This window comes from Marinicella meishanensis (assembly GCF_019931145.1).
Classification (GTDB): domain Bacteria; phylum Pseudomonadota; class Gammaproteobacteria; order Xanthomonadales; family Marinicellaceae; genus Marinicella; species Marinicella meishanensis.
The window spans coordinates 1-115,343 of record NZ_JAIOUV010000006.1 but is presented as its reverse complement, the minus strand read 5'-3'; the positions used below and the strand labels follow the sequence as shown (position 1 = coordinate 115,343).

Annotated in this window: 93 protein-coding genes (1 of these 93 running past the window's edge); 42 read left to right on the top strand and 51 right to left on the bottom strand. The window is 49.9% G+C overall.

Going from position 1 to position 115,343, the window contains the following annotated elements; genetic code table 11:
• Positions 1-325: the beginning of a DJ-1/PfpI family protein gene (locus K7G70_RS11410; protein ID WP_223788778.1), read on the bottom strand. 830 nt of this gene lie to the left of the window's left edge; the window shows 325 of its 1,155 coding nt (coding positions 1-325); it begins with the start codon at positions 323-325; its stop codon lies beyond the left edge, outside the window.
• A gap of 224 nt (positions 326-549) precedes the next feature.
• On the opposite strand from K7G70_RS11410, the gene K7G70_RS11405 reads away from it, so the two are divergent.
• From K7G70_RS11405 to K7G70_RS11390, 4 genes are all read left to right on the top strand, one after another.
• Complete coding sequence (locus tag K7G70_RS11405) at positions 550-1,242, top strand: response regulator transcription factor (RefSeq protein WP_223788777.1); 693 nt, start codon at positions 550-552, stop codon at positions 1,240-1,242.
• Positions 1,239-2,522, top strand: a complete 1,284-nt coding sequence (locus K7G70_RS11400) for a sensor histidine kinase (RefSeq protein WP_223788776.1) — start codon at positions 1,239-1,241, stop codon at positions 2,520-2,522. Before K7G70_RS11405 ends, K7G70_RS11400 begins: the two co-directional genes overlap by 4 nt.
• 1,197 nt (positions 2,523-3,719) lie before the next feature.
• A complete protein-coding gene (locus tag K7G70_RS11395) occupies positions 3,720-7,247 on the top strand; it encodes a hypothetical protein (RefSeq protein ID WP_223788775.1) in 3,528 nt (1,175 codons plus the stop codon).
• Between the two features lie 710 nt (positions 7,248-7,957).
• On the top strand, positions 7,958-8,830 hold the full coding sequence (locus K7G70_RS11390) for a 1-acyl-sn-glycerol-3-phosphate acyltransferase (protein ID WP_223788774.1): 873 nt from the start codon (positions 7,958-7,960) through the stop codon (positions 8,828-8,830).
• A gap of 123 nt (positions 8,831-8,953) precedes the next feature.
• On the opposite strand, the gene K7G70_RS11385 is transcribed toward K7G70_RS11390, so the two are convergent.
• Positions 8,954-10,141, bottom strand: a complete 1,188-nt coding sequence (locus K7G70_RS11385; RefSeq protein ID WP_223788773.1) for a hypothetical protein — start codon at positions 10,139-10,141, stop codon at positions 8,954-8,956.
• Between the two features lie 354 nt (positions 10,142-10,495).
• Here K7G70_RS11385 and K7G70_RS11380 point away from each other — a divergent pair, with 354 nt between their 5' ends.
• Positions 10,496-11,383 (top strand): hypothetical protein, encoded by an 888-nt coding sequence (locus K7G70_RS11380; protein ID WP_223788772.1) that lies wholly within the window; start codon positions 10,496-10,498, stop codon positions 11,381-11,383.
• A 103-nt stretch (positions 11,384-11,486) separates the two neighbouring features.
• Positions 11,487-12,869: a right-handed parallel beta-helix repeat-containing protein gene (locus K7G70_RS11375; protein WP_223788771.1), complete on the top strand. Its 1,383-nt coding sequence runs from the start codon at positions 11,487-11,489 to the stop codon at positions 12,867-12,869.
• Positions 12,870-13,103: 234 nt separating this feature from the next.
• On the opposite strand, the gene K7G70_RS11370 is transcribed toward K7G70_RS11375, so the two are convergent.
• Both K7G70_RS11370 and K7G70_RS11365 read right to left on the bottom strand, forming a co-directional pair.
• Positions 13,104-15,821 (bottom strand): G8 domain-containing protein, encoded by a 2,718-nt coding sequence (locus tag K7G70_RS11370; protein ID WP_223788770.1) that lies wholly within the window; start codon positions 15,819-15,821, stop codon positions 13,104-13,106.
• Positions 15,822-16,052: 231 nt separating this feature from the next.
• A complete protein-coding gene (locus tag K7G70_RS11365) occupies positions 16,053-16,850 on the bottom strand; it encodes a LytR/AlgR family response regulator transcription factor (protein WP_223788769.1) in 798 nt (265 codons plus the stop codon).
• A gap of 104 nt (positions 16,851-16,954) precedes the next feature.
• On the opposite strand from K7G70_RS11365, the gene K7G70_RS11360 reads away from it, so the two are divergent.
• Positions 16,955-18,307 (top strand): alpha/beta fold hydrolase, encoded by a 1,353-nt coding sequence (locus K7G70_RS11360; protein ID WP_223788768.1) that lies wholly within the window; start codon positions 16,955-16,957, stop codon positions 18,305-18,307.
• A 329-nt stretch (positions 18,308-18,636) separates the two neighbouring features.
• On the opposite strand, the gene K7G70_RS11355 is transcribed toward K7G70_RS11360, so the two are convergent.
• Both K7G70_RS11355 and K7G70_RS11350 read right to left on the bottom strand, forming a co-directional pair.
• Positions 18,637-18,936, bottom strand: a complete 300-nt coding sequence (locus K7G70_RS11355) for a hypothetical protein (protein WP_223788767.1) — start codon at positions 18,934-18,936, stop codon at positions 18,637-18,639.
• A 174-nt stretch (positions 18,937-19,110) separates the two neighbouring features.
• Entirely contained in the window at positions 19,111-19,323 is a 213-nt protein-coding gene (locus tag K7G70_RS11350; RefSeq protein WP_223788766.1) for a hypothetical protein, read from the bottom strand.
• A 380-nt stretch (positions 19,324-19,703) separates the two neighbouring features.
• Here K7G70_RS11350 and K7G70_RS11345 point away from each other — a divergent pair, with 380 nt between their 5' ends.
• From K7G70_RS11345 to K7G70_RS11335, 3 genes are all read left to right on the top strand, one after another.
• Positions 19,704-21,152, top strand: coding sequence for a hypothetical protein (locus K7G70_RS11345; protein ID WP_223788765.1), 1,449 nt, complete (start codon positions 19,704-19,706; stop codon positions 21,150-21,152).
• 131 nt (positions 21,153-21,283) lie between these two features.
• Positions 21,284-22,096, top strand: a complete 813-nt coding sequence (locus tag K7G70_RS11340) for a crotonase/enoyl-CoA hydratase family protein (RefSeq protein ID WP_223788764.1) — start codon at positions 21,284-21,286, stop codon at positions 22,094-22,096.
• A gap of 387 nt (positions 22,097-22,483) precedes the next feature.
• On the top strand, positions 22,484-27,085 hold the full coding sequence (locus K7G70_RS11335; protein WP_223788763.1) for an EAL domain-containing protein: 4,602 nt from the start codon (positions 22,484-22,486) through the stop codon (positions 27,083-27,085).
• A 22-nt stretch (positions 27,086-27,107) separates the two neighbouring features.
• Here K7G70_RS11335 and K7G70_RS11330 read toward each other — a convergent pair whose 3' ends face one another.
• Together K7G70_RS11330 and K7G70_RS11325 are read right to left on the bottom strand one after the other, a co-directional pair.
• Complete coding sequence (locus tag K7G70_RS11330) at positions 27,108-28,004, bottom strand: hypothetical protein (protein WP_223788762.1); 897 nt, start codon at positions 28,002-28,004, stop codon at positions 27,108-27,110.
• A 4-nt stretch (positions 28,005-28,008) separates the two neighbouring features.
• Positions 28,009-29,163 carry a hypothetical protein gene (locus tag K7G70_RS11325; RefSeq protein WP_223788761.1) on the bottom strand — a complete coding sequence of 385 codons (1,155 nt, stop codon included), beginning with the start codon at positions 29,161-29,163 and terminating at the stop codon, positions 28,009-28,011.
• A 143-nt stretch (positions 29,164-29,306) separates the two neighbouring features.
• On the opposite strand from K7G70_RS11325, the gene K7G70_RS11320 reads away from it, so the two are divergent.
• Entirely contained in the window at positions 29,307-30,992 is a 1,686-nt protein-coding gene (locus K7G70_RS11320) for a right-handed parallel beta-helix repeat-containing protein (protein WP_223788760.1), read from the top strand.
• Positions 30,993-31,005: 13 nt separating this feature from the next.
• On the opposite strand, the gene K7G70_RS11315 is transcribed toward K7G70_RS11320, so the two are convergent.
• The 6 genes from K7G70_RS11315 to K7G70_RS11290 all read right to left on the bottom strand — a co-directional run bounded on the left by K7G70_RS11315 (position 31,006) and on the right by K7G70_RS11290 (position 38,357).
• Positions 31,006-31,353, bottom strand: a complete 348-nt coding sequence (locus K7G70_RS11315; protein ID WP_223788759.1) for a hypothetical protein — start codon at positions 31,351-31,353, stop codon at positions 31,006-31,008.
• Between the two features lie 185 nt (positions 31,354-31,538).
• On the bottom strand, positions 31,539-32,639 hold the full coding sequence (locus K7G70_RS11310) for an efflux RND transporter periplasmic adaptor subunit (protein WP_223788758.1): 1,101 nt from the start codon (positions 32,637-32,639) through the stop codon (positions 31,539-31,541).
• Positions 32,636-35,746, bottom strand: a complete 3,111-nt coding sequence (locus K7G70_RS11305; RefSeq protein WP_223788757.1) for an efflux RND transporter permease subunit — start codon at positions 35,744-35,746, stop codon at positions 32,636-32,638. Before K7G70_RS11305 ends, K7G70_RS11310 begins: the two co-directional genes overlap by 4 nt.
• A gap of 438 nt (positions 35,747-36,184) precedes the next feature.
• The gene (locus tag K7G70_RS11300; protein WP_223788756.1) at positions 36,185-37,030 is read right to left on the bottom strand and encodes a LytR/AlgR family response regulator transcription factor; all 846 of its coding nucleotides are present in this window, start codon (positions 37,028-37,030) and stop codon (positions 36,185-36,187) included.
• A complete protein-coding gene (locus K7G70_RS11295) occupies positions 37,014-38,081 on the bottom strand; it encodes a sensor histidine kinase (RefSeq protein WP_223788755.1) in 1,068 nt (355 codons plus the stop codon). Before K7G70_RS11295 ends, K7G70_RS11300 begins: the two co-directional genes overlap by 17 nt.
• Before the next feature lie 45 nt (positions 38,082-38,126).
• Entirely contained in the window at positions 38,127-38,357 is a 231-nt protein-coding gene (locus tag K7G70_RS11290; protein WP_223788754.1) for a hypothetical protein, read from the bottom strand.
• 67 nt (positions 38,358-38,424) lie between these two features.
• On the opposite strand from K7G70_RS11290, the gene K7G70_RS11285 reads away from it, so the two are divergent.
• Entirely contained in the window at positions 38,425-39,861 is a 1,437-nt protein-coding gene (locus K7G70_RS11285) for a fibronectin type III domain-containing protein (RefSeq protein WP_223788753.1), read from the top strand.
• Positions 39,862-39,986: 125 nt separating this feature from the next.
• Here the strand turns inward: K7G70_RS11285 and K7G70_RS11280 are convergent, their stop codons facing one another.
• On the bottom strand, positions 39,987-40,961 hold the full coding sequence (locus tag K7G70_RS11280) for a choice-of-anchor Q domain-containing protein (RefSeq protein WP_223788752.1): 975 nt from the start codon (positions 40,959-40,961) through the stop codon (positions 39,987-39,989).
• Positions 40,962-40,982: 21 nt separating this feature from the next.
• Positions 40,983-41,471: a TspO/MBR family protein gene (locus tag K7G70_RS11275; protein WP_223788751.1), complete on the bottom strand. Its 489-nt coding sequence runs from the start codon at positions 41,469-41,471 to the stop codon at positions 40,983-40,985.
• 177 nt (positions 41,472-41,648) lie between these two features.
• Between K7G70_RS11275 and K7G70_RS11270 the strand changes: the two genes are divergently transcribed.
• The 3 genes from K7G70_RS11270 to K7G70_RS11260 all read left to right on the top strand — a co-directional run bounded on the left by K7G70_RS11270 (position 41,649) and on the right by K7G70_RS11260 (position 47,481).
• Complete coding sequence (locus K7G70_RS11270) at positions 41,649-43,103, top strand: MBL fold metallo-hydrolase (RefSeq protein WP_223788750.1); 1,455 nt, start codon at positions 41,649-41,651, stop codon at positions 43,101-43,103.
• 294 nt (positions 43,104-43,397) lie between these two features.
• Complete coding sequence (gene katG / locus K7G70_RS11265; protein WP_223788749.1) at positions 43,398-45,557, top strand: catalase/peroxidase HPI; 2,160 nt, start codon at positions 43,398-43,400, stop codon at positions 45,555-45,557.
• A gap of 148 nt (positions 45,558-45,705) precedes the next feature.
• Positions 45,706-47,481 (top strand): fibronectin type III domain-containing protein, encoded by a 1,776-nt coding sequence (locus K7G70_RS11260; protein ID WP_223788748.1) that lies wholly within the window; start codon positions 45,706-45,708, stop codon positions 47,479-47,481.
• 138 nt (positions 47,482-47,619) lie between these two features.
• Here K7G70_RS11260 and K7G70_RS11255 read toward each other — a convergent pair whose 3' ends face one another.
• Positions 47,620-49,128 carry an FG-GAP repeat domain-containing protein gene (locus K7G70_RS11255; RefSeq protein ID WP_223788747.1) on the bottom strand — a complete coding sequence of 503 codons (1,509 nt, stop codon included), beginning with the start codon at positions 49,126-49,128 and terminating at the stop codon, positions 47,620-47,622.
• Positions 49,129-49,466: 338 nt separating this feature from the next.
• Here K7G70_RS11255 and K7G70_RS11250 point away from each other — a divergent pair, with 338 nt between their 5' ends.
• From K7G70_RS11250 to K7G70_RS11240, 3 genes are all read left to right on the top strand, one after another.
• The gene (locus K7G70_RS11250) at positions 49,467-50,888 is read left to right on the top strand and encodes a rhomboid family intramembrane serine protease (RefSeq protein WP_223788746.1); all 1,422 of its coding nucleotides are present in this window, start codon (positions 49,467-49,469) and stop codon (positions 50,886-50,888) included.
• Positions 50,888-52,249, top strand: a complete 1,362-nt coding sequence (locus K7G70_RS11245; RefSeq protein ID WP_223788745.1) for a DUF4013 domain-containing protein — start codon at positions 50,888-50,890, stop codon at positions 52,247-52,249. Before K7G70_RS11250 ends, K7G70_RS11245 begins: the two co-directional genes overlap by 1 nt.
• Before the next feature lie 269 nt (positions 52,250-52,518).
• Complete coding sequence (locus K7G70_RS11240; RefSeq protein ID WP_223788744.1) at positions 52,519-54,594, top strand: matrixin family metalloprotease; 2,076 nt, start codon at positions 52,519-52,521, stop codon at positions 54,592-54,594.
• A gap of 412 nt (positions 54,595-55,006) precedes the next feature.
• Here the strand turns inward: K7G70_RS11240 and K7G70_RS11235 are convergent, their stop codons facing one another.
• From K7G70_RS11235 to K7G70_RS11225, 3 genes are all read right to left on the bottom strand, one after another.
• Complete coding sequence (locus tag K7G70_RS11235) at positions 55,007-55,822, bottom strand: hypothetical protein (RefSeq protein WP_223788743.1); 816 nt, start codon at positions 55,820-55,822, stop codon at positions 55,007-55,009.
• Positions 55,815-57,131 carry a DUF3999 family protein gene (locus tag K7G70_RS11230; RefSeq protein WP_223788742.1) on the bottom strand — a complete coding sequence of 439 codons (1,317 nt, stop codon included), beginning with the start codon at positions 57,129-57,131 and terminating at the stop codon, positions 55,815-55,817. Before K7G70_RS11230 ends, K7G70_RS11235 begins: the two co-directional genes overlap by 8 nt.
• A gap of 91 nt (positions 57,132-57,222) precedes the next feature.
• Positions 57,223-60,894 carry a DUF2339 domain-containing protein gene (locus K7G70_RS11225; protein WP_223788741.1) on the bottom strand — a complete coding sequence of 1,224 codons (3,672 nt, stop codon included), beginning with the start codon at positions 60,892-60,894 and terminating at the stop codon, positions 57,223-57,225.
• 247 nt (positions 60,895-61,141) lie between these two features.
• Between K7G70_RS11225 and K7G70_RS11220 the strand changes: the two genes are divergently transcribed.
• Positions 61,142-61,387, top strand: a complete 246-nt coding sequence (locus K7G70_RS11220; protein ID WP_223788740.1) for a hypothetical protein — start codon at positions 61,142-61,144, stop codon at positions 61,385-61,387.
• 180 nt (positions 61,388-61,567) lie between these two features.
• Here K7G70_RS11220 and K7G70_RS11215 read toward each other — a convergent pair whose 3' ends face one another.
• Together K7G70_RS11215 and K7G70_RS11210 are read right to left on the bottom strand one after the other, a co-directional pair.
• A complete protein-coding gene (locus K7G70_RS11215) occupies positions 61,568-62,221 on the bottom strand; it encodes a hypothetical protein (protein WP_223788739.1) in 654 nt (217 codons plus the stop codon).
• 164 nt (positions 62,222-62,385) lie between these two features.
• Complete coding sequence (locus tag K7G70_RS11210; protein ID WP_223788738.1) at positions 62,386-64,200, bottom strand: S8 family peptidase; 1,815 nt, start codon at positions 64,198-64,200, stop codon at positions 62,386-62,388.
• Positions 64,201-64,918: 718 nt separating this feature from the next.
• On the opposite strand from K7G70_RS11210, the gene K7G70_RS11205 reads away from it, so the two are divergent.
• Positions 64,919-65,146: a hypothetical protein gene (locus K7G70_RS11205; protein WP_223788737.1), complete on the top strand. Its 228-nt coding sequence runs from the start codon at positions 64,919-64,921 to the stop codon at positions 65,144-65,146.
• A gap of 47 nt (positions 65,147-65,193) precedes the next feature.
• On the opposite strand, the gene K7G70_RS11200 is transcribed toward K7G70_RS11205, so the two are convergent.
• The 6 genes from K7G70_RS11200 to bla form a co-directional block, all read right to left on the bottom strand.
• Positions 65,194-65,397 (bottom strand): hypothetical protein, encoded by a 204-nt coding sequence (locus K7G70_RS11200; protein WP_223788736.1) that lies wholly within the window; start codon positions 65,395-65,397, stop codon positions 65,194-65,196.
• Positions 65,398-65,512: 115 nt separating this feature from the next.
• A complete protein-coding gene (locus tag K7G70_RS11195; RefSeq protein ID WP_223788735.1) occupies positions 65,513-67,432 on the bottom strand; it encodes a S9 family peptidase in 1,920 nt (639 codons plus the stop codon).
• A gap of 103 nt (positions 67,433-67,535) precedes the next feature.
• A complete protein-coding gene (locus tag K7G70_RS11190) occupies positions 67,536-67,904 on the bottom strand; it encodes a DUF2200 domain-containing protein (protein WP_223788734.1) in 369 nt (122 codons plus the stop codon).
• An 83-nt stretch (positions 67,905-67,987) separates the two neighbouring features.
• Positions 67,988-69,040: a spondin domain-containing protein gene (locus K7G70_RS11185; protein ID WP_223788733.1), complete on the bottom strand. Its 1,053-nt coding sequence runs from the start codon at positions 69,038-69,040 to the stop codon at positions 67,988-67,990.
• 101 nt (positions 69,041-69,141) lie between these two features.
• The gene (locus K7G70_RS11180) at positions 69,142-69,996 is read right to left on the bottom strand and encodes a c-type cytochrome (RefSeq protein WP_223788732.1); all 855 of its coding nucleotides are present in this window, start codon (positions 69,994-69,996) and stop codon (positions 69,142-69,144) included.
• 126 nt (positions 69,997-70,122) lie between these two features.
• On the bottom strand, positions 70,123-70,977 hold the full coding sequence (gene bla / locus K7G70_RS11175; RefSeq protein ID WP_431310025.1) for a class A beta-lactamase: 855 nt from the start codon (positions 70,975-70,977) through the stop codon (positions 70,123-70,125).
• 186 nt (positions 70,978-71,163) lie between these two features.
• Between bla and K7G70_RS11170 the strand changes: the two genes are divergently transcribed.
• Complete coding sequence (locus tag K7G70_RS11170; RefSeq protein ID WP_223788731.1) at positions 71,164-72,567, top strand: hypothetical protein; 1,404 nt, start codon at positions 71,164-71,166, stop codon at positions 72,565-72,567.
• 39 nt (positions 72,568-72,606) lie between these two features.
• Here K7G70_RS11170 and K7G70_RS11165 read toward each other — a convergent pair whose 3' ends face one another.
• From K7G70_RS11165 to K7G70_RS11150, 4 genes are all read right to left on the bottom strand, one after another.
• Entirely contained in the window at positions 72,607-73,209 is a 603-nt protein-coding gene (locus tag K7G70_RS11165; RefSeq protein ID WP_223788730.1) for a short chain dehydrogenase, read from the bottom strand.
• A 1-nt stretch (position 73,210) separates the two neighbouring features.
• On the bottom strand, positions 73,211-73,642 hold the full coding sequence (locus tag K7G70_RS11160) for a GNAT family N-acetyltransferase (protein WP_223788729.1): 432 nt from the start codon (positions 73,640-73,642) through the stop codon (positions 73,211-73,213).
• Positions 73,643-73,697: 55 nt separating this feature from the next.
• Positions 73,698-74,006: an ArsR/SmtB family transcription factor gene (locus K7G70_RS11155; protein ID WP_223788728.1), complete on the bottom strand. Its 309-nt coding sequence runs from the start codon at positions 74,004-74,006 to the stop codon at positions 73,698-73,700.
• A gap of 317 nt (positions 74,007-74,323) precedes the next feature.
• Entirely contained in the window at positions 74,324-76,915 is a 2,592-nt protein-coding gene (locus K7G70_RS11150) for a TonB-dependent receptor plug domain-containing protein (protein WP_223788727.1), read from the bottom strand.
• Positions 76,916-77,503: 588 nt separating this feature from the next.
• Here K7G70_RS11150 and K7G70_RS11145 point away from each other — a divergent pair.
• Both K7G70_RS11145 and K7G70_RS11140 read left to right on the top strand, forming a co-directional pair.
• Positions 77,504-78,415 carry a helix-turn-helix domain-containing protein gene (locus K7G70_RS11145; protein WP_223788726.1) on the top strand — a complete coding sequence of 304 codons (912 nt, stop codon included), beginning with the start codon at positions 77,504-77,506 and terminating at the stop codon, positions 78,413-78,415.
• Positions 78,416-78,561: 146 nt separating this feature from the next.
• On the top strand, positions 78,562-79,713 hold the full coding sequence (locus K7G70_RS11140; protein WP_223788725.1) for a sterol desaturase family protein: 1,152 nt from the start codon (positions 78,562-78,564) through the stop codon (positions 79,711-79,713).
• Positions 79,714-79,757: 44 nt separating this feature from the next.
• Here K7G70_RS11140 and K7G70_RS11135 read toward each other — a convergent pair whose 3' ends face one another.
• Positions 79,758-80,915, bottom strand: a complete 1,158-nt coding sequence (locus K7G70_RS11135; RefSeq protein WP_223788724.1) for a hypothetical protein — start codon at positions 80,913-80,915, stop codon at positions 79,758-79,760.
• 329 nt (positions 80,916-81,244) lie between these two features.
• Here K7G70_RS11135 and K7G70_RS11130 point away from each other — a divergent pair, with 329 nt between their 5' ends.
• Positions 81,245-81,490: a hypothetical protein gene (locus K7G70_RS11130; RefSeq protein ID WP_223788723.1), complete on the top strand. Its 246-nt coding sequence runs from the start codon at positions 81,245-81,247 to the stop codon at positions 81,488-81,490.
• A 37-nt stretch (positions 81,491-81,527) separates the two neighbouring features.
• Positions 81,528-82,835 carry a DUF8740 domain-containing protein gene (locus K7G70_RS11125; RefSeq protein WP_223788722.1) on the top strand — a complete coding sequence of 436 codons (1,308 nt, stop codon included), beginning with the start codon at positions 81,528-81,530 and terminating at the stop codon, positions 82,833-82,835.
• A 45-nt stretch (positions 82,836-82,880) separates the two neighbouring features.
• On the opposite strand, the gene K7G70_RS11120 is transcribed toward K7G70_RS11125, so the two are convergent.
• Positions 82,881-83,099 carry a hypothetical protein gene (locus K7G70_RS11120; RefSeq protein WP_223788721.1) on the bottom strand — a complete coding sequence of 73 codons (219 nt, stop codon included), beginning with the start codon at positions 83,097-83,099 and terminating at the stop codon, positions 82,881-82,883.
• A 159-nt stretch (positions 83,100-83,258) separates the two neighbouring features.
• On the opposite strand from K7G70_RS11120, the gene K7G70_RS11115 reads away from it, so the two are divergent.
• Both K7G70_RS11115 and K7G70_RS11110 read left to right on the top strand, forming a co-directional pair.
• A complete protein-coding gene (locus K7G70_RS11115; protein WP_223788720.1) occupies positions 83,259-83,420 on the top strand; it encodes a hypothetical protein in 162 nt (53 codons plus the stop codon).
• Between the two features lie 142 nt (positions 83,421-83,562).
• Positions 83,563-85,776: a S41 family peptidase gene (locus tag K7G70_RS11110; protein WP_223788719.1), complete on the top strand. Its 2,214-nt coding sequence runs from the start codon at positions 83,563-83,565 to the stop codon at positions 85,774-85,776.
• A 130-nt stretch (positions 85,777-85,906) separates the two neighbouring features.
• On the opposite strand, the gene K7G70_RS11105 is transcribed toward K7G70_RS11110, so the two are convergent.
• Positions 85,907-87,346 carry a serine hydrolase domain-containing protein gene (locus K7G70_RS11105; protein ID WP_223788718.1) on the bottom strand — a complete coding sequence of 480 codons (1,440 nt, stop codon included), beginning with the start codon at positions 87,344-87,346 and terminating at the stop codon, positions 85,907-85,909.
• The gene (locus tag K7G70_RS11100; protein WP_223788717.1) at positions 87,343-89,004 is read right to left on the bottom strand and encodes a S41 family peptidase; all 1,662 of its coding nucleotides are present in this window, start codon (positions 89,002-89,004) and stop codon (positions 87,343-87,345) included. Before K7G70_RS11100 ends, K7G70_RS11105 begins: the two co-directional genes overlap by 4 nt.
• 203 nt (positions 89,005-89,207) lie before the next feature.
• Between K7G70_RS11100 and K7G70_RS11095 the strand changes: the two genes are divergently transcribed.
• From K7G70_RS11095 to K7G70_RS11080, 4 genes are all read left to right on the top strand, one after another.
• Complete coding sequence (locus tag K7G70_RS11095) at positions 89,208-90,233, top strand: sensor histidine kinase (protein ID WP_223788716.1); 1,026 nt, start codon at positions 89,208-89,210, stop codon at positions 90,231-90,233.
• Positions 90,230-90,910, top strand: coding sequence for a LytR/AlgR family response regulator transcription factor (locus K7G70_RS11090; RefSeq protein ID WP_223788715.1), 681 nt, complete (start codon positions 90,230-90,232; stop codon positions 90,908-90,910). Before K7G70_RS11095 ends, K7G70_RS11090 begins: the two co-directional genes overlap by 4 nt.
• Before the next feature lie 250 nt (positions 90,911-91,160).
• On the top strand, positions 91,161-91,769 hold the full coding sequence (locus tag K7G70_RS11085; protein WP_223788714.1) for a transposase: 609 nt from the start codon (positions 91,161-91,163) through the stop codon (positions 91,767-91,769).
• Positions 91,770-91,835: 66 nt separating this feature from the next.
• Complete coding sequence (locus tag K7G70_RS11080) at positions 91,836-92,237, top strand: hypothetical protein (RefSeq protein ID WP_223788713.1); 402 nt, start codon at positions 91,836-91,838, stop codon at positions 92,235-92,237.
• A 345-nt stretch (positions 92,238-92,582) separates the two neighbouring features.
• Here the strand turns inward: K7G70_RS11080 and K7G70_RS11075 are convergent, their stop codons facing one another.
• The 5 genes from K7G70_RS11075 to K7G70_RS11055 all read right to left on the bottom strand — a co-directional run bounded on the left by K7G70_RS11075 (position 92,583) and on the right by K7G70_RS11055 (position 98,525).
• Positions 92,583-93,731 carry an AraC family transcriptional regulator gene (locus tag K7G70_RS11075; protein ID WP_223788712.1) on the bottom strand — a complete coding sequence of 383 codons (1,149 nt, stop codon included), beginning with the start codon at positions 93,729-93,731 and terminating at the stop codon, positions 92,583-92,585.
• A complete protein-coding gene (locus K7G70_RS11070) occupies positions 93,728-94,999 on the bottom strand; it encodes an alpha/beta hydrolase family protein (protein ID WP_223788711.1) in 1,272 nt (423 codons plus the stop codon). The genes K7G70_RS11075 and K7G70_RS11070 overlap by 4 nt, the downstream gene beginning before the upstream one ends.
• Positions 95,000-95,341: 342 nt before the next feature.
• Positions 95,342-95,854: a DoxX family membrane protein gene (locus K7G70_RS11065; protein ID WP_223788710.1), complete on the bottom strand. Its 513-nt coding sequence runs from the start codon at positions 95,852-95,854 to the stop codon at positions 95,342-95,344.
• Between the two features lie 383 nt (positions 95,855-96,237).
• A complete protein-coding gene (locus tag K7G70_RS11060) occupies positions 96,238-97,665 on the bottom strand; it encodes an alpha/beta hydrolase (RefSeq protein WP_223788709.1) in 1,428 nt (475 codons plus the stop codon).
• 473 nt (positions 97,666-98,138) lie between these two features.
• Positions 98,139-98,525, bottom strand: coding sequence for a hypothetical protein (locus K7G70_RS11055; RefSeq protein WP_223788708.1), 387 nt, complete (start codon positions 98,523-98,525; stop codon positions 98,139-98,141).
• A gap of 389 nt (positions 98,526-98,914) precedes the next feature.
• Here K7G70_RS11055 and K7G70_RS11050 point away from each other — a divergent pair, with 389 nt between their 5' ends.
• Both K7G70_RS11050 and K7G70_RS11045 read left to right on the top strand, forming a co-directional pair.
• The gene (locus K7G70_RS11050) at positions 98,915-99,304 is read left to right on the top strand and encodes a hypothetical protein (protein ID WP_223788707.1); all 390 of its coding nucleotides are present in this window, start codon (positions 98,915-98,917) and stop codon (positions 99,302-99,304) included.
• Between the two features lie 409 nt (positions 99,305-99,713).
• Positions 99,714-100,538 carry an alpha/beta hydrolase gene (locus K7G70_RS11045; RefSeq protein ID WP_223788706.1) on the top strand — a complete coding sequence of 275 codons (825 nt, stop codon included), beginning with the start codon at positions 99,714-99,716 and terminating at the stop codon, positions 100,536-100,538.
• A gap of 413 nt (positions 100,539-100,951) precedes the next feature.
• Here the strand turns inward: K7G70_RS11045 and K7G70_RS11040 are convergent, their stop codons facing one another.
• Complete coding sequence (locus K7G70_RS11040) at positions 100,952-102,049, bottom strand: hypothetical protein (protein ID WP_223788705.1); 1,098 nt, start codon at positions 102,047-102,049, stop codon at positions 100,952-100,954.
• Positions 102,050-102,211: 162 nt separating this feature from the next.
• On the opposite strand from K7G70_RS11040, the gene K7G70_RS11035 reads away from it, so the two are divergent.
• From K7G70_RS11035 to K7G70_RS11025, 3 genes are read left to right on the top strand one after another with little or no spacing between them, the layout of a single operon-like run.
• A complete protein-coding gene (locus K7G70_RS11035) occupies positions 102,212-102,913 on the top strand; it encodes a response regulator transcription factor (RefSeq protein ID WP_223788704.1) in 702 nt (233 codons plus the stop codon).
• A complete protein-coding gene (locus tag K7G70_RS11030; RefSeq protein ID WP_223788703.1) occupies positions 102,903-104,708 on the top strand; it encodes a sensor histidine kinase in 1,806 nt (601 codons plus the stop codon). Before K7G70_RS11035 ends, K7G70_RS11030 begins: the two co-directional genes overlap by 11 nt.
• On the top strand, positions 104,689-105,633 hold the full coding sequence (locus K7G70_RS11025; RefSeq protein ID WP_223788702.1) for an SMP-30/gluconolactonase/LRE family protein: 945 nt from the start codon (positions 104,689-104,691) through the stop codon (positions 105,631-105,633). Before K7G70_RS11030 ends, K7G70_RS11025 begins: the two co-directional genes overlap by 20 nt.
• Here K7G70_RS11025 and K7G70_RS11020 read toward each other — a convergent pair.
• Entirely contained in the window at positions 105,630-106,457 is an 828-nt protein-coding gene (locus K7G70_RS11020) for an MBL fold metallo-hydrolase (RefSeq protein ID WP_223788701.1), read from the bottom strand. The genes K7G70_RS11025 and K7G70_RS11020 overlap by 4 nt on opposite strands.
• A gap of 84 nt (positions 106,458-106,541) precedes the next feature.
• Here K7G70_RS11020 and K7G70_RS11015 point away from each other — a divergent pair, with 84 nt between their 5' ends.
• Together K7G70_RS11015 and K7G70_RS11010 are read left to right on the top strand one after the other, a co-directional pair.
• Positions 106,542-107,453 carry a LysR family transcriptional regulator gene (locus K7G70_RS11015; RefSeq protein ID WP_223788700.1) on the top strand — a complete coding sequence of 304 codons (912 nt, stop codon included), beginning with the start codon at positions 106,542-106,544 and terminating at the stop codon, positions 107,451-107,453.
• A 212-nt stretch (positions 107,454-107,665) separates the two neighbouring features.
• Positions 107,666-107,860 (top strand): hypothetical protein, encoded by a 195-nt coding sequence (locus K7G70_RS11010; protein WP_223788699.1) that lies wholly within the window; start codon positions 107,666-107,668, stop codon positions 107,858-107,860.
• Between the two features lie 52 nt (positions 107,861-107,912).
• Here the strand turns inward: K7G70_RS11010 and K7G70_RS11005 are convergent, their stop codons facing one another.
• Genes K7G70_RS11005 through K7G70_RS10990 form a run of 4 tightly spaced genes read right to left on the bottom strand, consistent with a single transcriptional unit; the run spans position 107,913 to position 110,550 of the window.
• On the bottom strand, positions 107,913-108,551 hold the full coding sequence (locus K7G70_RS11005; protein WP_223788698.1) for a lysophospholipid acyltransferase family protein: 639 nt from the start codon (positions 108,549-108,551) through the stop codon (positions 107,913-107,915).
• A 1-nt stretch (position 108,552) separates the two neighbouring features.
• Positions 108,553-109,485, bottom strand: a complete 933-nt coding sequence (locus tag K7G70_RS11000) for a phosphatidate cytidylyltransferase (protein ID WP_223788697.1) — start codon at positions 109,483-109,485, stop codon at positions 108,553-108,555.
• Complete coding sequence (locus K7G70_RS10995; RefSeq protein WP_223788696.1) at positions 109,478-110,125, bottom strand: CDP-alcohol phosphatidyltransferase family protein; 648 nt, start codon at positions 110,123-110,125, stop codon at positions 109,478-109,480. Before K7G70_RS10995 ends, K7G70_RS11000 begins: the two co-directional genes overlap by 8 nt.
• Positions 110,122-110,550: a hypothetical protein gene (locus tag K7G70_RS10990; protein ID WP_223788695.1), complete on the bottom strand. Its 429-nt coding sequence runs from the start codon at positions 110,548-110,550 to the stop codon at positions 110,122-110,124. The genes K7G70_RS10995 and K7G70_RS10990 overlap by 4 nt, the downstream gene beginning before the upstream one ends.
• Positions 110,551-110,863: 313 nt before the next feature.
• Between K7G70_RS10990 and K7G70_RS10985 the strand changes: the two genes are divergently transcribed.
• Both K7G70_RS10985 and K7G70_RS10980 read left to right on the top strand, forming a co-directional pair.
• A complete protein-coding gene (locus K7G70_RS10985) occupies positions 110,864-111,322 on the top strand; it encodes a hypothetical protein (protein ID WP_223788694.1) in 459 nt (152 codons plus the stop codon).
• The gene (locus K7G70_RS10980) at positions 111,319-111,492 is read left to right on the top strand and encodes a hypothetical protein (RefSeq protein ID WP_223788693.1); all 174 of its coding nucleotides are present in this window, start codon (positions 111,319-111,321) and stop codon (positions 111,490-111,492) included. Before K7G70_RS10985 ends, K7G70_RS10980 begins: the two co-directional genes overlap by 4 nt.
• An 81-nt stretch (positions 111,493-111,573) precedes the next feature.
• Here K7G70_RS10980 and K7G70_RS10975 read toward each other — a convergent pair whose 3' ends face one another.
• Both K7G70_RS10975 and K7G70_RS10970 read right to left on the bottom strand, forming a co-directional pair.
• On the bottom strand, positions 111,574-112,077 hold the full coding sequence (locus K7G70_RS10975) for a GNAT family N-acetyltransferase (RefSeq protein WP_223788692.1): 504 nt from the start codon (positions 112,075-112,077) through the stop codon (positions 111,574-111,576).
• On the bottom strand, positions 112,065-112,331 hold the full coding sequence (locus tag K7G70_RS10970) for a type II toxin-antitoxin system TacA family antitoxin (protein ID WP_223788691.1): 267 nt from the start codon (positions 112,329-112,331) through the stop codon (positions 112,065-112,067). The genes K7G70_RS10975 and K7G70_RS10970 overlap by 13 nt, the downstream gene beginning before the upstream one ends.
• A gap of 330 nt (positions 112,332-112,661) precedes the next feature.
• Here K7G70_RS10970 and K7G70_RS10965 point away from each other — a divergent pair, with 330 nt between their 5' ends.
• Positions 112,662-113,027, top strand: coding sequence for an MbcA/ParS/Xre antitoxin family protein (locus tag K7G70_RS10965; RefSeq protein ID WP_223788690.1), 366 nt, complete (start codon positions 112,662-112,664; stop codon positions 113,025-113,027).
• Entirely contained in the window at positions 113,027-113,752 is a 726-nt protein-coding gene (locus K7G70_RS10960; RefSeq protein WP_223788689.1) for an RES family NAD+ phosphorylase, read from the top strand. The genes K7G70_RS10965 and K7G70_RS10960 overlap by 1 nt, the downstream gene beginning before the upstream one ends.
• Positions 113,753-114,037: 285 nt before the next feature.
• Here K7G70_RS10960 and K7G70_RS10955 read toward each other — a convergent pair whose 3' ends face one another.
• Complete coding sequence (locus K7G70_RS10955; RefSeq protein WP_223788688.1) at positions 114,038-114,844, bottom strand: hypothetical protein; 807 nt, start codon at positions 114,842-114,844, stop codon at positions 114,038-114,040.
• A gap of 3 nt (positions 114,845-114,847) precedes the next feature.
• On the bottom strand, positions 114,848-115,213 hold the full coding sequence (locus K7G70_RS10950; protein WP_223788687.1) for a hypothetical protein: 366 nt from the start codon (positions 115,211-115,213) through the stop codon (positions 114,848-114,850).
• Between the last annotated feature and the right edge of the window lie 130 nt (positions 115,214-115,343).

The window sequence follows — 115,343 nt, the reverse complement described above, 5'->3', positions numbered from 1 at the left end:
GATCGGCCATGAAATCCTGGTTGTAAGGCTTCTCTGGATCGTATTGATCGGCTTCAACCGCCCCACCCTGCGGGCTGGCGATGTCGACCAGGACCCCATTGTCACGAAACGTCAGATAGGCTTTGGCCAATTCGTCGAATTCATAACCCGGTTGGTCTTTGCCCTGGTTTTCGCCATGGCCACTGACCACCATCAGAAATTTTTGAGGTTGCGGATTGGTTTGTTCGCTGGTGGACCCAGCGATGACCTGAAATGAACTGAGCAGGGCCAACAACAACCACAGGCTGAAATGTTGGCTTTGGATATTTTTGAAACGAGATGTCATGGGTGTGCTCCACAGTAAAAACCATTAATTTATGTCGCCATTTGTGAAATGACTGTCAGGTCGATTTCACATTCATTTCACAAATTTGGTTGTGTACTGCAAGGCGTGGCCTGCACGAAGGTTTGGGCCTGGATTCCAATCGACAGCGGTTATAATCATGGGCTTTGATTCCTTTGACACCAGATCCGAAGATCACCAACATGGGCCGACACCACTGAAAGCAGATGCGCGAAGAAAACCAATTATCTATTCTGGTCATTGAGGACCAAAGAGAGCTGGCCCACAACATCAGCCGATACTTTGAGCCGCTGGGCTACCTGCTGGATTTTGCCTACACCGGCACCCAAGGCCTGAACCTGGCGCTGGAAAATTTTTACGATGTGATCATTTTGGATGTCATGTTGCCGGGTTTGGATGGTTTGATGGTGTGTTCAGTGATTCGGCAAAAGTCCAAACGCCACATCCCCATCATCATGCTCACCGCCAGGGACACCCTGGATGACAAAGTTCAGGGCTTTGAAAGTGGCGCCGATGATTACCTGACCAAGCCCTTTGAGTTACAAGAATTGCACTTGCGTTGTCAGGCCCTGGCCAAACGCAAGGGCTTCAATAAAAGCAGCGTGATCACCATTGGCGACTTGTCGGTGGACTTGAAACAACAACAGGCCCACCGTGGGGACACCTTGCTTGAACTGAACACCATGGGCTTCAAACTGTTGGCGTTGTTGGCCGAAGCGCACCCGCGAGAAGTGACCCGTTCCGAAATCAGGCAAAAACTGTGGGGAGATGAACCGACGGAATCTGATGCCATACGCAGCCACATCTATCAACTGCGGTCGGTGGTGGACAAGCCATTCCAATCAGCCATGATCAAAACCCACCACGGCGTGGGCTTTTCCCTGCAGGCAGACCCATGAGCCAAAACCCAAAAACCCGCAGCCTGCGGCGCCTCATCATCCGCAATTTCATGGCCTTCGCGGTGTTCAGTGCGGTGGTATTCAGTGCGGTGAACTTTCTGATCACCTACGTCATTGAAGACAAGTATTTCAATCTGCACCTGCAATCCGAGGCAGATTACATGAGCGAACACCACGCCGCCCAAGGCAGCTGGCCTGAACCCCGCTTTGAATACATGAGTTTTTATCCGTCTTTTGAGGCTTTGCCACCTGCAATCAGTGCCGTGCTGGCTGCGGAGCCCAACCGGGTTGAGTTGGCTGGTACCGAAGGGCGTCACTTCCACCTCCATCGGTTCAAGGATAACCAAGGTCCCTACCTGGTTTCAGAAGTCAGTGACATGCTGTTGGTGCGATCACACACCCGCTTTATTCTGACGATTTTGTCGTTCATCGCGGTTGTGGTGACTATGTTGGCGGTTTTCTTTGCCTTTAAACTGGCCAACAGAACCGCCAGGCCCATGAGCCAACTGGCTGCTGCCGTGGGCCGGCTGAAGCCCAATGCACTGCCAGAGGACTTCAACGTCGATCAGGCCGAAGACGAGGTCAGGGAATTGGCGGCTGCCATTGATCAATTGATTAAGCGGGTCAACCAGTTCATTCGCCGGGAACAGCACTTCACCCGCGATGTCAGTCATGAACTCAGAACCCCCATTTCAGTGATCAAAAGCTCGGCCGAAGTCTTGTTACAACACACCGAACAACTGCCCAGAGCGCACCTCACCACCCTGCAACAGATTGATTTTGCCTGTGTGCAAATGGAACAAACCGTGGTGACCTTGTTGTCCCTGGCCCGGGAAAAAAGCCAACAACCCACGCCCGCCATCAAGCTGTTGCCACTGGTGGAAAAGACCGTCCTGCAACAGGGCAAATTGCTGCACGACAAGGCCGTTGAAGTGGTCATTGAGGTGGCCGAGGATGAACAGTTATTGATGCAGGAAGCCGAGTTGTTGATCCTGTTATCGAACTTGATTGGCAACGCCTTCCAATACACCACCCAAGGCACCGTGCGCATTCGGTTTCAGGCCAATGAATTGACCGTCACGGACACCGGCTCAGGCATTGAAGCCGCCATTCAGGATCAAATCACCGAAACATTGACCAAAGGCTCAGACAGCCCAGGGTTCGGCATCGGTTTGTCCCTGGTGTCCAGACTCTGCGAACACCACAACCTGCCCCTGATCATCACCAGCACCGACCAAGGCACCACCATCAGCATCCAGAACTTTCCCACCATTGGGTAATTAGGAGTTTATTGGAGCGTGGACTACAGTCCACGATTTAAGATGCCACAAGGTTTTACACACCCCTCGTTCCCCTCTCAAGAGGGGAGGATTAGTAGACACACCCCTCGATCCCCTTATTTGTTGTCATACCGACCGAACGCAGTGAGTGGACCGCTACCACATCCTGCTCTCGCGGCACACCTACATCCATGTAGGCGCCGGTCTCCGATCCCGTCTCGACTCATGCACCTACATCCTTATAGGCGCCGGTCTCCGATCCCGTCTCGACTCATGCACCTACATCCTTGTAGGCGAGGTATCTCGTAACTTTTGTGAGATCCTTCCACTCGTTTCACTCGGTCGGGATGACATGTTTATTGGTGTAAGGGTTTGGGTGATGGCTTTAATTGGTTTTGATTCAATACTGATCGATTTGACGTCGACTGAAGTCGACGCTCCTTTTGTCATGCCGACCGAACGCAGTGAATGGACCGCTACCGCATCCTGCTCTCGCGGCACACCTACATCCTTGTAGGCGCCGGTCTCTGATCCCGTCTCGACTCATGCACCTACATCCTTATAGGCGCCGGTCTCCGATCCCGTCTCGACTCATGCACCTACATCCTTGTAGGCGAGGTATCTCGTAAATTTTGTGAGATCCCTCCACTCGTTTCACTCGGTCGGGATGACATGTTTGTTGGTGTAAGGGTTTGGGTGATGGCTTTAATTGGTTTTGATTCAATACTGATCGATTTGACGTCGACTGAAATCGACGCTCCGAAAATGTGAAGATTGTCTCTATGACTGACTTCATAAAAAAAATGGCGTCATTCCTGCGGACGCAGGAATCTACACGAATGAGCCATAAAAAGGGCGCCTCGGATCCCCTGTTTTCACGGGGCAGGCTTAGTCCGGGGAGTCGTTGGGTGGGTTGTAGGGATTGCTGGGTGTGTGTGTTTCGTTAAGCTTCTGTGAAGGCTTGGTTAGGGTTTGGTTAAGGGGTGTTTTTTTGGCCTGATCGTCTTTTTCTTATTGTTTTCAATCATTTACATTTTTTATTTTCCAGTCTTTTCCAGAGGCTTACCAGTTATGCCTGTGCTTTTGGGTGCAAGTCCATGGGCGTTTTCTGACAATGATCCATGGTTGGTCACCTCGCTGAGCAGCAGCGATTGCCTGAGTGGTGACTGCATTTTGATAACAGAGGAGATAAAGAATATGAATTTGAACGCAACCCAAAATTCCAAGACCCAAAAGCTTGGACACAGACCCCGACGTCGGGCCATTTATCAGGCCCTGGCGATGGGTGGTTTGATGACTTGTGTGACCGCCGGTGCGGGCGGGTATGACAGCTCGTCCACCCTTGAAGCGACCAGCCAAGCGGCGGTCGGCATTGAGCTGAGCCATGAGACCAATACCAAGGCCGCCACCCAAACCCAGGTGTTCCTGACCCAGGGGGGTGGCATTTATGTGTTTCGACTGGATGATGGCTTTTATTTCTGGTCGATCAATGCGGCCGGTGACCAGTTGACCCTGTTGGATCACGTGATCTTGGACATGAGCACACCGCAAGCGTTGACTTTGAACCTGGCGCCGAGCACCGAAGGGGTGTTTTACGCCGATGACCTGGTGACGGATGTGCAGCACAGTTTCCGATTTCAAGGACAACTGTCGGCCGGTAAAATCGCCATTCCACTGGGCAAGGAGGCGTTCTTGCCTTTGTTTGATGCCGCACCCATGGTCAACGACACGGTGACCATCGATGGCAACACCCCAGAACTGTTGGATGCCTTGTCACAGCAATTGGACATTTACCAAGCAGCCGATGCGGCCGTGGCGGATGCGCTGATACTGAGTGAAGCCAGCACCCAAATCATGGCTGATCAGGTGTTGAGCAACCGCGCGACTTTGTTGGCCGAAGCGGCGGTGGGCGATCAGTTATCGGCCCATGCCGAGGCTGAGCAGGCGCAATTGAACCAGGACTTTGCCCAACAAATACAAGCCGATGTGGCGGCCTTTGAACAACTCAGTGCCGACCTGGCTGAACAGGTGAGCATTGAGTTCACGGCTTACCACAAGCAACTGCTGCCTTGTCTGGAGCAACACCGCAGCAAGCTGGAACAAAACCTCGATCAACTGGGCCGCAACATCAGCAGCCGTGAGCGGGAATTCGAAGAAGACCCGAAACTGGAAGATGCCATCAACACTTCGGACACTTTGGCCGCACAACTGGAACTGGCCATGAATGCCTGTGGTGCTGGGGCCGGCGCGCTGGAACAAGCAGACCCTTCGGGGGTGGTCGATCCGCTGACTTATGAGGCCATCGCGGCCCGGGCGGAAAATTTGCAGCAACAATTGGAGGCCGATGCCGCCGATTGGCAAAACCACATCGCCCCCCTACCCGAACAACTGATGTGGCAAGTGGACACCGATGTGTTGGTGGCAAAAACCGAGTCGTTTGAACACCGGTTCGACAACTGGATCAGCCCCACTTACTTGAATCAGGATGGGTTTGTGTCTTCACCGCAACAAAAAAACCTGAGCAAAGCCGCCGCTGACGAGGCCGATCTGGCTTGGCTGGAACGCATGAGCCTCAAAGGTCAGGACCAATTGTGTGAAGAAGAAACCTTCAACATCAGCTTCAACATCGGCGTGGTCGGTGTGGTCATCGGCACCTGGTGGGACGACCAAATCATCACCGGCAATGAGCCGAACCTGATCCTGGCTTTGCCGGGCAACGACTGTGTGGAATCCCATGGTGGGGTGGACTTGGTGTTGGGCATGCCTGGAAGGGACCGTATTTTCTTGGGTGATCACCACGACATCGCGCACGGTGGTTGGGGCATGGACGAAATTCACGGCAGTGCCGGTAATTCTTATTCCTTCACCATTCAAAACGTCGAGTTTGAAGTGGACTTGGGCAACCTGATCATGGGCGGCGCCGATGACGACTTCTTATTTGGCGGAGAAACCGCAGCCGATCGCGGTGAAAACGGGGTGATTGAGCCCAACGGTTTCACCGACATCATCTTGGGCGACACCTTGTTGTTTGGTCAAGACAGCGGTAATGATTTCGTGGACGGAGAAATGGGCATTGACTTCATCTTTGGCCAACGTGGCAACGACACCTTGATGAATCTGGGTGCCGGGGTGATCACCATTGCCAGCATCGACACCGAGTTCGGCAGCTATTTCTTTGGCAATGACGGCGATGACACCATCACCGGCAGCAACACCAACCTGCTCAGCCCGCTGGGTGATTTCATCTTTGGGGCAGCTGGCAACGACAGTTTCAATGGCAACGCCGGACGCGATTTCATCTTTGGTGCCGATGGCAATGACAATGGCACCGCCGGTCCTGGTAACGACTATGTGTTTGGCAGCCGCGGTGACGACAACCTGAATGGCGGCGACGGCATTGATTTGCTCTTCGGCGGCTTGGGTAATGACAACGTCGCTGGTGGCAATGGCTTGGACCTGGTGTTTGGAAACGACGGCAACGACCGCGTGCAAGGCGATGGTGGTTATGACCTGACCTTTGGCAACGCCGGTAATGACACGGTATTGGGCGGTGATTTCGCTGACCTGATGTTCGGTGGACCCGGTCAAGACGTGATGTTGGGCCAGGACGGCTGGGACTTGATGTTTGGCAATGCCGATGGCGACAACATGTCTGGCAACAATGGCTGGGACATGATGTTTGGTAACCGTGGCACCGACCAATTGTTTGGTAACGACGGGGCTGACCTGATCTTTGGCAACGCCAATGACGCCGATGGCATTGAGCTGATCAATGGCGGCGGCGGGGTGGACCTGTTGTTTGGTAACGCCGGCCGCGAGCAGATCTTCGGTGAAGCCGGTTTGGATTTGATCTTCGGCAATGCCGACAACGACGAAATCTTCGGCGGTGACGGGGCTGACTTGGTCTTTGGTAACGGCGGTGACGATGTGATCAATGGCAATGCCGGCAGCGATTTGTTGTTCGGTAATGACGGCGACGACCAGATCCTCGGCGATGGTGGCACCGATGCGGCCTTTGGTGGCGCCGGTTGTGACTTGATGAACGGTGGCAACGATCCGGATTTGATGTTTGGCAACGACAACAACGACCGCCTGGAAGGGGGGGCGGCCTCTGACCTGCTGTTTGGTAACAACGGTCTGGATGAGGTGTTTGGTCAACAAGGGGCTGATTTGTTGTTCGGTAACGACGACCGCGATCGCCTGGATGGTGGTGATCAGATCGATGTGATGTTCGCTGGCGGCGGCAATGACTTCATGGTTGGAGGCAACGGCAACGACCTGATGTTTGGCAATGGTGGCGCGGATTTCATCAATGGCGGTAACAACGGCGACATGGCCTTTGGTGGCGACAACAACGACACCATGGTTGGTGCCGGCGGCAATGACTTCCTGTTTGGTAACGGCGGCAATGACCGGTTGAACTCCGGTAATGACACCGACTTCACCTTTGGGGGTGACGGCAATGACCGTTTGCGCGCAGTGGAAGGTCAGAATTTCGCCTTTGGCAACAAGCATGATGACGTCCTGGATGGCTATTGGGCCAGTGGCTGGGATGCCCGCGACTTCTTGTTCGGCAACCAACACAGCGATGACTTGACCGGCAACCAGAATTCACAAAGGGACATCCGCTCGGGTGGATCAGGCAGCGACAACAAAGCCTGGAACACCACCTGGGTGTCCGCAGCTGAGTTTAATGCCACCTGGAATCCACCGGGTTGTCAGTAATTTTTTGGCAGTTGCAAAAGAAGCCACAACTTTCGGGTTGTGGCTTTTTAGTGGACATCGTCATTCCCGAACCCGATCGGGAATCTAAATATGGAAAATGTTATTTAATTTCAAGCCATCAGGTCCCTGATCCCCTGTTTTCACGGAAGCAGGCTTTCCGGGGAGTCTCTAATTGGTGTTTGGGTGATGTCTTTTATTGGTTTTGATTCAATGCCGATCGATTTGACGTCGACTGAAGTCGACGCTCCGGAGGTGTTTATTGGAACGTGGACTTCAGTCCACGATTTAAGATGTCAGCAGGTTTTACACACCCCACGATCCCCTTATTTGTTGTCATACCGACCGAACGCAGCTGGCCGCTTCCGCATCCTGCTTACGCGACACACCTACATCCATGTAGGCGCCGATCTCCGATCCAGTCTCGACTCATGCACCAACATCCTTGTAGGCGCCGGTCTCCGATCCAGTAGCGACTCATGCACCTACATCCTTGTAGGCGCCGGTCTCCGATCCCGTCTCGACTCATGCACCTACATCCTTGTGGGAGAGGAATCTCGTAACTTTTGTGAGATCCCTCCACTCGTTTCACTCGGTGGGGATGACATCAGGTTTTGTGGGGCATGAACTCAGGCAATCTTGGCACACTTTTTCACTTTTATTGGTCTTGGGTGACCATATAATGGATGACAGAACTTATACCGCAGTTTGACATGAACAAACCATCGTTGGAAATCCGCGACCACACCATTTTTGATGGGGTGATCGGCAAGTACTTTTTGAAAGGCATTTTTTGGGTCTGGTTTAAGCTGGCCGGTTGGAAAGCCATTGGGGCCAATCAAACCGGGGCCGGCATCACCATTGCCGCACCACACACCTCGAATTGGGATGTGGTGTATGCCATGGGTGCGGCGATTTTATTGGACATCAAGATTTATTTTTCGATCAAGGACAGCTGGTGTCGCAAACCAGTGATAGGCCGCATCATGATGTGGCTGGGTGCCATCCCAATCTCCCGTGAGGGCGGCAAACAAGGCCAAATCGCCAAGATCACCCGCTTTGTGGATCGCCACAAGGACCAACGCATTTTCTTTTTGTTCACCGCCGAAGGGACCCGTGGCAAAGTCGACCAATGGAAAACCGGGTTTTATCACCTGGCCAAAGGCACCGGCCTGCCGATCTTTTTGGCCAAAGTGGATTTCCGCACCAAAGAATCGGGGGTGTTTCACAGCTACCAATTAACCGATGATCAAGCTGACGACATCCGCGCCATTCAGGAGTCCTACAAAAAGATCCAAGGCAAATACCCTGAATTACAGTATCCAGAATACACCGGTCCCTTGCCCGAACTGACGGAGTTCGATGCCCGCATTTTGCACACCGTGTATGTGGCCAAGGGCCTGGTTTCCCGGCTCGACATCGCCGCCCGCCTCAAGGCCCAACAGCTGTCCACCACCCTGCTGGATTATTTGGTGGCCAAAGGCGTGCTGGAAAAAACCGCCGACCCTGAACCACAGTACCAGCTGACCTTTGCCGGCAAAGGTTGTTTGTTGCACCTGTTCCCGGTTCTGCCCAAGGCTGCTTAATCCAACCGCTTGCGGCATCAAGCACTCTCTTACAGCATCAACCACTGACCCGTGAATTGACTTCGTCTGCAGTCGAGGCTCCAGGGGAGAATGTTCTGGCAATGGGTGCTGGGTGGGATTGGATCAAAAATCTTTTTTGATCAGCCATTTTTGGATGATGTGGTCATCGTCTCCATAATGCAGCAGGTAATCGTCGTTATTCATGCGACTGATGTCGTGGCAGCGGTCCAGTTTTGACTCATTGATGACTTCCAGTTCCAGCAATTGCTTGGTCAGTGCTTGTGTGGCTACGGCAAAGGCTTGTGCCTCACCGTTGGCTTCCAAGTGGTGGAAAAATTGGTCGAAGTAAATTGGAAAGAACATGGTAGAAACCGTTGATACACTGGAAAAAACACACCGCATTGAGCGTTCGTTTTTGGCTTTGGTGAAGACAGTCTCGGTGAGGGTGGGATCGTTGTTGTTGGCCAGGATTTTGAGTTTAATACCATACCCAATTTGTTGCATGTCAATGGTATCAGATGCACCGATCATAGTGTCGGCGAAGGCCAGGCAGGACTCTTCATACAAAACGCTGGCACAGGTATCGAACAACGGCCTGAGAGCAGGCAAATTGTAATTACTGAACAGGTAATTCCAGGCTGTGGCATTGACTTGGTTGTGGTGGGCATTTTGTTCAAACAAAGACTCGAGCTGACTTGGGTACTTGTGCTCACGAATCAAAGCATCAATTTGTTCTGCCAAAGCCGCCTCATCCCTGGATTCGATGGGGTTGTTGCGGATGAAATCATCCACCAATGGTTTGATGGTTGCGATGCCATTGCCATAATACTTTTTGGCAAATTGACTGTTGGCCATGGCCTCAACCGCTGCGGTCAGTTGTTGTTCATCGTTGGCCAGCAAGGCTTGGCTGAAGTTGGGCATGTGGCTGAAGAAGTTTTGCGGATCGGCTGTGGCCAAAGGCTGGATCAAATCATGCCGGTCACAGGAAGCTTTGAGATTATTGAACCAGCATGTTTGGTAGAGTTTATGCAGTTCTTGTTTGGTCAGGGTGTTTTTTTTGTCCAAGATGGCATCCAGGGCCTGCATGAATGGCGGACTTGGGGGGTTTTGGTAGCCGACTTTAGCAGCCTGGCTTTCAATGGCAGCCAACTGAACCACGACGTCATCCTGCTTCAGTAAGTGCAAATCCAGCTTTAACATCCAGGCTTGATATGCCTTGAAGTCCTGCGGTAAATCGTCAAAAGTATTGGTTTCAGTTCCAATTGCGGGGATGGCCAAACTCAAGGCCCATAACAAAATGATCCTTTTCATGAATTCAATGTTATCACAAACAGGTACATCTGAGTCTGTGCCAAGGGTCATTTTATGGGTGTGTATCAATTCAACCCCATTGGTCATCGTGACCATCACTGTGCTCAGTCGGTATGACGTCGTTCTGGACTGATTGATTGACATGGGCCCCTGTTTTGACTGGGGCAGGCTAAGCTGGGTGCCTGTGTTGCGTAGTGGGATTGGGCGGCTCGATACTTGGTAATTGGTTATAATGGACCTCATCAATGGATACAATCAATGCGATGGATGCTTTGGACAGTTTGAATCAATTTTCTGGTCGATTTATTTTTGGGCGACTTATTTCTGGGCGATTAGATGCGCTGGGGGTTGCATATGATTCTTAATGGCCTTGCTCGACCTTTGGGGGTCTTGATCCTGGTGTTGTTGGGTTTGGTGCTGGGCTTTGGATTGGTGCGGGCTGCTTTGATTCAGTGGGTTGAGTTTCCTTGGTATGATTTTGATTGGGTGTTTATTGTGATCATGCCGCTTCTTTTGGCGTGGCTGGTTCGGGCTGCCTTGAGTCGGCGGTTGTTGATCAGGTATCCATTCAATCCAGAACAGTTTGATGATTTGAAGTTTGCGGTGTTGTTGTTCATGGGTGTGGGTCAGGTGTTCAGCCAGTTCATATTGGGTGATTTGTTGATGAACCACCAACAGGCGGTTGAGCATCCGGCCGATGTGCGCAAGCACCTGGGTTCACGGACTTTTTTGATTGATCAGCGCCAGTTCAAGATCAAGAAATATGACTTCGGTTGGTACTTTGAGAAAAAAGTCAATTTGCACAGAGCCCGCGGTGGTGGCATGTCAGGCACCACTTTCCGCGGATTTTTGGTGTATGAAGTGTTGGGCACCAGCCGCACGGTTTGGTGGGGCAGAAGTTTCAGTCAGCGCCACCGCGGCACCTACAGAGATCCCAATGATGAATTGTTCCTGGCCTTCCAAGATGAGGTGCTGGATCAAGCCCATCGCATGACCGATCCAAACACTCGGCACTTCAAAACCGCCAGTTATGCCGTGAACAAAAGCGAGCTGGTCAAGGCAGTGAAAACCCAACATCCCGAGTTGGGCATTCAAGATGTGACCATCCTCTTGAATTCTGGCCCAGAGGTCTTCACCACCGCACACAAGCTGTTATTGACTTTGGTCATTTGGGGCTTGATGGTCGTGGTGTTTGCTGGCTATGTGGTGACCAAGAGGGTCTATTTATTGGACAGTGACTGAGGCCTGTTGGTGGCCATTGAATGCTTTGTTTGATGTGGGTCACAGAATGCTTGGACCTGATTTTGGATACTGAGGGTTCGCTTTAAATTGGGCAGATGAGTTAATGATAAAGAAACTATTGAAATTGTTGAAGACCATGTCATTGGGCCTGTTGGCCTGGTTGGACGCTGCGGGTGCTGAGCCATGGGTGGTTTATGGTGACATGGTGCACAGGTCCGATTTTGAAGCGGTGCATTGTGGGGCCAAAGATGATTGTTTTTATGCCGCACCCGGGGCCTCAACAACTGCCAGTTGTACCCACGGCGATCCTTGTGCTTTGCGCACAGCGCAGGCGCTGTTGGGTGGCGGTGATGTGCTGTATTTGTTGGCTGGCACTTACAATGACAGTTTTCTGTTCACCGAGGGAGCTTATGGCGATTATGAAATGATCATGGCGTTCGGCCGAACCCATGTCTTTCAAACCCCACAACCAGGTCCATGGAACCGGGTCACCATCACCGCCTATCCCGGCGCCTCGGTGGTCATTGATGGACAGTATGATTTGAACAACAACATCGGCGCCCAGTGTTTTTATGTGGACCAGGGTTTTGTGACGATCCGGGGGCTAACCTTTCAGGATTGCAAAACTGGGGTGAACGTGGGTGAAAACCGCATCACCGAGGATGTGGTGGCGGTGTTGGTCGAAGACAACCACTTCACAGGCAACCATTTCGTCAATGACAACGGCGGCAACGTCACGGTGTTCCGCCATGCGGTGGATGCGGTGGTGCAAAACAATTGGCTCGATGGCCCGGGGGCCCAAGTCGGCTCCATGAATTCGGCCGGGATTTACTACACCCATGACCGCCACATTCGCATACTGAACAATGAAATTTCCAACCACCGCACCGGCATCCATTACAAACACGACCATTTTCCATCGATCGGTGACACCGGCTCGGTGATTGCCAACAATTACATCCGTGATGTGTCGATTGCGGCGCGCCTGAACACCCGCCACACCTGGATTCACAACAACATCAGCACCGCCACGGCTGGTTCGTTTTCCTTGAATCACTGCTCTGGGGTGACTGGTGAAGGTGGGGATTACAACGTGCTGACCAACAACTATTTCCATGCTTTGGGATTCAACGGCTGTTCCGATGGCACCACCGACCAAGGGGCTTTTCAAAACACCTTGGCCAACAACCTCATCGTCAGCCGCTTTTTCTTGCACCCGTGGGAGGCCACACCGCACGAAACCACCATGGATCACAACCTGTATGTGGCCGACATTTTTGAGCACAACCAGGCCTATGCCCTGCCCCAATGGCAAAGTCACCATGGCCAGGACGCCGCCTCACTCAGTGGTTCACCCACGTTCACCGATCCTGCCTTGATCGAAATCGCCGATTACCGCTTGCTGCCCGGCTCGTTGGGCTACCAAGCCGGCAACGACGGCCGCGACATGGGCCCCGATGTGACGCTGGTGGGTTTGAGGGATTGACGGGCCTCATTGGCGTGGCTCTGCACTGCACCGAACTATCACTGGCCTTGTCATACCGACCGAACACAGTGAGTGGGCCGCTACCGCATCCTGCTAACGCGGCAAACCTACTTCCATGTAGGCGAGGAATCTCGTTATTGTCATGAGATCCCTCCACGCTTTTCACTTGGTCGGGATGACTGATACAGGGCAGATCATTTGTCGACGACTGCAGTCGTCACTTCAGTCAGGATTTCAGTCGTCGGCCCAAATGCGCAGGTGGTATTGGTTGTACAGGGTGCTGTCGGAAAAGGGTTCGCCGTCGGGTGGTTCCCATTGTTCCAGGTTGGCGTAATTGACTTTAACCCAAACCACGTTGTTGGCGTGGTCTTGCCAGAAAGCTTCGCCGGCTGAATCGATCACCGCCTGGCGTGAATTCAAGGCCAGGTAGTCGTGTTTGTTGGCCCAACTGCCGGCGCCGGCATGGGCATCGGTGATGTAGTGGTTGTAGGGATGGGTTGAAGCGAACACCTGGGCGGTTAAGCTGCCATCGAAGGTGATGCCCAACACCAGGAAATCATTGGCGGCGTGCATGTTGGACAAGGACATCGCCACATCCACCGGCAAGGTCGACAAGGAGGGGAAGTCGACCCGGAACAAGCCATTGGCGCGGGCTGCGAAATGGCGCATGTGGGCCAATTGGTCACCGACGTTGGCCGCGTCCACCTGCCAGTTCCCCACCACCACATTCGGATTGGCTTCATCCAGGCGGTCGATGTCGATTTCCATCAGGTCGTCCCACGGCAAATTCACTTGATCAATGATGAATTGATCCACCCCGAAATACTCACCATCACAGCTGGCGGCGTTTTGACTGGCTGGCATGATGGTGGCACAGGTCGCCCCATGGGTGAAAAAGGTTTGGTCATAAACACTGTAATTGCCGGCGGTGCCCCACATGCCATGCGGGTCCCACAACGCACCGGCAAACACATAATGGGTGTAGCCTTGGGCGAAATTAAAGGCGATGTTTTCATCCACCGCGGCATCACTGCGGTAACCCGGGTGCGAGTTGACCAGCAGGTTGTTGTCATTGCGGACTTGCCCTTTGTCGACCGGTCGGATGTAGTAGTCATCGGTGGCGAAGGCGCCGCTGGTCTGGCCTTCGGCGAAGGGAAAATTAACAATGATGTTTTCCCGCATGTCGAAAGCGCTGTGGTAAGTGGCCAAGGCCGTCGGTGGTCCCATCCAGGGGTGGGGCCGCGGTGAAAAATCATTCAAACTGCTGCCCACCAACAAGGAACGGGTGATCAAGCCTTCGGCGCCAGAGCCAGAAAAGTACTTGCCAGCGCTGTCGGCCGAGACAAACTCTTCAAAGGTGGGCCAGATGACCCGGTCCCAGAAGTTGCCGTTGCCGTTTTTGTACAGGGTCCAGCCACGGATGGTGAAGCGTTGCAAGAAGTCAAATGTTGGCTGGCCATCGGCGGTGGAGCCGTATTGCAAGGCCGCGACATTACCGAGGTCATCGATTTCCACGTTGTCGAACATCACCCCACGGAATTGATTGGAATGCAAGGTGTTGTCATCGAACACTCCGAATTCCATGCGGTATGGAAAGATGGGCACATTGGGGTTGATCCCCAAGGGGCCAGCGGGAAACGCCATCCACAGGCCAAATCCTTCGGCATCGGCCACGTGGTTGTGGGTCACGGTGTTGTCTGGATTGGTGGCCCAGATGCCACTGGAGCCGGTGATGATGCCAGCCTGGACATTGATGTCGTGCAGTTTTAAGGCGTTTTCGGGCACTGGGAACCGCACGTGCATCACCAGGTTCCTGGTGACCAGGTTGCGGCGTTCGACCGCGTCCTCAAAAAAGATGGCGTGGCCCAAAACATTGAAACACACGTTGTTGGACACCTCAACGCCATTGGTGCCATGAATGGTGACGCAGCGGTTGGATGATTCATGGATGCTGCTGTTGCGCAGGTAATGACCCGCTGCATCGCCAATCTCGGTGCCATCAGGCAGATAACTCAAGACATGCCAGTGCACCGGGTACCGGCCCAGACGACCGGCCTGCCCCACCCGGCGAAACTCAACCCCATCCACCTGGAACATGGAATCCAAGGACATGATCATGACGTGGGCCCCAAGGCCATCGTTTTGCCAGGCCGGGTCATCCGGCGCCTGGATCACGATGTTGCGGGTTAAATGACCCACTTCGGCCCGCTCATCCAGGGCCAGCGGCGTGTTGCCATCGGTGGCCGGCGGCGTCACCAGGGTGCTGTCATCCAAACTCATGCCACTGGGACTGGCGTATTGCATCAGCCCCCAACGAAAATCAGCCACCGGAGAGGTCAGTTGGACGTTTTGACCATTGACTTGATCAATGACCATCAGTTCGGTTTCACTGACGCCGTAAAAATCAGTCGGGGCGATGGCGATTTGATCACCGACTTGCCAGCCGCTGCTGTCCAGCACCGATATGGTCGAGTCGTTGGCTTGGATGTGTTGGTTGATTTGGGTCCAAGTGCTGGCCGGTGACGCCCCATGCAAACGCAATTGGCCTCCCATCACCATCAAGCCCCGGGTGGTGGGGTTACTGCCTGGGTCATCACCGGTCAAGGTGATGATGGCTTGGTGTTGGTGCGGTTGGCCCGGGTGGCCGATGTCCAGGGCACCATGCAGCATGATCCAGTCACTGGTCAATGACAAATCTTGAGGCGCAAACCGCAAGCTGCCATGAATGGTCAAGCTCGACAAGGCGGCGGTGTCGATGTCCAGCAACACATTCATGTCGGCGTCAATCACCACATCGTCATCGGCCCCCGGCACCGCACCACCCCAAGTGTTCGGATCCGACCACAGTTGAAACGGCTCAAAGCCATTACCAAAGATCAATTCTGCATGGGCTTGTTGCGGCAGTGCAATCAAGCCCACCAGCAACACCATTAACCCCTTTGTGCTGTTCATTGTTCACCTCTACAGGGCGTTAGATCACCCTTTTATTTGTTTCATCTTATTAATCATTCGTCAAAACCGGGGAATTTTTTCACATATTCTGTCAATCACCCTGAATTTTGAGAACTGGGTCATGTGCAGACCGTTTGCAGCGTGGACCCCTGTTTTCACAGGGGCATGCTTAGTTGGGTGTCTGGGGTGTTGGTTGAGGGCGGTATAGAAAACTGGTTTTGTTGAAGTTGATCATTGCAGTTTCAAATCCGCATCTTCGATGTCCTTGCCACGGGGGATGGTTTTGTTGCCTATTTGCAGGTCTTCGTTGTTGTAGGACTTGAGGTGTTGTTTGTTGATGATGTGGGATTTATGCACCCGCAGGAATTGTTCTGGCAGCTGCTGCATCAAGTTCTTCAGGGTGGTATAGCTGGTCAACTCGCTGCCGTCGAGCAAATGAATGGTGACGTAATTACCCAAGCCTTGGATGTGGCTGATGTCATCAGGGTGGATCAGGTGCATGCGGCGGTCGGACTTGAGTTCGATCAACGACACGGGCTCGGCCACACCCTGCTGTTTCAATTCCTGGTAGAGACCATAGAATTTGATGGTCATGGCCAGCATCACGGTGGTGTTGATCAACAACATGGAGCGAAAGATGGCTTGGGGGTTGAACAAAGCGGTTTGGCTGATGGCCAGGAACTCCTCATAGAAAAAATAGATCGACAGGCGTTGAAACAGCCCACAAATCAACAAGATACCGGCCAAACTCAATAAAAATGCGAGCAATTTCGCCGTCAACAAAAAGCGCGGCATGGCCCAATAAATCACCAGGTATGTCGCGGCCATGCGCATCGGCAGCAGAATGAACTCCAAATAAAACGAGCCATACAAACCATAGCGACCTGACCAAATCAGGGAAAAGCTGATGTAATAGGCCAGCCAAAAAGCCACGTGGGTCACGATCCGGGAATTGAACAGGTAGTAATTCGAGTAGGTTCGTTTTAAATCCAGCCTGAACAGTGATTTAAACAGTGATTGGGTCATCATGCATCAGCCGTGGTTGACATCGTGGGTGGTGGATTTCGTCATAATTCGGGTTTTTCGCCTCACAGGCGCTTTAGTATAGCCCACTTTCAACCCGAGATGACGCCATGAAATTCAGACCCCATTGTTTATCCATTTCCAGCCCTTTTGAGCGCACTTCGTTGCCATTATTGACCTGTCTGCTGATGCTGCTGATCAGCGGCCTGGCCTGGGCCGAAGACCTGCCCCGCCGGGCCCAATGGGAAGCCCGCTTCCAATTCCCTGAGAGCCAAACCGCCGGGGTCATCGTCCGCAGTCTGGCAGCAGATTCACCTTTGGCCCAAGCCGGTTTACAAGTCGGCGACCACATCGTGGCGGTCAATGGCCAACCAATCCTGCGCCCAGAAGCCTGGTCCGATGTGACCGATGCCCTGGTGGCGAAACAGCGGTATGCATTGACCTACAAGCGCGGCCAACAAAGCGAACAGGTGACGGTGCGCTTCAAAGCCCAGCCGAAAGAGGTGCATGAAGGCATCGACACCATCTATGACCACATCACCAGCGATTACGGCATTCGCCAACGGGTGATCATCACCAAACCCAAAGGGGTGATCGGACGCCAGCCAGCCATACTGCTGTTGCAAGGTTTGAGCTGTTCCAGCATCGAGATCAATGCCGACCGCTTGAATTCTTGGACCCGCTTGATTCGGGAACTGGTGACCCGCAGCAACAAAGTGCTGCTCAGGGTAGAAAAGCCCGGGCTGGGTGATTCCGAAGGCAACTGTTCAGAAACCGACTTCAACACCGAATTGAATGGATACCACACCGCCGCTGCATACCTCAAGTCCCTGCCCTACGTCGATCCAGAGCGGATCGTGGTTTATGGCAATTCCATGGGCTCGGCCCTGGCCCCGCATTTTGCCAACCGCTTTGGATTCGCTGCGGTGGTGTCCGATGGTACCTATGTGAAAACCTGGTATGAGCACATGTTGGAAATCGAGCGCCGCATCCTCGCCTTCAAGGGCCACAGCCAAAGCGAAATCACCCAGAAAATGAATCAGGTCTTTATTCCGCTGTACCACGGCATGTTGATCGGTCGTCAAAGTTATCAGCAGGTGATCGACGCCTATCCTGCAATTGCTGCAGACAATTACCACGCCCCTGCCCACATGTACGGCCGCCCCATGGCTTTTTATCAACAGCTGCAACAATTCGATGTGGCCGGTGCCTGGGCCCAACTGCAAGTCCCCGCCCGCATCCGCTGGGGCACCCACGATTGGATCATGAGTGAAGCCGACAACGACCTGATCATCGAGATCCTGCAAGCCGCCGGACACCAAGACCACGTGCTGTACAAACACCCCGGTCTCGACCATTGGCAAACCATCCACGAATCACCCAAAAACTCCTTCAACGGCAAACCGGGCGAATCCGACCCCGCCGTCAGTGGCGTGATTTTGGATTGGTTGGCGGAATTTTAAACGCAATGGTTTGCTTAACATGTAATTGTCATACCGACCGAACGCAGTGAGTGGAAGTATCTCGTGAACTTTGCGAGATCCCTCGCCTACATGGATGTAGGTGCTTGAGTCGAGACGGGATCAGAGACCGGAGCCTACATGGATGTAGGTGTGCCGCGTGAGCAGGATGCGGTAGCGGCCCACTCGTTTCTCTCGGTCGGGATGACAGTGATTTTTTTAATTTTGATACAGCGATTGAAGTTGTCGCTCACGGGGTAAGACCTCTTGCTGGTGTCCAAGCCTCGCACCGCCACATCCTTGTGGGGCTTTGGAGGTCTGGTGCGATGGAGTCATCCATCCAACTGGATGTTGAAGTTGATGAACAGGTATTCGGGCGGGTTGCGGCTGAAGGTGATTTGGCTGTCCTGACGAACCAGTTGGGAGGCTTTGACTTTTTGAATCAGGTCCGTGTCTTTGCGGCCTTTGAGGTCTTTTTTCAAAAACACGATGCTTTCGCCGCGGATGCCATCGTATTGCCAGGTTTGGTAACAGGCGGGGATGTCGTCAAACACCCCGGCTTGTTGGAACAAAATGGTGGCGGCGGGGTCGTTGGGTATGGTGTTCAAATCGGGTTTCGTGTTGGGTTTCATGGTGTGCTCCAGGCTTCAATTGATGGGTTGACCCTGAAACAGTCCATCCCGGGCTGCTTCAAGATCGGGCTCGAACGTGGGGTTGCCCTTGGGCATACCTGTGGGACCTCCGAGCACTCAAACGGACCTGTCGGTCCCCCATGGCGCATCCATACACCAGGGTGTGGAGTCGGTTCAGAGGCTGACCAGTTGGACCTCAAGGTCATCATGGTCTGTATCCGCCTGAATGCGTTGGCCGTTGACGCCGATGTCGGCAAAACACAGGCCTGAGACCATGGCCAAATTGATCGCCAGTTGGGTGTTGCTGTGTGGTTGATGCGCCCCGTTGGCAATTTTCAGATAGTCAGCCGTGGCCTCGGGGCTCAGTTTGATCACAAGTTGTTGCATGGTTTTCTCCGCTGATTTCGTTGATGGGGTCATGATCTCATCAGCGATTCGCAAAACTTGAGAATGGGTAAAAAAATATTTCACCGTTCAATGCAATTGCACTTTTCCAAAACACCATTCTCATACAACCAACACTTTGACCACTGTTGTGCAAAGCCAATGGGTGCCAAGCGTCCTCTCCTCCTGCCAGTCACTTCGATCAGCCCACTGATCTTGGTACGATGTGTTACATAGGGTGGCTGAGCCTGTCGAAGCCCAACTTCCCTTTCTCCAATCAGACACTTCGACCAGCTCAGTGAACTGGGCAAGATCTGAAACATTTTGCGACCCTATTCGTGTTACTGTCGTCTACTCAATAAAACCCAAACAAGGAGCCTCACATGAAACACCTTTCACTCGGACTGTCACTGTTGCTGTACACCTCTTGGGTCATGGCCTCTCACACCATTGAATACCGGGTCTCACCCGTGGGAAATTTGGTTTATCAATTGGATTGCAAGGCGCAGGTGGCGCGTTTTCGCTGCAGCCAAAGTGACTTTCAGGCTTTGTGGCAGGGTGAGATCCAAGCCGATGAGGCCGATGCGGCGATGTTGCAACAGTGGCAAGTGCTGCGCAGCCAATTGGATGAAACCATCGAGTTGGAGGAGCAGCCAGCGGTGGCGATGGTCACCAGCCCCAATTTTCCCATCAATGCCGCACAGGTGTTGAATGTGTTGGAGAAGGTGCGGATCATGGCGTTCGAAGCGCCCACATTGACTGAATATCAACGCCTTTCCGGGCTGCTGTTGTCCCCCAGCCATGTGCAAGCAGAACAAGCCATCTTGCAACACTTTTGGCCGCGCTTTGCGTCTTGGTTCAACCAACAACAAGCGGGACTGCAAAGCTTCGTTACCGAGGCCGAAACCTTGTCCGAGCAGGTGCAGCTGGATCAGTTGCTCAGCGCCATGCGCACTTTTTACCGCGCTCAATTGCCCTCTGAGTTGGTGTTGCCGGTGCATCTGATCGCCCACCCCCAGGTCCAGGCGCCGACCTCGGGTTTGGTTTTCGGGCAACACAGCCTGATCGAGGTGTTGCAAGGTGAAAAAGCCGCCCAGCGGTTGGCGGTGGTGGTGCATGAAATTGCCCATTTTTACCATGAACGGGCCACACTCGACCATCACCTGAAAACCATGAACCATTTCAGCCAAGCCGAATCGCCCACCGGATTGGTGGGTTATTACCTGTTCAATGAGGCAATGGCTTCGGCCATCGGCAACGGCTACTTGGAGCAGCGCTTGAGCAGCCCAGAATATTTCGCCAAATACCTGGCTTACCCGCTGTCTTTTTATGCCAACGCAGGCATCGACACCGCCAGCAAAGCCGCGTTGGACTTGGTCACCGAATACCTCAAGCAAAACCGCGCGGTGGATACCGAGTTTTTGCAACGTTTGGATGCCATTTGGGGGACGTCATTGAAGGACCTCAGGGACAGCCCCAGTGAGCGCTTGCGGCATGTCGGCATGGTGATCCTGGGCGATGACCAGGATGCCTTGATCAATGAGCTGTTCGGTATGATCCGACCCTCTTCGGCCCACATCAACCACGGCAGCGATGTGCAAGATCCAGATTTTGTATTGCACCGCTATGCACGGATGGACGCGGTCATCGTCGCCGAGTCATGGGACCAGGTGACCAAGTTAAACTTGCCTGGCTTGCCCACCACACCACCGCATGAGGAAGCGGTGGTGGTCAAAACTCCGGCGGGTGCGGTGCGGGTGATCTTGGTCAGTCCCAACCAGGATGCCGTGATCAGCATGCTGCAAACGATCTTGGCACAGCCGCATTTTTAGCTTTTCATCCACTGGATTTGAATGACCTCAGACAGGAAACTCGAAATTTTTCGATATTGATGGCGAGGTGTGGACACCTTCTGCCACTTTGGTTAAAGTTACTGTGACCCAGCAGCAGAAACCATCACCCAATGAACAAACCCAAGAGAGTTGAAGTCGAGATCAAACACAGTGTGGCCTATGTGACCCTGGCCCGCCCCAAAAAGCACAATGCCCTGGACATGCCGATGTTCGAAGCGATTGTGAATGCGGCCAAAGCCTTGCGCCGCAATCGGGGCATTCGGGCGGTGATTGTCTCTGGCGAAGGTCCGGACTTTTGCACCGGTTTGGATGTGAAATCGATGATGCAATCGGCCAAAAGCCCCTTGAAACTGCTGTTCAAACTCAACCCTTGGCGTTCCAACACCGCACAAAAGGTGTCCACCCATTGGCAAAAAGTCGGGGCTCCGGTGATCACCGTGATCCACGGCCGCTGTTGGGGTGGTGGTTTGCACATTGCCTTGGGAGCCGACATCCGCATCGCCACCCCCGATGCCTCCTTGTCGATCATGGAAGGCCGTTGGGGCATGATTCCGGACATGGGCGGCTTGTTGGCCTTGCGCCAGCACTGTCGCATGGACGTGGCCAAAGAATTGACCATGACCGCGCGGGTGATCGATGCCCAAACAGCCCAAACAGCCGGTTTGGTGACCCACATCAGTGACGACCCCATGGCCCAGGCCGAAGCCTTGGCCAATGAATTGGTGGCCCAATCGCCCGACTCACTGGCGGCGGTGAAAAAACTCTACAACAAAAGTTGGTTTGGCGGCCGTGGCTCGGTGCTGATGCGTGAAACCTGGTATCAACTGCGGGTGCTGTTTGGCAAAAACCGCGCCATCAAAACTCACAACCAAACCCATGATGCCGAGCAACACAAACATTTCAAACCACGCAAAAAGTGGTGAGCCCAAACCCACGCGATAAAGCAACCAACCCTTGATCAAAACCGAAGTAACATGATCTAACCCTGATTTTGATCACGGAGCGATGCTTTGGATCATTTCTCGCCAGAATTTTTCTGCTGAGCTGAATCCTGGTATTGTGGACCAATTGAGACAATTGGGTGACCTTGGTGACCTGATTGACCTCAAACCACCCAACAACCGCTCAAAAACCGGCTGTTTTGCCTGTAGACAGCCCCATAATGCCTTGATTTCCATCTGTTTTTGCCGCAATATGAATGGGTGGTGAAGGCGTGTGTGAAGCAAAAAGGTTCGTTTCTTTTTGTCTGGAAAGTGATTCAGGCAATCGGTCTGAAACGGCCGGCAATTGGGCTTTGCTTGTTGTCAGGAATGAGCCAATTCTCGCTGGCCACCCAATACCAGCCCATTCCCGGTGCTGAAAACCTGACCACCAGTTATGTCAACCACATCATCCAACGCGATGATGGCTTCATCTGGATGGCCACCACCGATGGCATCAGCCGCTATGATGGCAAAAACTTCATCAACCACGAAGTCATTCGGGACAACCCCGCCAGTCTGCCCAATCCATGGGTCAGTTATTTGTTGGAAGATCACCAGCAGCGCTTGTGGGCAGCCACGGCTGGGGGTTTGACCCGGTTAGCGGTCAATGGCATTGGCTTTGAAACTTACATCAATTCTCCCAGTGACCCACATAGCTTGTCTGGTAACAACGTCTTGCACCTGTTTGAAGATGCCCAACAGCGCCTGTGGATCGCAACCGAGCGGGGCTTGAGCCAGTACCTGCCAGCCAGCAATGGGTTTCACAATCACCACATCACCCAAACCCCCATGGTGTCCGAAAAAAACCACATCAATGTCGTTGGTCAACGGGATGCCAACACGCTGTGGGTTGGCAACGAAGACGGTTTACACTTGTTTGACATTCCCACGGGTGAGTTCACCCCGTTTGTCATCAACCACCCGCAGGCCGAAGAATTGGAGGTGTATGACCTGGCTACTGACCAACAAGGCGGACTGTGGGTGGTCACGGCATATCACGGGGCTTTTTATTGGGATCCGATAAGCGAAGCAATCACCCTCCACCGCCATGATCCCAACAACCCGAACAGCCTCAGCAGCGACGAATTGTGGAGCCTGATGATCGATGTTGAACAACAAGTTTGGATCACCACCTGGGGCGAAGGCATCAATCAAATCACCACCGATGGTCAGGTCATCAGACACCAACACATCCGCGGCAATGACCACAGCATTCCGAGTAACATGACTACAGACGTTTTTCAGGACCAAACGGGCCTGATTTGGGTGGCCACCGCCCATGGTGTGGTGATGCACCAGCCACACAACCCATTCAACATCCTGCGCCCCATTGCCGGCCAAACCCAATCACTCAGCAGTGACATGGTGTGGTCTTTCCTGGAAACCCATGAAGCGATTTGGATCGGCACCTCAGAAGGCCTCAACCGCCTGGACAAATCTGACCAGTCCATCCAACCCTTGTTTGCCGGTCTGGAACGACAAGCCAATGACCATGTCTCGGTGTGGGTCATGCGCGAAGCCAATGAACAGCTCATGTGGTTGGGCACTGACGGCGGACCGGCCCTGTTCAATACCGAAGACCACAGCTTGCGATATGCCCACAGTTTGGTCACCACAGACGAGGCACTCAAAAAGCAATTGCAGCAACCGGTGTGGTACCTCAGCAACAGCCAATCAGGACATGTGTGGGTGGGCACCAACGGTTCTTCCTTGTATGCCTTGAACGAACAATTGGAGGTGGTGACCGATCACACACCCTTGATCAAAGCCACTCTGGCACAGTATGACAACATCGAGTTCACCCACATCCTGGAAGATGGCGACAATTTATGGCTTGGCACCACCCGTGGCTTGTTTTTCTTTGACACCGCACAAAAACGCATTGAACTGGCCCGCAGCCTGACCGGAGCACCGATGTTTGATCAGGATTGGATCTATTCGGTGGAACAGTTTTGGCAGAATCAATACTGGGTTTCCAGTCAATTTGGCGGGCTGAGCCTGATTCAGATCAATGCCGATGGCTCCATTGAGAAACTGCTGCAATTTGACCAAAACCACCCGAACATCAGCGATCGCAGCATCCATGTGATTTTGGTGGTGAATGAACACGAGGTCTGGTTCACTGGCAAACGCAACCTGTACCATTTGGATTATGACTCCAAGAAAATCACCAACTATGGCAGCAGTTACTTTGATCCCAACATCGCGTTTCATGAAAACTCACAATTCATTGCCAGCAATGGCCGGATGTACATGGGCAGTAACCGCGGCGCCATTGAATTTGACTTGTCCAAGCTCAACCCCAACAATCAGCCTTTGCCGTTGTATTTCACCGGCATCAACAGCGACAGTACCTTCATCGCCAATCGACTCAATCCAGATCCCCCGGCCATCCCCCAACAAAACACCCAGTTGTTGACTTTGGAACAGCCGATCCATCGGCTGCAAGCATTCACCTTTCCGCATTCTGATCGCATCTTTTCCTTTCAATTTGCCGCTTTGGATTACCTCAATGCTGCCCATTTGCATTATGCCTACCGCATACCTGAATTGAATGACCAGTGGATTGATTTGCGCAACAACAATGAATTGACCTTGACCAATTTGGCGCCTGGCAATTACCAATTACAAGTCAAGGCCACCAACGCCGGCCTGCAATGGGGAGAAGAACTGGCGGCATTGCAGTTTGAAGTGCGGCCCAAACCTTGGCTGACTTGGTGGGCCAAATTACTCTATGCCACGGCCATACTGGGCATCGGCTTAACCATTTTTCGCTTGTACCAGACCCGGCTGCTGACCCAGTATGCCTTGGCCCATCGCGAGACCCAATTGTCACAAGCCATCTGGGGCAGTGGCGATGAGTTGTGGGAATGGGACATCAAACAGCAAACCATCACCCGCATGAACAGTGCCGAATTGGATGACCACAGAACCCGGTCTTTTTCCGGCTCTTTTGCCGACAACACCCTGAACATCCATGAGGATGATTTGGACAACTTACAGCGCAAAATCAACGACATCCTGGAAGGCAAAACCGACGAGTTTGATGCCATTTACCGGCAACAAAAGAAATCGGGTGAATGGGTTTGGCTTCAAGATCGGGCCAAAGTCACGGCCAAAAACGATGCCGGTCTGCCCCGGGTGATCAACGGCATCAGCCGCAACATCAGTTCGATCAAAGAAAACGAAGAGCGCAGTTTGTTGATCACTTCTGCCTTTCAAAGCAGCTCGGACGGGGCCATCGTGCTGGATGCGGATTTCAAAATCATCTCGATCAATGCCGCCTTCACTGCCATCACCGGTTTCGATGAGCGCCTGCTCAACAAATACATGCCGTGGCGCAATGGCCCCTTATCGACGTCCGACATGCCATCCAGCGAACTGTTTCAAATGATTGCTGATGTGGTGCTCAAAGGCGGTTCTTACCATGGTGAAGTGATGATGGACACCGCAGATGGCCACCAAATTCCGGTCGATTTGCGGGTTAATTGCATCTACAACGAAAAGAAAATACCCAGCCATTACATCGCCACCCTGACCGACATCACGTACCGCAAAAACACCGAAGAAGAATTGAAACAATTGGCCAACTACGACGCCCTGACCGGCCTGCCCAATCGCTCATGGATGATGATCCGTTTGCAGCAATTTCTACAACGGGCCCAACACAATGACAGCCACATGGCGGTGATGTTTGTGGACCTGGACCATTTCAAAAACATCAACGACAGCCTGGGTCACAGCATCGGTGATGAATTGTTGGTGGCGGCGGCCAAACGATTGGAACAGTGTGTCCGCAAATCTGACATGGTGGCCCGCATTGGCGGGGATGAATTCACCATTGGCATCATCGATTATGCCAGCATCAGCGATGTGATCAGGGTGGCCGAGAAGGTGTTGAAGAAAATGAGCAAACCGTTTCAATTGACCAATCATGAGTTGATCATCACCCCCAGCATTGGCATCGCCACATACAACCAGGATAACACCGATGTCGAGACTTTGTTGATGCAAGCCGACACCGCCATGTACCACGCCAAGGAATCTGGTCGCAACAACTTCCAATTTTTCACCGAGTTCATGAATGAAGCCGTGTTGAACCGGGTGGATGTGGAAATGCGTTTGCGAAAAGCATTGAAAAACAAAGAGTTGGTGCTGCATTTTCAACCCAAATTCAACGTCAAATCCGGACGCCTGGCTGGCTTTGAGGCCTTGATCCGATGGCAGAGTGAAAACAATGACCTGATTCCGCCGGATGACTTCATCCCGATTGCCGAAGAAACCGGCTTGATTGCTTCCATCGGTAAATTCGTGCTGGATCGCGCTTGTCGCCAACTCAGTCTGTGGCACCAACAGGGCCACACCGACATCCACATCGCCATCAACCTTTCCGCCGTGCAATTCATGGATAAAAACCTGGTTAAGCTGATCAGCAACAAACTGCGGAAGTATGACTTGAAAGCCGAGTCCCTGGAGTTGGAAATCACCGAAAGCACTTTGATCGACAATTTCCAATACACCATCAAAACCCTCAATGAACTGAGGGATCTGGGCGTGAAACTGTCGTTGGACGATTTTGGCACCGGTTTTTCATCGCTGAACTACCTGAAACAGTTCCCCATCCATGCCTTGAAGATTGATCGCACCTTCATTCAAGACATCGAAACCGATCACCACGATGCCAGCATGGTGCAATCGATCATCACCCTGGCGCACAATTTATCCATTGAGGTGGTGGCTGAAGGGGTTGAGACCATGGGCCAACTGGAGTTGTTGAAATCCTATCAAATCGAAGAAATCCAGGGTTTTTTGTTGAGCAAACCCGATGACGCCCGGGGTGCCACCGCGTTTTTGACCAGTGGCCAAACCATCACCAGCATCATCAATGACCCAGGCATCAACCAACTGAATGCCGGTTCATCCAGTTGATCAAAGACAGTTGGTCATGGATTCACTGACCATCACTGACCTGGTTCCGACCGAGGATGCGAATCTGGCCTTGGGGATTGATGATTCTGACTTGCACGGCATCACTCCAAGGCCAACGGTTGTATTCCATCAGGTACACATGACCTTGGTGCTGCTTGATGCCGGTGGCAGACCAAGACCAGTCCGACTCGGCCAAGACTGACAGCTTTTGTCCATCGTAGGTGAGGAATTCCCGGCCCTCATAATGGGCCAAATAAAGTTGTTTGGCAGTCCCCACATCCAAGCCCAAGATGGCAGAAAAAGCATCGGCGCTGTAGGGCAATCCATCCACTGCTCCCAACACGGTGTTGACTTGCAGTTGTTGATCCAAACTTCTGATTTGGCCGCCACTGCTGATATATGTGACACCACCTTGCACCACCCAATCGGCAAACACGCCCCATTGGGCTTGGGGCAGAAGGGCATCGACCTGCCCCATCGGCTGTTGATACAGTTCTGTTGATGTGTTGGCATCAGATTCATGCACAAAGGCGGTGTACTGTTGGTGCAAATCCGAATGTGGCATCAAATACCGATCGCCCACAGGCACCCCCAAGACCCGCACCGCGTCAGCGGCACTGATTGTGGTTTGTTTGCCTTGCGCATCAGCCCGCCAAAAACTGCGGCGAAATTGTTGTTTGGCGGCATCGTACCACTCATGACTGCCATACAACTGCCCCTCGGTGGTCAATTGCAAATCATGGCTGTGGACATTGGCCACATGGATGCGGCTTTGGCCATCGGCATCAATGCGCCACACATGCACCAAATCGGTGAAATACACCGTTCCGGTTTCACTGACTTCAAGACCCCAACCGGGGTGAGCCAGGCTTTGGGTAGAAGCCAATAAAAACATCAAAAACAAGGATCTGATGTGCATAGGATTAAGGTTTTCTTTCGACATAAGCCAACTCACAACTGACCGGATCAACCAAGTCGGTCACACCTTGCTCTCGAAGGGTGTCATGATACAGCACCGCCATTTTCTCCAGACGCTCAAATTCGCTGTTGGCATTTAACATGATGTGGGTTGATGCGTCGGAGTAAAAAATGCTTTCATTCAGCAAATGGTGATTCGCCACCAAACATTGTAGACGATCACTGAGGGCTTTGCTGTTGGCTTTTGAGGTGGCTTCGGCTTTCTCATCGCCCAACATTTGGTGGACTTTGGATTGTAAGCCATGACCCAGTAGCTTGGCCAAAGAGCTGTCGCTGTTTTCGATCATGATTTGCCCAATGGTCAGACAGACATCCGCCCGTTTGGGTGAGTATTCACAGGCCTCAAACAAGGGCGCATATGCCTGAAGGAACAAGAATTTCATCATGTCTGCTTGCAGCAGAAAATGATTGCGAGCCAAATCATCGATTGACGCATCGGGTTCTGGCGAAAAATTTTGTACCAACACGTCCCGGGCTTGATCAGACAGCGGCTGCGAACGCAGATAAGTTTCAATGGCGTCGGTTAACTGCAGTGGCAACGGATGAAACATGCGGTGTTGATCGGTTTGACCCATGCGTTGCAAGATGGCACCGGCCCATTCAAGGTCCTGTTGTGCCACCGCCATTTCCAGGTCGCTTAAATAAACCACCATGTTGTTCGGTTGTCGAATTTGCGTGGCTTCATTGATGGTGGTGAGGGAACAGCTCAGTTCGGCATCGTCACACACATATTGGGCCAGCAGCAAACTGTCCAGCGAAGCATTGGGATCATGCAGCAAATCAGTAATCACCGCTGACAGTTCTTGCTTGGATATCAACGGTTCTGCCAAATTGCTGTACATGGTGTCATCGTTGTGGAAATGCATTTGACCAGCGCCCAGCATTTTGATGTTGCTGTCTTCATGTTGCATCAGGTGCTGAGACAATTCAATGAACCAGCAGTCAGCTGCGGTTAGTTCACGGGCATGGTTCCATTCCTCGACAAGCGCTTCGTCTTCGACATAAGCAGCGGCGTCCTGTTCATTCACCGCATCACAGGTTTCCATAGACCAGAGTGGAAGGGACAACAACATCAGGGGGATACATTTCAATATGTTCATGAGAGTTCCTTTCAAAATCATTACCTTAGCACATTCATGTATTCTATCATGTGCCAAAATTCACAGATACTGACTCGGTACAACTTCTGTATTATTGATCGGAATCACAGTCCCAAAGCCTGGATCTGAGGCATACTGGGGTCATGAACAGCAAAATTTCAATAATGGTTGCTTGGTTGCTCAGTTCGTGGGGGTTGCAGGCGCAAACCACGCCGGGCACCTTGACCACGTATGCCACCATTCACTCCATTGGGGTGGAATGGAACATCAGCGGCGACGGCAACCACAACGCCACCTGCCTGGTTGAATACCGGGTCAGTGGCAACGCCTTATGGCGCGATGCCCAGCCCTTGTTTCGGGTCGATTTTGAAGGCTACGACATGCTGGCAGGCAGCGTCTTGTTTTTGGTCCCTGACACCGAATATGAGCTGCGCTTGACCTTATCTGATGTGGACGGTGGCAACAGCACCCAAACCCGCTTGGTGCGCACCCAAAAAATACCGACCTTTCCGACCTTGGGCCAAACTTATCACGTGATACCCGGCAATGGCGGTGGCAGCGGCACCGCAGGCAACCCATTTCAAGGCGTGGCCGCAGCCCAGGTCGTGGCCCAGCCCGGTGACACGTTTTTGTTGCATGCCGGTGACTATGGCACCGGCGGTCAGGTCAACTTCACCGCCTCGGGCGCCATCGACAACCACATCCTGTGGCGTGATGCCGGTGACGGACCGGTGACTTTCAACCAAGTGCGAATTGAAGCCAATTACATCTGGCTGCATGGATTGAATTTCATCTACAACGCACAAAATGGCCAATACGGTTTACGCACGTCACCACCGGCCCCACAAAACATCGTGCTGACCCGCAACCATTTTGAAAATTGTCACTATTGCATCTTTCTGAATGACGGCGGTGATGATTGGTACATTGCCGACAACACCATCATCGGTGACCGGGACATCAGTGCCGGTTCAGACTTTGCCGGTGAAGGCATTGAATTGCAACACACCTCAGGCCATACCGTGGCTTACAATCGGATCTCAGATGTGGCCGATGGCATTTCCTACCCACACCGCAATGTCGACATCTTTGGCAATGACATCCTCGACACCACCGACGACGGTATAGAGGGAGATTACGGTCACAGCAATGTGCGCATCTGGCGCAACCGCATTTCCAATGTACACAACAATGGCATCAGCTTTCAGCCGATGGATGGGGCGCCTTGGTATGTGCTGTACAACCAAGTGGCGGCGCCCAATGAAGACGCCCTCAAGTTGCGCTCCCGCAGTGATCGGGTGCTGCTGGCCCACAACACGTTGGTGGCCTGGAATGGACCGGTTTCTTCAGGATCGGATTTGTTGCGCAATTTCAAATCCCGCAACAACCTGTGGATTTCCATCGAAGACCGTTATGTGTGGGAAAACGGTGGCGATGGCAGCAACAATTGGAAAACCGATTTGGATTATGATGGTTTTGATTGGGGTAACTACCCCTATGCCTTCAAATGGGGCGACATCAGATTGGTCGACATCCCGGCGTTTCAAGCCATGACCGGTCAAGAAATGAACGCCGTGGACATAGACCACCTCAGTTGTTTCAATCAATTCAACATCCCCAACCCACCCCCGGCGCCCATGGTTTTACAACACTTGACTTTGGATCCCGCGTGTCCTGCAGTCAATGCCGGACAACACTTGGCCAACATCAATGAAATCCATCAGGGCAGTGCACCAGACTTGGGCGCATTGGAAGTGGGTCAAGGTACCCCACATTACGGACCCAGGCCCTTGTTGGCTGATTTGATTTACGCCGATGATTTCGAGTGAATGGGCTGGCTGCTCAATGCAGACTGTGGGCTTGTGGTTCCAGGGCGTCCAATTGTTTGGGGGCAAACACCGACATCAATTTTTGGCCGGTGAAGCGGCCGCCATTCATGTGATAGTCGTTGTCGCGCAACAGGCGATTCAAAGCCGAGACGAAATAGGCTTTGTCATGGTCGATGGTGAAATCGATGTAATCACCACAGTGGTTGACCTCTTGGTGATCCAGCCAAATGGCAATTTTGTGGTCATATGACTCGATCAAACAACGCCCTTTGTAACAGCGAATCACATGATCGGCTGAGATCTTCACTTGTGAAATACGGTGCTGTTTCTTGTTGAATGGGTACATGTTTGTCAGTTTCAATTTCGCCAGTTGATGCTTCCATTATTATTGAACCCTGTGAATCAAATGTGAAATGGTGCACATTTTTTCCGTCCACAATAAGCAGACCGCACTCGGCTTAAATTCTGACAAAAACTGAGACATTTTTCCCCAACGACAACAGGGTCCCATGGACCCTGTTGAACGCAGCTGGTTCATGCTAACCCCTACCCGGCGTCGGCCACCACCTGAACATCATCGCTTGGGTTGGTGTCTGCCATGCTGGGGTTGATGCGCACGGCTTGACCATCGGCCAATCGCTCACCGCCGCGAACCACAATGTCATCACCGGCCATCACGTCGCCATCAACCACCACCCAATCGGCAACACCCAAGCCAATTTTGACCGGCACTTTGTGGGCCACCAACTGGTCATCCACTTTAAACACATAGCTTTCATTTTCGCGTAAAATCAAACCATCACGGGGCACGGTGATGCCGGTCAGTTGATTGCTTTTGGGTAAGGCCACTTGTACGGCGCTGCCAGCAAACAAATTCAAACCTTTGGCATCCACCCGCAATTCAAAGGTGCGGGACTGTTGGTTGCCGGCGGTACCCCAGGTCCTGACCGGTAACTCGACCAATTGATCGGCCCATTTCACTTGCACCTGTTTGACTTGTTGGATGTAGGGTGACAAATTCAATGGCGTGGCCACCGTGATGTCTAAATTCTCACCGTCGACCAATTGCATCAAAGGCGTGCCGACATTGATCAATTCACCGAGGCTGACAAAGTGTTCGTTGATGGTGCCACTGAACGGGGCTTTGATGGCAGTTTGGTCAATGCTCAGCTGCACCCGTTTGATCTGAATGGCCATGGCAGCCATTTGCTCTTTGGCCACCTGTAAGTCGCGTTTATTGCGGTCGATTTCACTGACTGAGGTGCTGTAATTTTGTACCAGTTTCTCCATCCGCTGTTGCTGGGTTTGAAGGTATTCCACATTGGCCAGCAATTGCCGTTGCTGCGCTTGCAGTTGACTCAATTCCAGCTGCAAGGCTTGGTCATCCAGGCGGGCAATCACGGTGTCTTTGGTGACCGCTGAGCCGATGTCCATGATTGACAACAGCTGCCCGGATTGTTGGGCCGCGATGGACGAATCCAAACGACTGACCACATTGCCAGGTAACCAGGCACTGGCCTGGACTTGTTCGGTTTTGGCACTGGCAATGCTGACCAATTGGGCATTGTCCTCGTTTTCCTGACAGTATACAGGCGACAGATAATGGAACAGACTCAACAAGATAATCAGGTTTTTTAAAGTTTTCATAAGGCTTCTCCATGGGGTTCAGCTGAGGTTGAAGTGAAGCGCTTTTCTCTCTGGGTCAACACACCGAAGTCGCTGCGTTGGAGTTGCAGTAAACAAGGCAACAACACGATGGTGAATAAAGTACTGACGCCAAGACCTCCCACAATCACGGCCGCCAATCCTCGATAAATCACACTGCCCTCACCAGGCACCAACAACAACGGCAACATGCCAAAGAAGCTGGTCAGTGTGCTCATAAAAATGGGCCGCAGCCGCAGCCGCAAGGCTTGTTCAACGGCTTGCTGACGCAATTTACCGGCCCGTTCTGCCATACGCGTGTGGTGCACCAACAAAATGGCGTTGTTCACCACCAAGCCCAGCAGAATCACAAAACCAATCATGGTCAATAAGTCCAGCGGTTGAAACACGAAGCGGTTCAATAATTGCAAGGCCAACACCCCACCCACCGTGGCCAATGGCACCGTCACCAGCACCAACAAACTGTCTTTGGCTGAGCGGAACAAACCGGCCATCAGTAAAAACAGAATCAGCAAGGCAAAGGCAAAGTTTTGACTCATCACTTGAATGGTCGACTGTAACTGACTGACGTTGTTGCCATACAAGATGACGCCATCATCGGGCATAATGCCCCGCATTTGGGGTTCCACCGACGATTCCAATTCCGCGATGGTTTGTTCCAAAGACCACCCATCCGGTGGCACGATGTCCAGTGAAACCGTGCGTTCGCCATTGATGCGGCGCAAGTTGCTCGGACCCACGGTGCGGCTGATGTCGACCAACTGCCCCACTTGCTTGATGTTGCCAGCGGCGGTGACAATCGGCACATCAGCCAATTCTTCCGGCGCTTGCCAGCCATCGGCCCGCAGGATCATGTTGATGCGTTTGCTGCCATCAAAGTGTTCACCCACATACAAACCATCACCCAAGGTGCGCACCACCGCACTCAAGTCACGGCGGGTCCAGCCTTGTTCAAAAATTTCTCGGTCATTGGGTGTCAGGCGAATTTCAGGTTCGGCCAAATCCAGTCCCGGACTGGGTTGCACTTGGGCCCCTGGAATGGCCGCCTCAATCCACTCAATGCCCGACCGGGCCACTTCCAACAGCGCCCGATCATCTTTGGACTGCAGGTGCATGGACACCGAACGTCCGCCGTTGAAGCCACCGAACAAGTTGCCCTGAGAGGCAAAAGCATTGGTGTCAGGCAGGTCAACCAGCACTTCATTGAGTACCACATCCAACAGCTCATTGACCCTTGACTGATCCAAAGCGCGAATGCCCATGCCACCGCCACCGGGGCCATAGAAAATGTAGTAGTTTTTCAAGTATGGCTGCTGTTCATGGTCCATGTATGGTTTCAGTCTGGCCACAATGGGGTCAACCACTTCGCGTTTGATGGTTTCCATGTTGGCCCCCGGTGGAAAGCGCAAATTGGCATCCACCGCATCACGTTTCACCGGTGGCAAGTAATCCAATGTGGGCACCGCATACCAGGTGATGCCCACTGGAATCACCATCAAGCTGAAGGCCAACACCAGGCGTTTTTTGTGGCTCGAGGTCAAGCGCATCACCCCGGCGGTGATTTGTTGCCAACGGTGGGCCAGGCGGTCATTCAATTGATTTTCTTTGATCCAGGTTTTGGCCAGCAAGGGCAACAGCACCACCGCCACCAGCAATGAGACCGCTACGGCGATGGCAATGGTCAATGCCAAGTCACCGAACAGCTGGCCTTCGACACCTTGCAGAAAAAACACGGGTAAGAAGATCGCCACCGTGGTGGTGGTAGAGGCCAACAGTGCACCCCAAACTTGCGAAGTGCCCAACAAGGAGCTGTCGTGCTTGGAATCCCCACCTTCACGCAGCCGCAGGATGTTTTCCAACACCACAATGGCCGCATCCAACACCATGCCCACGGCAAAGGCCAAACCCGCCAAAGAAATGACGTTCAAGGAGCGCCCCAGGGCGTTCAACACCACAAAGGTCACCAACAGCGACACCGGTATGGCCACCGCGATGATCAAAGTCGGGCGCCCACGGCGGATGAACAACCACAACACCGACAAGGACAACACCACCCCAGCGAACAAGTTGTTGGTCACCAGGTTGATGGCCCGATAAATGAACACCGAAGCATCAAATGACTGCACCATGACCAACTGTTCGTCGGCCAGGATGTCTTCATTGATGGCGTCGACTTCGGCTTTGACCCGTTCCAGGGTGGCCAACACATTGGCGCCATTGGCTTTGTCGATGCGGATGCTGAATGCCGGGTTGCCATTCTGGATGGCGCGATTGAAGCGGTCGTTGCGATAACGCTCGACCACGGCGATGTCACCTAAACGGATGCGGCTGCCATCAACGGCTGCCAAAGTCAGCTCGCTGAGTTGTTCGATGGGGTACTTACCACTGAAGCGTAAGGTATATTGTCGCTTTCCCACATCGACAAATCCGCCGGTGACATCATTGCTCAGTGAAACGGCATTGACCAGTTGCGGAATTTGGATGCCATATTCAATGGCCTTGACTGGATCAAACCGAATGTGAATTTCTTCGGCATTGTTGTTATCAAAAGTTTGTACACTGGACACCCCAGGAATGCTTTCCAGTCGTGGCCGGATGGTTGAATTGACGTATTCGAAGTAGTCATAAACCGGTTGTTCGTTGCCTGGCAAGGTTTGCAAAAAGAACCAAGTTAAGGCCGGACCACCACCGCCAAAGCCACCGAGCATGATTCGAGGAGGGGTGGCATCTGCGGGCAGTGGTGGTAACCGGGTCATGCGGCTGATCACTTCGATCAGCGTTTGTTCCATGTTGGTGTCGACGCCGAATTCCAGATTGATCCAGGAATTACCGCGATTGGCGAATGCACTCATTGAGGCCAAGCCAGGAATGCCTCGCAGGATTTGTTCCTGAGGCTCAACCAGTTCAGATTCGACTTCTTGGGGGGAAGCAGAACGCCAATTGGTTTGGATTGAAATCCTGGGGCGTTCAATATCCGGAAACAGTTGCACCGGCAGTTTAAACAAACTGATCACACCGACGATCACGATGAAAATCAAACCAATGCCGATGGCCGCGGGGTTCTTCAGTGCAAATGCCGTCAATTTCATGCTGCTTGCCCACCATATAAAAAGATGATTCCATCATCCATTTTTTGTGGGACTGATGACAGCCGCTTGCGATCAAGCGCATTGAATTTGCGATGAAATACCTCGCAAACGACGGCATACATGACTTCTGGCAGGGTATGTAGCCAACAATCATGCCGCACAGTGAAGGTCCTTTGGCCCTCAAACACCCCCCTCAGTCCCCACTCGCCTACATGGATGTCAGTGCTTGAGTCGAGACTGGATCAGAGACCGGCGCCTACATGGATGTCGGTGCTTGAGTCGAGACAGGATCAGAGACCGGCGCCTACATGGATGTCAGTGCTTGAGTCGAGACTGGATCAGAGACCGGCGCCTACATGGAAATAGGTGTGTCGCCTGAGCATGGAAGCGGAAGCGACCGACTCCGCTCGGGATGACCATATTAAATCATCTAAATGGTCAAATGATGTGTTTGATTTTGCTGCGGTAGGATCGGCTCATTTTGATTTTGGACTCGTCATCCAAGATCAAAAAGTACTCGCCGTTGATGTGTGAACAGATTTTCTGGATGCAGTCAATGTTAACCATGGTGGAGCGGTGCACGCGTTGAAACAAAGCTGGATTGAGCTTGCTTTCCAATTCTTTCATGGTGCTGCGCAACACATTGACTTGTTTGGGGTTGTTGCTGTGGATGCACATGTAATCCCCGGCCGCTTCGATCCAGGTAATGTCCTTGACTGGGATCAAGGTGGTGCGGCCAGAGTCTTTGATCGACAATTTTTCCGGGTACTGGCCACTCAAATCATGACCATTTTGTAGCAACTGATCGATTTGGGCCGGATCTTTGCCGGTGATGTTGGTGATCAAATCCATCAAGCGTTGCTTTTGGTTGTTGACATCAGACTGTTGCATTTGTTGGCGCACCCGATTGATGGCAGTTTCCAACCGGCAATCTTCGATCGGCTTGAGCACATAATCAACCGCATGGACTTCAAACGCTTCCACCGCATACTTATCAAACGCGGTGACAAACACCACCAAAGGCATGTCATCAGATTGCATTTGTTCCACCACATCAAAGCCATTGATGCCTGGCATTTGAATGTCCAGAAAGACCAAGTCCGGCGACAATTCGGCAATTTTTGCCAAGGCTTCGCGGCCATTGGCACATTCGGCGACCAACTCAATGTCGGCATAATGATCCAAACGCAGGGACAGGCCGCGACGGGCCAACAGCTCATCATCGACGATCATGGTGCGAATGGTTTTGCCCTCATGGGGCTGTGTGTCATTGTTCTCTTTCATAAGGCAACCTGATGTTGATTTGTAAACCATGGGGTTCGGCGTTGCTGATGGTGAAGCCATGGCCCTCGGCATACAGCTGCACCAACCGTTCACGGGTGTTGCGGACACCCACCCCACGACCACAGGGCAAATCGCCATTGATCAACTCGACCCCAGGCCCATCATCCTTCAGCTCCATCAGCAGTTCATTGCCAAACACCTTGGCTTGAAAGCTGATGGTGCCACCGGATTCGGACTGGGTGATGGCGTATTTGATTGAATTTTCAACCAAAGGTTGCAAAATCAAACTGGGAATCAAAGCCATTTTCGCCGCTTCTTCGATTTGGAAATCCAACTTCAGGTGGTCTTCAAAGCGCACCTTCTCAATGCCCAAGTACAACTCCAAAGTCATCACCTCTTGTTCCAATGTCACTTTTTGCATGGGATCGTTGTCCAAGGAATGGCGCAGGAAGTTGGACAAGCGAATCACCATTTCATTCGCCCTTTTGGTGCTGTTGTCCAGTATCAAGGTAGAAATGGCGTTCAAAGTGTTGAACAAAAAATGCGGGTTCAATTGGTAGCGCAGCATTTTCAATTGGGCTTGGTGGGCCAAGGCGTTGGCTTTGAGTGCTTTCTGGCTGGCTTGTTGCATGCCTTGATAAAACTTGATGCCAAAATACAAACAACTCCAGCACAACAAGATATAAAAAATATTGGGGCCGCCCATAAAGTAGTTGGTCCAGCTCTCCGGCTTCCAGCCGCCTTTGAACCACTCATAAAAGGCAATGTTGTAGGGCACCACCCAAATCAAGGAAGAGATGTAGCTGATGAATAACACCATCAATACAATGTTTACAATGGAAAAATGCCATATTCGGCGGTAAATCAAGCGCAAGAATATGGTGATCACAAAACCCATCACTGAACCCAGCAGCAACATGTAGTAATACTTGGCTGGCTTGTCCCAGTAATACAAACCCACATAAGAGGTCAGACAATAACCCACCCAGCCAGCTGTGTTGAGGGCAAAAAATTGATAGTTTTTGTTATTCAGAAGTTTCTCTTTGAGCATAAAGTGATGGCATTTGATTCATCATCCCCAGTATAAACAGTTTGATCACATTAGTTCCTTCAATTCATCGCAAAAACCCATCGTTTCACCGAAATGGTTTAAATCTGACCAGCCGGCATGGCCTGTTTGTTGATGCAAAACCCGTCCAAGCAGCACACAACCACGCCATTTTTCTTGAAAAAAATGAGCAAAGCACCCGAAAAACAGCGATTTTCTTATTTTTCTGAGAACTGTGTCACGGTTAATTTTGGCGCACCTTATTTCTTCACGTCGCATATATCTATGAACGCACAACCAGTTTCATCCCCCACAAAAAACGGGCCGAAACCAAACAGGAGATACCATGAAAAACCAACAAGTAAACAACATTTTTAAACGATTCACTTTGGGCTTAACGCTGTTTTTATTGACCGCTTTAACCCAAGCCCAAGCCTTGGGTGTGATCTTTTATTCCTTGGAAGATGGCAGCTTGATGGGGCGTAACATGACCGTTGGCCCTTACACTGGTCCACAACTGGGACCATTTGCTTTCTTTGGCACCCCACCGCTTTCAGCCACATCACGCAACATCGCTTATGACCGCGTGGCTGGCTTGATGTGGTATGCCGCATCAGACAACCACGTGCATTCGATCGACTGGGCATCGGGCAGTGCCGGCCCCATCATCAATGACATCAACGACGGTTTTTATGGTGCCATCAGAACCTTGGCGGTGGACGAAAACAACCGCCGCTTGTACATCGCCACCTCACAAGGTGATGTCAAAGTCTACAACTTGGTGAGCAACAGCTTCATGTACACCATCCCCTTCACCGTGTGGGGCACCAGCGAACCCAATCCCGGCAACCGCCGTCACTTGGCCGTGGATGACTATGGCTATTTGTGGTACGCCGCTGCCGACGGTTCATTCCGCCAATTCAACCCCAGCCAATCCAACATGGGCTACACCGGCGTGCAAATCCCGTTCAGTGTCCAATTTGGTGGCAACCCAGGTCAAGAGCGTTACTTTGACATCGTCAGATGGCCTGCCGGTCAACATTACCTGTACTATGCCGCCACCGACAGCAGCATTCGGATACTGGATTTGGACAGTTTGACCAGCGTGAGCAGTTATTTCACAGCCAGCGGTTTCAACACCACCAGCATGCCAGGTGCCACCCGGGCTTTCAGCATAGACGAAACCTATGTGGAATCAGGTAACCCACCAGCCACCCCGACCAACGTCAGTGCCACTGACGGCACCTTCACTGATCGCGTGCGGGTTACCTGGTCGGCGGTTTCGGATGCCTCATCTTATGCCTTGTATCGTCGCGATCCAGGCCAAAGCAGCTGGACGCCTTGGAACACCAACATCCAAGGCACCACCTCCGATGACACCGCAGCCATTCCTGGTCTGTCTTACGAATACTCGGTGCGGGCTTGTAACCAATGGGGTTGTGGCAATCACAGCGCACTGGATACTGGTTTTGCCGCCAACACCGCATTGCAACCACCCAGCACCGTCACCGCCACCCAAGGCACCTTCGATGACCGCATTGTGGTGAATTGGAGTGCCGTGGCAGGTGCCACCTCATACAACGTGACCATCATCCCCACCACCGGTTTGCCTTACAACATCAACGTGACTGGCAACAGCTACACCCATTTTGCCCCCGGTCAGATCTGGGACATTTGGTGGTACAGCGTGTCCAGTTGTTCGGCGGCCACCGGTTGTGGCACCCAGTCACCCACCGTCTATGGCTGGAAAGGCGATCGCATTTTCCGCGGCCGCTTCGAATAAACAATCCATTCTCCCCGTTGGACGCCTGTTGTCTCAATAGAGCAGCAGGCGTTTTTTTTGGGCTGTTTCAGGGCACAAAAAAAGGCATGCCGGGGCATGCCTTTTGATGGATTCAACTCAATGAATCAGTTTTTGACCAGAGTTCGCCGGATCAAGATGGTGGCTTGGAACCCATCTTTGAAAATCAAATCGCTTTCAGTGACTGAGCGGAACTCAACCGCGCCGACATCACAAACCTCTGTGGTGTCACCATCGCCATCCCAGGGTCGGATGCGATAATTTTGGTCTTCATGTGGCAAATAATTGAACGGCGTACCGCCATCCACCGCCAAGCCGCCTTCGACCGGCATGTGGGTTTGGCTGTCGCCACCGTTGTCGGCCAGCCCGTCAATCACCGTGCTGGTCGCCCCTGGTGGAATGGTGTCACCAGGACCCAACAACACACCACCAGCGGTGTCGCCATCGCCGTTTTGATCGATGACCTTGAATGAGTCCATTGGCACATAGGCTGTGCCATACAGGTCATTCGGTGTGGCACCGCCGACATTGACGATGGCGCCTTGACCCACTTCACTGAAATCCTGCTGCGACAACAACTGTCCGCTCACCACACTGGGATTTAATGATGGACCGGGTGATGGTACCAACTGGGTGTTGCCAGAGGTGATGGTGTGGCTGATTGCCAACACGCCGGATTGTTGCGCTGTGACATACACCCCACCAGACCCATAGCCTTCGTTGTTGTTAACGGTGGTATGTGAAATTTGATTGAGCAATTTGCGGTTATAGTCATAGATGATCATGCCACCGGCGGCTTGCGCTGTGTTGCCAGAAATGGCGCTGTTTTCTATGGTGGCCATATTGGTCACCCACAGATCAACGGCAGCCCGCACGGGCAGGTTGTTGTTGCTGATGGAGGAGTTTCTCATTTCAAAGCCCAAACTGCGGATGGAATTCAAAACCCCGCAGTTGTCAGAGAATTGGCCGATGACTTGTTGGTTGCCATCAATGGTTGAATTGATCACCGAAGAGTTGGTTGAAATCAAATCCGCCACCCCACCGGAATAATTGTCGTTGATGGTGGAATCCAGCAAGTTCAAATTGCGACAAAGGTGACATCTTTAACCCAATATGTTTGGGTTCAATTGCCACATGGCGGTGTTCAATGCGGTGGCAAAACTGACCCAGACTAAATAGGGTATCAGCAACATCCCGGCCCAGCGATTGACCCGCCAAAACAAAACAATGGTGACCGCAATCATGACCCATAACAGACCAATGTTCAACACCGACCAAGCCCCTTGCAACCAGGCAAAAAACAACCAACTCCACAATGCATTCAGTGCCAGCTGCAGCAAGAAGACCCCCAAAGCCAAGCGGTTCTGGTTGAACCCACCGCGCTGCCACACCAGCCAAGCCGCCACCGCCATCATGGCATACAAAGTGGTCCACACCGGGCCAAACAACCAAGCTGGCGGGGCCCATTCCGGCTGGGTCATCTGGCCGTATATTTCGGGGGCGTTGAAGGCCGCCAATGCTCCGATGAACGAAGCGGCAAAGCACAACAACAACCACGCCACCAAGCCCACCATCAGTTGAATTTTGTTCATTTTGATCCCTGTAAACTGAAGATGGCGTCAAGTTATCATGCACCTTGTCAAAATCTCGTGGGTGCAGTGCAACAATATTGGCATTGAACCTTTATTTCTTTCCGTTCATCGCAAAGCCGACCCACAATAAGCGCCCATCAGTTATCGTGATGAACACACTGATAATCGGAGATACGCATGAAATCACAACTCATCAAATGGAGTTCATTGCTTTGTTTGACCACCAGTTCATGGGTGTTGTCAGCCCAAACTGACAACCTGACCATGACCAGCACCAACCGCGTCAATGAGGTTTTGGAGCAGGTCTTGACCGCCTATGGTGGCAGGGACCGCATGACCAACCTGAACCAAGTTAAAATTGACTTTGAAACCACCACATTTGCGGTGAATCAAAGCAAAAACCCAGGCCCGCCTTGGGATGAGAACCAACAAAAAGGCAGCACCGCCATTGATTTGAGTCAGCAGCAGTTTGCCACCCAAAATCAAGGCATCACGCAAAACTTTCACAACGGCACCATCATCAATGGCGACCAAAGCCATCAGCTCAATTGGCGTGCCCAAACCGCCACGCCCATCGCCGAACCGAATTTTCTCAACACTGCAGGGCCGTTTATTCGGGTCACCCCAGCTTTGTTGGTGAAACAATTGATGGAACGGTCTTTTGCCTCGCATTACTTGGGTCAAGTTGATTTAAATGGTCGCCCGCATGATGTGTTGAGCTTGGTGATGGAAGTGGGACCGGCCATCAGTTTGTACTTTGATCAAGAAACGCACTTGTTGCATCAAAGTGAACGGTTTTTCGTCGGCTTCGGCTTGGTCGGTTATCGTTTTCATGACTACCAAACCATTGATGGCATCCCATTTAACCGCAAATTCGAACTGTTCATCAATGAAGACAAGAACATGGTTCGACACAATGTGAATACCACCGTCAACCAACCGATCGATGCGCAGTTACAGCGCCCTGAGGGCCTGCGCATCGTTGATCCACTGCAACCCGATCCACTGCAACGTCAAACCATTGCCGATGGGGTTTACCTCATTGGTGGCAATGGCACCTACGCCATGTTTGTCGACATGGGTGATCACTTCATTGCGGTCGGCGGCACCGCAGGCTTGGCCGATCGCATGCGCTTACTCCGCGAGGTTGATGCCGACAAACCCATTCGCTTTGGGGTGATGACCCATCACCACAGTGACCACATCTTGGGGGCCCAAGTGTACGCCGAGTCGGGCATCACTGTGATCTCAGCCAAAGCCCACGAAGCGGTGATTCAAAATGCCATCTCGGTGGCAGATGCCCAGCTTGAAACCGTTGACAAGAAGCGCGTGTTCAAAGGCCCAAAACGCGAGCTGCAAGTCATCGATGTCGGGCCCACAGATCACAGCAGCCATTTATTGGTGGCTTATTTACCGGATGCTGGCCTGCTGTTTGAAGCCGATCATTTCGGCTTGCGTTCACCCAACAACATCCAACCGGCCAATCAAGCCACACAAGATTTTGCCGCGGCATTGAAGCGCCTTGGCATCAAAGCCCAGAAAATCGTTTCAGCCCACAGCCCACGGGTATCCACCCTTGAAGAGCTCAAACAAGCGGTACAAATGGGCCAAGCATTGACCCAGCAAGACTGACTCAATCAGGGCCTGCCCAGCGGCAGGCCCTGCCCGGCTCCACGCCCAATCAAGCCGGTCATTGGTGGCTCAATCAAGCCGCAAAGCCGGCTCAACTCTCATTCTGTTTTTTCGAATACATCAACCCATTTATTCTATTTTACAAATTGATGTGTCCGGTATTATCATGTTTTCAATGATGACAGCCATTGGACTCATGGGTGCGAAATCGGTTACAGGCAGGGTTTCACATCAATGACATGATTTCAATGTTAGATTACGTATGAAATTTTTGAACCTTTCAGGAGAACAGCGATGACAGACAGCAGTAAATGTCCGGTGATGCACGGCAGCCTCACCACCCAAGACAAACAGCCGAAAGCTTGGTGGCCAAAAACCCTTAATCTGGACATTTTGAGTCAACACGACCAAAAGACCAATCCTTATGGCGGTTCATTTAACTACCGCGAAGCTTTGAAGGATTTGGATGTGGATGCGTTGAAGCAAGATTTGCATGCACTGATGACCGACAGCCAAGATTGGTGGCCAGCCGATTGGGGGCACTATGGTGGTTTGTTCATTCGCATGACCTGGCATGCGGCAGGTTCTTATCGGGTCGATGATGGACGTGGCGGTGCCGGCACCGGCAATTTACGCTTTGCGCCTTTGAACTCTTGGCCTGACAACGCCAATCTGGACAAAGCCAGACGTTTGTTGTGGCCCATCAAGAAAAAATACGGTAACAGCGTCAGTTGGGCTGATTTGTTGGCCTATGCCGGCACCATTGCCTATGAGTCGATGGGTCTAAAAACCTACGGCTTTGCCTTCGGTCGCGAAGACATTTGGCACCCTGAAAAAGACATTTATTGGGGTTCCGAACAGGAATGGTTGGCACCCACCGACAATGAAAACAGTCGCTGGTCTGGCGAGCGCGATTTAGAAAATCCGTTGGCCGCCGTGATGATGGGACTGATCTATGTCAACCCAGAAGGGGTTGATGGTCAGCCTGACCCACAAAAAACCGCTCATGATGTGCGCCTGACTTTTGCCCGCATGGCCATGAATGACGAAGAAACCGTGGCTTTGACCGCCGGAGGCCACACCGTGGGTAAAGCCCATGGTAATGGTGATGCCGGTAACCTCGGACCCGAACCAGAAGCCGCTGACATCGAGGAGCAAGGCTTTGGCTGGAACAACCACAAAACCCGAGGCGTGGGTCGTGACACCGTCACCAGTGGTTTGGAAGGTGCCTGGACCTCCGAACCCACCCGCTGGGACAATGGTTACTTTGACATGTTATTGAACCATGAGTGGGAATTGCAAAAGAGTCCGGCCGGCGCCTGGCAGTGGCAACCGGTCGACATCGACGAAGCCGACATGCCCACCGATGTGGAAGACCCATCGATTCGCCAAAAACCCATCATGACCGATGCCGACATGGCCATGAAAGTGGATCCTGACTACCGCAAAATTTCAGAAAAATTCCACCAAGACCCGGACTATTTTTCAGACGTGTTTGCCCGCGCCTGGTTTAAATTAACCCACCGTGACATGGGCCCCAAAGCCCGTTGGGTTGGTCCGGATGTACCGGCCGAAGATCTGTTGTGGCAAGACCCAGTACCTGCTGGCTCTGCCGATTATGACGTGGCTGCGGTGAAAGCCGCCATCGCCAACAGTGGCCTGAGCAACAGTGACTTGATCAGCACCGCTTGGGACAGTGCCCGCACCTACCGCAGTTCGGACCACCGCGGTGGCGCCAACGGCGCCCGCATCCGTCTGGCCCCACAAAAAGATTGGGTCGGCAATGAACCCGAACGCCTCAACAAGGTCTTGGCTGTGTTGAGCCAAATTGCCAATGACCATGGCGCCAGCGTGGCTGACGTGATTGTGCTGGGCGGCAATGTGGGCTTGGAAAATGCCATTCAAGCCGCTGGCTTTGATGTGGCTGTGCCTTTCTCACCCGGTCGCGGTGATGCCACTGCTGACATGACCGATGTGGATACATTTGAACCACTGGAACCCGTGCATGACGGTTTCAGAAATTGGGTCAAACAAGAATACGCGGTGAATGCCGAAGAATTGTTATTGGATCGCGCTCAATTACTGGGCTTAAGCGCACCTGAAATGACGGCGCTGATTGGCGGCATGCGGGTTTTGGGCACCAACCACAGCGGCACAGCGAATGGTGTGTTCACCGATCGGGTGGGCCAACTGACCCATGACTTCTTCGTCAACTTGACCGACATGAATTACAGCTGGAAACCCACCGGCAAAAACAGCTATGAGTTGATTGACCGCAACAGCGGTGCCGTGAAATGGACCGCCACCCGTGCTGACTTGGTGTTCGGTTCCAACTCCATCCTGCGCGCATATGCCGAATTTTATGCCCAAGATGACAACCAAGCACGTTTTGTCAAAGACTTTGTGGCCGCTTGGACCAAAGTGATGGATGCGGATCGGTTTGATTTGAGCTGACCTTCCTTACCCACGTTTTGACCAAAAGCCAGCAGCAATGCTGGCTTTTTTTGTGGGTGTCAAAGATGTCGGCGTACACACCCTACACTGGGCACCGGCTTATTGTTATAATCTGCCGTCAGCATAAATTCACAAACGGAGGGTTTTCATGAAAATTTCAGGCATATTGCTCCTGGCATTCGCCACTGGCTTGGCCCAGGCGGCCATTCCACAAAACCAACGCGATGCCTTGGTGACTTTGTATGAAAGCACCCAAGGTGATCAATGGCACGAAAACCTCAACTGGCTCAATGGCGACCCTTGCGATGACCAATGGTTTGGCTTGATTTGTTCCAACAACAAATTGGTCGAACTGCGGCTGAGTGGCAACAACTTGTCGGGCGAAATTCCTCCGGCCATTGGCGAGCTGACCGACTTGACCTTGCTGGCCATGGGCGAGAATCCATTGCGGGGGACCATTCCCGATGAGATTGGAAACCTGAGCAACTTGTTCAACATCTTTTTGCATGACACCCAAATCTCAGGTCGCATTCCTGATTCCATCGGCAACCTGGGCTTGTTGCGTGCACTTTATTTATACAACAACCAACTGAGTGGCAACATACCCACTGCCATCAGCCAAATTGCGGGCTTGAACATCCTGGTGCTGACCTCCAATCAATTGACTGGTGAACTACCCACTTCCTTGATCAATTTGGAACAATTGGTGATCTTTTTATACGAACACAACGGTTTGTATGCCACCGACACCGCCTTGTTTGACTTTTTGTTCCGCACCAGCTGCTTCAACAATGGCGTGTTTGTGGATTGCCCATCTCTCAACACCCAAACCCAGGCCCCAACCGACTTCCGCATCGAAAGCAGCACCGAGACCAGCGTTGAATTGGCCTGGGATTCGGTTGAATATGGCGAATTGGGCGGTTACCAAATTTGGTTGGGAGCAACGGCCAATGGGCCGTTCAGCTTGGTCCATGACACCCTCAGCAAAGGTCAGTTGTCTCACACGGTGACTGGCTTACCTGCCGACACCGAACACCATTTCCGTTTGACCTCTTACACCAATCCACACACCCTGAACAAAAATCGCATCGTCAGCCCAGCCACCGATTTGGCCGGTGACCGGTCCACCCAGCTCAGTCATCCCATGAGTTCAGTGCACTCAGGATCCTGGTTCAATGCCGACCAAAGTGGGCATGGCTTGGTGGTACAAATTCTCTCCGCTGACAGCGCCGTGGTGTACTGGTATGTGTATGATGACGCCGGCAACCAGTTGTGGCTGGTGGGTACCGGCCCCTATGATGGTCACAGCATCCAAGTGGACATGTTTGAATCAAGTGGCGCCATGTTTCCACCGGATTTTGACTCCAGTGATGTGAACACCACCTATTGGGGTAGCCTCAACATCACCATCACCAGTGACAACACCTTGAGTTACCATTGGGTGCCCAAACAGGGCAGCGAGTTGAGTCCAGGTGCGCTCAATTTGGAACAGCTGTCACGCATCACTGCTGGTGCTGGTGACTCCGGCAATCGGGCCTTGGATGGCAGCCACAGTGGCTCTTGGTTCAATGCCCAGGAAAGTGGTCATGGCTTGGCAGTTGAAGTGTTGCCCAGTGGCGTGGGTTTGATTTATTGGTATGTCTATGACCAGAATGGCAACCCCATTTGGCTGATTGGCTCAGGAGCCATTGAGGGTGACACCATCAACGTGGAATTTTTCATCTATTCAGGCGCCATGTTCCCACCGGCCTTTGACACCGATGACTTGGTGCAAACTTTTTGGGGCTCCGGCAGTTTGACGTTGAATGGTTGCAACGCAGCCGATTTTTCATGGCAACCAGACGACGCCATCAGTGGCTTCACCGCCGGTCAAATGGAATTACAACGACTCACTGCCCTGGCAGATTTGGCCTGCAGCGACTGAGACCACAACACGCCCAACACCTGGGCATCGGCCAAACAGCACCGACAGTTGTCTGCTGCTTCAGGCCACAACCGACACCCACGAAAGCGAATCCATGGGTGCCGATGTCAACGGTGTCAGCCCGCCCAGCTCAACCAGTCACCGAGCTGATTGGACTGTGGCTGTGTTGTTGAGCGGGTTGGGGTCACTGATTTGACTGCCGATGGTGGCGGTGAAGGTAACCGGCGGCAGCACCTGAATGGCTTGCGAGCCATCGGCTTTGAACAACCAATGCTTGCCTGTGCCAGGGCTCATGTCACCCACCGCACAGCGCCCATGAATTCGATTTCGGCCATTGCTGCGCAGGCGGCAGCCTTCGGCTTCAATGCGAATCAAGTACGGCAACTCGATGACCACATCGACCCAGGCTTTGTTGACCGGCACACCTGCCAGGTGCTGACCAGACACCAACCATTGCTGATCCCGCTGGCTGATCGCGATGGACAGGTCCGCACCGGTTGTGCAGCCACTGCCGTGAAACACGATCAACCCTTGGTTGTGGTCGGCCAGCACCACATCACCACAACCATCGTGATTGAGGTCGCCCAAAGCCACCGCCTGTAAATCGTAGACCAATGGCCCTGGCAATGGAAACCACTGGGCAGCGACCAGACCCGATTCATCTTGCAACATGACCCCCAAGCCAGCTGCAGAATGAACCGAGGAATTGTGCAACAACACCAGGTCTGACAAACCATCATGATTCAAGTCGTCGGCTTCTGCCAACTCGGCATTGGGATGTTGAGGAATCCGGTTGGACAAAAATAAGTCGCCAAATGCATCTTGTTGAAACAGCGCCGCCTCTGCACCCAAATCCTGGGTCAACAGCACATCGGGCCGTTCATCGCCGGTGAAATCACCCGTGGCCAAGCCACTGACCAGCTCATGCTGATAACCAAGATTGTGGGTTTGAACCGGTTGCAAGCCGACTTGGCCATCATGCAGCCATACACTCAAATCCGCAAATGTGCTGGAACCTTTGTTGGCCAACAACAAATCGGCCAGTCCGTCGTCATTGACATCCTCGACCGCCAACTCAAACCGCCCACCCTGGCCTGACACATCCAGGGTGGTGATGGTGGACCAAGTCAACACATCATAAAACACCGCTGGTTTGTATGATCCGATTGTGGCCACAGCCACCAAGTCTTGGCGCCCGTCCAAATTGATGTCCATGGCGGCCAACAAGTGATTGGGGTGATCGGTTGATAATTGGGTCAAGACAAAGCCATCGCTGCGGTCTTGATTGATGACCGCCAATTGGCGGTGGTGTCCAATTACGACCTCCAAGGCATCGTCATCATCGACATTGAGCAACACCAGACCACGCTCACCGCTGAGGTGCTCACTGTAGGCCAAAGTGATGGGTGCGGACAACCCGTCCAACGAGTGACCCAAATAGATTTGCACATGGTTGCTGTGGGGGCCGCCATAACCGTTGTTGACCAGCACCACATCAAGCAAACCATCGCCGTTGACATCACCGATCGCCACCGCCTGAGCCAGGCCACCGGTGTTCAACAAGGCCGAGAGGTTCAAAGCATAATCCGCCTTGGCGGCTGACGCCAGCAACCAGGCGATCACCATGAACATCCCGATGTGCATCATGTGCCAACCGGTTACGCCCGCATTTGGGTGTGGTTCAGAGTTTATTCGTCTGGTCATTTGATTGTTATTTTGATTGGTCATAAGAGTCCTGTAAAAAGCATGTTGAAAGCAACCATGATACGGTCCACCCCTCGCAAAAAGTGATAATCAAAGGCACTCATTTATCAATTTCAGGACACGTTAATCAGCCAGCGTTCTTGACGGCAGGAAGCGGCAGCAACACATCACACATGATGCCCTTCGAGGCCGCCTCAACAGGCGACATCATTGGGGTCATTTGTCACTGAACCCGCGCTCAGGTACAATGGCCTACCACACACTTTCGAAAGGAATCCGAAATGATCATTGTTCCCACAGAGAAGCGTTTTGACTGGAACAACGCGCCCATCGTCCTGTTTGCCATTGTCATCATCAATGTGATGGTGTTTTACGCCTACCAAACCGGTGACAGTGAACAATGGGAAGAAGCCATTCGCATCTACGTCAATGACGGTTTGTATGAACAGGAGTTGCCTCACTACAAAGACTACCTGAGACAAAACCAAGCCATTGAGGAACTGGAACTCCTGCAAGAATTGGAACACCAACCCAATCGCTACATCACCGCTTCCTTGGTGTTGGTGGACGAGGCGTTTTACGAACACCTCAAGGGCCATGCCACTGAGTATTTTGATCTCGAATACCGCCAATACTGGCAGTTTCAACGGGAGCACATCCACCAACTGTTGTACGGGGTGAGTTATCGTGAGTATGGCCTGGTTGCCAATGACCTCAAGCTCACCAACCTGATCACCCATCAGTTTTTACATGGCAGCACCATGCACTTGGTGGGCAACATGTTCTTTCTGATCGTTTGCGGCTTTGCGGTAGAAGCCGCGCTGGGACATCGCAACTTCTTGTTGTTTTATCTGATGACCGGTGTGGGGGCCGGCTTGGCGCAGGCTTGGATGGACCTGAACAGTTCGGTGCCCATGGTCGGCGCATCGGGGGCGGTTTCTGGGGTGATGGCCATGTATTTGGGCATCTTCCGCTTGAAAAAAATTGAGTTCTTTTATTGGTTATTTGTGTTCGTGGGTTATTTCCGGGCCCCGGCTTTGTTCATCCTGCCCTTCTACATCGGTAAAGAACTGTATGCCTTGTGGAACCAGCCAGATTCCAATGTGGCATTCATGGCCCACGTGGGTGGTTTTGCCACCGGTGCTTTGTTGATGGGTTTGACGCTGTGGATGAAACCCGACATGTTGAATCAACAGTACATTGAAGAAGACCAATCGGCCTCACCAGCACAAGTCAGCCTGGACGGGGTTTACCGTCACATGGAAAAATTGCAATTAAGCAGCGCGCTGCAAGCCATCAACCTGCACTTGAAAAACTTTGGAGCCAGTTTTGATTTGTTGGTGATGAAATACAAATTGTTGCAAGTCATAGATCCGGACCAAGCCAAGCAACAATTACAATACCTGATCATGCGCCCCAACCCGAGCCTCAGGGACATGCGCCAAATTGAGGATATATGGCAATCCTTGCCAGCTGCGGCTCAGGCCATGGATCCGGACACACAATACAAACTGGCCTGGAATTTCATGGCCAACGCCGAACACATCGACCACGCCATCAAACTCTTTCAACACATGTACCAGGCAGAGCCCCGCCATCCCACCTTGCATTTGTTGGCCAAGAAAATTGCCTTTGCTTACCAAAAACTAGAAAACCGGGTCGAGAGTGAACGTTATAAGCAAATCGCCCAGGAGTTAAGCTGATGGTTCAACATTGTCATTACCACCCCTTGGCCGTAGGCACTTACCACTGTGCTGCGTGCCAAACCCACGCCTGTGACCGTTGTGTCGATGATTCGCGCCGCAACCCGGTGGTGCGCTGCTTCGGCTGTGGTCGGGAACTGGAATCCATTGGTCCTGGTCACATAGAGCCGTTTTGGCGGCGTTTGCCTCAGAGCTTTCGCTACCCTTTGGCCCAACAGTCAATGATTTTCATCTTGGTCCTGTCGGTGCTGTGTTCCTTTGCCTTGTACTTGCCCTTGGCCTGGCTGTTTTATCTGGCCTTGTTTGGCTCGGCGTTCAAATACAGCTTGAGTTGTTTGAGCCACACCGCCGATGGTCACATGAGCCCACCGGACATCACCGAGGCCTATGAAGGGGGCTTGTCCAAGATGCTGGTGTTGATCATCATGCTGTTTGTCACCGGCCTGGTCACCAATCTGGCCAACACTTTTTTAGGTCCAGCCATGGGCGGCGTGGTGGCGCTGCTGGTGACGTTGTCTTTCCCAGCCATCATCATCAATTATGCCATTTCAGATGACATGATCGATGCTTTGAATCCAACGAATATTTTAGCATTGATCAAATCGGTGGGCTTGCCCTATGGGTTGATTCTGGGTTTCATCATGATCATGTTGGGTTCGATGGCTGTGTTGTATCAATGGGTTTTTTGGATACCATCCAGCATCGGCACGGTGCTGTTGTATGCCGTGACATTCTATTATCTGATCGTGCTGCATCATTTGTTGGGCTACATGGTATTTCAGTACCAACAGGCATTGGGTTACAGTGCGCGGTTGCAGGGTGACAACAACAAACGGCGGGGTGATGGCGCCATTGCCCGAGCCAAACTCAGTGCTTTGATCAAAACCGCCCAGTTCAAAAAGGCCACTGAACTGAGTGCCGAACAAGTCAAGCTCAACAACGCTGACCTGGACTTGAATCACCGGCATTTTGAATTGTTACTGGCCACCGGCAACGCCCCGGAATTGGCCCTTTTCCTGCCCCCATACTGCCAACTGTTAAAACGCTCAGGCCGGGAAGACCTGATCAGCCGCCAATTCAAAAGGTTGTGGTTAAAAATGCCGGACTTCCAAGTCTCTGAACCTGGATTGAAATGGGTCATTGCCCAAGCCTGCGCCGCCCACAACAACCCAGCCCTGACCATCAAGTTGTTGCATGGCATTCACAAAAAACATCCAGATTTTGAACATTTGATCGCTGCCTTGCAGCTGTTGGCCCAAGCCTTGGATGAATTCCCCAAATACGCCAACCACAGCCAAGCTTGCCGCAAACTGATCACCCGCTTACAAAATAACCAAGCCACCCCTTTGCCCAAACCCTGACGGTTTACTGTCAGGCTTCAACAGCCAGCACCCTGCAGCCCAAAGCGGCCGCAGGGCCCCTCCCCCCCAGCAATTCGCGGTAATCTGTCGGCAAACTTAACGGTTTTTGCGGCAAATTGTGAACCAGGCCTGATTTCCGGAATGCACGCAAAAAAGCCGGCGCTGTCACCGTTCAATTGTCGCATCATGAAGCACAAGGCGCTGACATCAAGCGGCGTAAAAACCAATTCAGAGAAGACCTTGGCCATGAACAACAACCAGAGAACAGCATGAAACATTTGAAATTATTGTTGATGATCACCTTCAGCACATGGGTCTTTCCAGGCCAGGCTGCGGTGGTGGAAATGGACCGAGAAGAAGTCATTCAACGGTCAGAGATGATCTTTGTCGGACAAGTCTTAAGCAAACAAGCGCGGTGGAACGATCGCGGCAACCTGATCGTGACCGACTACGAATTCGCCGTAGATGAAGTCATGTTTGGAGACTTTACCAAAGACACCTTGGAGTTGACTTTCGCCGGCGGGCAATTGCCTGAAGAAGGTCAATCATTGAGCGATGTGCCAGAATTTGCGGTGGCCGAAGAGGTTTTGTTGATGCTGGAAAGCCACAGCAAACCGTTGTTCAGTCCAGTGACGGGCTTGTATCAAGGCAAGTTCAGCGCTGGTCACAACCGCAATTCAGTGGTGGGTGGTTTGGGTGAAATCATCCAGGTCAACCGCAAAGTGATCGACTTTGCAACATTCATTGAACAAGTCAGACAAGAAATCCCGGTGGCCAAAGCCAAGCCGCTGCCCCACCGGGTAAACAACCCAACCAACCAGTTTCCAAGCCGTCCCTATGCGCATCCTGGCCACACATTCCAGTCCACCGGCACCACCTTGCCGGCCACCGCTGGACCTGATCACCAGCACGCACCGCAGCAAGCCACGGCGGCCATGCTGAACCTGGCTGAACACAGCACTGATTTGACAGACTTGGTGCCTGACTTCAATGGCCAGCGTTGGTCTTATGATCACCGCGCCAAATTCATTCCGATCAATTTCAACCCCCTGCCCGGTGGCGGTTTATTGGGTAACCACGACCAATTCCAAATGGCTTATTGGAACCAATATGCCAACATCTTTCAGGTTTACGCCAACCCCTCCAACACCTGGGCCTGGCAAAACGGCATTTACGAGATCGCCGGCTTTGTCAACAACCAAACCATGATCGATCAGTTTGGCCAAGGTTGGGGCGCCAACACCTTGGCCATCTGTTGGTTGCGGTGGGACGGATCTGGATTCAGCATCGAGGCTGACATCGCCTTGAACCCAGCCTACAGCTGGTCGGTGGATGACTACAGCACCTATGACAACCCAGGCGTGTGGAATGCCAACCGCACCTTGTCGCATGAAATCGGTCATGCTTGGGGTTTGCAGCACCAGTTTGAAGAATTGTCAGTGATGAATTATGCCCCCAAGAAATACCGGGCCTACAATGTGTTGTATGCCGACGACGTGATGGCGGTCAGAACCGCTTTTCCCACCGCAGCCGTGGCCCAAACCGATTTCAGCATTTCTCTGTTCCACTCACCCGGACACCAGTTTTATGCCGACGCCACTTTGAGCAGCAACGTGCTGCAGGCCGGTGACAATTTCACGGTGTCGAACTTCGTGTTGGAAAACTCGGGCACCACCAGCGCCAGTGCCACCATCAACTGGTATTTAACGCCCAACATCAATGACTGGACCAATGCCTTTTACATCGGCAACACCAACAGCGGCACCATGAACCCCGATTCATTTTTCCACCTGGACAATGTGCCCTTGGGCTTACCAGCCAACACCCCGGCCGGCAGTTACTTCCTGGCCGCTCACATCGCCACCGCAGCGGACAATGTGCCCAACAACAATTCGTCCTGGTTGGATCGCAACATCACCGTGATGGCCACCCAAACCTGCGCCGATGACGGCTGGGAAAACATGGGTTCAGGCGGTACCGATGACTTTTGCTCGGGTTCTCATTTGGATTTTGGCTTCACCCAAGCCCACTTACACTGTGATGCCGATTGGATTCACTTCAATGGTCAAACCGGCGCCACCTATCGCATTGAAACCAAAAACCTGAACGGCGGTGCCGACACCAACATGTCACTGCGAAAAGAATGTGGCAGCCAATTGGCCTTTGATGACGATGGCGGCAGCGGACTGGCCTCCCGCATCGACTTTCAAGTGGCCAGTGATGGCCGCTTCGATGTGCGCATTGGTCAGCACAACGAAGACTACGCCAACGGCGAATACTACGAGGTCACCGTGACCTGCCTTTCAGGCTGTAATGACGTCATCTTCACTTCGGGTTTTGATTGACTTCTTGTGCGCATGATCGAATGAGATTTGAAATGACAAAGTGGCCGATCTTTGTCATTTCAAATCTATCAAGACAACATCAATATCGCTGAATAATGGGAGGGTGAAAATCCATTGGCAAGCCATGAGTGTTATTGGCCTTGGGCCTGTTAACATCAACTAAAAGGCAACTGCTGGGTCGTATTTTTCAGCCATCAAGGCATCAGTCGTGAGGTGTGGTCACTCCACATGAACGTGTGAATAACTCAGAGGGATGAAAAATACGACCCAACCCAATGGGTGCAGCCTACAAAGGTCACACCCGGCGTTGCTCATCGCTCGATTGGAATGACCAAACCACGCGATTCGCGCCTTGATTGTTACCTTTGCAGCCTGAATATTATTCTTTCAGTTGGTATTTACAGGCCCTAATTCAATCCACTGAGTGAACACCATCAATGTATTCATGATCCGCTTTCAAAACATGCTCCTTGACCATGGCATCTAACAAAATTTTTCTCAGTGGTTGTTTACAATGCAGGGTCACTTCATGATACAGTTTGTTCACAGAGCGAATTGCCGTTCTTTTCAGTTCCATTTGCTCATAGCCAAAATTAATTCTGACCAAATCTTTTACTTGCCCACACAATGGCAAAATTTTACGACCCAAATAACCAAGTAAAACAGCCCTTTCTGCTTCATTTACTTCAGTTGACCAAGTTGGCCAACTGATTTTTATGCGAGAAGTCACTGCATATGAATCTTGTGCTGTTACAGTCAACCCGTGCAACCCAAACAACACAATCCGCTCATTGACAGACAATGGTTTGTTGCAGGTTAACTGCAACTGTGGAATCATGGCTCCCAAAGCATTTTCAACGGTTGCGATTTTCATGGAATGGACACCTGAAGAACCACATATTTGGCACGCATGTGCATACATCTCATCAACGACTTCATCATTGCTTGAATGTTCAGGTTGTGAATCCTGGTAGTTGTTTTCTTTAGGCATCAACACCAAACGATTAAAATCCCTATAAATGTATTGCCAAATGCCAAGGTCAGCCAAAACATCAGAATGATTGACCATTTCACACTGGGGGGCACTGACTGACTTTTTGATTTGGCGCGCTGGATATACACAAGCAGACAGAATCATGGTGAAAGAAATGAACAACACCCTGCCTATCAAAACCACCAGAGTAGATTTGTCTGCTGGCCACTTCTTGCTTTGGGCTCCATCAGTCAACTGATTCTCCTGAGCCTGAAGCCACTTCCCGCAACAACCGCACCGCCATCAGCAGCAAGATCATCAACACCAAGGTGAGCAAGCCCCAAAACACCCAGCGGCTGATGGGGTCCTCTTGGACACTAGTTTCGGGTTCGATGACCGGCTCAGGGGTGGTTGTCATCGGCCCCACTTGCACGGCATCGACAAACAGGCCTGTTTGCAGGTCAGGATCCAAGGCTTGGTACCAGGCATTGTCAGGCCAGGCATTGACCTGCTCATCACCAAAAACCAAAGTATAGGGCCCGGCCCCTTGGGCCAGAAACTGAAGCAGGTGAGCGCGCCAGGCCATTTCGATGCCATCGACCCATTGGCTGTTGATGGTCGACTCAGTGCGCAAACGCCAATGGCGGTGGTGGTTTGTTGGCACGGCCAAACGGTCATTGAACATCGACAATTCGCCGGATCCCACCTCATAAATCCCGCTTTGTGCCACCACCCGCCAAGGTGCTTGGTCATTGGGACGGGATTGCAGTTGCACATCGGCCATCAGATTTTGGTAATCAAATGACAGCTTCACGGCTTCAACCGGGTAATGACCGCCGGTGTCCCATTGCAACACATGACCATGCAAAGCAGGGTCCAATGCCTCAAACCGATCAATGGGCAACCACCGCAGTGGCCGGTCTACATGTTGTTGCACCGTCACGGCAGTCACCCTGTTAACCACCGGCACCACCGGGCCATGAAACCGCAGTTGATAATACCGGTGGGTACGCTGAGGTAAATTCAAGCGGTTTTCATACACCACCCGCTGGCCGGTGTTGACTTCCACCAATTTGTGCCGCGGCAACACCACCTGCCAATCAGCCAAATCTGTGCTGCCCAGCAAGTCCACATAAAACACCCGGTTACCGGCAGTGGCGAAAGTCCAATCCAACTCCAAGGCCACCGCCGATTGATGGCTCAATACCGTGGCATCAAGCAACACCTGATTGCGGCTGGTTTGTTCCTGGCTTTGCAGGAACCGTTTGACGGCTTCGTTGGTGGTGACGGTGATGCTTTGCTGATCACCGGTCCAGGTGGTTTTGACTTGTTGGCTGTTGATCGGAAAGTCTTTGGTGGTTTGGAGGTTGAACAGCGGCAGGGTCACTGCTGACCAGGTTTGGCGCCATTGATCTTCGTCCATGGTGATTCTGATGGGCACCTCATCGCCAGCTGCATTGAGGATCCGCACATCGCGCAAATCGGCATTGTGGGCATGGAGATAGACGGCAGCCGGTATCGACAAACGATAGCCATCAGCTTTTTGTGTCAAGTGCAATGGCATGGCATGGCGAAATTCCGCCTGCGCACTGAAGGCACAGCACCACAGGGCCAGCCACCTAATGCGCCACTTTCTGGGCCACTCAGTTGGCGAATTATTTCTCACTTGGTGTCTCCGCTGGTGTTGATTTCGGCTCATCTGGTTTCGCAGAGCCAGGCGGTATCGGAGAAAAATACCCCACCACCGAGATCAAGAAACCCACCGACAAAAACGCCACAATGCGCTCGATGGATCCCGAAGCGGACATGTCAACCGTGAACAATTTGATCACCACCACGACCATCAAACCCAATCCCACCAGCCACACTTGGCGCCAGTGCCGCTGGGTCGCCAACACCATCAAAGCCAAAGCAGTGGTAGCCCACAACACACTGAACCCGGTTTGCACCAGGTAAGAATTCAGCATATCTGACCACCGGTATTCGATGCCATACCAATAATGGAAACAGCGCAACATGGTGGCATTGAGCAGCAAGAAACCGGTGCTCGCTGCCACCACATATTTGGCTTTCATCGATGGCATCAGGAACGCCATCTCGTCTTGGCGGTGCCTGACCACAGCCAAAGCCATGGCCATCAAGGCCACCAAATCCATGGCATTGAGCAGCGGCCAATAAGGCACGCCCAACAGCGCACCGGGTTCACGCAGATTCATCCACACCACCAAGCCCCACAACAGCCACAGCATGACCGGAATGGCCCGGCTGAAATAGGCCATTTGTTGCACCACCAAGGGCCAATGCAAACGGTGCTTCAAAGCCATCACCGCGCCACAGAGCAGCAACAGCACAGCCGGTGCCGTGGCGTGGTACCAAATGTTGTTTTGGCCCAACCAGTCACCTACCCAAGACACGGCATCCAGCATCAACACCATGGCCAACAACCACAAACTGGCCACATGGTAGCCAGCGGCCCATTTGAACGACGCGCCTTCATACACCCGCAGCAGCCAATAATTCACCGCAAAAGCCAACAGCCAGGCTGCCCAGCCATAACCGGCATGAAAGTCCTGCAGTGCGGTGGTCACCAGCGCCATATACATCAACAGGGGTGTCAAGGCATATTTGATGCGATGCAAATCGGACCACTGCAAGCGGTGTGCCAGCCACACAAACAACACCACCGACAAGGCCACAAACGCCACCAGCACCGACATCAACTGCGGCAGCGCAAAGAACGCCTCGATTTCCAGCCAGCCAGCCATTGCCCAAGCCCCCATGGCCAACCCCAACAGCACCCGAGAGATCACTTGATCGTTGAATGCTTGCTCAGCATAACGGTGTTTTTGCCAGTGGTGACTGAAACTGAAATGGGCCAAAAAGTAAATCAGCAAGGACAGGCCCGTGACATTGAACACCGGCAGCGGGTCATCGACCCGACTGGGCACGAACCACTCACCGGCCAGCAAGGAGAAATACAATGGCAAGACCATGGCCAACACCACCGACACCGCAGCCCAGATGAAATCTGTTTGCGATAAGCGCCGGCCGACACCCCACAACAGGGCGGCTGAACCAGCCATCATCAACATCATCCACAACAGCTGACCGAACGCATACCACTGCTGAATCTCAATGGTCAGGCCCAACAGCCACAACACCACACCAACGGCCAACACAAAACGTGACAACAAGCGATGATTGATGCCCTGGGCCAGAGAAGCCGGTGACTTGGGCCAATCTAACTGGCGCCAAAACAACGACATGGCCAGGTAAAACACAGCCACCACCATCAAGCCCAGAAATCTGACATTGATCAACGGCTCAGATAAGGCCCCGGTTGGCGTCAGTAACAACAATGGCAGCATCAAACATTGGATGATCAAGGCATAGGCCACCAACAAACCGTCAGCCAGTCGCTGTGCCACCACCAACAGCCACACCACCGTCACCACCAACCACAGGGATTGCAGCAAATACACCTGCTCTGGAAAATGCCGATGCAGTTCTACCAAGGATCCGCCCAACCACCACAGCACCGTATTGAGCCACATCAAACGCGGTATCCAGGTGGCTTCTGCCGACCACAGGCGCTGACCTTGGGCACGCACATACCAGCCCATGAACGCACTGGCCGCCACCACCATCAACACCCCAACAAAATCGGCATTCAAGAACGGCAACAAGTCACCACTGCCTGGCGGCTCCAGGAAAAAAGCCACACATCCCATGGCAGTCAAGGCATAAGCACTGAGCCGTGGCAACAGGCGTGACTGGCGCACACCCACCCACAACAGTGCACTGGCTTCGGCCACCCACATGGCCGAAGTGACCCGGCCATCAAAGCCCAAAGGAATGGCCAAGGTTGCAAAACCGATCCCCAAGGCCACAAAGGATTCCACCAAGTCTTTGAAAAAGGGGCGGTGCATGAGCTTGATCAACCAAGCCAACAAGACGTAAAACACACCCAGCACCAAAGCCGAATAAGCCAAGCCATAGGTCCAGTCCTTAACCAGGCCAGCCTGCAGTGCAAAGACCACGATGGGGGTACCAAAAATCAAGGTACCGTCGTTGATGCCTCTGAGTTTGGGTGGTTGTTTGAAAGCAAACAACACAGCGATCAACACATACAACAAAAAATGAGCGATCAAAAACGGTTCCACCGTGGCAAAGTAAGCCGGCTGGTAGTACTGCAAGCCCCACAATGAGCCCACCGCGAAAGTGGCCACAAAACCCAGCACATTCAACAACCGCCAGGATCGGAACCAGGCCATGCCCAAAATACCGAGGTTCAACAACAGGTAATAGGCAAACAGCTGCACATGCGAGCCACTGCCGGTTGAAGTCAATATCGGCGCCGCAAAGCCGCCGATCACCCCAATCACTGCCAAGGCCATGGCGTTTTGCAGCACCGCCAAAGCAGACGCCAACACCACAATACCGATCAAACACAACAGCACCACCGAGGGTGGCAGCAATTGGTGTATGCGCAAGGCAGCAAATAAAGTCAAATACAGCAAGCCGATGCCACCGCCTTGTAAGCTCAAGGCATATCCGGGGCGTTTGGGCCGCAATCGCCAACCCAAAATCAGCATCACCAGGGCCGCCAACAGCACCCCAATATAACGCACTTCCACCGGCACCACGGTGCGTTCGGCGACGTATTTCAACAAAAACGCCACGCCGACAAACAACACCAGCATGCCGGTGCGAACCAAGGAGTTGCCCCCGGTGAAATAACCCACTACCAGATCTTTGATTTTCTGCAAGCCGCGATCCAATGCCTGCTCAAATGCCGAAGGCTTGGCCGGTGGCCTGGGTGGTGATTTGAGTGGTGATTTGGGTGGTGCGACTTTGACTTTGGCAGCCGCCGTTTTCACCGTGGCTTTGGTGTCGACAGCAGCGGTCGGTTTGGGTTCAGTGGGCGCCAAGCCTTCGCTTTTTTCTGGAATCCTCGCTGGTTGTGCTGCGGGTTTGTCAATGGGAGTCATCGGCTCTTTTTCGAATTCAACCGCAAATGTCGGCGGAGATGACGCCTCAGATACCGGTGAGGTCGAGGGGTCTGTTGGGACCTTGGCAGACACCGGTTCAGGCGCAGGTGTTGAGGACACCTCGCTTGATGCATTGGTCTCTTGCGCTGAGTGTTTGCCTGACATACGGCGTGCTGTCGGGTCACGCAGCTGCCGCTCCAATTCAGCCACCCGTTTATCCAAGGCCGCCAAACGCACCAACAAATAAAGCAGCAAGCCCACCAACAAGATGGCCATGCCTTCATCACCATAAGCCAACAAGATGGCACCGGCCACCACAAAAGCCAAAACCTTCATGAATGAACAACCTCCCTATTCAAGTTCTGTTGATTTTACCCACATGTCATGATTCTGACATCATTCTCAGCAGAAGGCCATCACTCAATCGACAAAACTCAAATGGTCCGCATGCTGCTACCTTGATGGCGGTTGACGACACCCAAACCAATCCTGCGGTTTCACAGCGGTCAAGATGACCGCTTTTTCAGAGTTTTTGCCCTGAAATTGGTCATGCCAATGCCTGGTCATGCGTACCATTTGAGTTTTGTCGATTGAGTCGCATTACCCGCTGGTCCCCGGACCGTTCCCACCCATCCAGCAAACCACCATCTGGGCCCAATCCCAACTGACGGCAGTAGACGCCAATGGCACCACGTTCAGTGACCAGTCTGGCAGCCAATTCATTGGCTCCAACGTCAGCTCAGACACCACCACAGCCAACAGCCTGCAATATCCGATCAACCCATTCTCATCAACCATCACTTGGCGGGCTGCTTCATTCATGATGTAACCCAATTGCTTTGAATCAATCATTGCATTGGGCACTTTGTGAGCGGATCTTCTGTGCAGCACTTGGCCAGCCTCATACGGGCTGGCCTCATTCACCCACCAAACAATGACTGGTAAACTGGCCTAACCACACTGCACGCTGTTTGACCAGCTGCACGCAGTCAAGCCAAACTGTGGCCATTCATTGGTTGGGCACGATGCTTGCCGGCATGTCGCCGTTGTGCAATCCTTGATTGATTTGCTTGTCGTCAGTCACCCCATTGAACCAAGTCGGTTGATTGACCAAATGGGTTACCTCACCTTGGTACGTAAAAGTCACCCCCAAATCTCTGATGTCTTTGACTATTTTTTTGGATATCACAAATTCCCATTCCCGGTAACTGCCCTGGGAAATGGTGTTGGCAAACCAACCAAACTCGGCATAAAACGAAGCCATATCTTGCAAGGGTTGGGCGTGCAATTCATCCCAAATCGTCAGGTCCCGATAGCGCCACTGCCATTGCTCGCGGTCTGGGTGCCATTGCCCATCTTGACGCAGGTAATTGTATTCACCCAATGCCGCTGAGGCATGCATGATCTTGATCACATCTGCACCCATGGCATACACATTGGCAATGGTGCGGGTGTTCGACTGGATGCCCACATAAAAGACCGCATCGGTTTCCACCACAGTCAATTGATCGGTGATCAAGTTGGCTGCTGAATCTTGCGCTGTCCGCCGTTCGGCATGACTCACCGCCCCATCAATGCGGTATGGCGCTGGTAATTCTTGGGCTTGGGCCCCAACACCCATGATCAACATCAAACAACCACAACCTGCATGTAAGGTATTCATCAGACACCTCCGGATTATTTCAAAACCTTGACTGTAACGCACTTATAGGCGCTGCATGCCCCACATTCGGTTAATGGCAACAAATTTGCGGCCAATCACAGTTCAACAAAAAAACCGGCCCTAAGGAGACCGGTTTTTTCGGAACAAACCATGATGCACAAGCATCAGTTGGCAATCATTGGATCCGACACATAGTTGCTGGCGGGTGGGTATTCAACCCCATCCAACAAGCCATCACCGTCAGAATCCGGATCATTCGGATCGGTACCCAGCACCAACTCCATGCCATCAATGATGCCATCGGTGTCGCTGTCCACATTGGGGAACACATACCCCAAACACTCCGCATCAGCCATGCCGTTGTAGTTGGTGATCGGAGTGGTGTAAGTGGCAAACTTGCTTTGCTCAGAGGCCATGAACAGGGCATGGCTGTCTTCCACCGATGAATAGCGGATTTTCAGACATTGCGGTGCGGTGGCGTCGGTGTTGACCTGACCGGCACCCGTACCGAGTCCCGAACCGCCTCCATAACTGCCACCACCACCCACGACATCGCCGTAACACTGTCCAGGCACCGGACAGGTGGGCAACAAGTAGCCTTCGATGCCTTCATACACGAATGGGTTGTGCGTGTACTGACATTTCATGAAGTCGTCGGTCACGAACTTGTTGATCGTGGTGGTGGCATAGCCATGGTCACCCCGGCTGCCGCAGCCAGGATAACTGGTGTAGCCGGTGGCTTTTTTGTAGCCAAAATGATGCAGCGGAACCATATCATCGGCACCGGTGAAAGGATTCTCATGCCCACCAAAGATATAAAATGGCGCGCGGGCATTGTTGCTGGCACCCGAACCGCGGAAACTGGGATAACCCAAGGCCAATGGCTCGCTGGGATCGACCGCATATGTGATTGAATTTTCAGTCAAACCGGTTTCTTCATCGATGTCCGCCAGGTACTTGCGCTTGATCGCCGACACCGCCACTTGTGGGATGGAGGTCGACAAATGTGTGGCCTTGGTGTCACTGCCATCGGTGTATGTCGCTTTCAGGCGGAACATGGGCTTCACCCGATTGGCGATTTTGACCCCATTGGAAAAGCCCAGGACTTTGTTTTTCAGGATCCAATTGATGTTGGGCACCGAATACGTCCGGTTTTGTGCGTCAGTAAACAGGCGACTGTTGTATAGATTGTCTTTGACTTCATCAAACGAGGACAAAGGATTCAAGGAACGGATGATGGCCACAACGCCACTGATGATCGGCGCAGCAAAACTGGTACCGTCGTGAGTAAAGTACAATGAACTGAAAACATTATCAGAACAATCAGGATCGGTTACTTCACCACATTCTTGGAACACTTCGACGTTCTTGGCGGGTGCCATGATCGGCAAGTTACCCCCCCATTGTGAGCCACATTCTTCGGGTTCTCCGTTGCAACTGCCATCTGTGGCCAAATCATCCCAAATGGCTCCTTGGTTGTCGATACCACCGACACCAATCACCCAGTCACTTTCATTGGCTGGCCAGTTGAAATTGGCACCGCGACGATTGCCGGCAGCCGCGACAAACACCACATCCCGCTCATAGGCTTCTTCCATCCGATCGCAGAATGTTTGTTCAACGCCAAAGACTTGCTGCGTATCACAATCCATGTAAGCCTCTGGACCAAAGTATCCAGACAAATTGATGACTTGTGCTCCTTGATCTACTGCATTATTGAAAGCCAGCCTTCTTTTTCTGGAGGTGAACTCTGTCAATACTCCATCTTGCTCAATACTTACACCCCAATTATTACTATTCGGCAAGGGTTGTTCTTCAGTCATGTAAAAACTGAGACTGCATTCGCGGCAAAAAGACGGGGCCCCAGTGTTGTCATTGTCATTGGCCCCCAATAAACTCATGATGTAATCTCCGTGCTTAAGAGGAACAATACTCGCATTAACATATGACTGAACTTTGGTTTCAACAAATGAATCCATGAAATTAACCAAATGATATGATCTGAGCCCACAATAACTTGACCCATTGTTGTAAGTCGAATCATAGTCACCTTGTTCACAATGTTTTTTCAGGCCTTTTACATTCTGTATTGAAACACCATCAACATGAAAGTTAAAGTTGATGTCATTCACGTCGAGCTCTGGTGCCTTTCCTTCAATGTAAAATAAGGTGTATGAGCCCACATTGGTGCCTTTTTTCATGCATAATCTGGTGTAGTTAGTGTCTTCAGGGTCTAAGCACTCATAAAAAAATTTATTTTGGCCTTGATGATAAAACCTGAATTCCAACTCACCAGTCAGTAAAGTGTTTTTTACGGCGACTTCAATGAACTGATTGAAACCGTCGCCAGTTGTCGAGTCATCATATACAGCGTGTTCATTCACAAAAACATCAGGTTGATAAAATATATGGTTTTGGTCCGAATTCAATGATCCAGGTGTTCTGACCGAATGTTTGAGGACCTCTTCATTATAGGTACCTGTACAGTTTGAAGAATTAGGGTCATTTTGAGCCCAAGCTCTATGGTGTTCATCCAATTTCCAATTGTTTCTGCAATAATAACTCCCAGAATCATGCAGCCGCACCCGACCAAATTCAGAGTTCAGCGAATTGGAGATCATGTTTTGATCAACATTTTGCTCAATGATCGCAACCCGCGCCGTGCCATAGGACTTGTCCCAGCCGTATGACATGTTCATGAAGTCGTATTCCCAGTTGGTGGTTTTGGGGTCATTGGGGCAGTCGATGTTTTCGGGGTTGACAGTGCTGCCTGGACCGCATTCGTTGTTGATGGGACCGGCATGGGTAGGTAAAGCCGTCACCATCATCCCCGTGGCCATCATGGCCAGAATTATTTTATTTTTCATATCCTTCTCTTGGTTGTTGGGTTCAAAAACCCAGGTTAACAATCAGGCATCAGCCTGAGACTCATCTTTACTCTCGTATTCTGCGTGGCATTTTTGTCAAAAAAATCAAAATAAAATCGACACATCAACACAAACACCCTGACCCGCCCCGAACTGAGGGCAGAATGGTTCAGGCATTGGCTTAATCATTGCATGAAGAAAAGGCCGCAAATCCTTCTGCTTGTTTGTTTTTTTGGCTGGCTGGCGCAGTCCACAAGCTTGGTACCCATTGTAAGGATGGCGTTTGCAAAACTTGAGAATGGCTGCCATTCATCGGTCATTTTTTGCCGGTTCGGGTGGTCGATCTGGATTGGGCTGGCACAAAAAAAGCCGGCCCCTTCGGGACCGGCTTTGCAGCAAAACGGACAGAGCCGTTATGCGGTCATCACAAGGTTTCGGTGAGCCAGCGGAAGAATTCCCGTTGCCACACAATGCCGTTTTGTGGGGTCAGCACCCAGTGGTTTTCCTCGGGGAAATACAGGAAGCGGCTTTTCAGGCCCCTGAGCTTGGCGGCCTGGAAAGCTTGGATGCCCTGCCCCAGAGGCACGCGATAGTCTTTGCCGCCATGGATCACCAACATCGGTGCATCCCACTTGGCGACAAAATTGCTGGGATTGAATTCGTTGTAGCTTTGCTGCGCTGCGGCATTGTTTGTATCCCAGTACGGACCACCCACGTCGTGGTTCACAAAGAACAATTCTTCGGTGGTGCCATACATGCTGCGGAAATCAAACACCCCATCATGTGAGATGAAGGTTTTGAAGCGGCCATCGTGGTGGCCGGCCAAATAAAACGCCGAATAACCACCGAAACTGGCACCAATCGCACCCAGGCGGTCGTTGTCCACATATTTCTCTTCGGCCACCGCATCGATGGCATCGAGGTAATCTTGCATCGCACCACCACCCCAGTCTTTGCTGATGGCTTCATTCCAGGCCACGCCATGACCCGGCATGCCACGGCGATTGGGGGCCACCACGATGTAGCCTTGCGAAGCCATCAATTGAAAATTCCAACGGAAAGAGTAAAACTGCGACAAAGGTGATTGCGGACCGCCTTGCAAGTACAACAAGGTCGGGTATTTTTTGCGCTCATTGAACCCCGGAGGATAGATCACCCACACCAACATGTCGTGACCATCAGCGGTTTTCACCATGCGCTGTTTCACCGTGGGCAAATCCAGGGCCGCGTAAAAATCGTCATTCACAGCGGTCAAGGCATGCAGCTGTTGGCTGGCCAAGTCAAAGCGGTAGATTTCTTTGGCCGCGTTCATGCTGTTGCGGGTCACGATCAATTGTCCGTCAACCTCAGCGACGATGCCATTGACATCGAACAAACCTTGGGTCAACTGGGTGATCTTGGCTGGCTCGGCGTTATCGAGATCCACCGCCACTTGAAACAACTGGATGGTGCCATCAATCGGCGCCACAAAGTAGATGTGCTTGGCGTCATTACTCCACTGAAAGTCTCTGACTGTGCCATCCCAATGGGCGGTCAAATTCACCGCGCGACCATCGTGCATCACCATCAAGTCATTCTTATCGGCCTCATACCCAGGTTCATCCATGCGCAAGAAAGCCAGCTGGCCGGTCGATGAAAATTCTGGATGGGTGTCATAACCGGGGTTGTCCGCGGTGAGGTTGGTGGTTTTTTTGCTGGCCAGATCATAGCGATAAATGTCGGTGTTGGTGCTGGTCACGTATTCGGTGCCAGTTAACTTCTTGCTGACATAATAAATCGACTCACCGTTGGGGCCCCAAATGTAGTCTTCGGCACCGCCAAAGGGCGATTGGGGGGTGTCATGCGGCTCACCAGCCATGATGTCGACCTTGGCTTCGGTCTTCAGGTCCTGATAGAACACGTGATTAAAAGAACCGTCATTCCAGGTGTCCCAGTGCCGATAATTCAAATCATCAAACACATAGGCGTTGGCTTTGGCCAAGGACTCATGGCGCTCAGTGGCCAACACCGCCTCCACCGACACCGCTTCGTGCATCAGTTTTTTGCTGCCATCGGGTGAAATCTTGTCATCCTTCAACTGGCCTTGATAAGCCTCCAACAGCTGCGTCTGGCCATCCTTGATCGCCACTTGGTAAACCTTTTTGTCCATTGCATTGCCCTCGATGTTGGGCGTGGTCACCGAGTAAATGACGTGGGTCCGGGCTTGGTTCAAGCCCAATGGACTGACCCGTTTCACTTGCCACAATTTTTCAGGTGTCATCACCTCTTTGGCTGACAGTGCCCAACTTAAACCGGTACCCAGCACCAGCATCAAGCCCATTTTCTTCAATGACATCAACTTCATTCAACTCTCCTCACCAATAATTCAAAAGCCCATAGGTTATAGAAATCGACGTGAAAATAACAGCGCTAAAGTGAGGTTTTTGAAACTTCGTTTTGGTCCCGGTTTATTTTGGCGTTCTGAGGATGTTGGCCATTTTCTTACCGCGGGCCAACTCATCCACCAGCTTGTCCAAATACCGGACCTGCTGTGTCAGGGGGTTGGTGATCTCCTCCACTCGATAACCGCAGATCAAGCCTTTGATCAAATCGGCATGCGGGTTTAAAGTGGCGCGTTTGAAAAACTCGGCAAAATCAACCCCCTCATCAATCAGCTGTTGCAGCTGTTGATCATCAAAAGCTGTTAACCAAGTGATCACCTGATGCAACTCGGCTTGGGTCTTGCCTTTCTTCTCCACCTTCTGCAAATACAGCGGATAAATCGACGCGAAAGTCATGCGGGCAATGCGCTGATCATGGTGACTGGTGTCGGTCATGTTGGTATCCTTGGAACGATTAATCAGATTATACACAGCAAGTTTGGTTGTTCCAATGATGCACAGGCACCTGCCAATGCTGCTCACTCACATCGCAATGCTTCGATGCCAGCCAGTTGTCGGTATTGGGTGGTACCCACTTCTGTGGGGTTTTCAACACCCTCATAGGCCATATCAATGACGCCACAAGCGGGCACACTCAAGGTCAAGTTACCCCAATTGATCGCGGTCACATCAGCGGCGTTGAAATCGATGCCAAAATTGGCGCCTGTGGTGCGCAACATGTTGACCTCAACTGCGGTGTCACCTGGTTCGAAGTCAGCGCTGCCGGCCAACCACATTTGTTGCCCATCGCGGTAGGTGTACCAGGTGGCCAGCACGAAATTACGGGTTTCGCCTTCGGAAACGATCAAAGTCACGCCATCGCCTGAATTGTTGGGGTCAAAGTACAAACCACTGTGCGCTCCAGACCAGGGAAAAGCCCCAGCGGTATCCAACAATTCGAAGACAAACCGCCCCAACACCGGATTCACATCAAAAGGCGATGAGTTGATGGCCTGAATCGCTGCAGGCGGTGCGGTGGCTGAATTGGATGAGGTGTATCTGGTGCCGCTGTCGGTGCCCGCATCATAAGCCCGCAAGTCCACTTCTATGCGGTCCAGCCATTGACCTGCTTCACGCATGGACAAACCATCCACCCCGACAAACCAATCAGGACTGGGCGCAATCATCGACACCAAACTGACGCGCGGATGGGCTTGGCTCACATCGAACACCATGTTCACCGAACCGGGAGAATCACCCATGCCAGGTCCAGACAATAAAAACTCTGCCATGCCAGACTGAATCAAAGCGGCCACTTCGTTGCTGAGGATCGACTTGCTGCCCGTTTCAGCCATCAATTGGATCCCTGGGCTGGCCAATTCACCCATCGACCACAAGTGGGTCTCGGCACCGTGGGAGGCGCCGATCAATCCGGAGTAGTGGGGATCAGCAGGAAAATCCACCGGGTGTGTGTTGGCACTCCAGTCAGATTCAAAGGTAACCCGGTAAGTGGCCACATAAGCCGGTTCCACTTGGGCCCAAGTCAATGGCCATGCCAGCAGCATGATCAGACTGCTCCAACATTTTTTCATGCGATCCTCCGCTTTCAGAACTTGTCAGAGTAGAACTGATTTGGACAAAATTATCACAAGTTTTGTCGATTGATGACAACTCACCTGTCAGGATCAACCCCTCAAAGTTTGACTTCCAGCTGCTGCAAATAGGCATACAACTGCCGCAGCTCATCTTCGGTGAAGTAAGCAAAGCGGTCCTTGGCCACCATCGACATCAGGCCCAAATCGGCCCGTTCGCCCAAGCCAACGCCCTGCTTCATCAGGCGATCGAACTGGGCTTTGTCATAGGCTTTGATCATGGCCGCCAGGTTGGGGGTGCTCCCATCTGGAAAATTCTCGCCCTGCAAATCCAGGCCATGGCATTCATTGCAGGTGGTCATGGCCAGGTATTCACCGGCCCGCAGGTCACCATTTTCGGCATCCTCGAGCTTCAGCGGCGGCACCTGCGCCACCAGCTCATGCATGTTTTCCAGTCCATGGTAAGTCATTTCCCAGCGCGCATTCAGTCCCAGTGCCGGGCTGGGCAAGGCTTGTTCCACCACAGTTGCTGATTGCAGATACAGGATCAAGGCCGACAGATCTTGGTCGGTCAAACGGGTGTAGTTGTAAGAAGGCATCGACCACAAGGCCCGGCCATCGGCACCAATGCCATGGCGGATGGCCCGCTCCAGAGTGGCTGGATCATGTTGTTTGGCATAAGCCGCCAGATTGGGCGCCACGGCCCGCTTGACCCAATCCCATTGCTCACTGAAATCGCGCCCTTGTAATTGTTGGCCATGGCAGCCAAAACATCCCCGGGTGCGGGTGATGTGCTGACCTTGCTGCAGCACCGCAGCCGACGGACTTAAAGTGAGCTTGAATGGCGCCGGCGGTGCCACTTGCCTTAATTTGTATTCACTGTGGCCATAGATCCAACCCAGCGGACCCAACAGCAACACCAGTCCGACCACCACCCCAATTTTCAATGCTTTCATGACAGCCTCCAATTCATTTGTTCATAGACATCAATACCACCACCCAGCAAAACCACACAATTGATCTTGATTTAAAGTCCCCAACGGCATCCGACTGTGTGCCCTCTTGGATCAATCAGTCGACATTCATTGTACGTCAAAGGCCTTGAATATTTCGCGGCCAATGGCCCCCATGGTGTGGTTGCGTTCAGCCAATGACAACTCGGTTTCAGTCACGTAAATGGCAACAATGATCGGTGAACGACCTTCTTGCCACAACAAAGCGGTGATGCCGCGGGAACCATTGGCCCCGGCGCCGGTGCGGTCCGCGATCAGCCAACTTTCCGGTAACACCGCACGCAGCACCTGGTCGGACACCCGGTTTTGCTGCATCCATGACCGCAACTGCTGGCGGTCTGCCAGCTTGAGGACCGAATCAGTCAGCAACACACGCTGCAAAGTTTGCACCATGGCATGCGGGGTGGTGGTGTCGCGTGGATCCCCTGTTTGGGCTTCATTCAACTCCGGTTCCTTGCGGTCCAATCGGGTCACTGCATCGCCCATGGATCGCAAGAACTCTGTCAAACCAGCCGGTCCTCCGATGTGCTGTAACACCACATTGGCTGCGGTGTTGTCGCTGGTCAACAAGGTGGCTTCACAAGCATCAAACACCGAAAGGGGCTGGCCCACCATGCTTTTGGTGATGGGTGACCATTCAACCAATTGCTCGGCGTTGATGTGGCTGCTTTGTTTGGGATCCAGCTTCCCTTGACTGACATCGTACAGCATGTTGGCACAGGCCAGGGTTTTGAAGGTGCTCATCATGGGAAAACGCTGATCGCCATGGTACTGCCATTGTTGATTCGAATCAGTGTCCCAAACCGCCACCCCAATGCGCCCAGCGATTTGTTGCTCAATGGCGGCGATGGTTTGTTCCAAGGGATTGGCTGATAACAGCAGGCCATAACCCAACAACCCACAACACCCAATGACTTTAGCCAGCATGATCAAGTACCCGTTTTCTGCCAATACAAGCGGCCAATATACCGCACTGCACCCAAGATGTCGGACTGAATCTTCAAAAATCACCCAAAAACATGTCAGTGATTGCCTGGGTGCCTTGTTAAAGACGCCAAGGAATGCAGTTTCCCAACTTCAGATCACAACGACAAACAAGAGGTAAACACGATGAAACTTATGATGGCCATGGCAATGGTGTGCTTTTTCACCGCAGCCCAGGGAACGGTTTACACCGTCAGTTTTAATGGCAACCCCAACGCCGATTTCTCAGACCTGCAAGCGGCCGTAAATGCGGCTGTAACAGCTGGTGGCACCCACGAAATCCGCCTGCAAAGTGGCCAATCCTTCAACACCAGCGTCTCTATCAGCATCAGCAATGGCACCGATTTGACCATTTCCGGTGGCTGGGACAGCGGCTTTGTCTCGCAAACTGACTCATACACTTCGACATCACTGTATGCCGGTGCTGATTTGACCAGCTATGGCACTTCTCGGGTGTTGAATGTGAACCTGCCAGATGGGGAACTGACTTTACACAATTTTGCCGTTCAACGTGGTTCCAATGTGGGCTTTGGGGCTGGCATCAACGCCTTTGTCAATGGCACTTCTGTGTTCAATTTAACCAACATCTTGCTGGCCAACAACTTTGCCATCAACACCAATGGCGCCACCGGTGCGGGCCTGGAAGTGGTCGGTTTCACCAACAGCCAAACCAACCTCATAGGCGTGGCCATATCCAACAACTTGGCAGAATCCACCAGCAGCACCATCTCCGGCGTCGGCATGATGGCCCGCATGAACAACCAAGCGCAATTAACCGTCACTGATTCAGTGATCACCCGCAGCCGCAGCGACTCCCCCAGTCAGGTCACTGGCCTGGGTGTGTTTATCGATGCCAATGATCAAACCGAGGTGACATTCACCCACAATTATCTGGCACAAAACATCAACACCGAAGCGGCCAGTGTGGTGGGTGTCAATGCCAGCTTCTGGCTCAGTGAACAAGCCGTGGGTGTGATTGCCAACAACGACGTGTTGGCGGCCCAAAATGACGACACCGATATCAGCCCCAATGCACTGGAACAGGTCAACTTATTGGGCCGCAATGATTCGCAGATGTGGTTTGCCAACAACTTCATCCACAACGCCGACACCAAAGGCATCCGATCTGAATCCAGAGACAGCGCCGTCATGACCTTGATCAACAACACCTTTTACGACCACGACCAAGCCAGTGTTTTTATCACCGGCACCAGTGGCACCCGCTTCGGCAACAACATCATGGCCTTGGACAACGGCAGCAACTTCATCCATGCCAACATCCAACAAAGCAACAATTCCACTGCCGATCCTCAATTGCTGAATGTGGATGAACCGATGATTGCAGAGAACTCGCCGGCACGCGACATGGGCAACAACAATCCCTGGCCCAACACCTTGCCTGAGTTCGATTTCTACGACAACAATCGCATCGGCAACACCGGCATCGTCGACATCGGCGCAGCTGAAGTGCCAATCGCCGATGAAATACCCATATTTGTCACCGGCTTTGAAGAATTATCAGATGACTAGATTCGTGACCCAGGCATCATCAGCGGACTCTCACTGCGATCACTCATAGATGCGTATGATTTTACCTGAGTCTGCACCAAAGACACTGCGAACGTAGCCGTTGACCACTTTTTGCATGGGCACTGGGTTATGACCAGGAAAATAGGCTTGGTATTTTTCGTAGGAGGCCGCTACCACGCCGGCTGATACCGCGTTGATTCTGGCTTTGGAGCCAAGCTCTAAAGCCACAGCTTGCACAAAACTGTGAATTCCACCATTGACCATGGCAGCACTGGCAGTCTTTTTCACCGGGTCATCTGCCAATATGCCAGTGCTTAAGGTGATCGAACCTCCAGGTTTCAGGTGCTGCACCCCATAACGGACCACATTAACTTGCCCCATTAATTTGCTTCTCAGCCCAATGTCATAATCTGCTGCTGACAGTTTGGCGAAATCGTCCCATTTGGCTTCTCCTGCCACACAAATGATCGCATCCAATGGGCCAACTGCAGACAACAATTTCTGGATTGAGGAACTGTCAGCAATGTCTACATACAAATGTTGATCAGAACGCCCTGCAACCAATACCTCATGAGCCTGTTGTAAGTGCTCAGTCACGTATTTTCCAATGGTACCAGCACCACCAATGATTAAAATTTTCATGTCATGACTGTAAAAAATGTTCGAAGTGAAATCCCAAAATAGTGAACCCTTGATTCAAATAGAATTTGTGTGATTGGCTGTTGGTGACATATGTATTCAAACCAATGGATTGATAACTGTTCTCAACAGTCCACTGTTTCAATGCTTGCATAAAAAATGTCCCTAAACCCTTTGACTGGAGGGATTGATCGACGATCACATTATCCAATTCCAGTTGTTTGCCGCAATAAATCCGCACTGTGCTCCAACCACTGCACAAGCCAATCAAGCGTTCATCTTCAAACAAACCGAAACACAGATAATTATTCGACTCAACCATTGAGGTCAGCCTTTCTTCAATTAAGCTGAAAGCCATTTCTGGATTCAATTGTTGCAGCAAATTCAGAACTGCTCTTTTGTGTTCTAAAGGATTGATCAGGTGGACAGTTAACATATGAGGAAGTCAGTTATATTGAAATATATCTATATGTCTATATTATAATGAAGCCTCATTCAGCCGTCAAGAATTCTCCATAGGCTTTTATCACTGCTTCATTCCTTTTGAAATAAGTCCATTTCCCATGTCTGGTCGAAGTCAACAAGCCACACTGTTCCATGTTGGCAAGGTATGTCGATATGGTCGGCTGAGACAGTCCTGACTTGTCCTGGATATAACTGACACATACACCGTCATTAAAGTGTTTGAGGGTTTGGTGTGGTGGAAAATGCTGATCTGGTTTTTTCAACCAAAGCAAAATTTGAATGCGGGTCTGATTAGACAAACACTTACCAATGGTTGTCGCTTGTAATAAGTTCATGTTGAAAATTGTTGCGTACCTGATAACAATGCATGACTTATTTTAACGTTGATTGGGCGTTTTTAATCGAAATAATTCAAACCCCAGCCATTACTTGAATATCAACGCATTCGGACCAATTCAAGGCAATGCAATCGATTATCATCAACAACTGGCTTAAAAAAATGTGTCATCACCCTGAAACTCACTATATAGATGCAATTTTATGAAGTGGAATTTCTACAATTAACAGAGAACATATTAATCAAAGCGAGTGATGACACAAACCTGTGGGAGTGAGGCGAATCAGTCACCTCACCCCTGCTTACCTAACCTGATCAGAACGTTTGGGTGTATCTGAAGTAGGTCACGCGACCATAACCATCATACAAGTTGAAGTCATAATCACGGTTGCCGATGGCCCCCCGGTTAACCGGTGGGAATTTCTCGCCGGCGTTACGCACACCCACGGTGAAGCGACCATCCCAAGCGGCGTGGTAGTTCAACTGCACATCATGGGTGGTCCAAGATGGCGCCGACAAGTTGGCGGCATCAGCGTCTTGGTCACCGATGTAGTTGATGTTGTAGGCCAAAGACCAGTCACCATAAGAGTATTGGTTAGACAACACCGCTCTTTGCTCTGGGAAACCAGGAGATTTGGCCAACTCAGGACCGCCATCAACCGACAAGTCCAGGATGTGGGACAGCTGGAATTGCGTGGTCATGTTGCCACCCAAAATCTCGTAGTTGAATCGGGCATTCAAGTCCAAACCTGAGGTTTCCACTTCACCGTCGTTACCGAAACCAGTGAAACACTGAATGATGGAACCGGTTGGTGAACGTTGACAGAACAAGCCTGGTGGATTGTTGACGCCATTGATTTCATTGTTGATGACCGCTTGCGCCGTGAACTGACGTATCCGGTTGGTGATCTCAATGTTGTAGTAATCCAAGGTGAAGTTGAACCAATCAAATGGCTCGTAAGCCAGACCCACCGACCATTGGTCAGAATCTTCTGGTTGCAACAAGGAGTTGGCTTGGATGAAGTCATTGATCTGCAGTGAACATGTCGCCGGTTGGCCTTGATTCACACAAGATTGCGGATCACGCACAGTGGTGGCAGAGAACGTGGTTTTCTGCGTCAAGATGTCCAGCGTTGGAGCCCGGAAACCTTGGCCATACGAAGCCCGCAGGGTCAGGTTGTCCAGTGGTTGATAACGCAGCGACACTTTGGGTGCGAAGTTGTCACCGAAGTCTGAGTAATCATCGTAACGACCAGCCACATTGACTTCCAGGTTGTCCATTACGGGGAACAAAGCCTCGAAGAACACCGCGGTCACGTCACGGTCACCGGCCGCTGAGTTGCCTGAAGAACCACCCACTTGGCCCGCTTCAGATTGCGGATCGTACAAGTCGGCGTATTTTTCATTGCGGTGCTCGGCACCGACGTACAGCGAAGCGGGGCCACCGTCCATGTCGAACAGATCAAAGGCCACCGAACCGAACAGCTCGTCTTGATCGTATTTAGAATCACGGAAAATGGTGATGCGCATTTGATTCAACACATTTTCAGGATTGGCATAAGGATTGGCCAGGTCATAAGCACCCGACTCAATCAAACTGGCAGCAGCCGAACGCAACAAGTAATTGCGCCCCACGGTTGAGGTTCGGTTGTCGGTGTGACGCAGACCAAACTCAACTTCGGCGTTGCCGATTTGACCGGTGGTTCCGACCAAGAAATCCAACACCTGATTGGTCACGGTGTCATCGCGATTGCCCAAAGCATCGAAACGGTGCCACCAGTTAACCGCTTGTGGGTCCAAACCTAAAGATGGGTCGTACAAACCACTGTTGGGGTTGGTTGGGTTGTTGGGGCTGTTGGCCGTTAACGGCGTGGAGAAGAATGATGAATCCGGAACCGGAGCATAACGGCCAAAAGATTCGGCTTGGGCGAAAGTGGTGTTGGCCCACAATTCCCAAGAATCATTGATCTCATGCGTGGCTTTGGCATAAAACGACTTATTTTCTGAAGACGCTTCGTCAGCAGAAACCAATGTGAAGTTGTAAGCACAGCGGGTTTGTTGTGGGTTCACCGCAGCGCTGTTGGGTACCGTATAGAAACCCGTGCCGGGGAAATCACAACCCGTGATGAATGAGGTCCAGTCAAAATTATCCGCCCCATCGGTGATGGTGGTGAAACTGTTGCCGTATACGGACGCACCGGCTGGGGTCCAAGGCAAGTCTCGGGCAAAGATGATTTCGCGGTCGTTCCAAGACACACCAGCCAGCAAGCTGGAACGGTCCGAAGAGGCGCCGAATACGATCGATCCTTCTTCACGCTCACCACCGTTGGCAGGAATTGATACTTCAGCCCCACCCAACATGATTTCAGCCCCTTGGTAATCATCACGGGTGATGACGTTGATCACCCCACCGATTGCATCAGAACCGTAGATCGCTGAAGCACCATCAGTCAACACCTCAATGCGCTCAATCGCGCCCATGGGTAAGGTGCTCAAGTTTTGTGAAGATCCTGTGGTTGGCGAAGTGGGTAAACGGCGGTTGTCAATCAACACCAATGTCCGGCCAGAGCCCAAAGCCCGCAGTGACACCTGCGAATCACCTTGCGCCGAACTACCAGACTGAGGTCTGAAAGAACCGGCACTGTTGAAAGTCAGGTTGCGGATGAAGTCGGCGGCGTTGGACTCACCACTGAGTTCGATTTGTTCACGGGTGATGACGGTGATGGGCAATGCACCTTCAACGTCTGAGCGTTTGATGCGCGAACCGGTGACCGTGATCTTACCCTGCTCTTCTACTGACTCGTCGTCGCTGTCTTGGGCGAAAGCGACGGTTCCCAATGCAGAAGAAGCAATCAAACCGGTTAACAATGCTTTTTGCACGGCATCGGTCATGGGATTACGTTTCATGTTCATTTATGTGTTCTCCAAATGGTTATCCTTGAGTTGGCTCAATAAAATTAATTGTCATATCCTTTAGGAAGCTCATGGTACGGTTTGCCCCAAACACTGCATTGTATAAATGTGTCAAATTCACTAAAAATTAACAAACCCATGAAACCAGCTGGCAGCAGCCAAAGCAACGGCCAAATTGTTGATTCAAAATCGCTGTAATGAACCATTGAACGACAACCAACACAGCCCACGAAGATCACCGTAAATCAAGCACTGAAGCCACTTTACAGCGGCGCTTCCAGTGCCCTTACCGCCACCAAAAAGCTGGCTTGTTCGCCAGGAAAAATAAAGCCGTGATGAAGCCAACACGGTGGCATGTAAGGACCACGACAAAACCGCGAATGGGATCTGCCAGATACCCCCTGAAACCACCATATAGCGACGTTCTGCGAGTGGGAATGACGCATTTTTACAAGAAATCAGGGCCCAAGTTACGCAAAATACTAATTTTGACGTAGCTTTTGAAATCAGGCCTTTTTTGAACCATTCAAATGATGACCTTCCACCCATGAAAAGAGCGACCACTTTGGGTATCTTGGATCAATGAATCGAATTGAAATGACCCAAACCAGGCAACACCCTTCCAATCATCAACCCTTTGGCAACCCGATTGAAATGACGAATTCGCACATTCCCAGCATCAACATCTGCAGTTGCTCGCATTATTCCCATTCCAGGAAAAGTCAATCTCATTTCAATTATTCATTGGTGCAATCTTTCTCACCCTCACAAGACAAGACCACCTGTTCTGGACTGGATGGTGTGGACATCTCATCGTGGATCACGATCATCATTGAAGGCGATGTTTATTACCAGTCACCCAACCAACAACGACTCCAATTACCGCGGGTGCACTTGGTCAAAAACAAACCCTCTGCTGGCCAATGGTCCAGCCCTCAACCAGGTAAACTGGTCCACTTCAGATTCAAATCCAGACACACCTTTGACCACACCCAGTTGCAGGAAGTTGCCGATGGCATTTACCGCCTCGATCAAGCCCAAGAGGATGACTTGATCTATCGCTTCATGTTGGACAACATTGGCACCAACGAGATCAATTTTCCTCAATCGGATCGATCAATTCCATTCATCCAGGTGCCCAATCACACCAAAGCGCATAAATTGTTGTCCTTGATTTCCACCGACCCCAACCTGGACCAGTTGGAAGCCAAAATGAATTTGTCCAAACGCACCGTGCAAAGGCTCTGCGGCAATTCCTTCAATCTCAACATCTCTCAAATCAAAAACATTTACCGCTTCAAACGGGTGTTGCACACCTACCGCAAAAACCAAAACATCAGTATGGCTGAATTGGCCGCCAATGCCGGCTACTATGATGAAAGCCACATGATCAAAGACTTCACCAACTTGAATTACCCCTCACCCAAAAAGTTTTTCCAAATGAACCACCTGATCAGGGGCTTCATGCAGTGCGAGGTCAAATACTTCGATTAATCTCCCACAGGCCCCACCAAGACCGCAAATCAAAATCACATCAGCCCCCCACCACCCGTCCCGGTCACCTGTTTGAATCCTGAGTAAAGTTGGATAATCTGCGTAATCATTGCTAAACTGGGTCTGCCGTTTCCAAGGAGTTATTTATGCGTTTTGAATCTGAAGGATATGAATACAAGAAACGGGTCACACCTGACCTGTCTGACAAAGCTTTTCGCATCGGCGATGGCCGCATCAGTGGCTACCTCTCGATGTTTTTGGGCATCATCAGTTTGTTGGCGGTGTTGGCCTACCAATACCCCAGTTACTTGACCACAGCTGACTTGCGGGCGGCCTATGATGCCGAGTTTTTACAAGACGTGCTGATGTATTGCATGTGGATTTCTTTGGGCTTTGGGTTGTTGACCTTTATTTTGAACAAACGCAAACGGATGGGTGCCACCGGCGTCTTGTGTACCTTGTTGGCCTTTGCCCTCGGTGGTTATCACATCCCCACCGGACCGGTGGAACCGAGTCAACTGTCGTTCGGTTTGGATTGGTTGTTGCTGGCATTTGTGGCCTCGGCTGCGGTGTTCATTTTCATCGAAAAAGTCTTTCCCAAATACCGCGAACAAATCATCACCCGGCCAGAATGGAAACTGGACATGATTTACTTCATCGTCAACCATTTGTTGATCACTGTGTTGCTGCTGGTGGCCAACTACTTTTTCACCAAGGTGTTTTCGTGGGCAATCAGTGCCGACCTGCAAGCCTTCGTGCAATCCCAACCCCTGTGGCTTCAAGTCATCATGCTGGTGTTGGCCGCCGACTTTGTGTTGTACTGGTCACACCGCCTGTATCATGAAGTACCCAGCCTGTGGAATATCCACGCCGTACACCACTCTGTGGAATACATGGACTGGCTGGCCGGTTCCCGCAACCACATCGTGCAAACCTTTTCTGACCGCATCATCGCCATTGTACCCTTGTATCTGATCGGTCCGGACAAAGCGGCACTGGACATATACGTGTCTTTCGCGGCCTTCCAGGCAGTCTACGTGCATGCCAACGTCAACATCCCATTGGGCCCGCTGCAGTACATCCTGGTCACCCCGAAATTCCATCACTGGCACCACAGTTCTCAAAAACCGGCCATCGACACCAACTATTCGGTACACACCCCACTGTTCGACAAATTGTTCAACACCTACCACATGCCCAAAGAGCACTGGCCCTCACACTACGGCACCGTGCCACGGATTCCCCGTACTTTTTTCCAACAATTGTTTTACCCATTCAGCAAGGGTAATAAGAAATAGGTGGTTGCATGGCAGAAACTTGCCGGATTTAGGTTTTTTTGCCTTCAATCAGCTTCAAAATCATCCATGAAAATTATGTCAGATGTGAATGAGGTAGAGACCTCATATGCGCCTAGTGACCCATAATCACTGTAGCCATGGTCATCGGGATCGCTGGTACTTTGGGGTCGCCCCACGCCATCAACGAACAACCAATAGACTCCAGCTGGCAGGTTGGTGCTGATGGCAGCATCCAATAGGTCCAAGGGATCGTCTGAAGCAACAAGCATTCCGGTGGCCACATCAACCAAATCAATGGCCACATCAAGGTTGGTAAATTGATGTGGGGCTTGCACCATTATGTCGACCAGACCACCGCCAGTCACCAACTCAAACACGTCGACATCCGAGTTTTGTTCAATGATGCCGGTGACTTCATCTGCCAAGATTCGAGTGGCTGAAGCGCCATCATCGCCATGGTCATCCAGGCGGTAACCGAAACCCCAAGTGCCACTGGTGATGATGGCAAGGTCATCTTCCTGGTTGTTGGCATTGGGATATTCGCCCTGACTCCATTGCGACAGGTTCACAAAATAGCCCACGCCTTTGATGGTCGACCAGGATGTTGGTCCAGTGCCATGTCCGGCATAATAGGCCACCACATTGTCACCATCTATTCTCAGGGACAAGGTGCTGCCCACGAAATGGCTGATTGCTTCACGGATCCCGGTCAGTGAGGTGTTAAACACGTAGGCAGGTGTATCACTGTTCCAATTCCAAGAACTGAGGTATGCTACCCCACCAGCCGAACCCGGGTACCAATCTTCTGGCCCAATCACCACCCGCACACCCCACTTTTCATCACCCCCGCCACTGTTAATCAAGTCCGCCACAGGTGGCTGTTCGGTGGTGACATTGACTGCAAAAGGCAAGAAATCTTCAGCCACAGACAACCAAATATTCCGGATGGTGTCCAACTCGGTTTGATTGAAGGTGGTGCGGTCGCCATCCAAACTCCAAGCCAACGTGGTGAAGTCTGCGCCACCAGTGAAATTTGAATTCCAGGGAGTTCCTGATGTGACATGACCATTAAAGTCCAAATAGATGGTGTGACTTGCACATGGTAAACTATGTAACTCAAAGGCTCCAGGCATTTGGGCCTTGGCGGCATCCCCATGGACCAACAACAGCCACATGCCAGCTTGCAAAAACAGTTTTTTCATGATCATATCCCACCCCTCACTCACATCATTGTAACAACAATATCCATCGTTAGCCAACTTGATGGTTCAGGCACAGCCATGTTTGGCGTAGCACCAGGGATTGTCTGTGATTCATGTCGACCCAGCAGCCATAGGCAACAACGACGGTCCCCTTGGGCCGAGAAATTCAATGATCCATTGATTAAATACAAAATAAAACAAGGAAGTGAACCCAAGGAAAGTCACCCGATCCCTAGAATCCACTGGCAAAACCACGAGTCTGAATGTCCAGGCATTATTCGTCTGAAGGTGTTGAATTCTCACAATCTGTTGCGGTAAAGTGTTGAACGATGAAGGCATTGTTGATGATTTTGATGTGCATGACCGGGACGGATGAAGTCACCGGCACCAGTGACCTTGCGATTCAAAAATCCACCATCAACAACAGTGGTGGCATCAGCACCAATCAAAGATTCTCCCTCCAAAGCAGCCTGGCCCAAAGCGATGCCAGCCAAATGACCAGCAGCCGCTACGCCATCAAGGGTGGCTACTGGCAAGGCAACGGGGATTTGATCTTTGCCAACGAGTTTGAATAAGGGGTGAATTATGCGGAACTTTATTGGGATACTTTTCATGTTTGTGGTGACCCTGTTTGGGGACGCGAAAGCCCAACCAGTGGATCAGTCATTCAATTACCAAGGTGAATTATTGGACCAAGGCAGTCCTGCCAGTGGCGTCTATGATTTTCAAATCCAAGCCCATGGGGATCCCGTGCTCACCGACCCGATTGGCAACCAGGTCGAAGTGTTGGGTGTGGACGTCGACCAAGGCCAGTTTTTCTTGCCTGAATTGGACTTGGGCAGCAACGCATTGGATGGCTTATCCATTTGGTTGGAGATCAGGGTCAAAAGCAACGCCGATGCCCAGTATGAAACTTTGAGCCCCAGACAAAAGCTCCTGGCGGTTCCCTATGCCAGCACCTTGATCGATAAAGGCGCCCAGGCCGGTCAGATTTTGACCTTTGATCAAACCCTCGGGTGGTTGCCTGGCGATGACGCAGACCAACAAAGCATCACCGGTTTGGCCCTCAATGGCACCACCTTGACCGTGGGCATTGAAAACGGCAACAGTGACACCGTTGATTTGTCAGGCTTGCAAGACGGCACCGGCACCGATGACCAAACCTTGTCATTGGTGGGTACCGATTTGTCCATCACCGATGGCAACACAGTGGACCTTTCACCCTTGCAAGACGGCACCGGTACTGATGATCAAACTTTGTCATTGGTAGGCACCGATTTATCCATTACCGATGGCAACACGGTGGACCTTTCACCCTTGCAAGACGGCACCGGTACCGACAGCCAGACCTTGTCCCTCAACGGGCCTGACTTGAGCATCTCCAATGGCAACAGCGTGAACATCCCGCAGCTGTTGTATGAACAACAAATCAATGGAGGAGCCATCACCACCATTCAAAATGAAGGGGGCCGATTCCAAGCAGTCGCCACCGCCATCGACACCGGATCCTTTAGCCCAAATCAAAGAACCGTGCCCATTCCCCAAGCAATCCTCGAAAATTATTGTGGTGATTTGGATGGTTGTCGAATCATTTTGGGCATGCGCAACTGGTTCAGTGGCACCGTCCATGGCGAGTTGGTGATGGCCGTGACCCAATTCCACTATGATCCGGTCACCCGCTACTGGCGCACCCAAGAAGACAATGGCGCCTTCGTCACCGGCATCGACAACTCAAACACCGGCACCCACATCGTGATGGACATCTACAGCGGGTGTTTTTTCACCGACTCGGTGTTCATCAATGCGGTCAATCAAAATGATAACGAGGTGGGCATGCACCTGTTGTACTGGAGCGCCTATGTCAATTTGGCCCTGCCTGTCGATCAAATTAAACGCTGTGAATTAACCGTCATCGACTGATCATTCGTATCATGATGGCTTCAACTGCGCCCAAAATTTGCCTCATTACCCCTTATTGTGTTGGTAATCTGGCCAATTCACCCACAAGGTAAACAAGGGGCCAAAGATCGGTACGAGGCAATTGATCAACATTTGATACCATTTTCTGCGGTGGTCATTGAACGGTGTGTTCAGAGTCACGTAAATGGCGTAAATATGCAGCAACAGAATCAAAGCCAGAAACAATACCAACAGATAACCCAAAACCGGTGGTATGTATGCCATACAAGCTCCATCAAGACTTGTTCAACAGTATATCTGCATTCAATCAAATGTGGTTATGACTTATCTTCATAAGCCAGTGAATGAGCAAATGAGACCACACCGACTTGAAAGTTACCCCGACTCACTGATTCATTTCATGTGCCACTATATTGATGAGCGGTGCAAAAAATCAGCAAAGCAGGATTGACGAATGATTGCCATAAGCCATGGAAAACTCAAGCTGTAAAAATTGATTCATTGATCCAGCGGAATTATTTTTTGATTGGTAAGGTCAAACCTGAATCCACCACGGTGCTGATCAGAGAAGTCAGCACCCATTGACCGCTGAGCTTGCTGCCATTTTTGAGAGAACAAATGACATGATCAAAAAACACCCACACTTCGCTTGGATTTTGCTGCATCATACCCACATCTACTGAACCCAAAATGCTGGGAATACATTAATCCAATCCACAGGGACGCCATGAAATTGTTAATCTTACTGTTGCTTTTAGTGCCTCAACTGGCCCAATCCACCGACTACCAAGTCATTCAAAAGTTTTTGAATTTTGAAGAAATCGAGGACGGACGACCTTTTGGGTGGAATGATTTTGGCAGCGCTGACTATCAGATTGGGGTTGATGCCGAAATCAAGTATTCAGGCAACCATTCAGCGGTGATTGCATACCAGGGTGATCAACCCAACTTCAAAGCGTGGTCTTATGAGTTACCGGCCAATTACAACGGTGAGAAAATCAAATTATCGGCTTATGTCAAAACAGAAAATGTCACAGATGGTTTTGCTGGGCTCTGGTTACGACTGGACCCTCAAGTTGATTTCAACAACATGAATGAACGGGGCATCACCGGCACCAACGAATGGCAAAAATATGAAATTGAGCTGAATTATGTGCCCAGTGCCGTGTCGCAGATTGCTTTTGGCGCATTGCTGGTGGGTCAAGGCAAAATGTGGATCGATCAGTTTGAACTGAGCATCGATGGCAAACCATTGAGCGAAGTCCCGACAGCGGTCAAACCACCGGCTGAGTTGGACGCCGAGTTCGACCAGGGCTCAGGATTGGAACTGCGTGACCTGAGCCAACAACAGCATGAAAACCTGGTGTTGTTGGGCCGGGTTTGGGGTTTTTTGAAATACCACCACCCGGCGGTGGCCAAAGGCCTATACAACTGGGACTATGAATTGTTTCGGCTGTTACCTGCCTATCTGAAGCACACCGACACCATTCAGAGGGATCAGCATCTGTTGCAATGGATTGAGGGTTTTGGCGAAGTTCCTGAAATTGAAATCACCAACCAGCTGGATGTCACCGCCTTGAACTCACCCGATTTCAGTTGGATTAATCATGGCATTTCGACCGAATTAAAAGCGGCTTTGCAGCACATTTATGACAACCGCAACCAAGAACCCCATCATTACATCAGCGCCATCAATGGCGTGGGCAACGCCAAGTTCACCCATGAAAAACCTTACAGCCACATGCCCTATCCCGATGCCGGCTTCCGCTTGTTGGCGGTGTATAAATACTGGAACATGATCAACTATTTCTTTCCCTACATCCACCTGACAGATAAACACTGGCGCGACGTCTTATCCTCATACATCCCCATGTTCTTGGCGGCCGATGATGAGTTGGCTTATGAGATGGCCGCCATCCAATTGATTGGTGAGGTGAATGATTCTCATGCCAGTTTGTGGGAAGGTCATGACCAGTTGGAACAATTTTTCGGCACCCACTACCCACCCGTGCACACCACATTCATCGATGATCAATTGGTGATTGATGGCCATTTTGATGAAAACAAATTCAAGGACTCTGGCCTCAAGTTGGGCGATGTCATCACCCATGTCAATGGAAAAGCCATTGCCAACCGGGTACAACAAATGGAGCATCTGTTCCCGGCGTCCAATCGACCCACGCAACTGCGAGACATTTCTTTCAGCATCCTCAGATCCAACCAAACCAGCAGTGAATGGACCTTACAAAGGGGCCAGCGAACAATCAAACAAAAGGTGGGTCTTTATCCGAAAGCGGATTTGCCGGGGCATTACACTTTCGCCAAACCAATCAATGACCAACCCAGTCATCACCTGCGGGCTGATGGCATCGCTTACATCACGCTGCAAAACATCAAAGACGCAGATTTCGAAACCATCAAACAAGCATACCACTCGGCCAAAGGCCTGGTCATTGACATCCGCAATTACCCTGCGGCATTTGCGGTGTTCAAGCTGGGCACATGGTTCGCTCAACAAGACAGCGAATTTGTCAAATTCACCTTCATCGATGTCCACAATCCGGGTGAATTCAGTTTTCGTGACCAGCCGTTGAGTATTCCCAAATCAACAGACACCTTTCTGGGTCCGGTGGTGGTGTTGGTCAATGAAATGAGCCAAAGCCAAGCAGAATACACCGCCATGGCCTTCAGGGCAGGTCACAACACCACCATCGTTGGCAGCACCACCGCTGGCGCGGATGGCAACATTTCTGGCATCAAATTGCCCGGTGGTTTGTATACCACCATTTCAGGCATTGGGGTGTATTATCCCAATGGGCAAGAAACACAGCGGCTTGGGATTGTGCCAGATGTATGGGTCCGTCCCACCATCCAAGGCATCCGCGAAGGTCGCGATGAAGTGTTGGATAAAGCCATTGAAATCATCCATGCCAAGCAATGAAAACCACATTAATCGGTCTACAAAACCTCGAGGTGAGCTGAGCTGGAATGGACCTGGACCAGCTCCGGATGCCACTGGTGAAACCATTTGGGTGGCCAGTAATGACCACCCAAACGCCTCTTGAGACCAATCAATCCGTGGATTTAAGCCGCTTGACAGCCCTTTGGGCCGATTCCAAACCAGGATCCATTGCCAAGGCTTTTTCATAGCATTGCAGCGCTTTTGTCTGATCATCTTTGGCCAAATAGGCTTCACCCAGGCTGTCCCAAACATTGGCATCCTCAGCCCCAAACAGTTCTGTATTCAATTGAAACAATTCAATCGCTTGGTCGGTTTGGTCCGCAGACAGGAACCCATAACCCACTTGGTTGAGGATCAAGGATTTGGGGTCTGTGGGGTGAAAATTAACCGTCAATGTGGCAAAGTTTTCTCGTATGAATTCAAGGCCATGCTTCACATAGGCTTGGTATATGGACTCAATGGCCGGCAAGGCTGGTTGCTTGGGTTCTTTGCCTCTGATGATGGTCAGGATGCCCAGGCCCAATTGTTCTGCCACCGGCTCATTCATGTTGGCCAATACTGTGATGGTGACTTGATCCCTGAGGACCTCGTAATTCACTGAATTGGCACCATTAAAGCCGCCGGCATGTGGAATGGCCGCACCGCTGTTGAGGTGTTCGCGGGTCATGCGAAAAAATTCATCATACATCTTGCTGGATTCTTTCAGAAGCGTCTGCCCATAATGAAATTCCCGATAGAATCTCATCACATCCGCAGCGGTCGCTTGGAAGCCTCCATCGGGATTGGGCACTTCGACAAAACCCGCGTTGTCACGCAATTCTCCCTGCATGGTTTTGAAATACCCAATGGCCCGGTTGGGCACTTGGTATTTGTCAGTAAGGTAGGTGTTAGAAAGACCCAACGGATCAACCACCCACTCTTTCACCACCTGGTGATACGTTTTGCCGGTGATTCTTTCGATCACTGCCCCCAACAGAATGTATCCAGAGTTGCTGTATTCCATGTGTTCACCGGGCGGAAACAGCAAAGGCATTTGACCAATCCTTTGCGTCAAAGACGCGATGTCTTTTTCACTGGTTGGTAAATCAAAGAATCCCTCAGACATGTAGTAATCGCCAAAGCCCGACGTGTGGTTCAACAGCTGTTCTATGGTAACTTGGGCATAAGGCGGTGACGAAAACTGGGGCAAGAACCGACTGAGTTTGTCCTGCAATCCCAGCTTACCCTGCTCCACCAGTTGCAAGATCACCACCTTGGTAAAGGTTTTGTTCATTGAGCCAATGTCAAATTTGGTCTCCAGGGTGTTTTTGATGTGGTTCTGGCGATCTGCCAAACCAAAAGCTTTGTGGTAAACGGGTTGACCCTTTTCAGCAATCAACACCACACCCGAAAATATATCCAAATCTTGGTATTGTTGAACCAGTTGATCCACTTTTGCCTCAATGGCGGGCCATTGGAATGCGGGGTCAGGTGACTGCTGTTGGGTGGCTTCTTTGGCCTGCACAAGCAACAGGTTCATCATCAATAAGTAAGTGCAATGAAATTTCATCTCAGGTCTCCGATCAGTTGTATTAAAGAATTCAGGTCGTTGGTGGCAGCCAAGATGTCGGGCACCACGCCGCTGCCTTCCCAATCTTGATGGGTGGTGACATGTTGTTCATAAGCAATGGGCACCAAACCAATCAACCCTTTGCTCAGTGGCACATCAATTGAGCCATGTGCTGCACCAAAAGTGGTCTCACCCAGCACCTTGGCTCGCTGATGATTCTGCAGCAAATAAGCCAGCTGCTCGCCGGCCGAAACAGTGTTTTTATTAACGATTACAAACACCGGCATGGTCTGTAATGAGGGATAATCATGCTTGGTTGGGATGGTGCGAATAGGCACCGTTTTGTCTTTCAAAACCCGTTGATACAACACCTTGTCTTTGGGCAAAAGGTGGCTGACAACATATTGATTGAAGTCAGCAGCCCCGCCGGTGTTGTCTCGCAGGTCAATGATCAAACCGGAGGCCACAGCGGCTTGAGACATCAGTGAGTCAATCAACTCTGCGGTCACGGCAAGCGGCATCATTTCAGTGATCTTCAAATAAAACAAGTCGTTATTCGCTAAGCGGCTTGATTGGATGGAAGCAGCCAGTCGTTGCTTGTCTTGGCGGGTGATTGCCACCTCATTGGCAGGGTTTTCATTGAGCCAATTGAACAGATCAGGATTGAATTCAATACCAAAATGATGATCCCCGCTCAATTGAATGAGCCGCTCAGTCAACCGGCTTGAGAGCACTCTTGGACTGGTTACATGCTGGTACAACCCTTGTTGCCAGTCATGCTGCAGCCCCGTTTCGATCTTGGCAACCGCGGCTACAAAGGGGCTGTGCTGGTGCAGCGCCTGAAGGTAATCATCCAGCACCGTTTTGATGTCCTCATTGGATATTTGAGGCTCATTAGCGATGGGGCCAACTGCAAATATGTCTTGGTCAACAGCCTCAGTGAACCCGATTTCAGTCAGTGAATAAACAATGTCCATCCCGGCCCTGTGGTCGGTCCAACCAGTTGGCAACAACAAGCCTTGTTGTGATTCATAGTCACCAAAAGTGCGCCGAACTTCAACCATGCCCAATTGAGGGTGATAAGAACTGAAGACCATGGCCTGAATTAAATGGCTTTTACCATCCACCAAAACCAAGATTTGACCACCATCATGGGTGGTCACTGCAATGTGATGCATGGTTTGGCTTTCGGACTCTGATGAGATCGCCAAACGCATGTTGAAGCCCATTTTTTCAAAGTAATACAAGGGACTCAATGCTGTGGTGTGCAAGGCAGTCCAATTTGACCGCGCATCATCTGGCAGTTTGGTCACATTCACCCCCCTGCCCAAGTCAGTTTCATCAACCACAAAGTATGCCCCTTGGTCGTTAAGCAGCTTGATGATCGGCGGCGTCAAATCCATGCCTCTCAACACTGGCTGCTGCTTGAAGTAATAATGGCTGTTTTGCCACTGCACCGCTTCGAATGGAATGGTCAGGTTGGCAAGCAACAACTCACCACGCATGTGGCTTGATGGGGTGGCCAACCTTTCGGTGGCGCCCAGTGCCTGAAAATGTTGAGCCAACAAGTCAGTGACCGAGTCTGGGGCGCTTTTGCCATCAGCCACCCAGGAAGCCAAAGTGAAAAACAGCAGCGCCAATGATTTGAATTGTTTCATGTCATGGATTTAAAGATGATTCGACACCTGCCATCATAAGAACCATGAATGCCATGGGGGAATTATGTGCCCAACCCCAATTGGCCTGTGATCAAACCACGCAATCTTGTGAGCAATGGGGATTTCTCACAGTTCAAAACAAATTCCAGGGTGTTGGTCACATCAGTCTTTCCATTCAGACTCGATGTCACTATCATTGACCCATGAAATGGATTGAACACATTTTCAATGCTTTGTTTTGGGTCATCACTGGATGGCTCATCACCAGCAGTTTCTCGATTCAAGGCCAGGAAATTGAAATCATCAATGACCAGGAAACCATCCGCACCATCCGGGATGACAACCTCATCCATCAACTGTTGGTTTGCATTGTCATTTCTGCCATGATGTTTTATGCCAACCTCCATAACCTCACTCAATTGAAGGCCGATGGGCCAAAAACCCAATCTTTCCTGATTTCGGTCTGTTTATTCACATTGGCACTGCTCGTGTATTGGTTGATTGAACAGCGGTTTTTTCATGAATTGCTGTTGCCCAAGCAAATCACTTTTGGGGTGGTGTTTTTTTACTTGGCTGTTTCCATGTCTTATGGCTTGTTCAAAGTATGGATTCAATCACAACGACGTGAACAAAACCTGATACTGGCCAAAAAGCAAGCCGAGTTGAACTTGCTGAGAAATCAGCTGCAACCGCATTTTTTATTCAATGCTTTGAACAACTTGTTGTCATTGGTCAATCAGGAAAAATCGCCTCAATTGAGTGCTTCCTTTGAACATTTATCTGCCTTACTGAGGCATGTGATTGATGAAAACAAATCCCCGGCAGTCCCCTTAGAAAAAGAAATTGCGTTCATCAAAAACTATTGTGAATTACAGCTGCTGCGTTTTGAAGCGCATGAAGTCAAACTGAAACTGAGCGTGATCGGCGATGTGACCAACAAAAGCATCGAACCTGGGCTGTTCATCCCATTCGTTGAAAATGCGTTTAAATACGGCGCCGCACCTGAGTTGGAAACCACCATCAAAATTGTCTTTAAAGCAAACAAAACCAATGAAATGACATTCTTGATCACCAATCAGGTGATTGATTCATTGCAACAGAACAAAGGCGCCGGTACCGGCATATCCGCAGCCAGAGAAAGGCTGGAACTGGTTTATCCCAAACAACACACCTTATTCATTGAGGACTCGGGTGTTTACCAAGTGAATTTAAAGATCAATCTGCCATGAAAGTTGTCATCGTTGATGATGAGCCAAAGGCCATCGAATTGCTGAAAAGTTACCTCGAACATTTCAATGACTTTGAAACCATTGGCACCTTCAGAAATGGTCTGAAAGCATTCGAATTTTTACATGAAAATCCAGTGGACCTGATATTCCTGGACATCAACATGCCACACATCGACGGCCTCTCATTGGCCAAATTGATTGACGCCAAAACCAAAATTGTTTTTACCACGGCTTATTCAGAATTTGCCGTTGAAAGTTATGAAGTGAAAGCCACCGATTACTTGTTAAAACCGATCAGTTTGGATCGCTTCACCCAATCAATCAGCAAGTTCATCGAACAAAAAAACCAGCCTACCCAACAACACCAGGCCATGGTACTGGTTAAAAGTGGTGCCACCACCCATCGGATCAACACCGACCACATCCACTTCATCAAAAAAGACGGCAATTATGCCCTGTATCACTTACCAGACAAGACCATTATGGCTCGGGAGTCGGTGGCCGAGGCACTGGCCAAACTTCCAACTAACTTCATCCAGGTGCACCGTTCTTATCTGGTCAACCTGGATCAAGTGACCTGCTTTGAAATCGACACGCTCAGGGTACTGGATGAAGAAATCACCATCGGAGAAACCTACAGAAAACAAACCATGGATAAGCTGTTGCACCAAACATAAGAAACTCATCACAGCCCCTCACAAATGTGAGAAAAAACATCTTTTATTCACCCACATCAATTCAGCACATAAAACAACATCGATTTGCCAAAGGCTCAACGAACCCTTGACCCACCACAAAAGTTAATTCGGGACAGAGTTAGTTCGGGACAGGCACTCCATAGAAATATTCTTACACGCCGATCAGGGCTTTGCCACAGATAAAATTCTTCTGAACAACCAAAATCATGGTTTTAAATGGAGAAAAACCATGGGCCTGGCCAGGAAATACCAAATTTGTGTGGATGAAACACCCTACTATCATGTGGTCAGTCGTTGTGTGCGCAGGGCCTTCCTTTGCGGTGAAGATAAAGACTCAGGCAGGTCATTTGAACACCGCAGAAAATGGGTTGTAGATCGGATGCAGTTTTTGGCCAAATTGTTTGCCGTGGATATCTGTGCTTATGCCATCATGAGCAATCATTTTCACATCGTGTTGAAAGTCAGCTCAACCAAGGATTGGGCAGACAAAAGAGTGCTGATGACCTGGGCTGGCTTGTTTGATTTACCCTTAATCTGTGAGCGCTTTGTCAGGGGCGAGCAACTGACCAAGCCAGAGTTGGAATTCGTCATCAATAAGACTGAAACATACCGCAAGCGTTTGATGGACGTCTCGTGGTTTATGAAAAAATCGTCTGGAACGATTTTTCACGCAAGCCCCGCAGGGGTGAGTCTCATGGATGAGACGAATAAGTGTTTGAATGAATACATTGCGCGTCGTGCCAACATCGAAGATGGTTGTACCGGCCACTTTGCTAACTCCATCCCTGGAGTTAGCCCTATGGGTCATCGGCAAGCCGATGGGTTAATTTGTTCCTGACAAATTAATTGGGAATCCCGCTTCAAAAGCCAGGCATTGCTGGATGAGCGGGCACTTTTGACTTGCATGGCTTATGTGGACTTAAACCCCATCAAGGCCGCCATGTGTAAGACGCCTGAACAATCTGACTACACTTCGATTCATGAACGCATCAAAAACACAAACACCCGATTGATTGGCTTTGGCAAGGACGACAAAGACCTGCCTTTTTCACTCTCAGGATATTTGGAATTGGTCGATTATTCAGGCCGGGCCATCCTTGAAAACAAGCTCGGATACATCCCTCAAAACCTACCACCCATCCTCGATAGACTGGGACTCAATCCAGATACTTGGATGGATGAATTGACCGGCTTCAAAACAGTCGGATTCTCAGCAGTTGGTACGGTTGATCAACTCAAAAACTTCTGCCACAAAGTGGGCAAGAAATTCGCTATGGGATTGCGATTGAAAGCCGCTTTAGAATAGCGTCGAATCCATCAATTTATCAACAGCAGATTCAGTCTGCCACAGCCCAACTTATTTCAAATCTGGCAAAACCAACCAAATTCAACAAGCATCACCCGATTCAGGCTATCACTCACTACAAGACCTAAAAAATCAATGCCAATCAAAGCAAAAACAAGCTAATTTTCTCAAGCTGACCTTTATGCCGAACGCCTGTCCTTGAGTATTCCTCTTTATGCCGAACGCCTGTCCTTGAGTATTCCATTCTGTGATAATACCTTGCCAGAAAATAGGTGTAACAAATCAAAACCGGCAAGTTCAATCGGAGTTCACAAAGCAACATTTCGTATCATCAGTCACCACATTTCAATAATTGACCAATCCATGCTTTTTAAAACCAGACGGTGTGTGCCCAGTAAAATGTTTAAACATTTTGTTGAAGGATGATTTTGAATTAAATCCCACTTCATAAGCCACATCAATGATCTTGGATTGGGGAAATTCGGTCAACATCTTTTTGGCTGCCTTTATCCTGAATTCGTTGATGAAATAATAAAAAGAGTTTTGATACATGTTATTGATCGACAAAGAAATATCTCTTGGTGATATTTTTGTTTCTTTCGATAATTCTTTCAGCGTCAAGTCTGGAGAAAGAAAACACTGACTCTGTTTAACATATGCTATCACCAGGTCCAAAATTCTGGTCATTTCTTGATGGTCAAGTGCCAGTTCCCTGTTCGGCTCCCCTGAATTCTTCAGACTTACATATTTTTGCTTAAAATATAAACTGAGGGCTGACACGATCAATACATTCACCAGCAAATAGTCTGCAATCACCAACAGCGAACTGAAAAAAGAATAGAATTGTTTATTTGCGAGAGCAAATATGGCCAAAGTCATGAACAAATCAATAATGACCAAAAATAACCATACCAGAGAAGTTATTTGCAGAAATTTGGCATCGATTGGCACGCCATTTGAGTGCCAATTGTATTGCTGACTCAGTTGTTTCTTTAAAAAGCGGATGACAAATACCAGATAGGTCATCATTTGAATGGACTGTAATACTGGCCACCAAAATTGAATTAAAGTTTGATTAAAAAAATCATTCATCAAGATCGATTCATTCAGCGGTGGATCACCTTTCATGTTTAATAATGAATCCAAACAAATCATTGCAGCGATGAGAAAAGGCAAGCAGTGAGGAATGTATTTCAGACTTGACCTTTCTTTTTCACCATATCTGATGTGAATATAATAATAAACCAGAGGAGCAAGCAACCACTGAAACGGCAAAACGAAAAAAAATGTTCCAGGGTATATATGATAGGCACCAAAAACAAACAACAGCTCATGCGTTTTGATCAGCGCAATCACAACTAAAATTCCACTCAGCAAGAGAAACGAAAAACGCTCCCTGACTTCGAGGAACAAGAAAATCAATGCAAACAATCCAGCTTGTACGAGTGTTGAAACACCGAAAAATTCAGAGCTACTGGCTATCAAACTGTTCATAAATTAATGAGTGCAATGATCTCATTGATAAATTTGGGGTTTTGCTCAAGAATTCCTACCCCATGTCCACTACCATCAATGATTTTTTGCGACACATTAGGTGCTATGGTTCCAATCTCTTGAAACATGTTAGCGAAAAACTTTCTTTCATTTTGTGATTTTATGACTGAGACCAGATGATTCGATTGAGATATGAATAAAACTGAATCAGAACTTAAAGATCCAGGTGAAAATGCAAAGTGATTCACATCAAGATTAAGCATTTTTTGAGACTTCACCACTTCATCCGAACTGTAACTTGCAGAAAACACATAAATATCTCTAGATTCATACCCCAATTTTTTCGTCACATATTGAAAAATCTGAATCATTTCATTGTGAGACTCAAAAAGCATGGTTTTTGAATCTTCGATTCGGGGATCAAAAATGCCTAAATTATTACTTTCACCATGCCCCCTTAAATCGACTCTTAATGCAGTGATGTTTGCTTCAGCCAACTTTCTTGATGTTGAAAGATACTGCTTACTGTCTCCTGCGGCCTGATTAAATAAGATTGCCATCTTGGATCCAAGTGCAGACCTTTCATAAGTGACAATTTCCCAATCATCAACACTGAACACCACTTTTTTTTCCTTATCAGTAATCATATTTTTCATCAAGTCAAATATATGAGCCCGTAGGGAACTCACATCCCTGTTAATTCGGTCATCAATAACAGTTGACACCCCATGGATTCCACCTTCAACTGTCATGGTTTTGATGCCGTGTTCTTTAAATAGCATATACTGCTGATTGATCCAACCATACTCAAGCTCTGAATCAGGCAGTATAACCATTCCTTCAATTTCAAAAGCCAAAGCCTCTTCAGGCTCACATCCATCCATTGGAGGCCCTGATGCTGGAGAAAAAGCCACAAATCCACTCACCAAATCTTTGTATTTGGCTGCCGCATTCATCACCAAGGCCCCACTGAAACTGCTCCCAACAAGAATGACTGGTCCCTTTGAAACATGCTCCCTCACATAACGAATACTGGCTTCAACATCTGGTGTTGCCTCACAATATCCTGAGTTTTCCAATGAACTGTTATGTTGAACAGTTTTGTTTATTTGGTTGAACTTCCCCCCCCCTGCCCTGGTGTCAACAGCAAGAACATGATATCCCTGGTCAGCAAGCTCATGACTGAATCCAGTGTATTCACCCATTGAATTACTGCCAGCCATATGAAATAAAATAGCTGTCGGTGCATTTTTGTGGTTGTTTTTCAAGACCAAATTGCTGTGAATTAAGACCCCATCATCTGCATAATAAGACACAGACAAGTTTTTGTCATATGATCGAGTCGACCCATTTACTGAGGTGTTGAAACAAAGCAACACAAGCAATAAGGAGAAGCATTGTATTTTCATGTGATTAATCCAAAAACCCATATTGGAATCCAAAGACATGAAAAAATCGAAGTTTTAACTTTATTCGTACTTTTAATCCCAGGTTTTTTTTGGCGTGCTGAGAATCATTCGACTGAAATCCCAAATCGATCCTGTCCATGGCTCCGTTCCATTAACCAAAGTAAAACAGCAACAATGGACAACTATTGAGCTGGAATGAAATTAACAAATGGGTTTTATGCTGGGAAATTTTTTACCAATGATTTGGTCAAATCCCAAGACCTGGCCAGATCTCGTCAATGCCAAAACCATCAAAGCCAACATCAAAGTTGTATCAAAATGAGGTAACCACAAATCTCGCCCTGACAACAAAGCAAAGTTCCATGCCATAAACGCACCCAACATTGCGGATAATCTGACCGTGATTCCCAGGAGCAATGAGATGCCCAGCAAGAGCTCTCCCCAGGATACCAACATGGCAAATGTAACTGGCATTTTTAACACAACTTCTTGAATAAAAAATGCATACCAGTCACTTAAATCAGGTATTGCTGCATTGATTTGAGATTCCATACTTGAAACCCAACCCAAACCAAATTCTTTGGAAACTTTATTTTCGCCGGTTTGAATATAAAACAATCCCAAATACAACCTCAAAGGTATGAGATACAAAGTTTTTGTCTGTACAGTTGACGTTGATGTAAACGCATGAGTTTCAATGTTGTTATTTTTCATGATAGATAAAGGAACGTTGATGGACCTATCAAACACTATGCTTTAATCACAAAACAAGTCGACTGAATTCATGTATTCATACAAATCTGAAATACGCTATTCGATTATTTTGAAGCCTGAAATGAACCCTTGATTCAATTCAATCAGCATCGTTGGCACGAATCAATTATCGGTTTCAAAGACACATTTGGATTACACAAGGGCAAGTGGCTATTTATCCATGCCTGAATTGAGGCTTCTGTTTGAGATAAGACCAAAGACAAACACTCCATTGTTTGTCCTTGGTCATCGCCTGCGGATCGGTCAGTTGCGTGATTCATATGATGATCCTGTTTTGAAACACCCATGACAAGCTCACCAATGGTTCATACTCCAAGCACCCTCTAATCTCTGATGAATTCAATGTTATCAATGATTAAGGTGCCTTGGGTGCCTGAGTCAAACGCCAGGTAAACCATGCGCAATTGATCCATGTTGACACCATTCAGGTCTTCCAGTGGGATGGTCACTGTCTGCATGGTGCTGTGTGTATCAGCCCGAGGAATGGTCACATATTCGTCCTGTGCCTGAAAACTTTGGTCAAATAACCCCATTCTGATGGTCAAGTCTTCGTGTCCATTGGCATACATCGGATACGGCATGCCATTTAACTGGCCAATGCGCATCGACAAATGCGTGAATGTACTGGCATCTTCAGCATATGGTGGAACTTCAAAGCCAATGTATTGACCGGTGTTCTGTTCTGCCCAAGCCACCAACAAAGTGCTTGATTGGTGCCTGATGTAAAACGGCGCATTGACATTGCTGCCCTCTTGAATGATGAAATGCAAAATTTCTCCTGAATCTGCGTAAACATCGTAGTGATCGTCTTCAAAATTTTCCAATGAACGCTTTTGCACTGGGCTGTATTGATGGTAAATACGCAACGCAGCACCCGCTGGTTGCCCAAGCCCATCATCAGCCGATGTGAATATCTTTTTAAACGATGGCGGCGATACCTCTTTTCGCAAGAATCGATCAAACTTGTCATAACCAGTCAGGTGTTTGCGTAAAAACGCATTGAGATAGGCTTTGCCAATACAAGTCTGGTCCGGTGTGTCTAAATAGACCGCATAATCTCCAGGCGCATTCACTGTCACTGTACCCATGAACTCAGCATGATCAGCGCCATTGACATACACAGATACCTTTTCAATCAAATCTTCAGCGTCAACGAAACAAGGTGGATTGCCACATGTTGTTGAGCTTTCGGTACCAACGCGGTCATAGGCTGCAATCCCCTCACGAGGGATGCCACCCAATCCTTCCATATCACGATCTCTCGATCCCCAAATAGAGAGGAATGACGCCGTATGCAAACCATTCAACTGACCAGACAAGGTCTCAGGCAAAGGATTCACTCTGCGAATGTTGGGCGCCACATTGATGATTGATTTGAGGTTAAAATCCAGCCCAAGATTCACTTGCTCAATGGCGGCTTCATTGACCACAAAACCGCCAAAGCTGTGCCCAACGAATCCAATCGGGGAATCCTCATCGATGTCATGCAAAGCAAATACGCTGTTTAACGCATTCAAGGGAAACAGTGGATCTGATGAAACAAACTCTCGTTCAGCCACTGCCACCACAAAACCATTGCGTGCCAAAAAAGTGGCCATCTCTGCATAAGCTGATTTTCCATATCCATTGCCATTGATGATCATCACGACGGGCGTGCGACCAGGCAAACTGAGTTTGACGGACTTCTCAATATACACATCCATGCCATCTGAGTTTGGGTAACCCGGAATCAACACCTCATCGACAATCATGGTTGAATGATGGGTTGTTAAGGTGCATGGGTCCAGAGCCCGGCTTATGACACCATTAAATATATCATTGGCATGTGCCATTTGTGTCAGCCAAAGAGCCAACGAAATCATTATAAGTTTAGTTTTCATATTGGAATTTATCTGTTGGTTTTAATTTATTACCAATGAATTTGAGGAGGTCAAGCATTGGACTGCCCTGTTGTGACATTCAATTGGCGGTTCGTTTCACTGCCCGATTAACGTTCAATCACAGCAGCGAAGATTCAGCAGTTTATAAAGTACAAATTGACACAACAACCGATAAACCCAATCATCAGTCAATCATGAGCAATCCATCAGAATGGTAATAACAAGAAGAAAAAAACAGAGACAGGCCACCACAGAATGTTGTTAAAAGGCCAAGCAAAAAAGACCCGAAGCTTTTTTAGGTGGGCAGCCAAATTCAAGTCAAGAATGTCAGGGGTGGTGATTGATCAATCAAAATCAGTTCGAAAAATCGTGTCCACAAAAAAGTAAACATCATCCCAATAGCCGAATGACAAAAGGGTACCGCCTTTCGGGGGCGCATCACTTTCCACATTGATCGAAATCCTGGCTTCAACCGCTGTCTCGGGCGCGGTGACAAATCCTTCAACCGGCACCCAGGTATCGGTTGGGAAACTGAAATTTAGGATACTGGGGCTGGTCAGATTATTGCCGATTGCATCAAACCAAGAAATCCTGGCCCACGCCCTGAAAGCAGCACTGGAGTCGGGTATATAGGCCATGCCGGCAAACCAATAAGTGTGGTGCTCATTCACGGCAACCCGGGTGGCTGAAATACCAAAGATTCTGTTGTTATTGATGATTTCTTTTTCCATATACACCGAACCGGCTCCCGAAAAAGGGCTGCCAAACGTGTCTGACCAGGAATAAACACCAGGTTGCCCTGACCAATCACTGACATCACTGTCAAAGGTGCTGTTGGCCAACAGGTTTTGCCCACAAGCAGAAAAATGAAACAAACAAAGCACGCCAAAAATCAAAGTCTTCATGTTATAAACTCCCATTGATTACTCAAAAGATACTGACTACTTCGAGTTTCAATTGAGATTCATGACATGAGTTGATGGATTCTGCTGTTGATGCCTTGCAGAAATGGGGGAATGAAACTCTACTTGAGGCTTGTAAATCAGCACTTTGTTTTGCCACCACATGAATTGGTTCATTATGTAGTACATTTGCTGGCGACAGTTAAACATTTTGAACCATGAAATCCATCTTCACAGTTGCATTAATTCTTTTGACTTTGTTGCTTTCTCAATGCTCGTTTCTTTTGCCAGATGAAGCCGCTTTGCAAGCCTGGCAATTGCAAGAAACGCCCATTGGGACTGAGCTGAATGTCATCATGGATCGCCACAAGGAAGAACTGACAGGTTCCAATAAACATTGGTCTTATGCAGGATCTGGTTGTACTGGGGCCTGTAATCACCATGGAGAATTTTATATCCGCAAAAAACAATCCGGCCACATGATCAGACGCGTCTTGGATATCAGGCTTTATTTGATTTTGCCGGAATACGTCTATGTGTTGTATTGCTTTGATGAACATCAACGGCTGACATCGGTCAATATCAATGTGGAGGTTGATGGTATTTAATGAGCGGATTGACTTTGACTGGCATCGACCATTTGGCTGGCAGATACAAACCCTTTTGCTGCATTATGGCAACGAAGAATCAACTCTTAGGAACATGGCATATGATGTTATCATCCAAAATGAAATCTCCTGACCAATAAAAAATTAACTGAGGGCCAAAATGACTCATAAAACTGCCTTATTCATCCTCATTGTTGCCTTCATGGCAAGCTGCACCAATCGTGGAGTGAGACCCACTCCTGAGTTGAATCACGCGCAAGTTGAGGTGTTCTATGCCACGGACAGAAACCCTGATGACACCTCGGATGTGAAAACCCATTTTGGCCCTCTCCGGGGGGAATTGACTTACGGCACGACAACAGTCAGCATCCCACGTGATCACAAAATGGGCGATTTGGAGTCTCCTTCAATGTGGCGATTTGAATTCAGAGAAATCCCGGATAAGCATGTGGTATTGCTGCAGATTTCACCTTTGTCAAAAGCCGCCTACTTCGAACAAACCGCCGCCCGCCTCCAAGAATCAGATGAGAAAAACGCCTTCATTTATATCCACGGCTACAACGTCACCTTTGAGGATGCCGCACGGCGCACGGCACAAATGGCCTATGACCTGGGCTTCGACGGCATCCCGGCCTTTTACAGCTGGCCATCGCACGGCAGCACCCCCAAATACACTTTTGATGAAGTGAACATCCAATGGGCCAAATCCAATGTCCAACAATTCCTGACTCATTTTCTGGACGAATCCGATGCCGATCATGTGTTCCTCATTGCTCACAGCATGGGCAGCAGGGCCTTGACCCAGGCTTATTTGGACGCAGTCAATGCCAACCCCGCCATCGGCAGCAAAGTGAAGGAAATCATCCTGGCCGCTCCCGACATTGATGCAGACATTTTCAAACGCGACATCGCCCCGGCGCTGGTCGAGGCTGGTAGACCGGTGACCCTGCATGCCTCATCAGAAGACATGGCGCTGCAAGCCTCAAAAGCGGTGCATGGCGGCCACCCAAGAGCCGGTGATTCAGGAGACCACATCGTGATCATTTCAGGCATAGAAACCATCGATGCCACTGAGATTCAAACTTCATTTCTGGGCCATTCTTACTACGCCGATGAACGGGCTGTGATCTCAGACATGTTTTACCTGATCAACCAGGGACTGCGGGCGCATGAAAGATCAGGATTAAAAGCCGTTGAGCACGCAGACGGTCAATATTGGATGTTCAGAAAATAAGCCAGTCCAAATAATCAGCACGCGCTTGTCAGACCAGACTTGGGTTGAACGGACTTTATGGACGATTTTTCTTCGGTGTTCGTAGGACTTGCCTGAATCTTGATCTTCACCCTTAAGGAAGCCCTACCCACTCATCGGCTCACCACATGATGGTTAGGTGTATTTTCATACGTACTTAGTCTTTTCTTACCAAGCCCATGGTTCTCACCTTTCAAAAACCAAGACTTAGGTTGTTCAGGTCAAGTTTATTTTGGCAAAGCCCTGATTGACATGTAAGAATTTTCTATGGAGTGCGTTTGTCAGAGTCAGTTCGGTTAGACATGCGGTGATGATACCATGGCTCGACACAAAGTTATGGTGAGTGAACCCATGGACTGGCCAGATTCACTCAGATTCAGTATGCTGATATCCCTTCACTCCATGGTCAACCGAATCCCGGTCTGATCTGAGAATTGTCCGCCCACCAACCAACCACCAAAATCTTCAGTCACTGCCAACAACAAGGTGTTCTGGCCTTTCTTCAATGGCAAGTAAACCGAGTCATGAAATCCCACAGTTCCTAAGTAACGGTAATCACGACTGCGCCACTTTTTGCTGCCTTTATACAATGGCTTCCCATTCAACAAAACCACCGCTCGATCACTGAACCCGAACTCAAAGCGCTTGTATTGATCACGTTCTGATTCAATGAGCACGCGGGCAAACACGGTATCTCCTTCGCTTCCATACCGAATCACATCCCAAGAAATGTTGACAAAGCCCCGTTCCTCTTGTGTCATCTTATGCGGCCACACCCTTTGCTCAATCATGTTTTCCAAATTGTCCAAATCAGCCAATTCAGTTTCCATGAACTTGTCTGAAATGTCCCACTGGCCGACCGCTGAAGCCAATTTGGGGACTTCATTGGCATCAAAATTTACCAGGTCAGTCGCCTTCTCATCGATCGTCACGTTTGCGAAATGAGCGGGGGCAAAACCACCCCCAAGGCCCACAAAACCCGCTTGGGGCTTGTGTTTTAAGTACCAAGACAAATGCGGTGTCTTGGCATGGTCTAAAAACACCTGAGCTTGATTGTCATTCACCACCAACTTGACATGGGTCCAAGCATCAAATCGATAATCGTATGGAAATGAATAACTGGGGCCAAAATACAATTGCCAAGCAGTCAAGCCACCAATCACAGGTGCTGCTTGATTGGCGTCAGGTTTACCGGTCAGATGCGGGCGCAAGAAAAATGATTCCATCTGATTTTTATCCACCCCGCGGAAACGAATGCCTGGAAAAGACTGCTCTGCACTTAAGAACACATCAAATTCGATGGTCCCATTGAGAAATTGAACCTCTTTCAACACGGCCAATCCATCCGCAATTTCCACGGCTTCTTCTCCATGGTGGGCTTCAAACACATGGGCTTTGGTGTGAAAATCCCAAGTGGCCTCATTCAATGGATAACTGACCTGAGCCATGGCCACACCACTCAATAACATGGCCAAAATCAAAACAAGTTTCATGCGCAAAGTTCCTGATTGAAAACAACCAATCTATCACTCCAGTGTGAATTGAACAGCCACATTTAGGTAAAAATGTGACCGTCAAAATTTACAATTCATTTACATTGAAGCAATTGAATTCTGGGGATAATATGGTTTAAACCGATTGCCATAACACCATGCATGCACAAACACAAAGCCAAACTGCTGATTGTTGAAGACGAACCGGCCATCTTGCGTGGTTTAATCGATCTGTTTGTCTATCATGGTTACGATGTCAGTCACGCCAGCCATGGCCAAGAGGGTTTAGATTTGGCCCTGTCTCAGCCTTTTGACTGCATCATTTTGGATGTCATGCTTCCAGCCGTTGATGGTTTCACCATTTGTGAGGCCATTCGCACTCAGTCAAAAGACCAAGCCATCATCATGCTCACCGCCAAAAACAGTGAAGCCGACATCATTGAAGGCTTGAGTTTGGGAGCAGACGACTACGTGGCCAAACCATTTTCAGTTCATGAATTGGTGTTGCGGGTCAAAAATTTATTGAATCGAACCGGCTGGACCGATGACTGGTTCGAGATCGGTAACACCATTCAAATTGATGTGCAACGCTTGTCTGGTCAAGCCCATGGTCAGCCATGTGAGTTGACTCGCCGTGAAATGGATTTGTTGCTTTGCCTCAAACGTTTCAATCGTCCAGTCAATCGGATTGAGCTGCTTTCTCAGGTGTGGGGATACCAAAACTCGGAAGAATTGGACACGCGTACCGTCGATATTCATGTGGCCAAAATACGCAAAAAAATTGAATCTGACCCCAAAGACCCCCAATTTTTAATCACCATCAGGGGCCAAGGTTATCAGTTGTTGACATCCGATGTTGCGTAATCAATCACGCAAATCCATGACCCGACTGCAAAAAATCAGGCGCTTGCGAATTGCCATGTCAGTTTTTTTCCTGGGGGTGGTGGGCAGCTTGGGCCTGATGATCTATTTTGGATACCAACAGTTCATTTATGAATCCTACTTCCAATACCGCTGGAAAGCGTCGAACGCTTTGGTTCAAATCAACAAACACATCAAAGACCACCTTGACACCGAAGAACAAAGGTCACCTGAAGAATACGGGTTTTATCAACCCACAAAAAACCCAGTGACTGGCGATGTGACTTTTGAGGTTTCTCCTTTGGCCGCCAGTGTCGATGCCGCCAATCATCCGTTGGGTTTGCTCGGACACTTTCAGATCAACGCCAATGGACAGTTCGAATCGCCATTGTTGCCACTGCAATGGCAAGACAACGCCAACGAGTCATTGCCGTTAAATTCCGAACAAATTCAATTGCGACAAAACGCAATTGTCACCTTAAGAGCGCTGTTGATTGACAATGGGTTTTTGCAAGCCGTTTCCCTGGGGCATGGTTCGATTGAATCTGAATCTCGCTGGGTCAATGCCAATGAATTGTCACGCGACACATCCTCATTTGATCAACACACGACCCCAGATGGCCACATCATTTTTCATCGCATGGCATGGAACAATGGCTTGGTTCAGCAAGGGTTTGTGGTGAGTAATGAATTGTTCTTGTTTAACTTGATTGCGGAATTCGTGAATTTGGGTCGATTTGATGGCCTGGTTGAAGCCCGATTGATGAATGTGGTCGAGCCCGAACTGGCGGCCACCAGATATTTCACATATGACATCAACGATGCGGATGTGTCGTCTGTGGAGATCAACACAAGTCCACACTCAAAGAAAGACTGGATGCGAATCTACTTTGGTCAATTGGTGGCGCCGTTTGACCAATATGAATTGCGCTTTACCACCGCCAATTTGCCACTGGGACCGGGTTCTGAATTTGTGTTTTTGTTTTTGTGTTTGCTGCTGTTTGTGGTTCTGGCCGGTTGCGTTGTGTTTTATCGGTCTGGGGTACATCACATCAACTTGGCCGAAGAACGCATGAATTTTGCATCGTCTGTCAGCCACGAATTGAAAACACCCTTGACTTCGATACTCATGTATTCAGAAATGCTGAAGTCAGACATGATTGATGACAACCAAGTGACCAAGCAATACCATGAATTCATCCATGATGAAAGCCAACGCTTGTCGCGCTTGATCAACAATGTTTTGCTGCTTTCCAAAGTCAAGCAAACCCAGGACTTGTCTCTTGAGGCCACCACTGTTCGCACCCTCATTGATTTGATTCATTCCAAGTTGGGCTCATTGCTAGAACAGCATCATTTCAAACTGCACATAGACGATGCCCATTTAGGCGAGCAAGCACTCATGGTGAATCGGGACGCGTTTATTCAAATCATGATTAATTTGGTCGACAACGCCATCAAGTTTTACCGCGCTTTGGAAATCAATGACCCTGACCGGGAAAAAGTCGACATTGTCTTCAGTGACGGCAAAGGCCACACCATCAAGATGATGGTACGTGATTATGGTGGTGGCTTGCCGCAGTCAAAACTAAAAAAAATATTTCAACTGTTTTACCGGGATGGCAACGAGTTGACCCGAACCACTTCAGGCACTGGCATTGGCTTGGCGTTGGTCAAAACCCTGGTCAAGGCGCAGCAAGGCCACATTGAAGTTAAAAAACAAAATCCAGGTTTGGCATTCCACCTCTATTTTAAACAACCAGATTCAGAAAAAGACCATGAACACCCCAATTCATAAATTGTGCGCATTGTGCTTGTTGCTGTTAGCGCCCTTAACAGCAACCAGTACAGAACCAAATTTTCCGGTCACCCCGGAGGTGCTGGTGGAAGGTGTTTTTCCTGGCTGTGAGGGGATTGCCTTTAATGGTGAAGGCCGGCTGTTTGTGACTGGTGGCAAAGCCCTGTGGGAAATCAACACCGATGGCACAGCAAGCAAACTCACAGAATTGTTGTCCAATTTGGGGTTGGCCGGGTATGGTGAGAAGGACTTGTTGGTCGCAGATTTTGGTGCCACCAACGCCTTTAGACACCAGAAAAACCAAGATGGCATCATATGGCGGATCTCTCCTGAAGGCCAAAAACAGCCCTGGTTAGCCAACGCCATTGGCGATCCCAATTTTATTCTGGTGCGAAATGATGCCAGCATCTTGGTTTCTGACGACGTCACCAATGAAGTGTTTTTAATTCACCCAGATCAACGCATAGAATTGTTCACAACGGCTGTCAACCACCCCAACGGTTTGGCATTATCTGATGATGGCAGAACCCTCTTTGTGGCCCAAATTTTCTCATCCATTAAACCCATTGTGGCCGACAACAAATTGTGGTCAATCAATTTAAATGAATCCGGCCACCCAATCGCTGCCGCGACTTTGGCCCTTGCTTTGCCGGACCCAAAAGCCGCTCCGGATGGATTGGTAATGGACGTGCTGGGTCGGGTGTACATCGCCGCCAACAACGCAGGCCAAGTGTGGCGATTCGACCCCAAAACAAGGAGCCACACTTTAATCGCCGAGGGCGTGTTTGGTGCTGCCAGCATGGCGTTTGGAGAAGGGGCTTTTGATCATGAATCGATCTACCTCACCACCACGTATGCCCAGAACCGTGGTGGCAAAGTGTATCGCATTCCGGTTGGGGTCAAAGGACAGGTGTTGCACCGTTAAAGGCGTTCACCAGGTTTCAGCCAATTGACAACCACCTGCCTCGAGTCCGCCAGCGTTTTGAGTTGTATCAATGGCTCGTTCACCTCTTCATAACTGCCTGGTACATGAAAGCCATAGTGAGTCGGCACCAGCTGTTTGGCTCCCAGCAGAATGGCCGCATCCACCGCCTCTTTGGGGGTTAATGACAAGGGGATTTCCGATGCAGGTTCGTCGGCTTGTATGGCCCCATTGACCGGCATAAAGACCACATCAAATGGCCCATACACAGCCCCATAAGACCGCCACTTTCCATGCCAAATGGTGTCCCCACAATGCAAATAGCGTTGGCCATTAAACAACACCACCCAGGACACTTGTTCATCTCCCAGGCCATCACTGGCTGGCACCGGAATCATGGTGAAACCGCGCCGAGTGATGGGTTGATAGGGCTCGACTGGCAAGACTTGAAAGCCCCGAGAAGCAATGTTGGTGGCCTGATTGGCAGCACAAATGATCCAATCTTTTTCCCCCAAAACCGATTTCAATCCAGTCACATCGAAGTGGTCACCATGGGTGTGGGTCAACAACACATACTTGCGACTGGCTGACCGGTCAATATCGACCAATGGATAGCGGTTTGAGCCACCCCAAATGTCGGTAAAAATGGGGTCGATGAACACATCGGTAGAACCGTTTCTGAATTGCACGCCCGACCAATTCAATCGTCGCACCCAACGTTCAGGTGATTCTTGGGGCCAAACCGGAAGGGAGGCACCAACACCCGATATGGCGGCCAACTTAAGGAATGTTCTTTTTTTCATGGGTGTATTGATGGGTGTGTTCATGTGGGATCCATTAATTAAAAAAATCATTATATTAAAACCATATAATGCATATAATGAATTATCTGAATCTCATACATTCATTTTATGCATTCAATTAAATGGGAACTCAAGCACCTGCACACCCTCCAGCTGATGGAGCAAACAGAATCAATCACTGCTGCAGCCGATCGTTTGTTCCTGACCCAATCTTCGCTGTCTCGTCGCATCTTGAAATTGGAGGCCTTATTGGGTGTTCAATTGTTTGAGCGCATAGGCAAACGCATGATCATGACCGCTGCTGGCAAACGCCTGTTGGCCTTGGCCAATCAAATCATGCCATTGTGTGAAGAAGCGGATCGAGACCTGGTTGCCCTGACCCAACCCAACCGCCCGACTGTGCGCATTGCCACCCAATGCTTCACCTGTTATCACTGGCTGCCGTCCGTGATCAAAGCCTGTCAAGAACACACCCGCGCCGAAGTGGTTGCTGAAGCCACAGACGATCCCAATCGGGCCCTGCTGGCTGGTGAAATTGACTTGTCCATTGCCAACAGACCGTGTGATCACCGCCAGGTCACATCCACACCTTTGTTTACCGACGAGTACTTGGCGGTGATTTCCAAAGACCATCCCTGGGCCAGACGTGAATACATCATGCCCGATGATTGCAGGGATGAACATTTCTTTCAATACGCTCAAGCCAGTCGGGCCATGGATGAATTCCTGAAGCCCCAGCAGATCCAACCCAAACAAGTATCTGCCGTTCCTTTGACCGGCAGCATCATGCAACTGGTTCGGGCCGGTTTAGGTGCGAGCTTTTTGAGTGAATGGGTTTTGGGCGGCAAACGATCTGGACTTGACTGGGTTGCCAAACCGCTGGGACAAGCGGGTTTGTTTCGGCAGTGGTATGCATCGCATTTGACCACACAAACACCCAACATCACCCCACTGCTCATGGCTTTGATCGAAACCAACCCAGTACAAGCTGAGTTGGATTCCCCTCATAAAAGCAGATAAAACCCAGAAAACCTGAAGAACAGGAACCCAACAGTGACCCATTGCTAAACCGAACCAGGCAGACACGCTTGCCGGGGCACCCTGAGCATGACTCAGAAATCCAATCCCCATCACCCAAAGTATCACATATCAATACCCTGAACCCAAATCAGTGTCATTCGGACACAATAAGTATAAATTATGGGTGTCTTTACGAAATCAGGAGAAAAATGATGAAACAAGTCATGTTGATGATCACACTGTTGGTTTTCCCCATCCTTGCCCAAGCGGATGAAATGGTCAGTCCGGTGCTGATGTTGATTCATTGGGTTTATGGAACGACTTACGTGATGACCTGCTTGGTGGTGGCATGCGCAGTTGGTCTGCTGATTCAGCACCACAAAAACAGCCCACAAAAAGAATCGTAAGATTGGCTTGGCCCATCAGGCATCACCATTCAATTCGACAGCCGGTGAACCTTCAAGATTGTTTGGTGATGCAATGCTGTTTTAACTCATTAAACACCTCAGCCGTTTCATTCACAAAGGACGCCGCATTCTCATGCTCACCAATCGGCTGGCCAATGATCACATCGACATTCACCGGCACCAACAAGCCCTCCCCTTTCGGTAAAGCATAACCCAAACCATGCATCACCACCGGTGTGACCGAAACACCTGCTTGATCTTTGATCAAATGAAACACCCCCTTCTTCAAAGCGCTCATCTTATCCGGTTCTCCCCGACTGCCTTCTGGAAACAGCACCAAAATTTCTTGTCGGTTCAAGGCTTCATGACAGTCATCAAACAAACGGCTTTTGTCCACCGTGCCACTGCGTTCCAGTGGAATGATGCCGATGATTTTCAAGGAAAACCAAGCCATGAATTTGTTCTTCAAAAAATAATCAGCAGCCGCTACCGGACGCACTTTGTGCATTTTGAACAAGGGAAACAAGCTCATCAACACCATGGTGTCCAGGTGGCTGTTGTGATTGGCCACAATGACCGCCGGGCCTTTGGCCGGTAAGAATTTCTTGCCACGGATGTTCAAGCCCAACACGATCAAAACCAGCGGCTTGACCACCAAACCAAAAAACAACAATTGGATCAATCGATTCATATCAAGTATAAAAATAACGAACAAAGTGAAAAAACAATGGCGCGGTGAACATCAAGCTGTCAATGCGATCCAGAATCCCACCATGACCGGGTAACAATTGACCACTGTCCTTGATTTTCAAATCCCTTTTGACCGATGATATGGTCACATCACCAAAGAACCCCGACACCCCAATGATGAACCCAGCCATGAGGCTGAATTGAAGGTCCATGGGTGTGAGTATCGGGCCCACCAATCCGGCCAGTGCCGTCACCGAAGCCAAGCCACCGATGAAGCCAGCCCAAGTCTTGTTGGGGCTCACCGCAGGAATGATCTTGCGCCGCCCCAACAATTTACCAAACAGGTACTGGCACACATCATTCAACTGCGTCATCATGATCAAAAACAACATCAAGCCAAAACCCGTCACGGTGGCATCAGCCAGGGGCAAAACCAACAGACAAGCCACATGACTGACACTGTAAACTGTCAGCATCATGCCCCAATGCAACACCCCCACAGAATGGATGAAGCCACTGTTCTTACCCGTCAGCACCATCCTCACCGACAGGATCAAAAAGGCATACACCGGGATGAAGATGACGAACATGCCATACCAATTGATCGCCACCAGATAATACTGCGCCGGAATCGTCAAATAGGCCCAAAAGATCACCCGCCGATCTGATTGTCGGGTGGGCACAATGGACAAAAACTCTTTCAGCGCCAGGAAACTGATGAAACCGAACAACACAATGCTGGTGGTCACCCCCGACACAATGGACAAAAACAACAAGCCGATGATCCACCACCAGGATTTGAGCCGCAACAACAGCTCCTCAGGGGATTGGATCTTGTTCAGCTTCACCAGGACCAAGCTGGTCACATGGGCGACCACCAGGAAGCCCAACACCATGAGCATGGTCACATTCACTGGATCAGATAAATCAAACATGGTTTTGCTCCAAAAATTGACGGATTAATCGCAAACGCCGGTAAACGGTGATGGCCGATCCCAGCACCAACACCCACAAGCCGACATACAAAACATAATGGCTGGCAAACAACCACAACTCAATGATGGCCAACAAGCACACACCCGTGACCAAAGCCATGCGGTGCTGCTTGGCCATGGGCCCGATAAACAAAGTCGGCGCGGATAAACTGGTGCCCAAAATTCGGGCATAAGCGGTCATCACCGCCAGCACACCTGCGGCCCAGCCCAACTCGACCGCATAGACATGATCCGCCGCCGCATATCCCAAGGAAACCAAAATCACCACATCGGCAAAGCGATCAGGCACGTCATTGAACAACTCACCTGACGGGGTGCTTTTGCCCCCTTCAATCGCCACCAAGCCATCAAACAAATTACACAACAAGCGCAACTGCACCATGACCGCCACAACCAACAAATACCACGGATTGTGCGCCACCCCAAAACCCACAAAGCCGCCAGCAGCCAACAAGGCAAAGACCACACTGGCCAAAGATATTTGATTCGGGGTGATGTGCATTCGACTGATGCGGGCCGCCACTTTGGACACCCACTGTTTTTCCCTGACTTTTAACGCCCGGCGCTTCTCGTCACTCATTTCGAGCCCTCCTTTCTTAATTGAATGGTTCTGTACAAACAAAAGCCATAGCCCACCACCAAAGCGGGCCAAATGGTCATCATGATCTCAGGGGTCCCGATCACATGATGCAGCAGCGTCAAACAACCCAACGCCAACAAAGAAATCAACAAGGCCGGCATCACCAACTGCAACCAAGGAACCGCCAAGCGGTGGTACAAAAACGCGGTCAGAAAACCCATGCACAAGGTCATCACCAAACTGAAAGTCCCTTGAAACACCGCCGAGATTACAGCCACAACAAACCCGGCATGGAAATTGGCATACAAAGCCCATCCACCCCAAACAACAAAAGCCAACACAGCAAACGGCCCATCCTTGCTCAGGCCTGAAGAAAAACCCCTGAATTGCGTTCCACCTGAATCCACACCCATCCTCGACTTCATGAAAATTCCCAAAGTCTATCCTACACCCATTGAACTGCAAGCCCCAAATATTCAGTACCAACCAACGATCAATTGGGATCGTTTGGTGATACTTTGGGCTGGTCTTGCTTGAGGTGGTTTATTGAGATTGGAGAAATTATCTTTCAAAGTGAAGGCAAGCAAAGTACCATAAACCGGCTCAACAATTTTTATAGTTCTTACTGTCACACACCAATCGTTGGTGCTTATCTCTTATTTATCGCCAAAAAATTGATGCCACTGATAAAACCAAAAAACTTATACGAAATTATTTCAATCGTGATATAAACAGACCATGTTTATCTTGCAAGTATGTGAAACACTGTCTAGCAACAACATCAATTATGCATTGATCGGTGGCTATGCTGTGGCTTTACACGGCGCTGTTCGAGGAACTGTTGACATTGATTTTGTCATTCAATGGGAACTGGATCAGCTGATTGGGGTAGAGAATGCAATGAACAGCATTGGGTTGGTTTCAAAATTGCCCATCAATGCCAAAGAGTTGTATGAAAACAGAGATGAATTTATTGAAAATAGAAACATGATTGCTTGGAATTTCTATGACCCAGAAGACTTGTCAAAAAGCGTTGATTTGGTGATCAATTATGATTTGGGAGATAGAGAGGTGGTCAAAAAATCAGTGGGCCTCAGCAAGGTCTGTTTATTGAACAAAACTGACCTGATTGACATGAAAACTAAATCTGCCAGGCCACAGGACCTTGAGGATGTTAAATCACTGAAATCATTATGAAAAAAACCATTCAATTACACAATCCCAAGCAAATCGAAATGGGTAAAAAGATGACCACAGAGCAAATTCTGCGGTTTTTAGATGAATTCAGAAAGCTGTTTGGCCACACCACCGAACCAAGTACGGACGGCAATAGAAAAAAATCAAAAGACACTGACATCGAAATTTAAAGGAAAACCAGAGGTCAGAGACTTCATTGAAAGAACATTCTCTAAACACTCATACAGGGTGATTGATGTTAATAAAATTTCTTATCCCAACAATTTCTGAGCCTTTTGGAGAGACAAAAACAAAGTCATTGGGTCAATCGGAGATTCTTGAAAACCATAACTGAGATAAAAGTCCTTGGCATTGGCTGATATGGCATGAATCAACAGACACCTGACACCAACTTGCTGAGCAATGGCAAGCGTCCTTAAGATGGCATCTTTGAGCAAATGAGCACCCAGGCGCTGTCCTTGGTACTCACAGTCAACGGCCAATCTACCCAGAACAATCACAGGTATGGGACTGGGCATGTTCCTAGCAATACCTCCTGGACTGGCTGCTCGTTCAACACTTCCTGTTGCCAAGGCATAATAACCGATGACATCATCTCCGTCACAACAGACAAAGGTTCTGCTGGCTCCTTGATCTTGATTTTGATTTTTTAAAGCTCGTTTTTTCAACCACTCATCCAGTGATAAAACACCACAACTGAAGGCATCGATTCGATGCGGGGTCTTAAGTGAAACAGGCCGAGTTATTTTTCCCAAAGTGCGGACTCAGCAAGCAAGGCTTTGAGTTTTTTGTTGTCAGGAATGGGCGCCAATAAGACCTCTTCAAAAGCTTTGAATTTTTCTTCATCCAATTGAAACAGTCGCTGATCCAACAAAACCTGCTCAGCTTCTCGACAAGCCACATCCAAAATAAAGGCGCTTCGGTCCTTTTTTAGCAGGGCAGCAGCCTTGGTCAACAAGGCATGCTGACTGGGCTCTACGCGCATATTGATGGGGGCAGTTTTGGACATAATTTCGTTTAATGTATAGTCAATAGATACACACTATAGTGTAGTCAATAGATATACGCAAGCATTCAGGAAAATTCACTCATGCAATGGTTAATAATAACCTTCTAGAAGTGCCCGCAAAATCGGGGTTAAATCCATTGTGTATATTAATTAACATAGATTATCTCGAGACATGGATCATTCATAAAGAGTCTCAAAATCTATGCTGATGAAAGTATTTTGAGATTAGCATATTAATTTATTCGTGAAAAATGCAATGAATATAATATATGTTGCTATATGCACGTCATGTCCTTATAATTAATATCAGAATTTAGAGGTTAATTAAGAATGAGAAGACCAGAAACAAAATCCAATGAAAGTGCTGTCGTTGCCAAAGCTTTAACTAAAGCAGCGGGCGAAATGAAGCTTTCCCAAGCAGACTTGGCCAAGATCATGAAAGTGGACCGAAGCACGCTTTCTCGCTCGTTAAAAGCAGGTATAGATCCCCACTCACTACGAGGTGAGGTTTCCTTGATGATCATACGTATTTATCGATCATTGTTTGCCTTATCTGGATCTGACTCTGGGTTCAAAAGCCATTTTCTTAGAACTAAAAACAAATACTTCGATGGTAAGCCCATTGATGTCATGCAATCAATGGAAGGGTTGGTAATGGTTAACAACTACCTTGATGCCATGAGGGGAAAAGTTTAGTGGCTCGATTTGATGCCTTGTTTAATAAAGACACGCAAGGCATTCAGTTTAATGGCAAGGTCATTCGGATTGTCGAATCGGACATGGAAATTGCCACCATGAACATCACTGATTCCATCGAAGAGCAATCCATCATTGAGAACTTGCTTGATGAAATCAAGCCCAGACCGGTGCATTCAAATAAACATTATTTGCTCACCACACCATTCAGATACCCTCCCCTCAAGTATGGCTCTCGCTACGGCACCACTGACATGAAAAGCCACTTTTATGCTGCCAAAGATCCAATGACATGCCTGGTTGAATGTGCGTATTACCGCTTTATGTTCTTGGATCACATCCAGGTGACATATGACAAGCCGCTGAACACCAATCACTTGCTCTTCTCGTGCTCGGTGGCCACCAAAAAGGCTTTGGATTTGACCAGCGCCCAATTTAAATCAATAGAAAACAAAATCACCCTTCCAGATGATCATTCATATACCCAAAAAATAGGTCAATGGGCCTGCCAAAACAATGGCTTTGATGCCATCATCTTTCCGAGTGCCAGGCACCTGGAAGGTGTTAATTACGCGATCACCTCAATCAAGAACATCAAATCACGCCAACCCAAGGTCATTGAACGAATTTCGTGTGTCACAACTCAAGATCAAGTGGTGTTTAAATTTCAGTCTGAATTGATATCAATATCAACAGACGTGAAGCAACAAAAAGTATCAATTTAATGTGATTAAAGTTGGAAAAATACAGGGACAGGCATCTCCATTGATAATTGTTAATCACACCATCCGCAAACGCTTGCGAGTGATTATTCAGTTGCGTCCGTAAAATCAGGCCCCCACTTTAAACCTCAGGATCACATAACGTGTTTTATGTTATACTGATATAAAGGAAGAATTCGTTTAAGGCTTCTAAACCAGAAAGTACAATTCAAATTCTATTTTTTTAACCAGCTCAATTATAAAGCTGTTCATTACATCGGGATCCTGTCATAAAATATTGTTAATGCATTACTCAATTGCCTCATTTATTTGAATTAATATATCCTCTGAAGGAATAAACCATCCCTGTTCCCATAGAAATACATATGTTTTATCTTTTTCACAAGAAACCCAATGAATAATTCTATCTGATAACAAAGGACCTCTTGATTCAAAATGAACATCCAATGCGTCTATTTTTGACAATTCACAACCAACTGGAGCATCAGTTGGAACTATAAAAGCATCATAAATATTTAAGTTCGAGAGAGAACCAACTCTCGTTAATATTTCGGAAGAACTAATTTCATTTCTATGGTAATTTTCATGAATTCCTCTAAATAGTGCTTCTACAATCCAGCTCGGGTTGGTTCCTTCAATTGTCCTTTCTGGTAAAGTGCTGTAAACACCATACTGCTGAAATAAAATACTTAATTTATTATTAGTCTTTAGTTTCCATAATTCCTCTAAGAATATACCTAAATCATAAGCATCATCAAACAGACTAACATATGCAATATGATTATTTTTATTTGAAACGATCTTTTGAATGTCGCCATTACTCATCCATTCTGTTAACTGTAGAACCGCTTCTTTGAAGTTTATTGGAATATTATGATTAATATTTTCAATTGTTGCTTCAGGTATTGTTAAAAAAATATTGGTCTTTGTTTTTTGACTATGATTTATTCCATTAATAATCAGTTGTTTGTACTTTGGTACATTAATGGTAATTAGAGTTTCATCGTTTCTAATGACTCTTTCTTTTCCCTCAAATTCACTCGAAGAGCAAGAAATAGGCGCTAGGAAAAAAATAAATAAATATACTTTTTTCATTACTTAATCCTCCAAACCAGAGCAGTCAAATGAGTGACATAAATTTTTACCAGCTATGTATCTTTTACTGTTCTTACCTACTCTTGGTTTTATTGCAACATCATAACTTAATTCTCGGACTGCACCTGATGGTGTTCTTAAGAAATAAGGTTTTCCACTTGCATTTTGTGTAAACTCAATATCATCAGGTGAAAATTTTTCTTGATTACTAATACTGTTTGCTGGATGACTATGATTATACCCGTATACCACACTGCCCTTTTTAAAGCTTGTATTAAATGATCTACTAAATGAGGCGGGTACTATAATCATTGTTGAAAAATAATATCGTGTTACTTTTTTTCCATTTATTGTAACTTGTCTTTCCAAGACAACTCCAAATAACTCCTCTTGATCAGAAAGAGTTTTTGTAGTGGTACAGTGAAATTGGCCACCGACTTAGAGGTGATATATGATATCACTTCGGGAAAGAAGGTGAACAATGAACAAGCGAAGCAGA

Excerpts from the sequence above, each read along its gene's own strand:
- K7G70_RS11125 (WP_223788722.1), top strand. The coding sequence starts at position 81,528 with ATGTTTGTGGTGACCCTGTTTGGGGACGCGAAAGCCCAACCAGTGGAT.
- K7G70_RS11150 (WP_223788727.1), bottom strand. The coding sequence starts at position 76,915 with ATGAAACGTAATCCCATGACCGATGCCGTGCAAAAAGCATTGTTAACC.
- K7G70_RS11145 (WP_223788726.1), top strand. The coding sequence starts at position 77,504 with ATGAATCGAATTGAAATGACCCAAACCAGGCAACACCCTTCCAATCAT.
- K7G70_RS11045 (WP_223788706.1), top strand. The coding sequence starts at position 99,714 with ATGTGGCGATTTGAATTCAGAGAAATCCCGGATAAGCATGTGGTATTG.
- K7G70_RS11320 (WP_223788760.1), top strand. The coding sequence starts at position 29,307 with ATGAACAGCAAAATTTCAATAATGGTTGCTTGGTTGCTCAGTTCGTGG.
- K7G70_RS11085 (WP_223788714.1), top strand. The coding sequence starts at position 91,161 with ATGGGCCTGGCCAGGAAATACCAAATTTGTGTGGATGAAACACCCTAC.
- K7G70_RS11015 (WP_223788700.1), top strand. The coding sequence starts at position 106,542 with ATGCATTCAATTAAATGGGAACTCAAGCACCTGCACACCCTCCAGCTG.
- K7G70_RS10985 (WP_223788694.1), top strand. The coding sequence starts at position 110,864 with ATGTTTATCTTGCAAGTATGTGAAACACTGTCTAGCAACAACATCAAT.
- K7G70_RS11140 (WP_223788725.1), top strand. The coding sequence starts at position 78,562 with ATGCGTTTTGAATCTGAAGGATATGAATACAAGAAACGGGTCACACCT.
- K7G70_RS11340 (WP_223788764.1), top strand. The coding sequence starts at position 21,284 with ATGAACAAACCCAAGAGAGTTGAAGTCGAGATCAAACACAGTGTGGCC.
- K7G70_RS11080 (WP_223788713.1), top strand. The coding sequence starts at position 91,836 with ATGGCTTATGTGGACTTAAACCCCATCAAGGCCGCCATGTGTAAGACG.
- K7G70_RS11275 (WP_223788751.1), bottom strand. The coding sequence starts at position 41,471 with ATGAACAAAATTCAACTGATGGTGGGCTTGGTGGCGTGGTTGTTGTTG.
- K7G70_RS11170 (WP_223788731.1), top strand. The coding sequence starts at position 71,164 with ATGAAACTTATGATGGCCATGGCAATGGTGTGCTTTTTCACCGCAGCC.
- K7G70_RS11240 (WP_223788744.1), top strand. The coding sequence starts at position 52,519 with ATGAAACATTTGAAATTATTGTTGATGATCACCTTCAGCACATGGGTC.
- K7G70_RS11110 (WP_223788719.1), top strand. The coding sequence starts at position 83,563 with ATGAAATTGTTAATCTTACTGTTGCTTTTAGTGCCTCAACTGGCCCAA.
- K7G70_RS11225 (WP_223788741.1), bottom strand. The coding sequence starts at position 60,894 with ATGAAGGTTTTGGCTTTTGTGGTGGCCGGTGCCATCTTGTTGGCTTAT.
- K7G70_RS11205 (WP_223788737.1), top strand. The coding sequence starts at position 64,919 with ATGAAGTCGTATTCCCAGTTGGTGGTTTTGGGGTCATTGGGGCAGTCG.
- K7G70_RS11155 (WP_223788728.1), bottom strand. The coding sequence starts at position 74,006 with ATGAACTTATTACAAGCGACAACCATTGGTAAGTGTTTGTCTAATCAG.
- K7G70_RS11195 (WP_223788735.1), bottom strand. The coding sequence starts at position 67,432 with ATGAAGTTGATGTCATTGAAGAAAATGGGCTTGATGCTGGTGCTGGGT.
- K7G70_RS11310 (WP_223788758.1), bottom strand. The coding sequence starts at position 32,639 with ATGAAAACTTTAAAAAACCTGATTATCTTGTTGAGTCTGTTCCATTAT.
- K7G70_RS11375 (WP_223788771.1), top strand. The coding sequence starts at position 11,487 with ATGATAAAGAAACTATTGAAATTGTTGAAGACCATGTCATTGGGCCTG.
- K7G70_RS11160 (WP_223788729.1), bottom strand. The coding sequence starts at position 73,642 with ATGTTAACTGTCCACCTGATCAATCCTTTAGAACACAAAAGAGCAGTT.
- K7G70_RS11030 (WP_223788703.1), top strand. The coding sequence starts at position 102,903 with ATGTTGCGTAATCAATCACGCAAATCCATGACCCGACTGCAAAAAATC.
- K7G70_RS11040 (WP_223788705.1), bottom strand. The coding sequence starts at position 102,049 with ATGAAACTTGTTTTGATTTTGGCCATGTTATTGAGTGGTGTGGCCATG.
- K7G70_RS11210 (WP_223788738.1), bottom strand. The coding sequence starts at position 64,200 with ATGGATTCATTTGTTGAAACCAAAGTTCAGTCATATGTTAATGCGAGT.
- K7G70_RS11335 (WP_223788763.1), top strand. The coding sequence starts at position 22,484 with ATGAGCCAATTCTCGCTGGCCACCCAATACCAGCCCATTCCCGGTGCT.
- K7G70_RS10955 (WP_223788688.1), bottom strand. The coding sequence starts at position 114,844 with ATGAAAAAAGTATATTTATTTATTTTTTTCCTAGCGCCTATTTCTTGC.
- K7G70_RS11395 (WP_223788775.1), top strand. The coding sequence starts at position 3,720 with ATGAATTTGAACGCAACCCAAAATTCCAAGACCCAAAAGCTTGGACAC.
- K7G70_RS11270 (WP_223788750.1), top strand. The coding sequence starts at position 41,649 with ATGAAATCACAACTCATCAAATGGAGTTCATTGCTTTGTTTGACCACC.
- K7G70_RS11010 (WP_223788699.1), top strand. The coding sequence starts at position 107,666 with ATGAAACAAGTCATGTTGATGATCACACTGTTGGTTTTCCCCATCCTT.
- K7G70_RS11370 (WP_223788770.1), bottom strand. The coding sequence starts at position 15,821 with ATGAACAGCACAAAGGGGTTAATGGTGTTGCTGGTGGGCTTGATTGCA.
- K7G70_RS10990 (WP_223788695.1), bottom strand. The coding sequence starts at position 110,550 with ATGAAGTCGAGGATGGGTGTGGATTCAGGTGGAACGCAATTCAGGGGT.
- K7G70_RS11345 (WP_223788765.1), top strand. The coding sequence starts at position 19,704 with ATGAAACACCTTTCACTCGGACTGTCACTGTTGCTGTACACCTCTTGG.
- K7G70_RS11285 (WP_223788753.1), top strand. The coding sequence starts at position 38,425 with ATGAAAAACCAACAAGTAAACAACATTTTTAAACGATTCACTTTGGGC.
- K7G70_RS11230 (WP_223788742.1), bottom strand. The coding sequence starts at position 57,131 with ATGCCATTGCACTTGACACAAAAAGCTGATGGCTATCGTTTGTCGATA.
- K7G70_RS11295 (WP_223788755.1), bottom strand. The coding sequence starts at position 38,081 with ATGCTCAAAGAGAAACTTCTGAATAACAAAAACTATCAATTTTTTGCC.
- K7G70_RS11060 (WP_223788709.1), bottom strand. The coding sequence starts at position 97,665 with ATGATTGTCGATGAGGTGTTGATTCCGGGTTACCCAAACTCAGATGGC.
- K7G70_RS11120 (WP_223788721.1), bottom strand. The coding sequence starts at position 83,099 with ATGGCATACATACCACCGGTTTTGGGTTATCTGTTGGTATTGTTTCTG.
- katG (WP_223788749.1), top strand. The coding sequence starts at position 43,398 with ATGACAGACAGCAGTAAATGTCCGGTGATGCACGGCAGCCTCACCACC.
- K7G70_RS11400 (WP_223788776.1), top strand. The coding sequence starts at position 1,239 with ATGAGCCAAAACCCAAAAACCCGCAGCCTGCGGCGCCTCATCATCCGC.
- K7G70_RS11330 (WP_223788762.1), bottom strand. The coding sequence starts at position 28,004 with ATGCACATCAGATCCTTGTTTTTGATGTTTTTATTGGCTTCTACCCAA.
- K7G70_RS11380 (WP_223788772.1), top strand. The coding sequence starts at position 10,496 with ATGATTCTTAATGGCCTTGCTCGACCTTTGGGGGTCTTGATCCTGGTG.
- K7G70_RS11385 (WP_223788773.1), bottom strand. The coding sequence starts at position 10,141 with ATGAAAAGGATCATTTTGTTATGGGCCTTGAGTTTGGCCATCCCCGCA.
- K7G70_RS11390 (WP_223788774.1), top strand. The coding sequence starts at position 7,958 with ATGAACAAACCATCGTTGGAAATCCGCGACCACACCATTTTTGATGGG.
- K7G70_RS11180 (WP_223788732.1), bottom strand. The coding sequence starts at position 69,996 with ATGAAAGCATTGAAAATTGGGGTGGTGGTCGGACTGGTGTTGCTGTTG.
- K7G70_RS10980 (WP_223788693.1), top strand. The coding sequence starts at position 111,319 with ATGAAAAAAACCATTCAATTACACAATCCCAAGCAAATCGAAATGGGT.
- K7G70_RS11075 (WP_223788712.1), bottom strand. The coding sequence starts at position 93,731 with ATGAACAGTTTGATAGCCAGTAGCTCTGAATTTTTCGGTGTTTCAACA.
- K7G70_RS11135 (WP_223788724.1), bottom strand. The coding sequence starts at position 80,915 with ATGAAAAAACTGTTTTTGCAAGCTGGCATGTGGCTGTTGTTGGTCCAT.
- K7G70_RS11090 (WP_223788715.1), top strand. The coding sequence starts at position 90,230 with ATGAAAGTTGTCATCGTTGATGATGAGCCAAAGGCCATCGAATTGCTG.
- K7G70_RS11065 (WP_223788710.1), bottom strand. The coding sequence starts at position 95,854 with ATGAAAAATAACAACATTGAAACTCATGCGTTTACATCAACGTCAACT.
- K7G70_RS11165 (WP_223788730.1), bottom strand. The coding sequence starts at position 73,209 with ATGAAAATTTTAATCATTGGTGGTGCTGGTACCATTGGAAAATACGTG.
- K7G70_RS11005 (WP_223788698.1), bottom strand. The coding sequence starts at position 108,551 with ATGAATCGATTGATCCAATTGTTGTTTTTTGGTTTGGTGGTCAAGCCG.
- K7G70_RS11025 (WP_223788702.1), top strand. The coding sequence starts at position 104,689 with ATGAACACCCCAATTCATAAATTGTGCGCATTGTGCTTGTTGCTGTTA.
- K7G70_RS11245 (WP_223788745.1), top strand. The coding sequence starts at position 50,888 with ATGGTTCAACATTGTCATTACCACCCCTTGGCCGTAGGCACTTACCAC.
- K7G70_RS11035 (WP_223788704.1), top strand. The coding sequence starts at position 102,212 with ATGCACAAACACAAAGCCAAACTGCTGATTGTTGAAGACGAACCGGCC.
- K7G70_RS11200 (WP_223788736.1), bottom strand. The coding sequence starts at position 65,397 with ATGGCAGCCATTCTCAAGTTTTGCAAACGCCATCCTTACAATGGGTAC.
- K7G70_RS11130 (WP_223788723.1), top strand. The coding sequence starts at position 81,245 with ATGAAGGCATTGTTGATGATTTTGATGTGCATGACCGGGACGGATGAA.
- K7G70_RS10995 (WP_223788696.1), bottom strand. The coding sequence starts at position 110,125 with ATGAGTGACGAGAAGCGCCGGGCGTTAAAAGTCAGGGAAAAACAGTGG.
- K7G70_RS11290 (WP_223788754.1), bottom strand. The coding sequence starts at position 38,357 with ATGCGACGTGAAGAAATAAGGTGCGCCAAAATTAACCGTGACACAGTT.
- K7G70_RS11300 (WP_223788756.1), bottom strand. The coding sequence starts at position 37,030 with ATGAAAGAGAACAATGACACACAGCCCCATGAGGGCAAAACCATTCGC.
- K7G70_RS11055 (WP_223788708.1), bottom strand. The coding sequence starts at position 98,525 with ATGGAAAAAGAAATCATCAATAACAACAGAATCTTTGGTATTTCAGCC.
- K7G70_RS11050 (WP_223788707.1), top strand. The coding sequence starts at position 98,915 with ATGAAATCCATCTTCACAGTTGCATTAATTCTTTTGACTTTGTTGCTT.
- K7G70_RS11325 (WP_223788761.1), bottom strand. The coding sequence starts at position 29,163 with ATGAACATATTGAAATGTATCCCCCTGATGTTGTTGTCCCTTCCACTC.
- K7G70_RS11215 (WP_223788739.1), bottom strand. The coding sequence starts at position 62,221 with ATGAATACCTTACATGCAGGTTGTGGTTGTTTGATGTTGATCATGGGT.
- K7G70_RS11405 (WP_223788777.1), top strand. The coding sequence starts at position 550 with ATGCGCGAAGAAAACCAATTATCTATTCTGGTCATTGAGGACCAAAGA.
- K7G70_RS11255 (WP_223788747.1), bottom strand. The coding sequence starts at position 49,128 with ATGATGCACATCGGGATGTTCATGGTGATCGCCTGGTTGCTGGCGTCA.
- K7G70_RS11365 (WP_223788769.1), bottom strand. The coding sequence starts at position 16,850 with ATGATGACCCAATCACTGTTTAAATCACTGTTCAGGCTGGATTTAAAA.
- K7G70_RS11000 (WP_223788697.1), bottom strand. The coding sequence starts at position 109,485 with ATGTTTGATTTATCTGATCCAGTGAATGTGACCATGCTCATGGTGTTG.
- K7G70_RS11105 (WP_223788718.1), bottom strand. The coding sequence starts at position 87,346 with ATGAAATTTCATTGCACTTACTTATTGATGATGAACCTGTTGCTTGTG.
- K7G70_RS11360 (WP_223788768.1), top strand. The coding sequence starts at position 16,955 with ATGAAATTCAGACCCCATTGTTTATCCATTTCCAGCCCTTTTGAGCGC.
- K7G70_RS11260 (WP_223788748.1), top strand. The coding sequence starts at position 45,706 with ATGAAAATTTCAGGCATATTGCTCCTGGCATTCGCCACTGGCTTGGCC.
- K7G70_RS11190 (WP_223788734.1), bottom strand. The coding sequence starts at position 67,904 with ATGACCGACACCAGTCACCATGATCAGCGCATTGCCCGCATGACTTTC.
- K7G70_RS11305 (WP_223788757.1), bottom strand. The coding sequence starts at position 35,746 with ATGAAATTGACGGCATTTGCACTGAAGAACCCCGCGGCCATCGGCATT.
- K7G70_RS10970 (WP_223788691.1), bottom strand. The coding sequence starts at position 112,331 with ATGTCCAAAACTGCCCCCATCAATATGCGCGTAGAGCCCAGTCAGCAT.
- K7G70_RS11355 (WP_223788767.1), bottom strand. The coding sequence starts at position 18,936 with ATGAAACCCAACACGAAACCCGATTTGAACACCATACCCAACGACCCC.
- K7G70_RS11095 (WP_223788716.1), top strand. The coding sequence starts at position 89,208 with ATGAAATGGATTGAACACATTTTCAATGCTTTGTTTTGGGTCATCACT.
- K7G70_RS11100 (WP_223788717.1), bottom strand. The coding sequence starts at position 89,004 with ATGAAACAATTCAAATCATTGGCGCTGCTGTTTTTCACTTTGGCTTCC.
- K7G70_RS11250 (WP_223788746.1), top strand. The coding sequence starts at position 49,467 with ATGATCATTGTTCCCACAGAGAAGCGTTTTGACTGGAACAACGCGCCC.
- K7G70_RS11020 (WP_223788701.1), bottom strand. The coding sequence starts at position 106,457 with ATGAACACACCCATCAATACACCCATGAAAAAAAGAACATTCCTTAAG.
- K7G70_RS11185 (WP_223788733.1), bottom strand. The coding sequence starts at position 69,040 with ATGAAAAAATGTTGGAGCAGTCTGATCATGCTGCTGGCATGGCCATTG.
- K7G70_RS10965 (WP_223788690.1), top strand. The coding sequence starts at position 112,662 with ATGAGAAGACCAGAAACAAAATCCAATGAAAGTGCTGTCGTTGCCAAA.
- K7G70_RS11350 (WP_223788766.1), bottom strand. The coding sequence starts at position 19,323 with ATGCAACAACTTGTGATCAAACTGAGCCCCGAGGCCACGGCTGACTAT.